Raw genomic sequence first — 115343 nt, 5'->3', positions numbered from 1 at the left:
TTCAGAGAGCGAAGTCTGGTCGGGCTGAGTATGGTTCATCGAGCTGCTCCTTTTGAGTTCCGTGAGCCGCAGTTATTTTTCTATGTCCGCATCAAGCGAATCCCGATTGCCCCTGCCCACTCCAACACCAACTTCTTCAGCGGGCTACCACTCGATGCGGGATGCACCAAAAACAGACATCGAATCCTTCACAGAGATGTACAATTTTTAAACTAACCGCTCCGGCAATACCCCACAGAGACACACTCTCTCGCCGGCGCACCTTTCCTTTACAACGACCAGTATAGACCAAGAATTGAGAATGCAAGGGACGACAGCGGTTTTTTTCATCTTATTGTGCTGTATAGGGCAGAAATACATGGCTGCAGTGCTCGTTTTCCATGCCAAACACCAAAAAGCAGGGCCCAGAGGCACCCAGAGCACCCGCTAAACTATCACTTGCGCCGAATTAACTAATCAAGATTCTCCCCAATCCAGTTAAGGACATCCTCGCTGTGAGTCTTGGTTTTGACTTTATCAATGATATGACGCAAGCGGCCGGTCTGATCAATAATAAAGGTAGTTCTGATCAAGCCCATGTATTCCTTACCCATAAATTTCTTCAAGCCCCAGCAGCCATACTTGTCCGCGATCTTATGATCTTCATCAGACAGGAGGTCAAAATTGAGTTCGTGCTTGTCGATAAAACGTTGCAGCTTGGCTTCTGGATCCGGGCTGACTCCGAGAACCACAGTATTAAGTTTTTCAAAGTCACTACTACTATCGCGGATACCACAGGCTTGGGTGGTACAACCTGGCGTCAGAGCTTTCGGGTAGAAATAAAGCACAACATTACTTTTGTCACGAAAGTCTTTAAGAGAAACCTTCTCACCACTTTGGTTGGTAAGAGTAAAAGCCGGTGCTAAATTGCCGATTTTGGGAAAAGCCATAAGAAATCCCCTGGGGAGTAGTTACAAATAATGTCGGGGATTATATCGAAAAGTGGATAGGGAGGACGCCAGTACTGCTGAGAAATCAGAATTGACGCAAGTGAAACTCCTGCTCCTTGCGAGCAATGATACCGATCCGACCCAGCTTCTGTACCAGCTCAGCCTTCTCCGCATCAGTGAGGAACTCCCCCACTTCCAGGCAGCCCTCAGGCCCACTGAAGCTCACTTTAGCCGGTTCAGCGGAGCTCGCCCCCATACGAACAAGAAGGGCCAGCTTATCTCGGGAAAACTCGCGGTGGTAAACACTCTGCTGCCTAAAGCCCTTACAGCAATCAAAAACCACCTGCTCATTATTAATTCGTATAACCTCACGACGTGTTCCCTCCATGCACACGTAGGCAAACAAAACCCCCAACAGCAGGATCTCAAGGCCGGCAAATGGCAGGATCATCCAGGCTCCAGCAAAGGCAAAGGCAAAGCTAATGCCCAAGGAGACTGCAACAAGAGAGAAAAACACCCATAAGTTGCCAGAAACCGACAGGGATTGATTCGGCTGTAAGAGAATACAGGCACAGCGGGAGGAGTGGCGGCCGACTTCTGTGACCATAGCAAACGCTTCCGACAAACACTTAACAATCAGTGTAGTGCCAGCATCCCAAGCCCACATCCGGCGGGCGACTCATTGGTTCAACCTTTAAGTCACACCATAAAAAAACCCGCACTAGCTGTGCGGGTTTTTAATGCCACCCTGTCTAACGACAGGCTGTCAATTCATTGCGATTATGGCAGCAGGTGAGCTACTGCATCACGCTCTTCCGCCAGCTCCTGCTCTGTAGCAGCCATTTTCTCGCGGGAGAATTCGTTGATTTCTACACCTTGCACGATTTCCCAGTCGCCGCCTTTACAGGTGCAAGGGAAGGAGTAAATCAAACCTTCTTGAATACCGTAGGAACCATCGCTGTAAACAGCCATGCTGGTCCAATCGCCTTCAGCAGTACCCAACGCCCAATCGCGCATATGGTCAATAGCGGCGTTAGCGGCGGAAGCGGCAGAAGATGCACCGCGTGCCTTGATGATAGCGGCACCGCGCTGCTGCACGGTTGGGATAAAGTCGTTCTCGTACCAGTCTTGCTCCACTTTATCCATTGCCGGGGTGCCAGATACTTTAACCTGGTGAAGGTCTGGATACTGAGTGGAGGAATGGTTGCCCCAGATGGTCATGTGGGTAATGTCATTAACACTGGACTCAGTCTTATTGGCCAGTTGCGACAATGCGCGATTATGGTCCAGACGGGTCATAGCGGTAAAATTGCGTGGATCCAGGTCCGGCGCATTGCGCTGGGCAATCAAGGCATTGGTATTAGCCGGGTTGCCAACAACCAGAACTTTTACGTTGCGAGAGGCAACATCGTTCAGGGCCTTGCCCTGCGCGGAAAAAATTGCAGCGTTGGCTTCCAATAAGTCCTTACGCTCCATGCCCGGTCCACGGGGGCGCGCACCTACGAGCAGAGCGTAGTCAGCGTCTTTGAACGCAACAGTAGCGTCATCGCTCTGTACAATACCCGCGAGCAGCGGGAAAGCACAGTCTTCGAGCTCCATGGCAACGCCTTTTAGCGCTTCCAATGCCGGAGTGATTTCCAACAGCTGCAAAATAACTGGTTGATCTTTACCCAGCATCTCGCCGGAAGCAATACGGAACAGCAGCGAATAGCTGATCTGACCGGCGGCGCCGGTAACAGCAACACGAACAGGTGCTTTCACGATAGTTCTCCTCGTTTGTAAGCGGCCGCATTATAGGGCCTCGTGTGCAAATTTCACCTCAAGCGATAGAATTACTGGCTCAATTTCTTGGTGAATTTCTTTATCGTCCAACCAACGCATTAAAAGAACGATTATGCCAGTGCAATTTCTCGATAACGCTCTTGTAGAGAGCAATAGACCTGGTCACTGTAATCCGCCGCAGAAGGATCGAGCTGCCCGGCAATTTCTGCCAGGTGTTCATTGTCTTCTCGACCAGCCCAGTTCTTTATATAAGTGCCTTCTTTATAACCGTTATCCTGACGAAAACGGTTGAGTACATTTTTGCCAACATATCGCTGGTACAGTTCAGCAAAGGGCATTGCCACATCTGCAAGTAATTGTGCAAAACCACCCAGATCGAACTGCTTACTGGCCAAAGTATTGAGCGTGAAAGATTCCAGGTTCTCGCGAAAATCACCTGGGGCCCGCAATCCCTTTTCTATTTCACCCAGCATAGTTTCAGCCACTTTCTCAGGTGACCCCTGCTGCAACTCCAGGCTAAGACCAAAGTGCCAAATATCTACCAGCTCAAGCTTTACTTGGTCAATTTCCGGCTGTTGTTTTTTCCACCACTTCCAGCCATAGTGATCAAGTAACTCTGCACTCTCTACCCAGATCGCCCGGTACCAGGCAAAATTCTGGGCCCGCCAATTTTCATTGACCACGGTATTAATTTCATCTTGCAGGGTCAGCATGACCTGCAACTGCTGCTTCATCATTCGGGTACTTCCTATAGTCGGGATCAGGCTAGGCTGCCCGCGGGAATAATCTGAAAAAGTTTTCTGTAGTTATTTCAGCCAGCTGTTCGTAGGGGATGCCACGCAACTCGGCAATAAATTCTGCCACCTCACGCACATATGCTGGAATATTGGCTTTGCCCCGGTAGGGAACCGGCGCTAAGTAAGGAGAATCAGTCTCCACCAGCAAGCGGTCCAGTGGTAGCTTACGCGCAACATCGCGCAGCTCCCCAGCATTCTTGAAGGTGACAATACCAGACAGAGAGATGTAGTAGTTAAGATCCAAGGCGGATCTTGCCATCTCCCAGTTTTCGGTGAAACAGTGCAGTACACCAGCTGTTTCCAGGTTTCCATGTGTACGGATCAAATCGATAGTATCTTCACGTGCATCGCGGGTATGCACAATTACCGGTAATTGCGCACTCCCTGCAGCCTGTAAATGAGCGATAAAACTCTGCTGCTGAACATCTTTGGTTTCTGTACTGTAATAGTAGTCAAGGCCGGTCTCTCCCAACGCTACCACATTGGGACGTTCGGCCATTGCTATCAACTTGTCAACACCGGCCAAACCAGATTCCACATCGAGCGGATGGATACCTACCGAGCAGACAACATCGCGGTAGCGAGAAGCGATTTCAACAACTGCGTCGGCATTATCGAGGCTGATGCCAACACAAAGGAACTTACCAACACCACGATCGCGCGCCAATTCAAGCACCGCATCGAGGTCACCATCAAATTTATCGAGCTTTAACCTGTCCAAGTGACAGTGAGAATCTACGAGCATGTGTAAGTTACAACGTATGAGTGGGTCGGCTGGACTCAAGCGTACCGGCCAAATAGGTTTCTATCTTGTTTTGCGCAATATTATCTTTATCGCCAAACTGAACCCCAATCCCGGGAGTTCTGTTACCCTGGGCTCCATTCGGAGTAATCCAAATCACCTTACCTGCCACCGGGATCTTTTCCGGCTCATCCATTAGGCTCAGCAGCAGGAACACTTCATCGCCAAGACTGTAAGATTTATCGGTACTGATAAATAAGCCACCATTCTTCACAAAGGGCATATAAGCCGCGTAGAGAACTGACTTGTCTTGAATCTTCAGCGATAGGATGCCGTTGCGGGCACCGCCTCCCATGGCTTTCATGCTCAACCTCAATGTTCTTCAATGATGCGCTAACTTATCTGAGCGTACTGATTCTGTCCAGAAACAGCGCTTTTTCATCTTTTTCGCACCTGTAATTATAAATTTGCAACCTACTGAAAAGCGGCACTAGACAGTAAAGAGCCTTGCCCAGCGAATCATCAACTCCTCAAGCAGCAGGCGACGATTGGGGTTAGCCCCGCTCTTTAACCCTTTGCGCGCTTGCAGTAGGTGATCATAGAACCCAAAGAGAGGACGCAAACCCTCCTCCCCACCACCAGGTAAACGCTGTAAAAGCGCCATTAATTGGGCATCACCGGTCAAATCACAACTGCGTACCTGGGCCATTTGCGAGATCCACTGCTGCCAAAACTGCAGAAGCTGCTCTATTTCTGTGCACTCCGGAGGAGCCTCCCAACGCCCGGCAACTGCAACAGCACTGGTGCGCCCTTCAGCAATACTCGTGAGCTCCCGCAGGAACTTTTCACGTACTTCACGGGCTTGGGGCTCTGCCAACTCAGCCGCCAACAGGGGCGCACCACCAGACAGAGCCAGCGCACGCCGTGCCAGCTGTTCTTCCAGGCCTTGATTGTGCAGCCACTGCAAAGCCACTTCCTCTGCTGGAGAGGGAAAAGTAATCGACTGACAACGGCTGCGGATCGTTGGCAACAGCCCAGCAGGAGAATCACTAATCAGCAAAAAAATAACCGATGCCGCCGGTTCTTCAAGATTTTTTAGCAGGGCATTAGCAGCATTGATATTCATCGCTTCCGCCGGTGCCAGCCAGACCAACCGCGCCCCACCGCGGCCACTAGTCCGCGAGACAAAATCACCCAATTGGCGAACCTGCTCCACCTTAAGTGGAGAACCGGCTTTTTCCGGTTCTATTCTCAGGAAGTCTGGGTGGGAACCAGCCTGCCACAAGCGGCAATCTTTACAGCCTCCACAAGCCTGGCCACCCTGCGGTTGTTCACACAACACCAACGCAGAAAAAGCTTCAGCAAATGCGCGTTTACCCAGGCCAGCCTGCCCTGTTAGCAGTAAAGCATGTGGGCAGCGCCCTGCCCGCCACTGGGCTCCAATGCGCTGCCACTGCAAGGCCTGCCAGGGCAACAGCTCGGGGATAGGTATATGTTGAAATGTTTCAGACACTGACAATTGCCAAGTTTAGATCCAGGAAATTTTTTTAAATGAACACGCCCACTTTGCCAAAGAAAGCGGATATCCGAATCAAATCAGCAGGCGCTCCAGCTCCTGGCCAAGATCCCGCTGGACCTGCTGCAGGGGCTGTCCGGCGTCAATGATGGCGTAGCGGGAAGGTGAAGCCTCGGCACGTTTGCGATAGGCGTGACGCACTCGTTGAAAGAAGCCCAAATGCTCACTTTCAAAACGATCGGCAGCACCGGTATTCGCTGCTCGTTGCAAGCCAATCTCCGGATCGAGGTCCAAAAGCAATACTTTGTCGGGACGCAATGTACCCTGTACAGTATTTTCCAGTTGTTCAATCAGTGGCCGGTCCAGTTGGCGACCACCACCCTGGTACGCATAAGTGGCATCTGTAAAGCGATCACAGATTACCCACTCACCACGCTCCAGCGCAGGTAGGATAACCTGGGCCAGATGTTGGGCACGTGCTGCGAACACCATCAGCAGCTCAGCGGTCGGATTCACAGGCTCTTCACGCTTCGCCAGGAGCAATTCTCTCAACTGTTCTGCCAAAGGCGTACCGCCAGGCTCACGGGTTTGAATAAACGGAATATTACGGTCTGTTAACCATTGGGTAATAAATTTCAGGTTGGTAGATTTACCAACACCTTCACCCCCTTCCAGGGTTATAAATTTTCCGCGCGACACTGTAACTAATTTCCTTTTGCTGGACTGGAGCGGTAATCCGCTCGTCGCTTCAGCTGATACTCTCGCACTGCACGGTTGTGCTCTGTCAGAGTTGTCGAAAAATGATGGGAGCCATCCCCCTTCCCCACAAAGTAAAGACTCCTGCCCGGCTTCGGGTTTAATGCAGCCCTAATAGCTGCACGTCCAGGCAAAGCAATCGGTGTAGGTGGAAGCCCATCGATTACATAAGTATTGTAAGGAGTTGATTGGCGCAAATGGGCGCGGGTGAGATTACCATCATAATCCTCTCCCAGCCCATAAATCACGGTGGGGTCTGTCTGCAACCTCATTCCCTTGTGCAACCGGCGAACAAAAACCCCCGCAATCTCGCTGCGCTCGGAAGGCTGCCCGGTTTCCTTCTCTATCAGCGAAGCCATAATCAATGCCTCGTAGGGGGACTTGTAAGGAAGGTCATCCCCTTTAGCCTGCCACTCTTCCTCGAGAACCTGCCGCATACGCTCATAAGCTTCTCGCAGGAGTTCGATATCGGTAGTACCGGATCGGTAAACATAAGTATCCGGGAAGATCCACCCTTCCACAGCGCCTTCGTCAAGCCCCAGTGCTTTAGCTGCAGCGCTGACAGTTCTGCCCGCTTCAGATTTTACAATATTCCGCCCGGACCTGATTTTTTCCAGGGCTTGTCGAAACGTCCAGCCCTCAACCAGAGTCACCCGGTAACTGGTGACCTCTCCTCTATTCAGGCGCGCAATCAGATCCATAGCAGTACTACCGTGGGGCACCAGATATTCCCCGGAGTGAATATCGGTTTTACCTTCCCAGTAGGCGTAGGCGAGAACCAGGCGCGGCCAGTTGATTACACCTTTGGTCTTCAACTCCCGGAGGGTTTTCGAAAGACTACCGCCCTTTTCTACCTGCAACTGTAAACCGCTTTCCTGCAGCTGAAGCGGTGTCGCCAAGGCTGCCTGCAGCACCCATGCAGAAGCTGCCACCAGCACGCACGCCAGGAGAACGCTGGCAAAAAAGGCCTTCCATAACTTACCGAGGGCGCCGGCCCGCTTTTTCTTCACCACAATGCTTCCACGATCAACTGCTGTAACCTCCGCGCACCAGGTCCTATCGACCAACTTTTATAGCCAATAATCTCGACAACAGGTATTACTCCGCGAACACTGTTGCACAGGACCACTTCATCTGCCTCACAAAATGTCTCGATGTTCATATCCTGCTCCTGCCACCGGATATGACCGGAAAGCCAATCCAGCATAACCCCATGAACACCACACCTGGTCAAATTTGGAGTTACCCAGGTATTTCCAAATCTCGCCAAGAGATTACAGCGCAGGCTCTCAATTACTCGGCCCGAATCATCAAATATCAAACCGTCGAGGCGTTCACCATCAGGCAGCTCGGCTCTCGCAGCATTATATCGACTGCGATCCAAAAATTTGCAGCCCAAGTTCTTACTTTCCGAGCTGAGCAGCCTAGTGCGGCAAGGATACAGGCGAGCACCAAGCTCCTCTTCAAGACCGCGCACCAGGGGCAGGAAAGCTAAGTCCCAGCACTCACGCCCATCGACAAACCCTACACGAAGTCGTGCAACTGCTGCATTTTGACTACATTTAGCAGCCAATTTTTTAATAAAGCGGTCAATATCAGAAAGAAGCAGTGCGCTGAGGGCAGAGCTGCGTACCAGCCGAGATCGGTGTAGAGACCACAGCGGCAGACTTCCGTTGTGACAACGCATGGTTTCGAGGATTCCATTTGCATAGTCACTATCGGGCACCAGTTCGCTAGCCCGGCGCCCTTTTCGGTAGAACTGCGGCAACTTGGACATACTCTCCTCGGGGTGAGAGTTGCCCGCCCTACGGCGGGCAGGCAGGGTCAGATTCGCTTAAAAATCAGCGAGCCATTAGTGCCACCAAACCCGAAGGAGTTGGATAACACAGACTCAATGGCTGTTGGCTGCGCCTCTTGGGGCACTAAATTAATATCGGCGCACGCCTCATCTGGTTCATAGAGGTTCATCGTGGGCGGGGCTATTTGGTCACGTAGCGCCAACACAGAGAATACCGCTTCGATCGCACCGGCAGCGCCCAAAAGGTGACCTGTCATAGACTTAGTGGAGCTAACAGCTAGTTTTTCAGTGTTACCTGCAAAAACCTTCTGAACAGCCTCGATTTCCGCTTTATCCCCCAGAGGAGTGGAGGTGCCATGGGCATTGATATACTGGATCTCATCAGCATTCATGCCTGCATCCTTGAGCGCATTCTGCATAGATAGCGCCGCACCCGCACCATCTTCCGGTGGCGACGTCATGTGGTGGGCATCACCACTCATACCAAAACCGCTCAATTCCGCATAGATATTCGCACCACGTGCTTTGGCATGCTCATACTCTTCCAGCACAAGTACTGCAGCCCCCTCACCCAGAACAAAACCATCCCGGCCTTTGTCCCAAGGACGGCTGGCAGTTTGGGGATCATCGTTACGTGTCGAGAGCGCCCTAGCTGCACAGAATCCACCGAGCCCGACAGGAGTGGTCACCATTTCTGCACCACCACACACCATCACATCGGCATCACCATACTGAATCGTACGCATGCCAAGGCCCAACGCATGAGTGCCTGTTGTACACGCCGTGGTCACCGCAAGGTTCGGCCCACGCAGGCCGTACTTAATAGACAGATTACCAGCGACCATATTAATAATGGCACCAGGCACAAAGAAAGGCGATACGCGGCGAGGTCCCTTCTCCGCAATTAACATCGCATTGTCTTCGATGGCCATAATGCCACCCATTCCGGAGCCAATGCAGGTCCCCATGCGCTGGGCACCCTCGCCACTCACCTCCAGACCACTATCCCGCATAGCCTGGATACCTGCAATCAAACCGTATTGCAGAAAAGTATCCATCTTGCGCGCATCTTTCGCGGGCATATAAGGAGTGGGATCGAAATCTTTTACCGTAGCTGCAAAGCGGGTTGAGAAAGCTGAAACATCAAAGGTTTCTATCGGAGCTGCGCCAATGGCCCCCTTCAGAATGCCAGACCAAGTTTCTCCTACGGTGTTACCCAACGGGCTGACTACGCCCATTCCGGTTACAACAACTCTTCTGTGCGACACTGCGGTCCCCCCGAAACTCTTGCGGCCGCTGCACTCCCCCCGTACGGTGAGGGAAACAACATTCGGCCAGCAGTCACAATTCCATAGTGCTCATAAAAAGAGAGCCGCGCTATGTAACATAGAACGGCTCTCAGAATCGCTTGGCTACGTACAGACACTATGCTGTTCGCGCCTAAACTACCCAGCAGGAATTAACCAAGGTTGTCCTTGATATAATCCATTGCCAGCTGAACAGTAGTGATTTTTTCGGCTTCTTCGTCAGGGATTTCAGTTTCGAATTCCTCTTCCAAAGCCATAACCAGCTCAACTGTGTCGAGTGAGTCCGCGCCCAGATCTTCAACAAAAGAGGCTTCAGGCTTTACGTCTTCTTCCTTCACGCCCAGTTGTTCAGCAACGATCTTTTTAACGCGCTCTTCAATGCTGCTCATGATTCAATTTAACTCCTAGTGGGTAAAAATCTGTTTTAGTCGTTATTGTTATTTCACCAACTTAATTGACGGTGATAACGACCGGCTCACACAGCTTTTGGATAATTCAGAGGCCATTGTACCCCAAGTTTTTAGGGATGTAATGTACGGCCCTGCACCACCATCAGCAAATAACAAAATACTCCTAAAATCAATGAGTTAAAGAAGTATTTTTAAACAAACATCAGGTCATGTACATGCCGCCATTGACATGAATTGTCTCACCAGTGACATATCCTCCGGCATCGCTTGCCAGGAAGGCTACCACAGATGCGATTTCTTCGGGCTGACCAAGACGGCCCAAGGGGATTTTACCAAGTAGCGCTTCGCGCTGAGCTTCTGGCAACACCTTGGTCATATCTGTATCAATAAAACCCGGAGCCACAGTATTTACGGTAATTCCACGAGAACCAATCTCGGCTGCAAGGGACCGCGCAAAACCAGCAACACCCGCTTTAGTAGCCGCATAATTGCTTTGTCCGGCATTACCCATGCTACCGACTACAGAGCTGATATTAATAATTCGCCCCCAGCGAGCCCTGGTCATATCCCGCAAGCAGGTTTTGGTCATACGAAAAACTGCAGATAAGTTAGTTTCAACAACAGAATCCCACTCATCGTCCTTCATGCGCATCAGCAGGTTATCTTTAGTGATACCTGCGTTATTTACCAAAATCGTTGGCACGTCAAAGTCATTCTTTATGGCAGCATGAAGTCCGGCAATACTCTCCGCACTGGTAACATCAAGCACCATACCAGCTCCCTTGATGCCCTTTTCAGCAAAGCGCGTGCTAATTTTTTCAGCACCGCCTTCACTGGTGGCAGTGCCGACCACTGTTGCCCCCAGGCTACCCAACATATCTGCAATTGCCGCACCAATACCGCGGCTGGCACCGGTAACCAGGGCTACTTTGCCCTCCAGGGAAATCATTAGGCTCATACTCGCTTTATCCTTATTCAACCAATGGCAGTCGCCAAAACACTACTCAGACCGCTGTAGCTCTCAGTGCCTCATTGAAATTACTGGGGCTGTCGATGTTGTGGCAAGCAACACTGCGATCAATACGCTTTGTCAGTCCAGCCAGCACCTTGCCTGGCCCACACTCAACCAACTGCGCAGCGCCATCGGCGATAATCTTGCGGGTACATGCAGTCCAGCGTACCGGGCGATAGATTTGCTCAATCATTAGAGCCTTAATTGCCGCAGGATCTGATTCAACTCCCGCATGCACATTGTGCACAACCGGAATTTCAGGTGTGTTAAATCCCGCCGCTTCAATCTGGGGAGCAAGCTTCTCCGCCGCTGGGCGCATCAACTCTGTGTGGAACGGGGCACTTACCGGCAGGGGCATTGCTTTCTTAGCGCCGGCAGCCTTGCAGGCCTCTATAGCACGATCAACCGCTGCGCTATTGCCGGCAATCACTATTTGCCCAGGAGAGTTGTAATTTACAGCGGAAACCACCTCACCTTCTGCAGCACTGGCACAAGCAGCTTCCACAGCCTCATCTTCGAGACCTATCACTGCAGCCATAGCACCTGTACCCACAGGAACCGCTTCCTGCATCAAACGACCGCGCTCCCGAACAAGATGCACTGCATCTTTAAAGACCAGCACTCCAGCACAAACCAGGGCAGACCACTCCCCCAGGCTATGCCCCGCCATACGAGCAGGCTGGGCTCCCCCACGGGCACGCCACAGGCGATACAGGGCTACACTGGAAGTCAAAAGAAGAGGCTGGGTGCGCTGAGTGAGATTGATCGCCTCTTGCTCACCGTTCTGGCAGAGATCCCACAGATCATAACCAAGAACCTCTGAAGCTTCGGCGAAAGTGGCCTGGATTTCGGGAGCCTCTTGAGCAATCTCAGAAAGCATACCGATCTTCTGAGATCCCTGCCCCGGAAAGACAAATGCAAGCGCAGCATTGGTCATAAGATATCCTTAAACCTATTTGGCAAATTTCAGTAGGAGGGGGAACGTACTTCCTACCCCATTTCCTTTGAGTTTCGCTCGCCAGCCTGGGCCATAGCGGCACCAACCTTGGCGGCCAGGTTGGCATCAGCACATTCCTTCGCCGTCACCATTGCCCGGTAAAAAGCCTCGCTACTGGCTCCTCCGTGACTTTTGATCACGTTGCCCTTCACCCCTACAAAGCTGGCGCCATTATAGCGAGCGGGTTCCACCTGTGTACGCCATTTTCGCAACAGCTTTATGGCTAATTGGCCAAAAAAACGCTTGAAACACCCCTTTTTCTCGATAGTGAACGCTTTTTGACCCATTAGTCGAATCACACCCTCAGCGGACTTCATCGCCACATTTCCCATCAACCCATCGCAGACAACCACATCGACAGAACCGGTAAATATGTCGTGCCCTTCCACAAAGCCCACATAGTTGACCTCTGGATCCGCCTCAAGCAGCTCTGAAGCGCGACGAATCTCAGCAGTCCCTTTGTGTGCCTCCGAGCCAATATTCAGTAAAGCGACCTCAATACTCTCGCGGGGGATAGCCGTATGAATGTGCTGAGCCTCAATACCCATACGCGCAAACTGCAACAAATCTTCCGCGCTACAACCAACATTCGCACCGAGGTCCAAAAGATAGCAGGAGCCGTGGCCGGAAGGGACCGATTTGCCCAGCGCGGGCTTTCGAACGCCATCAATATTACCCAGTATGCTACGACTCAGGGCCAACAGCGCGCCGGTATTTCCCGAGGTAACCATAGCCTGGGCATCACCACTGGCAACCGCCTTCAAGGCTTCTGCCATAGTGGAGCCACGCTTGCGTCGCACGGCCTGCAGCGGATTACACTCTTGCGTAACAACCTGGGTGCAATCGACTATTTCAAGACGGTTAGAAAATCGGGTTTTGTGAAACTCAAGGATCAGAGTCTCAAGCTGCGCGCGAGGACCAAATAACTTCAGCTGCGCATTGGGGAAATTTTGAAGAAATCTAATACAGGCCGGAACGACAGAGCGGGGACCTAAGTCCCCGCCCATTGCATCCACGGCCAATCGCAATTGGCTGGACAAGGCTTACTCTTCTTCGGAGCCGCCGCCGATTTCAATCACCTTGCGACCGCGGTAGAAACCGTCTTTGGTCACGTGGTGGCGACGATGCTTCTCACCGGTGGTAGGGTCCACAGAGAGAGTTGCACCAGCACCCAGGGCGTCGTGAGAACGGCGCATGCCGCGACGGGAACGAGTCTTCTTGTTTTGTTGAACAGCCATTGCTAGCTCCTAAAATAAACAAATTTCACTGGAACCGGGGCGCCTACCGGCGAGCCCAAACTCCTCGGATAAATCTAGGACTTACCCGAAGAACCCTTCAACTGCTCCAGCACTTTAAAGGGGTTTTCTCGTTGCTCACCCGCCTCCGCTTTCTCCTCACCAATATGAAAACTGTCCCTGGAGACGCATTCCTCATCGTGATAAGCCACCATCGGCAGATTGAGCAAAATTTCATCTTCAAGGATCTGGTGCAGGTTTAGCTCCTCGCTTTCCTGGATCACCGGATCCAGATCCTTGGGGAGGGCTTTACCCTGCTCCTCAGACCAAACGATACCCCAGCAAAACTGTGCCTCAATCTGCTCACGCACTGGGTGCAGGCAGCGCTGGCACAGCAGCTCAACAGTACACGACACTTTGCCGGTTACAGTGAGATGACCTTGCAGATCGCGCCCAAATTGCAATTCAGACACGACCTCCCCATCCACAGATTCCACGGCTGTACGCAGTCGATCCAGTGGTTCCCACGGCAAAATACCGTCTAAATACTGTTCACGCTGCACCAATTTCCGAGCATCAATGCTCTTTGGTAATACTGATTTTGAGGGGGCTATCGACATAAGCGCGCAATTCTATGGACTCACTCTACCCTTGTCAAAACAATTAAGGCGCTGCAGTATCGCGCGGTCACAAACTTCGACCAATCAATTACGGAAACACCCCCTGGAATGTCTCTTTCACTGATACTGGCCTCAAGCTCCCCCTACCGCAGAGCATTACTAGGGCAATTGCACCTCTCCTTTGAACATATTGCACCCCAGATAAATGAGGAGGCAAAACCCGGGGAGAGTGCCAACGCTTTAGCCCTGAGGCTCGCTGAGGAAAAAGCTCACGCACTGGCGCCAAAGAACCCTCAATCGCTGATTATTGGCTCCGATCAGGTAGCAGAGTGCAATGGCCGCATCCTGAGCAAGCCAGGTAACCGCGAACGGGCAATCACCCAACTCCGCGCCTGCTCCGGCAACAAAGTTACCTTCTTTACCGGGTTATCCGTGCTTAACAGTACGACCAAGAGACAACTGAGCTCAGTAGAAATCTACACCGTTTACTTCCGCCAGCTCGGTATGGAGCAGATAGAGCGCTATATAGATCTGGAGGAGCCCTACGATTGCGCGGGCTCATTCAAAGTTGAAGGGCTAGGTATCACGCTCTTTGAAAAACTAGAGGGCTCAGATATCAACACTCTGGTGGGCCTCCCCCTGATTCGCCTGGTAGATTTCCTTGGTGAATTCGGCATCAGCCCACTAGCACCAGCAACTAGGGAACCAAAGGCGGCCAGCTAAGCAGGCCTGAGAACTCATCAATTATGGCCTTGGGCCGACATTCCTGCAGCCTGGTAGGGCAATGGGCGCCATAACTAACACCGATGGACGGCATCTCAATAGCCGCTGCCATGTCCAAATCGTAAACCGTATCACCAACCATGACAGCTTCCTCAGCCTTATGGCCGGTTTCAGACAGCAACTCGCTTAGCATCAGTGGATCAGGCTTGGAGGCAGTCTCATCGGCACAGCGACTAGCGACAAACAAATGCCCCATTCCATGCTCTTTGAACTCGCGATTGAGGCCCCGGCGACTTTTACCTGTCGCCACTGCCAGCTGATGTCCGGCACAAAGCAGCTTATCGAGGGTATCCAACACCCCATTGAAAAGCGGCAAGGGTTCCACCCTCGCAGCCATCCACTCCTCTGAGTAAAACTGCCGCAAAGCCAGCTTATCCTCACTTACAGCTTCAGGGAAAAGTGTTGCCACAGCCTCTGGCAGGCCGAGTCCGATAATATTGCTTACCGCCTCAGGTGCCAGGACCGGCAACCCTACCCGCTCAGCCGCTCGCAACATGCAAGCGACAATACGCGACTCAGAATTACAAACTGTGCCATCCCAATCGAGAATAACCAACATACAACCAGCAGACCTATTCTTCCCGCAACTTCTTCAACAACGCCTCTAACTCGCCGGGCAGGGGCGCTTCAACATGCACCCTCTCACCGCTGGGGAGCGAACAACGGACCGAAGCGGAGTGGAGAAACAGACGCTTTAGCCCGCGGGAGCGAAACTCCCGGTTTGTGTCATCTGGGGTATATTTAGCATCCCCAGCTAAAGGGCAACCCACAAACTGTGCGTGAACCCGGATCTGGTGAGTACGCCCGGTCACTGGCACCGCCGAAACCAAAGTGGCCGCCTTGAAACGTTCAAGCAACTGAAAGCGTGTCTCTGAGGGCTTACCCTCAGGGTGTACTGACACCATACGCTCCCCACTCTTTAGGGTGTTTTTACGCAGGGGAGCCTCAACCAACCGCCGACCTCGAGGCCATTTGCCCACGGCCAGCGCCAGATAAGACTTGCCTATCTGGCCGTTACGCAATTCTGACTGCACATGCTGCAAAACGGCACGCTTGCGCGCCACCATAATGGCACCACTAGTATCACGGTCGAGACGGTGTACCAACTCTATAAAGCGACTCTGCGGATACATCTGCCGCAACACCTCAATCAAGCCGAGGCGCACGCCACTGCCGCCATGCACCGCAAGGCCTGCAGGCTTATTGATCACCATTAACCCATTATCATCATATAGTATGGATTCTTTCACCAGCTGGCGCAGCTGCTCTCCTGCAACAGGGGCCGGAGTTTGCTCGGCTGCACGGATTGGCGGCACACGCACCACATCCCCCGCCACCAACTTGTATTCCGCCTTAACCCGTCCTTTATTTACTCTTACCTCACCCTTGCGCAGGATTCGATAGATTCTTGAACGGGGCACACCTTTAAGGCGCGCCTGTAAAAAGTTGTCAATCCTTTGCCCTGCCAACTCATCCGGCACAGTTAAAAACTGCACGCCGCCAGAAGGGTTCCAGGTATCAGAGGGGCTATCGGCCTCAGCCGGTTTTTGGGGAGGTATACTTCGCATGACGCGCATCATAGCGCCGCAGCAGGGACAATTGAAGCACCCTCCTGCCCGTGCTATATTCGGCCGGCCTGAATTCCGCTGGTTTTCGGCCACTGGCAACTTCCCACATGAAGAGACAGCCATGGCTTCAGAGAAAATACCGCTGTTCGGCCGGTGCGCGGGAATGCCGCGTCATTGATAGAAACTTAGCTGATGAGTGCCTCCCAAAACGAGAACCCTATGGGGGCCTCAGCAGCAAAACAGCCCACTGTTAGGTGGGTAAATATCGCGAAGGTAAGACGGGCCGTGACCCGCAGCGCTTGAAAGGACGACTCATAAACTTGCGTCCCGCTTTGTAGAAAATAATGCCAGCGACCGCACTGGCTACCCGGGTGTTCCAGCTTCCACGTGCCCGGTGAACAAAATATAGAACACACAGATCGGCCAAAAGCCGAACTACAGAGCCCGTATTGATGACGCAAACCTTGCCACCCAGCTAGAAACTGACCGAAGGGTGGCGCCCAACCCGGCCATGGAAGCCTATGGCACAGGTACAGGGCGGTACTAACAAAAGGTACTTAAGGAAGAACGGTGCTAACCAATAGCGCCAACGGATAGCAGCATCGTGAGGCTTATCCGGAGTTTTTGCAGTGAGAACAATGGGCGAACACTCGTCTCAAAAAGCCGTGTAGATCGAATTTGCGGCAGAGCCAGTGCCACCCAATTCCCTGCCCCGCTTTCCGGTCCTCTCCGGTAGGCGGCCAACAAGCAAGTCTGCGAACAGCGGTGTCAAACCTTTGCGCAACGCAAGGAAAACGACACGCATGAAAAGAATGCTAATCAACGCAACCCAGCCTGAGGAGTTGCGTGTAGCCCTGGTGGATGGCCAGTGGCTGTATGACTTGGATATTGAGAACCGAACACGTCAGCAGAAAAAAGCCAATATCTACAAGGGCAAGATTACCCGCGTAGAACCTTCTCTCGAAGCCGCATTCGTTGATTATGGCGAAGAGCGTCACGGCTTCCTCCCTCTGAAAGAAATTTCCCGCGAATACTTCCTCAAGCAGCCCAAAGACATTGAAGGCCGCATCAAGATTAAAGATGTCGTCAAAGAAGGCATGGAAGTTATCGTACAGGTAGACAAGGAAGAGCGCGGCAACAAAGGCGCCGCCCTTACTACCTTCGTTAGCCTTGCCGGGCGCTACCTGGTACTGATGCCAAACAATCCTCGCGCTGGCGGTATCTCCCGCCGCATTGAAGGTGACGAGCGCTCGGAACTGCGCGATGCTCTGGCCAGCGTTGAGGTACCCTCAGGCATGGGCATAATTGTGCGCACCGCAGGTGTGGGTCGTAGCGGTGAAGAGCTGCAATGGGACCTCAACTACCTACTGAAACTGTGGGTAGCCATAAAAGAAGAGGCGGACACTTCCAAAGCACCGCATTTTCTTTTCCAGGAAAGCAATGTCATCATCCGCGCTATTCGCGACTATATGCGTGACGATATTGGCGAAGTGATTGTTGACGACAAAGGCGCCTTCGAACTGGCAGCAGAATTTGCCCGTCAGGTAATGCCTCACTACGCAAATAAAGTAAAGTACTACGAAGATGCCATTCCCCTCTTTAACCGTTATCAGATTGAAAGCCAGATAGAGACAGCCTTCGAGCGGGAAGTGAAACTACCTTCCGGCGGCTCTATCGTAATCGATGTTACCGAGGCACTGGTTTCCATCGACATCAACTCCTCCCGTGCCACCAAAGGTGGAGACATCGAGGAAACGGCCCGCAGCATTAACCTGGAAGCAGCAGACGAAATCGCCCGACAACTGCGTCTGCGCGATATGGGCGGCTTGGTTGTTATCGACTTTATCGATATGCAGAGCAAATCCAACCAGCGCGAAGTTGAAAAGCGCATGGAAAAAGCGCTCAGCATGGATCGCGCCCGAGTACAGGTTGGACGCATCTCCCGCTTTGGTCTCCTGGAAATGTCGCGCCAGCGCCTGCGCCCCTCCCTTGGGGAAACGACCTTCCGCGTCTGCCCCCGCTGTAGCGGCCAGGGCACTATTCGTGGCACCAAATCCCTGGCTCTCTCTATCCTCCGCCTGGTGGAAGAAGAAGCCAAAAAGGAGCGTAGCGCAGAAATTCGCGCCATCACCCCTGTGAATGTCGCCACCTACCTGCTCAACGAAAAACGCAAGGCTATTTCCCAAATCGAGTCCCGCAATAAAACCCGTGTAGTTGTAGTACCCAATGCGGATATCGAGACCCCGCACTTTGAAGTGCAGCGTCTGCGTGATGACGACACCGCAACCCTGGAAACCTCTTACAAGATTTCCGGTACTGTGGAAGAAACCATCACCAAAAAAGATGAGAAGCCGCAGCGCACTCCAGCCCAGCCGGCCGTACAGCAGATTGCCCACACCGCACCTGCCCCCACTCCGGAGAAAAAGCCAGAGCCGGGCCTGTTCAACCGCCTGATGACTGCAATTGCCTCTCTCTTCAAGAGCGAAGAGGCAGAGCCTAAAAAGCACCAAAAATCTAAAAACCGCGGCAAGGATTACCAGCGCGACCGCAACCGTAATCGCAACCAACGCAGTGGTCGCGGTAACCGCAATGGCCGCCCTACGCGCCGTAAAGACGATCGCCGTGATGATTCCAAACGTGAAGATCAGCGGGAAGAGAAACAACAGACCAAGCAATTTGAAGATCGCGAAACCGGCGCCGAGCGTGGCGAGAGTCAGCGCCGCCGTCGTCGTCGTCGCAGCAATGACAATCGCCGCCGGGATGAAAGCCGCAGTGTAGTGGCTGAGAACGAGAGCACTAGCGAATCCTTTGAGCAGACAGGTGATAGCGGCGAACAGCGCCCTGCGCGCCGCCCAAGCAATGTACGCGGTCGCCCACAGGCCCGCCGCCGCGGCCGCCGCACAGAAAATACTGCTGCAGCTGCCGTAGCCCAGAGCCAGGAAGAGCTGAATCGCGAAGTCAATGAAGCCATTGATGAAGCGGAAAGCGAAGCCAGGAAGTCCAAGGAATTTACTGCAGAAAACCATGGCGAAACACCCATGCGCAAGAGCGAGCGCCGGGAACAAAAGCCAAAATCTACCCAAGCGCAACCCAAGCCAGCAGTAGAGATCCCTGAGCGTTCACCTGCGCCTGTGAAAACTGAGGTCGCAGCGGAAGCCCCTATCGAGCCCAAGCGAGCTGAACCCTACGCTGCATTTACTGCAAAAGTTGAAAGGGCTTCTACCCCTGCTACGGAAGCGACTCCGGCACCCACAAAGGAAAAAGAACAAACAACTCTCGCTGCCAAGCCAGAACCTGCAGTAAAAGTTCCAGCTGAAGGACCTGCTGCGACTCAAGGAGAAACAGAAAGCACAGCTCCAGCCAGAGAAGAACTGGCAGTTGAGGCAACACCAACCGCAGAAACTCTGACTGCAGCAGAAGCAACCCAGGCTGAACCGGAAGATGCCGAGGAAATCGCATTGTCCGAAGCCAATGAGGTAGCAGAAATACTGGAGCAGCACAGCGAAACCAGCGAAGTTACGGACCAGGTAGAAGTTGTGGCCGCAGAAGCTGAAGCTTCTGAAAAAGTTACCACTCCCGCCGCTCAAGGCCGTGCCAGCAATGACCCTCGCATCAACCCCAAGCCCCTGCTTGAACTTGCCATTGTGACTGAGCACCGCCAGGTAGGCTCCCAGCAACCACTGGATACCGCCCAACCTGCAGCGATCTCTCACAGCCCGCGCTCACTGTCCCGCCCGGCCAATGATCCGCGCCTGGCCCGCCAGACGACACGGGTAACCACCGAGGATGGTAGCGACCGCAATTCGGCAGAAGCTGGCTAAATAAAGCCACTAGAGCCGCCAGCCCCCCTGGGATTGGCGGCTATTTATGCCCGACGTGTTTGTCGGGACTGGTCAATAAACCACCTAACCTATTGAACTAATTAAAAAAAATCACAATGGCGCTTGTATGTAGCACGAAGCTATGTATAATGCGCAGCACAATTTGGTGGGGTGGCTGAGTGGTCGAAAGCGGCGGTCTTGAAAACCGTTGACTGTAACAGGTCCCAGGGTTCGAATCCCTGCCCCACCGCCATTTTTAAACATAAAGCCCTGATTTATCAGGGCTTTTTTGTTTCTGTCTTCTCCGTTCCCCCACTTGTTCCCCCACTCTTCTAAAGCTATACCACATCACTCTCAAATCCCCCCAGCATACCTCTAGGCGCTTTTCTTTCCTCAGGTGATATCTGCTGCCCCATAGGCTAACCGCCACGGTGGTAGCGAATTGACGCTTTCACCACCCCTTCCACTATCAACTCCTGCCCCTCCCAAATGGGAATAGGTTGATACCTGTCGCTAGCCGGCATTAGCCGCCCTAGCCTCTTATCCAAAATTTTGCAGGTCAGCTGGCCATCCAGGGCCACCACCACTACATCGCCATGAACAGGTGTAAGAGAGCGATCAATGATGAGGACACCACGATCAAAGATCCCAACGCCTTGCATAGAATCGCCATTGGCACGAGCCATGAAGGTCGCAGGTGGATTAGTTATTAAATGTTCATCAAGGCTGAGAGCAGCCTCTTTATAATCATCTGCTGGAGAGGGGAAACCGCAGGCGACGTCACTGCTGAATGGAGGGGATAGTTTCATAAGGGCACCCAAACACTGTATATGCATGCAGTCTATTGCTGAGGGTGCCCAGTAGGCATGAATAATAGGTGACCGAAGGGCCCTTACTCTTCCAGCAAAGCTGGTATCTGAGTTGACTCTTCTGGAGAGAACTTAAGTCCATACTTCTCCATTATTGCCATAAACCGCTGCACGTAGATCGCTCGGACCGGTTCATAGGGTGGCATCCACTTATTAGGGCCTTTGTCGCCCTTACTCTGATTCCGGCCGTCATCGACAAGCCATAGATTTTCAGGGTCTTCAGCAAACTGCCTTTTCAGCTCGACGCTCCAATTGGCGCCACCATGCTCATGCGCCCAAGACAACGGCACGATGTGTTCAACATCCAGGTCAGAAGCCAGGCTGAAGAACTGACCGGTGTAAGGGTCCAGCCATAGGCCAGTATCGACCGTGCAGCGCTTGTCATTGGTAAAAGTAACCGGAGCCAGAGAAAACTGAACAAGCAGCTCATGGCGGTCATAATCATTGCTGCTGGCCTAAACCTCAAGGCAACCAGATAAAATGGCGAAAAGGATGATAGGCAGGATCAGTCGCATAACACCCCCCTCTATTGTTTTGAGAGGGTGTCAAGGAGGTGGAAGAAGGGCGCTATTGGGTAATCGTGCCCATGTTGCCGTTGCCATTCTGTACAACTATAGCGGTTTGGCCAACACCGCTTTGATTTATTGTATGCATATTGCTAATGCCTAACTGAGTAGTAAAAGCAAGGCTCAGAGCTGTTCCAGATTGGGTAATATCTGCATCATTCATAGAGCCTATTTGGTTTATGGAGGCACTTGTTTCCATAGATGTAAATTGGTTAATGGATGCGTTGTTCATAATGCCTATTTGATTGGTCAGGGCACTACTTGTTGTAGACAGAATTTGAAAAGGCCGAGCATCATTCATAGCACCTATTTGATTTGACCCAATCACGTTTTCTGTACCCGATTGAGAAATACCAATAAAGTTCATAAAGCCTGTTTGATTTAATAAGATCGTTTTTTTCATACCAGACCCCTGGGAAATTCCAATCCCGTTCATCACACCAACTTGATTTATAAAATTATGATCTAAAGTGCTCGTTCCTTGACTGGCACCAACCGCGTTCATAGATCCAATTTGACTGATCGAAGTGCTACTTTCATTGACCGTACTTTGGCCAACGAAAGCCTGATTCATAGAGCCTACTTGATTAATCAAACCACTACTTGCTGTGACTGTAACCTGGATAATATCGGCTCTATTCAAAGAACCTATTTGGTTGATCGAACCACTACTTACTATGACCTCATTTTGGCTAGAGCTGGCTGTGTTAATGGAACCTACTTGATTGATGAAAACGCTACTAGCAGTTACCTTACTTTGACGAACACCAGCTTCATTTATAGAGCCCACCTGATTGACAAAGGCACCACTAGCCGTAGTCTCTTCTTGTTCGATATCAGCATCGTTCATCGAACCCAATTGATTGATCAAACTGCTACTTGCTGTGACTACTCCTTGGCCAACGCTAGCAAAGTTCATAGAGCCTATTTGATTAATCAAACCACTACTTGCTATCACCGTACCTTGCCCAACGCCGGCTGTATTCATAGAGCCTGCTTGATTAATGAAACCACTACTTGCTGTGACCAAACTTTGGGCAATGCCAGCTTCGTTCAAAGAGCCAACCTGATTGAGAGATGCACTACTTGCTATGACCAAGGATTGGGCAGCCTCGGCTCTATTCATAGAACCTATTTGATTAATTAAACCGCTACTTTCTGTAACCGTAAATTGGATACCTGTAGCTCCGTTCGAAGAGCCGATTTGATTGATGAAAATACTACTAAGAGAAGTATTATCCCGCTGGATAGAACCTGAAATATTTAATTCGCCAACCTGTACATGTGTCGCCACACTATTACTAGTGCCTGTAGTTTGCGATGCGCCGGAATCATTAGAAATACCGATTTGAGTCTGTAAAGTTAAGTTATTGTGGACAGTCCCGCCTGATTGATCAGCGACGGCCATATTTCCGTCTCCAACCTGAAATGATATTACTTTATTATTATTCGCAAAAGTATTTACACCAGATGCCATCAACATGGCTGCGGTTATGAGGGTTACTGCCTTCATAAGTAAATCCTTTACTTTCTATTGACAAGCCCTGGCCGTTTTCCGCGACAGCTTCTTATGCGAAACATCCTATGTTTTTACGTAAATGACAACAGAGGTATGACGTTTAGAGCTTTATTTTTAAACCGGCTTCTAACTGAAGACTTAAGCTTTATCGTAAACTAATTAATTGCCATGAGAAGAAATAGCTAAACTACTAGGAATAAAGTTTGAAAAACAACACCTGTTGACTTTTACGATAAGAGGCACTTCTCGCTGAATCGATAAACTTGTAGGACTTGACGCCCTCCCCACTTTCTTGTATTCAAGCGGGGGCCAATCACCCACTCGGGATCGCCATCACCGCAATAGAGCTATGCACAGCCAGGTGGTAGACAACCTCAACTGTTCAGCTCGCCACTAAATCAGCGGCATGGTCAGCTACATTTACCGGCTGGCTCGCATCGGTCTGTACGTTGTCCTGTTTGTCTATTACAACAATGAAGCATTTAATAAGTGCAGCAGCCTGAGCTTCGTTATCGGTGGGCTCTGAGGTCTAGCTTATAGCCAAGTACACAGTAGTACCAACACTCTGATAAGCGTCGGTAGTACTGGCGAACTACCAGGGTGAGAGGGCTGACACAACTCATGAAAAGCTGATTATTAACAGGTGCTGTTCATATAACCGCTTTCACTTTTCCAGTCATCAATAATTTGCACATCCCTAATTACAATTTCCGCAGTGATATGATCCTTACCGTGCTGATCTGTTCTCATTCGATGCTGAAGTTTTCCTTCTAGGTCAATTAAAGAGCCCTTGCACCCATATTTAATCAGATATTCAGCTCTATTTCCGTAAGCAATGCAGCGATGGGTTTCGGTCTTCTCTTGCGTACTTCCTGATTGACGATCCGTCCAGATTTCAGTGGTAGCAACATTGAATGCTATTGCAGTATTTCTTGAAACTATACTCTCAAAGTCAACTGTCACTCTACCCATTAAAAATACTTTATTTCTTGAGCGGCGATGCGCCATAGTAGAAGCCCCTATGACTTAATTTATAAAATTAGCTCAACATACTCCCCTAGGAACATGCAGCCAATCTCACATTTAATTATTTTTTTGTCTTATTGGATTTTTGGCACTTTCTAGATTTGTCGACCTCATTGACCTTTTTATCAAAAGGATACCCTTTACCTCCTGAAATTTTTTTAGGTGGTGCCAAGGTATTTTTATGCACCTTCCTTTGTACAGGCTTTATTATAATCACTTTATATCCTTATTAAGAGCATGAAGAAATCATCAGACAGCTATTAACTTGCAATTAAGCAACCAAACCCCCTGAAACTTTACAAGCTTCATCATTAAGCCTTAGTTTATATTTTACATTATCAAATCACCCTTCTTTCATATAAAAATAAAAGGCCTCCTACGTTTTTACGAAACTTATTAATACTGGATCACTAGGTTTTTAATTTCTGTCATGCTTTTCTTCGAATTACAGGACCAGCCGAAAATTTGGAGAGTATGTTTTTCAAAACAATGCAGGGATGTGGAAGGGAAGTGTCAGCTAGCTCTTCATATCGATTACATCTATTGCCCATCTAAAGCTTTGGCGTAAACAAATTTCATCGTAAATGTAACACTAATGTAATATATAAGTACTGGACATCTAAACCCTCATCCATATCATCAACAGATGTCACTTTTGTCAAAAAAGTACAGTTGAGTAAACTTTATTCTCAGTTTTTTAGTACTTATTTCTTATAGATAGACAATAGAACTACCATCTAAGCTGACTTCAGTCACCTTGTTTTTACCTAGAATCCGTTTGAGCAGTAAGGAATCCCCAAGGATAAAATGCTGTCGAGGTGACCTTATTCACCCACTCGGAATCACCATATCCGCAATAGAACTATGAACGGCTAGGCGATTCGCTACTTATACAACCTAAATAGGGAAACTGGGACACAAGAGCATCCCAGCCTGTAAAAAATCTATATTTTAGTCAGCACTTTTTGTGAAAGACAGGCTGTCTTTCACCCGAACCCCGGTATTTGGGTCAGTCACATACCAAGTCAGCTCGTAATCCCCAGCCTCAAACCAAGCAGGTATGTTTAGATAATTTCGAGTGTAATCCTTCGCTTCAGAATAATTTAATACCACATCCCTTGATTTATGGATGGGATAGTTATCCCCGTTGGGAAATTTAAGTACACTCCATTGTTCGAGTGTCACCAAAGATTGTGTAGAGTCTAAATTACGAATACTTGCATCATAATTGACTCTCCCTCCGTAAGAAGGAACTGAAAACTCGGCAGGCTCATCAAGTGCAACTGTTAACTGAGTATCAGAGACATCACCTTCAACAAGCAATTTTAAGCCCCATAACTCTACATAACCACCGGATACACTGAAATTAATCTCACCTTTTCTGTCAAGAAGATTCTTTGGTAATACATTATTTCCATCCATACAGTGATTGAAGTTTTGCAATTGTTTAATAGGATTGGGATTTTCTGGAGTTGGGAGAACAATGGCATGATATAAAGGTACCGAAATCCATTGACCAACTAAAGGCGGGTAACCTGGGGATTCATTTTCCACTTTAAAAACTGCATAGTCCGCATCTCCACCTTTAACTTCAGCATTGATACAAAGCCTTTCAATACTATTGAATTGAAAGCCAATATCTAACCTCACCTCATGAGTAATTCCATCCTCCATCATGAAAGGATACGGTTCACCCAGGTCTACTTCGGCACTGATCATATCTGCCTGTACGGATACCGATGCGCAGATTAAAGTGAAGCCAGCGATAGATTTTTTCAACACAGCCTTGTGCTGGGGGCAGCTTGCATTCATTCTTTTCAAAATTACAATCCATTTAATACATTGTGAGATACAACAATACTTCGGACAGTTTTTTAGAGCCGGACCCTGATAAAGTAAGACCAGTTCCTTGACAATCAAGTATTTGCCGGATGTCTTGGCAGTTCCAATCTGCGAAAAATAACTTTATTGGTTTACTAGGCTAAAACTGTCTTAAGCATTGTATTTCACCCTCTCCTATCCCTACAGAATTTTTTCCTCTTTAACCGTACCAAGTATAATAAAAACTAAAGGCTATACCACTAATCAATCTGGTTATCCCAATAAATATCTTTACGGGAATAAAAATTGTGTGAACACCTCAGCCAAATTTATGCCCGCATCCCCGATAACCATCAACAATGTCTCTAGGTGGTTAGCCACCAATTGTTTTAGTCACCCACTAGGAATCGCCATCGCCGCAATAGAACTATACACAGCCAGGCGGTTGGCCATCTCAACAATACAATTCGCTACTGAATCAGCAGCATGATCGGCGACATTTACCGGCTGGCCTGCATCAGTCTGCAGAGTCTTGGTAATTACATAAACGCTGGACATTAGATCGCCAGCGCCATCAGTTTGCACTAAGTTCTGATCATCAATGGCGGCAATGGTGCATTTAAGCACTGCAGCCGCTTGGGCATCGCTATTGGTGGACTCGGTTGTCTGGGTCACCGTTGTGCGCACAATAGTGCCGACACTGTGGCCGTCATCTATGGTGTAAGCAAACTGCCAGGCCTCCAGGCCAGGCACGGTTATTGGGGAAAAGCTGGGCATTGAGGATTCCTTTGCTTAATCAGATTTATGCACGCCGTTGTGAGTGATTATGCGGTGCTGTGAATCAACGCCAGCAGCGTAGCTCTTACCACCTACAGAGACCTTGTACACGGTGTGCAGGCCGGCACATTCGACCCGCTCGACGGTTTCCCAGGTGAGCGGTTCTTCTTCATGCAATACACCCAGCTCAACGCCCTCGCAGTGTTGAGCCTCGTATACTTGGCCTGCACGGTTGGTGATGGGGGTTTCACGGCTGCAAATTACTTGGGCACCGCTTGTTGTGGTGAGCAATACGCAGGGTATTTTTGGCTCTGCATCTACCGCACCAATAATGGGGCTTAGATGGGTTTCCTCATCGCCGGTATCCCAGCAGTCGATCAGGTTTCCGCTTTCGCAGTTGTCTGCAAGTAAACCTTCGCGCAGCCAAGTGCCTGCAGCAATGCACCAGGGATCTCTAGGGAACGTAGTGCCGCCGCCATTGCTCGGGGTTGTAATGGTGCCAATACTTCGGCGCCAGGTGTTAGCTGCCAGCTGGTAAATGTTCGTGGTCGCGTAATAGGTAACCGCCCCGCCCTGAGTACCCGGATCATCACAGTACACATAATATTTTGTGTTGAAAGACAACCCGGTGATGCTGCCGCTGTTGTAATTAATAGTGCCGAAACCAAACTGCACTGCATGCGCGGCAATTGTGATTTTTGCGGTACTGCCATCATCTGAGGCGGATAGCGCAGAGCTGGTAGGCAGGCTGGCGATACCAGATTGAATCATTGGCAGGTTGCGCTGGTCCTGCACCTCAATCACGTCAACTTTTACATAGTCGAGAATGACACGACCATTTTTATTCGGGTAGTTGACGTAAAACATAGGAGAGAATGATCGCACGTTGGCATGTAGCTTAGCTGGGTTGCCGATGTGGTTAGCTCCAAGGGTTCCACTGTAGACCGCGTTAGCTGTCGAGTTCCCTTTAAAGTAGGCAACATAGGTTTGCCAGCTACTCAGCGGCGGCGTATGACCGGCTGTAAGAATGTAATGCTGGCTACTGTAACTATCAGTTCCAACTCCGCTACATAAAGCCCCGCTACCGTCATAACCAACTAGGCCGCAGTGCATGGTCCGGTCTGTATCCCCTTCGCTATACACCAACATGCGCGCCTCGATGCGGTATAACTTGTCTGGATCGAATGGCACGCGTTCTTTTGAGTGGAAGTAGGCCATACCATCAGAACTACTGCTCCCCAGAAGTGCAGCACTGCTGCCGATTTTCAGGGGCGAAGAGCCGCCAGCGCTTGTATAGTCCTGCACAACACCAGAACCTAGGGCCTTAGTCCACGCATCTAGCCAGCTCAGATCAGAAAAATCCTCCAAAAAGGTATTTCGCATTGAGCGGATTTGCGCGCGCTCCTGTGCGGTAGCGCCGACTGTGGCACCGTCCTCGGGTTTATTTGTCCCGTAAATTTCTTCCCAGTCTACGCGGACTCCAGCAATCTGATCGATCCTGGTCAACACCTTTTGTCGTGTGCTATATACCGCCTACAATTTGGCTTTCCAGGTGCTGCGATCAATGCTGGTGACTGTTGAGGTATTGCCCAGACCTGCGCCGCTGAGATAACTGGAAAGTGCTGTTTTTGCATCGCTGTAGTTGGCTTTCTCAGTAGTGATACCGTAACTATTGGCCTGCATTTTGGTATTGTAGAACCTGCCCCTGAATGGTGAAAGTGCCGAAAATCAGGTTTCCCATGATAAGTAAACCTCCACCAATGAGTGCCGCCAACGGCCTTCTAAGGTATGCTCACGGCAATCCTGATCCGCATGGGCATGACTAAAGGAAAAGCATGTTTTACTTACACATGGAGAGTCTAGAATAGAAATAAGCGCCTTAGACTAGAAATCATGGAATGGATAAATGACTCGTTTTCTTTCCTTCCTGACCTGGAAGAAAATACTTTTAGGTTACTTCTCAGTCATTTTTATTTTTGCTGCCATCTATAGTAGCTGTAACTCCTGCCTCAATGAGCAACTCGGCTTTTCAAAGAGTATCTACTTCAGCATCGTAACAATTACGACATTGGGATACGGAGAGATTTATCCGGTCAGCAAATTTGGCTTTCTGCTGACCTCCATGGAAACGCTACTTGGAATTGCAACCTTCGGCTTACTTCTCAATGAATTCACCAAATATCAGTCTGCTCGTCAGGAAAAACTAAGACAAATTAAAAGAATTGGACAACTGAAAAATGCATACCACTATTTTAGGGTCCACATAGCTGACTACTGCACCACTGAAATAAAATCGGCAACACACAAAGAAAAAACTCCAGCACCGCATGACATGATGGGCTTTAGGGAATATCTTGAGGCCAACAACAAAGTAAATATCAACATTATCAAGCAAATACTACCAAGAAATCCCAGCTTCCGACTAATGATAATGACTGAGTATAAAATATACGCCAGGCAAATAGAGCTGGCTTGCTTAAGCATAAACCTTCACGATACAAAGCTATTAGATTTCTTTTACAGTCATATAAGCCAATCTGTACGGCTTGAAGGACTGAGTAGCGCCACGGAAACACTATCTGAAATTATATTAAATTTAATCAACGACATTATGGCGGGCATAAGCCCAGATGGAATCAGGCGCGATCATGATGTATATATGGACTATATCAATTCCCTAGAATCTCATGTCAGAAAGGAGCTTTAGACCATTAATAGTGTCGCTATACAAACTATAAATATCTTCCACCAGATAGATAAGACCAACCAGCAACGAAAATCCTATAATGGCCATATTAGTGAATCAAACTTCAGTTCAAATGATTAACACTCTACAACAAACCGGCTGAGTCTTCTCTTAACAAATGGTAGTACTTAGCTGCCGCCAATACTGTATTGAACTCCATTCTTGCAACCAATGTTTTCGCAGTGACGATTTTTCTACCGCACTCAATGATCGCTATAACTTTTTTATCTTCCCTATGCCGAAACTCTGAATATCCATCCATCTGATTTCCAGCCATACGCTTAGCCAGCTCAACTGCATCTGCAATCCCCTGGTTCATCCCCCGTCCACCTACTGGAGTGCGGCAATGAGCGGCATCCCCAACCAAATGTATCCTGCCCTTTGAAAAGCTTTCAGCTTGGCGAACGGAGATTTTAAAAACACCCTCCCTTCGAACTTTGTGTATCTTCAGAGGCAGCGGAAATGCTTCCAAAGCATTCTCACAACTGGATACAAAACGAAAGCGGTTCTCTCCGATCGGCACAGATACCGCGACTAAACCAGGTTTCATTTGTGTTAAGGTAAATGTTTTTGAGTATGGCCAGTTTTCAACATCAGCTATTGACCATTTCTCTTTCAAATCAAAACCCGGATAGGCAATATTGGCACATTCCCTGACTGCGCTGTGAATACCACCAGCCCCTACAATATAGTCGAACGTTTCATTCTCTCCAATGGAAAGTTCCGCCACTACCTGATTACCCTCTTTATTGAACTATAAGAGTTTAATCTGATATTCGACTTGAACCCCCATGGCCGATAAGGTTGCTGAGAGGATCATCTCTGTCCTATCCTGGGGCAACCCCAGAATTGTAGGAAAATAAGAGGAGCAGGGGTGGAGAGGCATTCTCATAACCAGGCGTGTTCCCTGATAAATGTAGGCCTCTTGGATAGCAATACCCTCCTCAATAAGCTGCCTGGAAACGTCTTGCGGAGAAAGCAGCTCAAGGCTGCGAGAGGTAATACCCAGGGCACGGCTTAACGTTGACGAGCTATCACATTTATCAATGATCCTTGCGAGAATGTGCCTACGGGCTAGTTCCACTGCAAGCGTAAGACCGTTGGACCTGCATCTACAATTAATACCCTCACAAAGTTCCGGCAAATTACCTCCTCAAAAAGATAGCACGATCAGCGAGGGGGACATTCTGCAATTAACCTTACGAACCACTAATAGCTCATATCTAATAAAAGCTCAAAATATATTGCCTGACTTATTCGTCATCCTTATTGGCCAGCTCTAGAGAGTGTCCTCTTTATTACCAATGAGTTTTGTAACTTCTCTTGACCGAGGTGATTTATTGCCTAGCACCTGTCCCGCAGAAAGGGGGTGAGACCGACAAGGAAATTTTTAAAGGGCAAGAGCCATATATCCAATAGCCCCATCTAGAATACAGCTGTGTTAACACAGTTTTTAGAATACCAAGAGCACTATTTCTAACTCTCTTGGCAAATGTGTAAGCAGTAATGTCTTTCGGTAATGAGGTAGCAGGCATGTTTAACAATGTTGGTTGGATTATCGAAGGGAAGATCAAGAAAGGACGTGAAGCTGAATTTAAAGCTATCGTCGATGAGATGGTAGATGCGACTAAAAAAGAAGGTGGGACATTGAACTATCAGTACTATGTGACTGATGATGGGAAAGTACTTATTTATGAACATTTCAAGGACTCGGAGTCCGCTCATAAGCACATAGATTCCTGGGATGCCTTCGCCGAGCGGTGGATGGCGGCTGCTGAGCCAACACGCCTTGTTCACTTGGGAGATATGCCCCAGGAGCTGAGAGAACGCCACTCAGGCTTGAAATCGATCCTGTACCATCCCTATGCAGGCTTTGATCGTTCCGAGGGAAAACTCCACTGAGTTCAGCTCAACCTAATTTTACCTGACATAGTTTCACCAGTCTGGTCGGTTGCTTTATCAAGCACAACCAGCTGGTGAACATAACCATTACAACAAAAATTAGCCTTTGCTACCATTGCTGAAGGCGTCCCAGCTCTTGTTAGAATTGTTGTCTTTATCATTCCCGACCCATAATTTTCTGCCCTATATATCATCGGTAATTTGTCATTCGCCACCACTGAGCACTTAGTAGTTGTGGTGCTTGATGCCGTTAACAGAGGATGGAAAAGTGGGCGATGCGGCTATGCTTCAGAACCAGTAATATGGCAACTCCACTAAGAGCCCACCCCTTCCCAAGCCTGAAAGTACAAATCTTGAGCAATTAGAGTTCCACAACTAGACGACCAAAAAAGAGGCTTAATTCCTGCATGCGACACCAAATATGAGATACTCCCTTGCCATGAAATATCCATCGCATCAGGGAAGGTATATGACCAAGCTCGCAATCACTCTGACGGCTCTCTTGTTAGCCGGCTGCAGTGCGACAACAAGCCTTACACAGAAAAGCTCTGCCGAGGTCCGGCAGGGCGTGACAACAATACACAGTACTATTGGGAACCCTGGAATCGCCTACAGTGGCCCTCCAATGCAGGCGACCACTGACGGTTCAGACCTCAATTTGGTCTACTACGAACTCCGTGCTTTTGAGCCTGAAACTGGCGGTTCCATCCGTTACCGCTTGGTCATCGATATTACTTATAGGGTAAGTTGGCGTAACTACGTATCCGCAGCCTTTAGTGGTAGAACAAAAGTCAATGTGACCCAATTAGAGAAAAGCGTCCTTAACTGCACAAGTGTTACCACTTGCATGCTCGAAGAGACATTAGAGGTTCCTTTAGAGGAAGAGCAAATAGTCAGCGCGCTCAAGCGCAGAGAGTCCCTCAGGGTGAAGCTCAGGGCAAAGTCGGGTCACCGCTCCGTAGTTGAGATCCCAACATCCTACCTAATGGGCTTTTACGCAGCTATTGTAAATCGGCAGGGGTAAGCGCAACTGGGGCCGCGCAAACCCTGTTCGCGGCCTATTCTCCCCCCCCCCCCCTCTGGGCACGACCTGGCTATGTCGCCTGCACAGTCTTCTTTAACCCCTTCTCTACCGTTTCTGGTGGCCTCCAACCTAACAACCTCTTTGCTTTTCTTTATATTCACCCGTAGGGAACCGCATAATCGCTCAGCCATAGCTCTTTTTCCAAGCAGAGAAAGCCCCATAATCAACAGGGACTTTGTCACTGGCACCAGTCGGGAACGGTACCCCAAAGCGTTTGAAAGCCGGGTTAACAAGTCGGAGAGTGACATATCCATATCATCAGAAACCAGGAAGATCTGGTTTGCAGCCTTTTGGAGCGCAAAACAAGTAGTGATCAGGTTATAAACAGAAACCACAAACTATGACGGTTATCTATTGCACCTAGTGATAGAGGTAAACCCCACTTGAGCCAGGACATCATCGATTGAAAGTTCGCTTTCACTCCAGGCCCATACAGTAACGGAGGTCGGATAATCACTACCTCCATACCAGTCCCCTCAGCCAACGCCAATAGGGCATCTTCTGCTTCTTTCTTGGAAGTTCCATAGGGATCCACCCTTCATCTGCATTAAAGGGAGGCCGGCCCTCAGGTAGATTCCCCATTAACCTTGATCAAACTCAGATAGATAAAACTTCTTACTCCAGCAGAGGCTGCATCACTGGCCAGCTTTAAGGTGCCCTCAACATTAACTTTTCGAAACTCTTGAAGGGGGTCCGCAGAAACTTCCTGCTTCACATGCACCCTGGCGGCAGAGTGAATCACCACATTAATATTCTCCAGAGCCCTACACCAGTTAGTTTCAGCACTCAAACTGTCTATCTGGAAGCCACCTTCTACTGCCTGACGATATACCGAGGTTACGGTATAGCCCTTCCTCCTTAAAGTCGGTGATAAAGCACTCCCCACAAAGCCACTGGCCCCAGTTAATAGTAGATATTTTCCAAAAGACCACTCGCGCCCCAAAAATAGTATTTGTTTGTTAGTTTACCTTTGGGCTGAGAACAAGTCATCGTGTGGGACTAATCGGGATTTGCCATAACAATTCATGCGAGGAATGTAATTAATAGAAGGAGCTACAGAATAAGATTCATTTAAAACATAGATCAGTGAATATCGGAAAAGTCTGTGTCACAACTACGTCGCCGGTTCCTTTCCGCATTCTTCAACCGGGCCCTTACATTTTCCAACGCCCGTTCGTGGGGTTCGGCTGTTTCCCAAGTACCCCAGCGCTTTTCCCAGGCTTCACGAGCGCGTAAGCAGGAGATAGCTTGGTGGTAGTGCCATTTTGCCTTATTGCAAGAAGAGAGCCCCTTTGGCGACTTGCGATCACAGATATGATGATAACGCTTATGGGCCATTTGTGCCTTAAAGTCCTTCTCAGTCACAGCATCGAAATGCCTGATTGCCGGCGCTCTCTGGCTGCGTTGTTTAGCTACATTCCCAGAGGAGCGAATTATTACAGCTCCCAATAATTCTGCCGAGGCATATCGAGAGCAACTTCTATCAAGGCCATGATAAGTGAGAAGTGACGGGGATATCACAACAGTTTCCAGGTCTAACAGGCCGGCGAGAGTTTCCAGGCAACTGATCAATGGCCCTCTCCCTTCTACCTTTCTACAATCCTCAAGACTTGCAGTACTGGCAAAAAGTGCAGGAGTAAATAACACGGTTAGAAATACAATAAAAACAGCGATATGGGCACTCAGAACTAGCTTTGTGCCCAATCCAATTGCTGATTTGAAAAGCCCTAGGCCCCGGGTTATCGGGGGCTGAAAGCTGGTTTGCGATGGCCGTGGATAAGCCAGCAACAGGAAAACCCTCCGGAGCTATCCATATTAGAATTTCAAGCGAAAATTCTAGTGTCTAGGGATAACGTTTCCAAAGTAATTTAGTTCTATCCGGTTCTCCACTACATATGCTTCTTCAGTTCCTTATGGGTTAGTACCGGGGTTACCCAGATCTCTGCTCCCAACACTGCAAAAAAATTTTCATTGTAGGCCATTAATTTATCTTGGCGTTTTTCCTCAAAGATAAAAATTGCTGCCCGCTTACCATCCTCTAGAAAGAAGAATGACGACTCCGGATCTGCTGAAGCGACAAATTCATTGAAAACAGCAGACATGGACTTATCAGCTATAGAATTGTTACCTGGTTTTACCGGTATCAGAATTTTCATTAGAAGGCGCATGGAGAATCCTCACATTTTTGTGTAGAGAGAACTGGGTCCAAACATAGCTAATGCCGATAGCGTCAAGCTGCAATCGGCGACAATTCCCTATATTTATACTTTACGGAAAAATGAGAAGATTAAGCTGTCACAGGGATGTCGCCATCTCCTTCCTTTACACCGCGCTCCTCCCAACGGATCCACTTCAAGTCCACGACCATGATCGTATACAAAACTGGCACCAACAGCAGCGTACCGCAAGTGGCCAGGATCAAGCCGCCAATCTGAGCAAAGCACAATGGCTGCCACAGAGGACCGCCATGGACAGCCAGAGGTACCAGAGCAAAAGTAGTAGCTGAAATAGTGATCAGAATTGGACGCAAACGCATAATGCCGGCATCCAGCAAGGCTTCGCGGAAGGGGTCACCTACGGCATGACGAATTTCAATAAAATCAAATAACACTATGATATGGCTGACGATTACTCCCACAAGACTGACAATGCCCAAAAAGGCCATAAAACCAAATGGCTGACCAGTTACATAAAGAGCCAGTAGTGCGCCCACCATTCCAAGTGGCACCGTAGCAAAAACAACTAATGGTTTAAGCAAATTACTGAACTGAAACACCAGAGCCAAAAATATTGCACTGGAAGAGACACAGAGAATCATCAGCAGTTGCAGAAATCCATGTTTCGCATTTGCCGCGTCTCCAGAGACTTGCAACTGGTATCCGCTCGGTAAAGTATTTTCCAGTTCATCTAGTTCATCTTTTACATCTGCCATAATATCAGAGGAAATAAAACCGGCATATGGAAAAGCAAAGACCGTTATTGTTCGGAATTTCTCAAGGCGATGAATTCTCTCAGTTCTAAATCGGATACTTGTTTGTGCTACTTGCTCTAGTGGCACCCGAACATCGCTATCTGCAGAGAAGACATAGAGGTTATTAATATCTTCAAGCTGACCTCTCTGATCCAACCGTAAGCGAGCGACAATAGGTATTTCTTTATCTCCCTGTCGCAAGGTAGCCACTTCTGTGCCATTAATTCCGGTTGAGGATGCGAGTGCTATATCTGCATTGGTCACACCAGACATTGCTGCACGATCCTCCATTACATTCAGAAGCAAAGTCAGGCTTTCACCTGACCAGTCCTGGCGAACTGTTCTCGCATAAGGCGACTGCTGCACTATTTCTTTTACTTTTTCAGCTGTCTGGCGAAGCAAGAGGATATCTTGCTCTTCCTGCACTGAACCAGTTGTAACACGCCCGGAAACCCTAATTGCAAATGGATAAGTCACTGGAGTAGTTTGCAACTGGCGCACATCTAAATAGGCACCTGGAATATTTTCAGTTAGCGCCTGCTGAATCTTAGGGGCCAGCACCGGAGTCAAATCTTTGTTACTCAGCCTGATGATAATTTGTCCGTAATTAGGCTGCTGTTGCTGCGGGTTAATTGTATACCAGAATCTCGGCGCCCCTCCACCAACAGTGGTACTTAGGGCTTCCAAAATTGAGTCATCTCTCCCTATCTCTTTCTGATATTGGGCAATTGTCTCACGAATAATCTGCTCCGCCTTGTTTGCCACACTATCTGTGGCATCAATGCTGGCATCATTTTGCAACCAGATATCCACATAGGAAAGATATTGAACATCATCTGGAAAAAACGCATTTTTAAGCTGGCTTTTTAATGCAAATCCACAAACTAGAATAACCGTGGTGGTCAGTAGAACTAGTTTTCGATGATCAATTGCCCAACCAGCCAAACGATAATAATGACCTGTAAGGCCTTGCTTACGCTTCAGATCAAGACTCAGTTCCTTGACTTTTGGTGGTCGCAATATAATGTTGGCAATAAATGGCAAAAAGGTCATGGAGACAATTCTCGACGCTATCAAAGCGCAAGCCATTACAACTGGCAGACTATGTAAAAAATCTCCCTGATTACCGGTGAGCAGCAGGAATGGCAAATAGGCCACCACATTGGTCAATGTTGCAAAGAATATCGCTTTTGCAAGCAACGTTGGCCCTAACCAAGCGGCTAAAAATGAAGGTTTTCCTGCCGCCATTTGTCGTTTGATTGCATCCCCGGCCACTACGGGGTCATCAACCAACAAGCCAAGTGCGATAATAAGCGCGGCAATTGATACTTGCTGGATGTCCACGCCCATAAACTGAATAAAACCAAAGGTCATGGCCAAGGTTATAGGTATTGAAATCATTAATAATACCGCTGAGCGCCAATCTGAAAATCCGATGAAAGCAACAATTACCACGAGGATAATTGCTTCAATTAATGCCTCAATAAATAGACCCACACTCTCTTTAACTTGGCGAGGCTGATCGGACACTCTCTCAATGATTAAATCTGGAGGCAAGTCGACCTTAACCCGCGCAAGGACTTTATCCAGAGCTTTGCCAAGTTCACCTATCTGCTCACCATCTAACATCTGCACAGACAAGTTAATACTGCGGTGACGATGCCAATTACCCTGCTTATTTTTATAAATATAATAATTGAGTAAAGTCGGCGGTGATTCATAACCCAGCGTAACATCAAGAATCCCCCTCAAATATACCGGGGTTCCATCCTCACTTAATGCAACAGGGACATCGCCAATTTCCTTATAATTATTAAAGTCTCCACTGGGAAATATAGGGATATCCATATTCTCTACAGTTAGAGTACCCCCGGGTATTATATTATTCCTGGCATTCAAGATTGGGGCAATCATATCTGGACGCAAATCATAAGAAGCCAGCCGCTCCTGGGAATAAATCAAATTAACCTGTTGATGTAATACACCTGAACGCAAGACACGCTTCACCTGAGGAAGTGTGCGAATATTCGCCGCAACAAGCTCCGAAAAATCATCCAGCTGCCGATAGCTATACTTAGCTCCAGCTACCATAGACAAACGAGCGCGAGTGCTAGCCAAATCCCTTACAATAATTGGCTGCCATGCGTCGGGAAAAAAAGTTTGTGCGCTCAACCGCTGAGTTAGAAATAATTTCCTAGCTTCTGCAAGTTGTTTATCGCTTTTATCAGAGAAAAAATCCACACCTACAAAACCTGGGCCATGGAGTATTTTGAAATCGGCCCCGTAGCCCTCTAACTCCATCCAGTTAGAAAAAACTTGAAGTGCTGCCTCTGCATTAATACCCGCAACAGAAAGTGGTAACGCGACTACCATACTAACACGCTGACCTACTTTTTGTTTCTCTTTCTCCCTGTTATTACTGGCATTTTTAGCGCGAATTTTAGATAGGGCTTCGCGAATAGTCTTAGCACGCAAAGCTATTTCATCCGCTCCTGCTGGCGGGCTAGCAACAGCCAACAAAACTGCAGCAGTATCACCAAATTCAGTATTCAGCTGGGTAGACTCTACCCCAGCAGGCAAAGTATTTTGCGCATCAATTAGTTTCAAGTTGAGGTCGTTAAAAGCTTTTGTGACATCCGTATGAGGAGCAAGCTGGGCTTGCACCATGGAAATACCATTTAAAGTTAAGGACTTAACTCCAAAAGAGCGAGCATCAGGCTGATACAAATATTCACTTTGAGCAATAGCATCTTCAATTTGTTTGGTAACTAGTTCCTCTACCTTGACCGCACTTTGTCCAGGCCACGTGGTTGTTGCCATTGCAATACGAACAGGAATATCTGGATCTTTGCTCTTCGGCATAAAAAAATAGGCGAAAACCCCCCAAAGCATGACGCCTACTAAAAGTGCCCAGGAAATAGAGGGGTTATCAACAAAGAAGCGAGCAGTATTAAATCTATGCTCACTCTCCGCTTCAAGTACTTCCTCTCTTGTTTTTTTATCCTGATACAAGTTTCTCAACTCCTTATCAAGGCACTACTCTTACCTTTTCACCATCCCGCAGCTGTGCAGCCCCATTAGAAACAACGCGCTCCCCCATCGACAAGCCATCTAAAATAACGATACTATTGCCAAGAACGGGACCAGGAGTCACCCTTCTAATTCGCGCCCTAAGTATCTCTTTCTCTAATTCAAGAACATACACAAAGAATCCTTTTCCTTTGACTGGATTCGTTAACAAGCAGGAAAGTGGTACAACCACCCGATTTGGTGGGCTTTTTCGTTTTGCCAACGCAAGAGACATCACCATGCCAGTTTTTAGCTCTGCATTTGAGTTAGCAACAGTTACGGTGACAGCAAAAACCCTAGTACGGACTTCCGCCGCTGGAGAAACTTCAGTTACTATACCGGTAAAGATTTTCTCAGGTAGGGATTGTGTGCGCATTGAAAGAATGCTGCCTAGTTTAGTATAGCTAAGCACTACATCTGGCACAGTAAAAACCACTTTCACTCTTGAAGTATCAGCAACAACAAACCCCACTGCTTGTGCATGTACTAAACTGCCCACTTCTATCTTGCGCTGTAGAATTATTCCCGTTAATGGTGAGCGTAATACAGTATCGTTCAGATCCTCCTTCGCTTTATCCAAGTGTGCTTTAGTTCCAACCACCGCTGCCTGAGCTACTTCGAACTCTTCACGCGCGGTATCGTAATCTGGTGCAGTTATACTGGCTGTGGCAAATAATGCTGAAGCGCGTTTGTAATCTAAGTCCGCCTTTCGGCGCTCCGCCTCAGCCTTACTTACATTGGCTGCAGCTTCAATTACCCGATCCCGGTACTGCTCATCATTAACTTCCGCAAGTATCTCCCCCTTTGTTATGTGGTCCCCGGCCTGTAAAATCCGAATTTCTCCCTGTGCCTTGCGGGTTGGAATATCTTCTATATAACCCTCTGTCCTAAATGCCACATCCACTTGAGTGTAAGGATTGACTACAGCTGAATAGGGATACCCTTCAGCACCGCGCTCAGTGCGCGCTACAGCTACCTGAACAGGCATGGGCTGCTTTGCAGGCGGTTCTCCATGGCAACTTATAAGCAAAAATGTAAAAAAAAATAAGGCTAAAGGTTTAAGCACTTAAACTTCCCCCAATGCCTTTTCATACTCTGCAAGGGCACCCCAAACTGAAAGTACAGCGCCGTTGTAATCGCTATTGGCTCGATCAAGCTGGGTTTCCGCCTCCAGCACATCGGTCAACAATGCGGTTTGCTCCCGATAGCGATTAATCATTACCCGGACTTTTTCCCGGTAAGCCGCTTGAAGATCACGTGCAACTTTTACAGATTCCTGCGCAGTACGCAGTTTACGGAGACTCTCCCGCACCTCTATCTCAATACGATTACGTACCTCTGCCATTTGCACCTCAGCGCCCGCAATTTTGCTCGCGCGACTTGCCAACTCGTCCCTCTTCCTCCCCCAGTCATAAAATTCCCAACGCATATCCAGGGATACATAAGCTTCGGCATCTGGAATCAAGCGTACGTTGTAAAGTTTGAGATAGCGAAATTGAATATCTATATCCGGTATATATTCCGATTTCTTGATGTCATAACTGTATTCGGCTTTTTCAATTGCCAGCTGTGACTCAATAAAGTCAGCCCGCTGTTCAAAAGCCAACTGAAGTGACTCCCCCATATCAAAGAGAGCCGGAGGGGGTACCGAAAGGTGCTCAATACTAAACGGTGTTTCTACATTTCTGCCAAGTAACGCATTTAACCTCTCCTTGGCGGTGATCATCTCATCAACACGCCGTTGACGCTCTAGCTCTCGCTGAGCAAGCCGGGCTCGCACATCCAGCAATTCATATTCCAAAGCCACTTGCTGGTCGACATAATTCTTAACCAAATCACTCAAGGAACTAAGAAAAAGTATGGACTCATCTATGGCCTGTAAGTCTCCGAGTATTTTCCCCACCTCGAAGTACTGCAATTTCACTAAATAGGCCACATCCTGTTGGGTCCACCGCACTTTTTGTGCCGCCATTTCGGTACTCACGTAACCTTCACAGATTTCCAAAGCAATGGTGTACAAGCGGGTTAAGGGTTGGCGGACCCCGAGTGAAACCAACTCGGTCGTTCCCTCTTCAGAGGTAATTTCGACATTTACCGGTGGAATAGGCCCAATTTCTGAATCGGGAACCAAACTGCCCTGAGGAAATGTATAGTTTTGAGTAGTAAGGTTATGCTCCACAGCTGCATCCAGTTGAAGGCGTGGGTAACGACGGGTTTTGAGCGCTTCGACCATATCTCCAGCCTCATCAACTTCCAGCGCAGCGCCCTGCACTCGCAAGTTGGTCCTAATTGCTGTTTGCACAGCTTCATTTAAAGGAAGCACAGGCTCGGGGGCAGAGCTCCAGGCAGCGCCGAAGAATATCCATATTGCGAACCCGCCCTTGAACAACGATCACCCCTATTCCGGAAACGGCACAAAACTGGTCAATGCGCAAATAATTAAGATCGAATAAGTATATGTGCTGATCGCCTTGCGCTAAGCTGTGGGGCCCATCCCAACGCCATCCTGTTGTCGCCCTTTTTAAATTTCTTTTCGCAATTATGGACTTAGCTTTTATTAGGCTGGCTTATTTAATATCTCATGACGACGCCAGTTCTTTTCTAACGGGAATAGGCCAAAAAATAGATGGGTAATCGCTAAGAGGTCAATTCCATCACTGTCACGCCACAAGGAAGTTTCACCTGCCGTTATCCATTGGCTAGGCTAATAACTGGCGGCAATCAAAACCGCCCGTTGTTGGTTCCCCGAGCAGTTCTATGGCGGCGAAGTTTCTTCCAATAGTCGTTTTTTTCATCTGCCTGATCGCCGTGGCTGGGGCACTGAGCCTGATTTTTTATTTTGATTTGGATGAACGGCTGATAGAACTACTGCAATGGCTCAATGAACGGGGTTGGCAAACCAGCCTTCTCTATATCCTCATCGTGGCCGCAGCAATCGTTTTACTGCTACCCGGCGTGATCTTCACCATGGGGGCTGGATTTGTTTTTGGGGTTATTAAAGGCACTATCCTGGTGGTGGCCGGCACAGTTCTCGGCGCCACTATTGCTTTCCTTATTGCCCGCTACCTGTTTGGTGAAAGGCCATCACGCTGGGTGATGTCGCACATCAAGCCCGCCACCATTGGCGAGGTCATCCGGCGGGAGGGCTGGCAGATGATTATGCTGACTCGCCTGGTGCCGCTGTTTCCATTCAAGCTGTCCAATTACTTTTTCGGCCTGACTCCGGTGCGGCTGAGGGATTTTATCCTAGGCAACACTCTTGGAGTGATTCCCCTCACCCTACACAACGTCTATGTGGGCTCTATCGCCGCCGATCTAGCCTCACTTGGCAAAGTGGAGGAACGCACCGCAGTCCAGTGGACGCTCTACATCATGGGGTTTGTTCTCGCAGTGATCGCCCTGATCGGCCTGACTCGCATGGCGCGGCGCGCATTAAAACGAATCGTAAAAGAAGAGGACCTGTGATGCCCTGGATGAAATGGTTACCGTGGCGTTTCTTCGTACGCAGATTCGCAACTGCCCACGGTTTCCTTGACCCGCTTACATTAATGGCACACCTGCAGCGCTTTGCCGAGCCCTCTGAGGTCAGCGAACCAATTGAGCTGTTGCGTGCTGGGGCAGTCTTTCATGCCCGCGCCCTAATCAACAGTAAGGTTATCCAACACAACCTGGATTGGGTCTGGCCATACTGGATCCAGCGCCAATTCGATCCAAGGGACAAGTCATTCATCCCCCGCGCTTTTTCCATTACTCACTGCAACCTCAGCCACCGCAACTGGACGGCAGTAGGCCTACCAGACTGCGATGAGTTGCCGGTTATCGACCCTCGCGGCCTACTCACTCCCCATTACGATGGCTGGTCCATTGATGCTTGGGTAATCAGTGATACAGGCGATGTGCTGACTCCCGCCAGTCTCACCTACTGCGAGCAACACCAGGAGCTAGGTGACGATATTTCGGTGGTGACAGAATCAGCCCTAAAAAGCCTGAAATTGCGCAATTGTATCCGGGTTGAGACCCGACATGGAAAACCCCACTGCGTGATGGATCTCACTGCCAGCTGCCGTGATAGTGGATGGTTATTGGTGGCACTGCGGCCATGCAATCCCGAAGGAGTCAGCTTCGTGCACAAGGTAAGCTTGGAAGAGAGCGGAAGGCGCTGGCTAATTGAGGACCAGCCCGCTGTTGAATTCGGGCAAGCAGTGGACAAACACTTGGCATCCAACTATCGCGGCGGCGATATCTATTTGCACCTGAAGGATGAACACGGATGTATGTCTGGTGAGTGCGATGTCGGAATGGCCACGGCAGCGGCCATGTTCCGGATTGAACGACACAAGCCACTCAAACTGGATGTATCCATTCCCTTAGGAGAGGAATCTCATACAGGCCAGCCGTCGAGAACTTGGAAAGAAAGCCTGAAAGGGCATTGCACCCTGCAGGTCCCGGATAGGGACTTCCAGTTCTTATATGATTCGGCAATCCGCACATTGATCCTACACTCTCCCTGTGATGTCTACCCTGGGCCCTATACCTACAAGCGTTTCTGGTTCCGTGATGCGGCCTTTATGATTCAATCCCTATTGTTCGCTGGGCTCACCAGTAGAGCCGAGCGGGCCCTGGATCAATTTCCCCAGAGACAAAAACGCGATGGTTTTTTCCACTCCCAGGATGGCGAATGGGACTCCAATGGTGAAGCTCTGTGGATTTTCGATCTCTATTGCCAGCTGAATAACAGGCCACTAAAACAGGCCTGGTGTGAATCAATACTCAAGGGGGCGCGCTGGATTATCAATAAACGCCTACCCGAGGACGGAAGTCTCTGCGCCGGTCTGCTTCCCGCCGGATTCAGCGCAGAGCACTTGGGCCCCAACGACTGCTATTACTGGGATGACTTCTGGGGAGTGGCTGGTCTGCATGCCGCAGCTTCAATCTGTACTAGGGAGGGCATCGACGATAACGCCCACCGTTTCAATACCGCAGCCGGTGACTTTCAAAACACCATTGACCGCAGCCTTGCCGAGGCGCAGAAGAGAATTGGCCGCGCAGCAATGCCCGCCTCTCCCAATCGCCGCCTGGATGCCGGTGCCATTGGCTCCGTTGTTGCCGGTTACCCCCTGCAACTCTATCCAGCGGATGATGCCAGGCTCACTGATCTAGCGGACTTCCTGATCAATAACTGCTTTGTCAGCGGAGGTTTCTTCCAGGACATGATCCACTCGGGGATCAACGCCTACCTGACCCTGCATATCGCCCAGGTCTTGCTGCGTGCCGGCGACCGGCGCTGCCTGGACCTAATGCGCAGTGTGGCACAACTCGCCTCCCCCACAGGCCAATGGCCGGAAGCCATCCACCCCCATTCCCTAGGAGGCTGCATGGGGGATGGTCAACACGCCTGGGCCGCAGCTGAATGGATAGCAATGCAACGGAACTGCTTTGTTCGCGAGGAGCAGGATGCCCTAATCCTGATATCCGGGCTACCGCCTGAATGGCTCAAGGATACTTCTGCCAGGAAGCCTATTCTGTTCGGCCCAGCACCAACCCGGTTTGGCGTCATCTCCCTGGAAATTACTCCTGGCGCCATCCCGAAAGTATCCTGGAAAGGAGAATGGTACGGAAAGGCACCGGCTATCGCCATCAAACCCCTCGGCTTTTCACCCACCCTGGTTGGCGAGGGCCTGAATTCCGTAGAGTTGAAAAGTCCATGAACATCGTGATGTTAACCAATACCTACCTGCCCCACGTCGGTGGCGTGGCGCACTCGGTCGCAGCATTCAGCGAAGAATACCGCAAGCGCGGTCACAAAGTGCTGGTTATTGCCCCGGAATTCGCCGAGCAGGTAGCCCGCGAGGAACATGTATTACGGATCCATGCGATACAAAACTTTAACGGTAGCGACTTCTCTATCGCTCTACCTTTTTCTCTCGCCCTAAATGAGAGGCTCGATGACTTCAAACCGGATATTATCCACTCCCACCACCCCTTCCTATTGGGCCTGACGGCACTGCGAATTGCCCGCGAACGAGAATTACCGCTGGTTTTCACTCACCACACACTATATGAACACTACACCCATAATGTGATGGCCAGCTCCCCGGTTGTTAAGCGTTTCGCCATAGAAATTGCTACCCGCTACGCTAACCTGGCCAACCTGGTACTCGCTCCAAGTCTCAGTGTTGTGCGGCTACTGCATGAACGCGGCGTACGGACGCCTATTGCAGAAGTGCCTACTGGAGTTCACGTGGAAGAATACTGCGGCGGTGATGGTAGGGGTATACGAAACCAATTGCATATTCCCGACTCAGCATTTGTAGTGGGACACCTCGGCAGATTTGGCCAGGAGAAAAATCTGCCTTTCCTCTGTGAAGCAGTAGCCCGCTTTATGCACGACCGGGAAAATACCCACTTCCTATTGGCGGGAAGTGGGCCACTGGAAGATGACCTGCGTGACTTTTTCACCCAGCAAGGCCTGTTACAACGTGTACACATGCCAGGCAAGGTTCTCGGTACATCACGGCGAGATATGTACGCCGCCATGGACACCTTTGTCTTTTCCTCAACAACAGAGACTCAGGGCCTTGTCCTGTCTGAAGCAATGGCCAGCGGGGTTCCAGTCATAGCTCTGGAGGCCAATGGAACCCGGGAAATGGTCAAGGACAGAATCAATGGACGGCTACTCAACAACACCGACCTTGAACATTTTGTCTCTGCCATTCACTGGCTACATGACCTACCTCCGGGAGGCCGCAGAGAGTTAATTTACCAGGCGGTAAACACCGCCAGGGATTTCTCCATGAGAAGCTGCGCCCAGCGCGCGCTTGACCTTTACCAACCCCTGGTAAAAAACAATACCCAGCCAAGTCGGATCCACCCAAATCAATGGGGAAGGATATGCAAGTTAATGGGGGCACAGTGGGAAATTATCGAAGGCCTAACCGGAGCCGCTGGGGCAGCACTGAGGCAGGCACCGGAGCAGTAATCCCGAGCAATGTTAAGCCGTATTGGACTCTCCGTCAGGCGTTGGCGCCGTCGCTTCAGTCGCAGTGAGTGGATTGCCTCTCTACTGGGTCTCTCCACCAGCGGACGCCAACCCCATGCACCGGGGCTGATCCTGATCCAGATTGATGGACTGGCTTACCCCGAGTTACTCAAAGCTCTGGCCAGAGGCCGCATGCCCTTCCTAAAACGGTTGATCCGGAAGGAACATTACCGTCTAGAACATATGTACCCTGGAGTTCCCTCCACCACGCCCGCTGTTCAAGCGGAACTCTTCTATGGAGTGCGCCAGGCGGTGCCCGCCTTCGGCTTTCTGGTACACGAGACCCAAAAGCTTGGCCGCATGTACGATCCGGAAGTGGCTGCATTAGTCGAAAAAAGGATCAATACCCAACAGCGCGACCCACTTTTAAGCGGTGGCAGCTGTTATCTCAGTCTGTTCCGTGCCGGAACCAAAACCGGTGAAGCCCATTTTTGCCCCGCCGACCAGGGCTGGGGACCCGCACTGCGCAGTGCCAGCCCACTAACCATCTGCATACTGGTGCTCAGTAATCTATGGAGCCTGATTCGCACCGGCGCTTTGATCGTGGTGGAACTGGTTCTTTCCCTCATAGATTGCGTACGCGGTTTAATGCAGGGGCAAAACTTCATAAAGGAATTGATGTTTATCCCAACGCGGGTCGGCATCACAATCCTCACACGAGAGTTTTGTACTATGGGCGCCAAAGTCGATATTACCCGCGGCCTGCCCATTATTTATGTCAATCTACTGGGTTACGATGAGCAATCGCACCGCCGCGGTCCTCGCTCGGCTTTCGCCCATTGGGTACTGAAGGGTATAGACGATGCCATAGCGCGTATCTGGCGCGCTGCCCATGCCTCAGACCGCCGCCACTACGATGTATGGATCTTCTCCGACCATGGCCAGGAACAAACCCAACCCTATGAGGAGCTGTATGGCCGCAGCCTTGGCGATGCCCTTTCAGAAATCCTTTCCGGACTGCCAAAACCACCACGAATCGAGCCAGGCCAGAGTAGACGTGGAGTCCAGCTGGAGCGGGCGCGACTGTTTGGCAGCGAATGGATGGATAAGGTTGAACTTGAGCGGGCGCCGGAACAGGATGCCAGTAAAACCCCGCTGGCACTGACCGCCTTGGGGCCCCTGGCAATGCTCTACAACCTGGACCTGGATGGTAACAGCCGCGCAGATGTGGCACGCATGATTGTAGAGAAGGCCCACGTGCCATTGGTGCTCTACCGGGTGGACCCAAGTTCTCCCTCATCCCCTGTCCACGGCTGGTGGAAACATGGCCCGGTGAGTCTGCCAAAGGATGGCCGCGAGCTGATGGGGGACGAGCACCCCTACCCCGAACAGGCTATCGACGACATGATCAGCCTTTGCAGTCATCCGGATTCCGGCGATTTCATGATGTATGGCTGGTGTTCCAGTGAAAAACAGCCGCTGACATTCGCTATGGAAAATGGCAGCCATGGCGCCGCTGGCCCCAACGAGACCCATGCTTTCGCGCTGATGCCAGAGGATATCCAGCCACCAGATCCGGGGCTGGGCTACTGGCGCCCGCAGGATCTACGCTCTGCCGCCCGGGCCTATCTGCGTGGCGCACGTCCGATGAAGCTGGACGAACACAGGTCGCCGGAAAGTACCCTAAGAATCATGACCTATAACGTACACAGTTGCCGGGGTGTGGATGGCACCCTCTCCCCGCAACGTATAGCCAGGGTAATCGCCCGCTACCGCCCAGACGTGGTGGCATTGCAGGAACTGGATGTAAAGCGTAAGCGCAGTGGCGGCCTGGACCAGGCGGAACGGTTGGCGCGACTGCTGGCGATGGATGTGCACTTCCAGCCGGCAATCAACCTCAACGAAGAGCGCTACGGCGATGCCATCCTCACCCACCTCCCGGTGAAACTGGTCAAGAAAGGGATACTGCCAGGCCCCCCTAAAGGTAAGGGGCGCTTGTTTAATCCAGCTGCTGATGAACCCCGCGGCGCAGTCTGGGTGGAGATTGAGCACAACGGCAGCAAGATCCAGATCATTAACACTCACCTTGGCCTCTCCAGAGCCGAGCGATTGCGTCAGGTGGATGCACTGCTGGGGCCTGAATGGCTTAGCAACCCACGCTGCAAAGGCGAACGCATCTTACTGGGTGACTTTAACGCCCTACCGGCCTCGGCGGAGTGTAAGCGCCTCGGAGGTTACCTGCGTGATGCTCAAGAGCAGGCCCCCCGGCATACACCTAAAGGTACCTTCTTAAAAGTGCGAATTGATCATATTTTCCTGAGCGCCGGCTTTGCGGTAAAAAGGGTGCGTGTTCCCCGTACTGCCCTCACCCGTCAGGCCTCTGATCATCTACCGTTAATCGTGGATATTGAGCTGCCTTTTCGACCCTCGTAACGTAAATCCCCTTGAAAAGGCCCGCTATGCCCCTATTAATTGCAGGAGAAGATTCGACTAAAACCCTGTAAAAATTGAGGTTTTTCGAATTTAACAAGAATTATAGCCAGCGCTTAAAAGGGATTTCCCGACTTGATGGTCCCCACCGCGAGCTATATGATTCCGGTATCGATTAAATAGCAGGAGTCGCTAAATGCAACCACAAGCTTATACAAATACCCGCGCACTGGACCGCTCGGAATCGGCGAAGGTGTTGCGCAATACCTACGCCCTTTTGGCAATGACTGTACTTTTCAGTGCCGTCACTGCAGGAATCGCCATGGCCGTTGGCATGGGCCGTGGCATGGGCTTGATCTGCTCTCTAGGAGCCCTGGCCCTGATCTGGTTTGTACTGCCGCGCACCGCAAATTCCAGCGCCGGTATCGGCGTTGTTTTCGCTTTCACCGGCCTGTTAGGCGCTTCCATTGGCCCAATGTTGAACCACTACCTGGGCCTAGCCGGGGGTAGCCAGATTGTTATGCAAGCCCTTGGCACCACCGCACTGATCTTCTTTGCCCTTTCCGCCTATGTGCTGACAACCCGCAAAGATTTCAGTTTTATGGGTGGCTTCCTGTTTGTAGGGCTGATTGCCGCCGTAGTTTGTGGCCTGGGCATGGTGATTGCCAGCTTCTTTGGCATCTACATGCCGCTGGCCAGTGTTGCCCTGAGTGGGGTTATTGCCCTGCTGATGTCCGGCTTCATTCTGTATGACACCAGTCGTATCATCAACGGTGGTGAAACCAACTACTTGATGGCCACTACTTCCCTGTACCTGGACATCCTGAATCTGTTCACTGCTTTGCTGCACATCATCGGATTCGCCTCTTCCGACGACTAATCAGCAGCTGCTGTTGAGTCAATACTATGCCCCGCAGTGCGGGGCATTTTACTATTTGGCCCGCTATGAAGTTTTCCTTGGCAGTCTACTCTGCGCCCCACTCAACCCAGTCCGCCGCAAGCGCATTGCGCTTTGCCAAAGCCCTGCTTTCTGAAGGGCACGAAATCTACCGGATTTTTTTCTATTGCGATGGAATACAAAATGGCAATAGCATCGCCGCGCCCCCCCAGGATGAAGCCGACTTAACCGGCGAGTGGCAAGATTTACAGCGGCAATACAATCTTGACCTTGTTATTTGCATCGCAGCAGCGCAGAGGCGCGGCGTGTTAAGCCAACGGGAAGCGGAGCGACAGGAGAAGCTATCAGCAAACCTCGCAGAAGGATTCGAGTTGGCAGGCCTAGGCCAACTAACTGACGCTGTAGCCAATTCTGAGCGGCTTGTAACTTTTGGAGGCTAATCATGGGTAACAAAACTCTCGCCCTATGCCGCACGGCTCCCTACGGGAGTGCTTTGGCTCGCGAAGGTCTCGAAGCAGTGCTTGCATCAGCCGCTATGGAGCAGGAAGTAGACCTGCTATTTATCGGTGACGGGATATTCCAGTTGCTGGGCAACCAATCGCCGGAAGAAATCCAACAAAAGAGTCAACGCCGAAACCTGCTGGCACTCCCTATGTTTGGACTGGAACAATTCTATGTTTGCGCAAGCAGTCTCGCAGAAAGGGGGGTTAAGCCCAAACTGATAGAAATTCCTGGAGTAGAGATCAAGACAATTGAGCAGCCGGGCGCTTTAATTGCCTCTTACCAATGTGTATTGAGCTTTTGATATGACATTACATTTAGTCAGTAAATCTCCATTCAGCTCCAGCGCCTTGCGGGACTGCTTGCAAAGCTTTGCCGAAGGAGATGCGTTACTTCTAATCGAGGATGGCGTTTATGCCCTGCGCCATGATGCTTTGCAAACACTACAGAATTCAGCCGTTTACTGTCTGGAGGCCGATGCCGCAGCACGCGGGCAGCGGGAGCTGGCGGCAATTGTGTCAGGTATCAAAATGATTGACGATGCTGGCTGGGTAAAACTCTGTACTCAGCATAACCCCATCGTCAGCTGGTTCCGGTAGAAGTTGAAATGAATCACTTATCAGCTAATGGTAAAGAAATTCCCCTAGATAAAGAGGGCTATCTGCGGGACCTCAAAGATTGGAGCCCCGATGTAGCAGAACAGCTGGCGGCAGCCGAAGGCATAAAGCTGACAGATGCCCATTGGGAAGTTATCGAGCTGTTACAGGACTTCTATCGCCAGTTCGACCTGTCTCCCGCCATGCGTCCCCTGGTGAAATTTATCGGCCAGCACCTGGGTGCAGACAAAGGTCGTAGCATCTACCTGATGCAGCTTTTTCCACCAAGCCCAGCCAAGGTAGCCAGTAAAATCGCTGGCCTACCCAAACCCACCAACTGCCTGTAATTCCTACTATTCAACTTCTAAGAATTCAGGCCAGGCCAACTATCTCCAACGGCCTGGCCATCTAGGCAGGCTGATCATAGCCCTCTCATACAACACCTCGCACAACCTTGTTCTACACTGCGCTTCACAGCCACATCCTGAAATTACTCCGCAATTTTTAGCAAGACACCCAGGAATCTATGTTATGCCAGATATCCGATTCGGAATCGTCGGCAGTGGTATGATCGCCGGTGTAACAGCCAAGGCGATAGACCAAGCCACCGGAGCCAGAGCTGTCGCGGTCTCAAGTAAACACTTTGACAGGGCCAAAAAATTCGCCAGTGAACACAAAATTGCCAAAGTGTTTAAAAGCTGGCAACAGCTTGTAGAGGCAAGGGATATCGATGCTGTCTATGTAGCAACCCCAACTATCGGCAGGGAAGAGATTTGTCTGGCAGCCCTCGAAAATGGCAATCACCTGATTAGCGAAAAACCATTCCTCAATGGACTTTCAGCACGCAGAATTGCCAATCAGGCCCAGTCGAGGGGGCTTGCCTTTATGGATGCCACTCACTTCACCCACCACCCGAGGACAAAACAGGTCATCAAGCAGCAACAGAAGTCTATCGGGGATGTTCAGCGCATATACTCCGCTTTCCTCTTCCCCTTTGTAGAACGCGACAACATACGCTTTAATCCAAAGTTGGAACCAACTGGCGCAATTGCAGATATCGGCTGGTACAACATGCGAGCTATCGTAGAGTTCTTGCGCCCGGCAGGAACAATCCAATCTATCGCAGGAGCAGTGAAACGCGACCAAGAAACTGGTGCCGTTATTAGCGGCACCGGCATGATCGAATTTTCCAGCGCTCAAACCTCAACTTTCGACTTTGGCTACGACGCTGGTGTGTGCGATATGGACCTCAACATCCTGGGAGACAACGGTCTGATTCAGCTCAATGACTTTGTCTTGGACTGGAAGGATAGCTTTGTATTTGGCAACCCCAACTACTCAGCAGACTTTACGCTACGACAAGGAATGGCAACTCCCAGAGAATTTGAACACTTTGCTGTTGACACCCAAAAATCCCAAGTCGTTTACATGATTGAACATTTTTGTCACATGGCTACAACTGAAGATATTGAGCTTCGCAACGCCGCTGCTGCACGCGCAATTCACACCCAGGAACTACTGGACCACTACTGCAGCTCGGTTGGAGTGACACTCGAAACATCCAACTTTTAAAGGAAAAGGGAGTGCAGACTGTGAAACTATGACCATTAAGCCACTAGCCAAGCAGGACCGCTCTTAGTCTCCAATCAAATGTGCAAGATTACTCGCCGATCTCCGTGATGGTGGCGATGCTCCCACAGATAGATACCCTGCCAGGTTCCCAACATCAGGCGATCACCCTGCACAGGGATTGAGAGGCTGGTTGCAGTCAAAGCGCACTTGATATGGGCCGGCATATCATCCGGCCCCTCCATGGTATGGGTGTAAAGGCGATCATCCTCAGGTACCAAGCGATTCAGCCACTGTTCCAAGTCCCTACGCGCACTTGGATCAGCATTCTCCTGAATCAACAGACTCGCGGAAGTATGCTGAATAAACAAAGTACAGAGTCCTTCCCTTGCCCCTTGACAAGAGACCCAGTCAGTCACCTGATCAGTAAACTCATATAACCCCTGCCCTTGTACCCTGATTGCTATCTCACCTATTGCCATACAGATTCCTATATAATTCGCGCCCGCTCCATTATTGAGACTACCGTATTCTATATGGCACTGTACCGCGTTAACACCAACGACTATCAAGAGCAGCTGAACAAGAAGGCCCAGCGCCTGAGTGAAGCTTACCGGGAATTCACTAATCTGGAGCCAGAGCTATTTCCCTCACCACCCATCCACTACAGACAGCGTGCAGAATTCAAAGTCTGGCATGAGGGCGGTGTAGCCTACTACGCCATGTATCGTCAGGGCGAGTACAAGAAGCCATTTATTATTGACGAGTTTACTGTCGGCTCAGAACTTATGAATAAACTGATGCCAAGGGTCCTGGCGGCCGTAAACAGCAGTGAGACTCTACGCAAGCGCCTGTTCTCCGCTGAATTTCTCACCACTCTAAGTGGTGATGCCCTGATTACCCTGATCTACCATAAAAAGCTGGATGAAATATGGGAACAGGAAGCCCGTGCACTGCAAGATAAACTCGGTTTCCCAATCCTCGGCCGCTCTCGTAAGCAAAAGGTGGTTTTGGAGCGGGACTATGTCACCGAACAGTTGGAGATAGGTGGCAAGCAATACCAATACAAGCAGGTGGAAGGTAGCTTTACCCAACCCAATGGTGAGATCTGCCGCTCTATGATTCATTGGGCCAAAAGCGCCTGCGGAGAAAGCGCCAATGATCTGCTGGAGCTATACTGTGGGAACGGCAACTTTACTATTCCGCTCAGTGAGAATTTCCAGAAAGTACTGGCTACAGAAATATCCAAAGTCTCCGTTAATTCCGCCCAGGAAAACATCCGCGCAAATCGTGTTAATAATCTGGATATTGTGCGCCTGTCCAGTGAAGAGTTTACACAGGCTATCGATAAAGTCCGCCCCTTCCGCCGGCTCACCGACATAGACCTGGACAGCTATAATTTCGATACCGTACTGGTTGACCCACCCCGTGCAGGCCTGGACCAGGAAACCTGCAAAATGGTTGCTCGTTTCCCACGAATACTATACATCTCCTGTAATCCAGAGACACAGCTGGAAAACCTCAAGTTGCTAAGTCAAACACATCACATTGAACGCTTTGCTCTATTCGATCAATTCCCCTATACGGACCACACTGAAACTGGATTACTACTTGTACGCAAGTAAAAAGCGAACACTCCAAAATTATTCGCCTCAATAAGTAAGCTTACCTTTTAGCGGGCTAGCCACAGCTCGCTTTTAAAATTTTACTCACTATCTCTCATAATTTAACACTTACTTTCCTAATCAATAAACCCGACAAAATGTGACTCCCTCTCTCGGCATCACATATACTCGTATCACATAGACTATCTTGATTAACCCTATCCTACGTTAATAACATTTTACGAAACCACCTGTTCCAAAATTTGGAAAAACCATTCATAAGTCACACTCATAACCTCTAAAAATTGATTGAAAAAGAAAAATAAACTCATTAGTTACAGATAAAAATTAATTTTGACACCGGTTTAAACACAGAATAACTTAAGACACCAGGCGACCGTGAAAAAAGCAATCTACTTTCTTAGGTGTTATCTAGCCTTATTGGACACAATCTTCTTAAGCAGCCAATAAACTAAGCAAAGCAACGAAATAAAAATAAATAAAATGGGAGATTTGAACCTTAAGATCATCACCTTGGTATTCTCGGTCTGATCGCGACCTCTTCAGCCAATCATAATGGCCACTGTGTTTCACTCCGAGTCACCAGTAAGATAGTTTGATACCTAGTTATGAATCGAACCACTGGACAAATCGATATCTTGCTAATGTTCCTCCGCAAAAACCATTGCCACTTTCCTAGTATATCAACCTCCTGTTTCAACTTAGGATTCTCTACCCCTAAACGCTGCACTTCAGAAAGTTCATTTTTTGCTCTAGTGAATACCTTAGTGAGATCCCTGCGTTCATCCACCAAAATCTTCACTTCCTGACACTCTTTTTCAACATCGTGACAGCATGAAGGAATGATTATCGAGAGTATCAATCACTTCCTTAACTTTAATGCCTTATATCAAGCTGAGAATTACACTTTAACTTTGGTTTCTTTTGAATATAACCAGGCTAACTTCGTCCCTACGTGATTGCATGGATAATTTATCCAGGATAACAAATCAGGCTCAGCAAGCAGCAAACTTGAATAGCACTTCACAATTATTCTTTATACCACCAGATCAATAAAAAGCAGTTACTATTTTTTCAACTTTGCGCCTTGTGTATCAATGGTTACATCTGGATGAAAACCCAAAAAACAAGTTCATTTATGGTTGGAATACAAAAAGGATATGGGCCGAAGCTTCCAATATTATTCCTCTTGAACTGTATTTGCCTTAAGTAAGGTCTATCTTCAAAGCTCATTCTTTACCTGTGCAATACCTAAAATACTTGCCTCAAAATCCAGGCAAAGCTCAGATTTTGACATTGGCTGCCTTTGTTTTTTATCAGTTTGGCTTAATTGGAAGTCCTTTCAGTTGACTAAGAAATAGTTCTTTGGTTGGCAATCCCGCTCCCTTGCAGCAAATCCTTGGACATCAACTCCTAACTGTACAGATGGTATACCATCAACGTAAGTTCCACGTTCAGCAGCATAAGAGATGAAATTACGTCCATGACCCCATCGCTCAGGCAGATACCCCAATCAAATTTTCCGAACTAAATTCGAATATTTTACTGGACGTCGAGGGAATACGCGTAACATTGCCTCGGACATTGACAAGAATAACCACTCCGACGTTGATATATAGATATATTTTAACTGCTTGTAGGCAGCCGATTATGAGATTTAGTCTAAACTAATCCAGATCAGAATGACCTACTTCCACTATCAGATAAGGCGTACTTAGCCAGGGGCAAGGTACATCCGCTAAAGCTTACTGTAGCACTCAGGGGATACCAGATGGAAAATCAACACACCGTAAAAAGTACCCGATTTTGGCTATGGATTTCGATTCTTATATTTGCTGCCTCCAACTCTGTTGTTGCGAAAATCGGGGAGCTCGGTGCCTATCACCCCATTAATGGAAATAATCCCATATCATTTTGCAACCTCTTGTTTGCAGGAAATCTCTTGGCGGGTATCACCCTTTTAATAATCTATAGGAAAGATTGGCGCCTCAGCATCTTAAAACAGTACCCTTTCAAAGACTGGTTTTACATGTTTGTGCTTATCTTGATGTCTGGTGTTCTTGCCCCTGCTTTCTTCTTTATTGCTCTAATGATCACAGAGGTGACTAATGTCGTTTTAATTGCAACTCTAGATGCTCCCTTAGGACTCTTGTTAGCTTTTTTAATGTTCAGGGAAAAGCCCACCGGGTTCTCAATAGTGGGTGCTCTTGTGGTAACAGTTGGTGTTATTGCAATTTTTGTGCTACATCAACCTCCGATGGAAGATCCAATGAGCATGAAAATGCTGAACCTTGGAAATCCAGCAATGAACCAATTCCTAGAAACCCTTCCCAAAGCAGGAGAAATTTTAACCGCTGTAGCAACACTCTTAGGAGTCATTGCCGTTCAGGTAAGTCGGAAACTGCTTGATCGCATCCCTATTGGCGTCTTTTCAGTTTTCCGCATGCTTGCAGGAGTGATACTCTTTTCGATCATTGTCCTCTCTGTATTTGGCCCCCATCACTTTGACGACCTCTTTTCTCCATTCCTCTGGGTGTGGATGCTGGTATACGGCGCGATCATTATAGTCTTTGGGCAGATCACCTGGTTTAAAGGACTCCAAGGAGGGGCCAGCTCTGCCGATATCTCTATCGCTACAGCCATCACTCCCGTAGCAGGCACTTTCTTCGCCTTTCTGATTCTTCAAGAGATTCCCAACTTTGCTCAAATCGTTGGAGGAATCATCATCATGGCAGGAATAGGAATCTCACTACTCGGCCAATATCGAGAACAAAAAGTCGTCGAAATTAGGTATGAAAAACCGTGCTCATTTAAGGGGGTATAGCGCTTTCAAGCAGCAGCGCCTTATTAGGTAACTTAGTATCTTAGTAAGCCTCGTTAAGCAGAACAGTACAGCTGATCACGAAGTAAACAGTGGCGAAGCAGGGTAAGAAACAATGTGCATAATTTAAACGTAAAGCTATTGCTTTCAGACTATTTATGACTAGAACGCTTGATTGATACTAGCCGATTCATGCGCTGTTTAAATGAATCAATCACTCGCCGGGTCTTTATTGAAGGCGCCTGTGCCAGCCGCTTCTAGGACGGCTATTTTTACTGAATGAAAAGGTCCTTGGAACTACTTGGCCAATGGGGATTTCAATCCTAACCGTGCCTGTATCGCCGAGACTCCTAATAATTCTGATTACCCTTCTATTCAAAAACGTATTCATACGCCAATCATAGGTAGGCAGACCAGAAGTCCGCTACCTCTTGTGCAAGATGAGCGCCCAAATATGCTAAAAAGTTTACCTGTTCATATGAATAGATAATAAATTTTTGTGATCGCTATCTAGCCCCTAAAAGGCTGTATGCTGTTACTTAAACTCTCCTCTATCCTCAAGCAGCTGGAAGATATCATCAAAATACTGGCTTCAACTCCAATGAGACTTTGGAGGCTGCTTTAAAAATTTAGCAGGGCCAGAGAGTGCGGTACGATTAATAAGGAGACTCCACCCGGACCTCAGTTATAGAACTCAAACCTTATTAGACAGTAAGAAACATCAAGCTCCGATTATCGCACTAACGTCAAACGCTGTGACAAATTCGGAGTGCAGCAGAAAGCTTTTTAACAACAGCGTTTTGTTATGCATCAAATCGTTGTCACAGCTATCGCCATCGCCCTTAGATTTCGGGAATTTCGCCGAAAAAACCAATTACACAGCAAACTTTCCCGTTCTCATCTATTTCTGTTACATCAAACCCGGCTAGGAGCAACTTATCGTTTTGATGAATTGCCCAATGGTACCGATGAAACCCATGTTGGGAGTCTACACCACTAGTTCGAGAGTAAATAGCTCCTGGGAGCTTAGACTTTACTTCATGGACATTTTTCTCAAATCCGTCAATGCCAGAGACATCAATAGACGGATCAACAAACCGAACATCGCTGCTCAGAGCATTTTCAAGGTGGACGCGTACTTTAGAAGAGTCAGGTTCGTTCCATGCTGCCAGCATGTGGTCAAGGGCTTCCGGGTATTTGGCCATAGTTCTTCTCGTGTATATCTGGCAAAATCAGAATTAAAAGTTAAATTGCATAATGTCACATACAGCCGCCAACAAAAGGAGTCCGTAATTGCGTAGGAATTTGAGTGACGCCTTTTGTCGGTCCGCTGCTGCGACTTCTTAAGTTTCCATTTGTGAAATAGTCTAAAGTATCAAAATGACCTACCGAGCGCTATAAACCAGTTTTTACCAGCAACCATTTGACCTGCTTCCTCGAGATACTTTATATCTTTAGATTCGATGTATTTTTGACAGATATCACCGACTTCACTTGCCTTTAAATCATCAGGTAGCTCTTGCCATTCTCTTAGATCATTATGAGCAACTGAATAGAATGCAAACGCTATCTTTCGCCACTCCTTATTATTTGCCTTTATTTCTTCAAGGCTCTTTTTTATACTACTCATTTTCTAACAACTAACTGATATTAATTGAAACATAATAGCTAATTCAAAAGCAGTATCAATATATCATCCTTTTCTTTAATTCCAAAGCTCTTCAGCCTAACCATCCAAAAAGGTACCGAAGTTCAATAGCTACCTTTAGCTATTACACATATTAAGAAAGAAGGATAATATAATTCCGTACTTTCATTGCCATATATCTTATCGAGAAGCCATTAAGAATCAATGAAATTATTGGTTTTCTTCAAGCAAGTTGTTGGTAGAACATACATAACACAATGTCAGACGGACAAAGCTGTTTAGCTCACCAACCTTCAGATAATATTACTCGTTACTGACAAACAAAAAACTTAGAAATAGAAGCATATTCAATTTAATAGAATACTCGTATTGGTGAGTTAGCCGTCAATTTATGTGCTATTTACATTTTAAATAATGACTTAATATACTTTTAAAGATAAGCTAGACAAATGATATATCACGCTCTATCGAGTTTAAGTTGTCCAGACGCTTCACTACCGACTTTTACGAAAAAGGATTTATTATGAAATTAAAATTGAATAAAGGATTTTTATTTCTTGCTTTCATTAGCAGTATCATTCTAAGTGAAAGTCTCTTGGCTGAGATGAAAGAGGATACCGTTATCCTAACTATTGGAGCATCTTTCACCGATGGCAGAATACCAATTAATGATGATTTCAATTCCCCCCTTGGCGGAATCGCGATTAGCGCCGGTAAATATCTATCATTACATCAAGCACTTATTCGGCAGAAAAGTCTATCAGGTTATGTTATAAATGAAGCCCAGGCTGGGGCGACAACCTTCAACCGCCTAGGCTGTAACCCTGGACCGGATTGTGGTCCAGGTTTTTGGTTTGGTTATGAAAACCAACTTAACCGAGCACTAATGAGAGTCGCTGTACCTGACCCCTCCCAACCATCTGGCGTAAAATACAATGCGAGTTATGTTGTTATCACCATAGCAAATGACTGCCTACACTCGGATGCCTTTGGTATTCCTCAAGACCAGGCTCAACCATGTGATACAAGTCAACTGAATGCCTATATCGATAGATTAATAGCTGTTGGGCAGACTGCCCTCAATAAAGGTATCACGCCTATCTATGACATAATGCCAGCTTGGGAGGATATTGACCTGTCAACAACCGCAGCATTATTCGGTTTGCATTGGATTATGAATGAACAGCAGTATAACGAATTGCGGGATCTTCATTATAACCGTTTAAGCAGTGAACTCCCTGAGGCGGAGGTATTGAATATATGGGAGGGCTTTCACCCTTTACCTGACGGACTGCACCCAACAGACAAAACCACACAGAAAGCAGCCCGTCGAATCGCTAACTACATTCGCTTTCACAATTCAGGAGTTTCTGAATAGCTCCTTGATATAAATGCGGAATATGAAGGCAGTCACTTGGCTGCCTTTAAAGTACCTTCTTGATAGTAATGATAAGACGATTTTTCTTTCACTAGCCCAACATGATTTTACATTCAGCGGTTTGTCATGAGTTTTACCGAAGTTGACAGTGCTTAATCGGGTCGATTGTAATATTTAATATGTCATAACCTCCACCAAGAACTCCGGTGAGTTACATGAGAACACTACAGACTTTCAGCAAGCGGATCAAGATGCTCTTTTATTTGTATATATCTGTTGCCACCAGATATATTTTCCGGTTAATTTCCTTAGCCGCTTTATTATTACCTCAAGTTTTGAGCTATTACCCCAAATGAGCTCAAGATGATCGCCACTTACTCTAAATATGGAAAGCATATTCATCACCTGATTAAGCGTAATATTTTCCACTCCGCCAGGCAAACCTTCATGCGCAAGGTGTTTAAGGATTTGCTCCAGGGTTTGCTGAAATCATCCATAGTCAGATAGCCCAATTAACTTCGCCCAATCGCTAGCGATAAATATGACCTGGTCATCCAAGCTGTAATTATCAGCATTAATATATCAAGGTTTCAGAGAGAATGTATATCAAATTGCAGCTAGAATTAGCCTGGCTCAATGCACAGTAAGTGGCTCTTAGCATATTCTCAAGATAAAACCAGCATGCAACATGGATCATGTCCATACAAAGCGTACCGTTTACGGCCCAAAATTACTCAAGAAATGTACCAACCCCAGGTACTTCGCTTCAATTCTAATTGCCCTCTCCTGGTGCTCTATTAAAACTCATTTCAACATTTTACGTAGTTACCGACGTACCTTGAAAGAACGCCAGAAACTAGTTGGCGATAGGCTGATAAACTTTCACATGGGCAAGACAAATGTCATATAAAAGCCCCAGGCAATCAGCAGTCTTTTATCAAAACCGTTTGTTCTGTATTGTATATGGTCCAACTTAATACATATATTTAATTTTCAATTCTTAATACATGCACTTTGTAATGCCTTTAGCAATTGACCAGAAATTTTACTCGGCTGTTCGGTACTCCGATTAACAAAGACATGCGTCATAGAGCCATGCGCACATGCATTTTCTTGTTTTTCTTTAAAAATTGCGACACCATATTCTACTGAAGAATTGCCTATTCGATTTACCCTAAAAGCACCAAGTATTTTTTCAGGATATGAAATACCAGCCAAATAATTACATTCAGATTTTACTATATAACCAATGTTCTCACTGGATTTAATATCCAATCCAGCTTTATTAATCAAAAAGCTATTCACAATAGTGTCAAAATATGAGTAGTAAACGACATTGTTTACATGCCCATACACATCATTATCCATCCATCTGGTAGTTAACTCTTCAAAACAAAAATAATCTGTACGTAACACAGCCTGCTTACTCACAAAGCCTCCTCATAAGCAGCCTGATAAATCAGGAGTGCATCATCATGAGACAGCGGTTTCGGATTATTGATTAGTAAGCGAGTTTGTAGCATTGCATCGGTGGCGAGCATCTCTAAATGATGCTCGCCAATATCTAACTGTTTTAAGGTCCGGGGTAATTTTAATCGTTCAATTAGCCGCTCAATAAAGATAATGAGATCAGAACACACTTTTTGATCTGATTGAGACGTATTTATGTGTTCACAAATATATGGCGCCAATTCACTATAGAGCTTGGCTGTATCACTCTGATTAAAGCGCATCACATGTGGCAATACTAACGAGTTGCCTAATCCATGAGGTACATGAAAATGCCCCCCTAATGGGTATGCTAGCGCATGTACAGCGGCAACTGGTGCATTGGCAAAAGCCTGACCTGCAAGGCAGGCACCCAATAACATATTTTGTCTTGCTTCTATGTCCTCTCCATGATGTGTGGCCTGTTCTATATTTTTTGATAGCAATAGCAACGCCTGCTTGGCTAGCATATCTGAGTAGGCATTTTTTTTGTGTTTAGACGTATATGCCTCTATGGCATGCACCATAGCATCAATGCCCGTTGCAGCAGTAACATGAGCTGGCAACCCTAGAGTTAATTGTGCATCTAATAAGGCAACATCTGGCAATAACTGTTTGGAGACGATGCCATCTTTGGTGGTTTCTCCTGTTGTTAAAACCGCGATGGGTGTTACTTCTGAACCGGTGCCAGCAGTGGTAGGTATTAAAACCAAGGGTACGCGACCTCCTTGAACTCGTTCAAGCCCATATAGCTGTTCTAGAGATTGCTGAGAATCCATCATAACAGCAACAACTTTGGCGGTATCCATTGAACTGCCGCCACCAAATCCAATTACACCGTCAACATTATGCTGCTTTGCTAAGGCTACTGCCGACAATACGATCTGCTCTTTAGGATCAGCACTAACTTCATCAAAGACAATGGTCGAAAATTTACTATGTAATTGCTCCTTCAGTTTCTCAACCAAACCACAATTTACAATACCTTGATCAGTGACCACTAACAATTTAGTTATATTTAGTTGGTCACATATCTCACTAATTTTATTTAACCTACCAGGGCCATTTATAATCGATTTTGTAGTATTAAATTGAAAACTTAACATAGGATTGTCACCGCCTTAATTATTATGTGCTGTTTCGTTTGGCAATAGTTCCATTTCAAACCCTAGGGAACTTCTGATTAGTTCAGAGTAAATTTGGTACTAATCAGTTATCAGTAAAGACTACGATAAATTAATCACCAAGTCACCAGTGTAGATACGCCGACGTATCTAGACTATCTGGCAGCTACCCCCCCCCTCTCCAGCCTTCTTCCCAGCGTGAGCCCGCGTCCAGCGTATCTGGAGATAAGGCTTCTTCACTTGCCCCACGAGATTGGGTACGGGCCAGCGATAGACCCAAGGTTTCAATGCCGTATAGACTGTGCCGTTAACCGAGGTTAATACCTAGTTTTCTTCCCCTTCGCGCTACTCCACCATTGAGGCACTCGGGGTAAAGACGCCTTTAAAACGATATATTGATGTACATAGAGCCGAGTATCTTATGAAGCACTCCAGCAGGCAACCCAGCCTTCATATGCTGGAGTGGAAGCTCGACGGTATTACCAACGATAAACTATTCCAGATAGGGAAAATGTGACCTCGATTGAAAAAACTGCTGCATTTGCATTGATAAAGACGAGAGGCCCTGCCCTACTAAGCCTGGCTCTTAAACTACTCTATTAACCCTTGAGGTGCGCCCATACGGGAGTAAGGATCTTTGCACTTTCATCTACAGCGTCGAGGGGAAGTTTCACGACACTTCCAGTATCGTAGACCATATTGCAAAATAGGATCAGACCTCCTACCCCAAATAAAGTAACCTTCTCCGAAGCATCAATCTGAATTGTAAAGGGCTCCCGCCTTAAAAAGCAGCACCATTAAACCACGCTTCCTAGAAGTACGCAGTTGCTTCCACGGGCGACAAAAAGCACTTTGTGCCCAGCCTGCAATAAGTACACCCCGCAGTAACTGTCTAGGGCTCCGGCACCCATAGCGATAACTCTCATTACTTTCTTTGGCCCTATGGAATCGAATGTACTTTTTTCCATACCGGACTGCCATTGACAGTTACTTTAGCTTTCGTATAGAGGACTGTAACTGAATTGTGCTAAATACACACAATTGGGATATACAAAATACAGAGTAAGACAAGACAAGCATACCTCACATAGCAACCCAGCTGGCCATTATCCGACCTTAAAAGGATGGAAATAAGGTAGATTACCGGTAAAATTAAGTACTAATTTACACAGAAATGAGTTTACCAGCAGCCAAGTCCACTATTTTTTGGGTCGAGTTTTTGGCTTAGCCGTCCTAGTCCCTCATGCAGATAACCTGGTCTGACTCAAGGTGTGGGAGCGCCAAGGGCCTACCTACCTGTGGGACCCAGTAACAAACGAACTAGCATCTCACTATAAAAACCAAACTCTCTATCCGCTATCACCTCTTTAGTGACGTATTTGTCAAAGAGGTGATTAAATCTAGGGTTCTACCACTAACAATCAGAGGGTTTTATCGACTGAAGTTCTTTCCAAACGGGATGAGAAGAATCTTGTGGAGAGACAAGGAAAAACCAGCGAAGCTCATTAATTTTTTCACAATGGATTTGGTCCCCTTTAAAGTGGAGGGTCTGTTCCTTTTTGGTTACAAATGGCTCAATCCAGCTTATCTGACCAGTATATTTGCCATCAACCTGCTCAATTGTAATAGCAGGCTCATATTCTTTGCCTTCAGTGACGGCTTTGTACAACCCCCTATAGTAGGAGGCTATAAAATTCTCAATTTTGGTCTTTCCAATAACTTGATTCTTCTCAGGCTTATGGGTCCATGAAAAAGCATAACTAAAAAAATCTTCTTTTTCTTGTTTATACATGCCAGGTAAAAACACAAGCTCTTCAATACCATTCAAGGTGATATCTGAAGCAAATTCGATCGGGAAAGGAATTACTTCAGTCTTTGAACCCTTTGGGAATTCAGAGTAAGTGCTAAGCTCTTCAGCAGAGAGCAAAGGTGAAAAGAGAAGCGTAACACAAGCAACCAGCCGAGTTAAAATATTATCAAATTTTAGATATTTATCCATTTAAGCTTATCTTCCTTTAATTCCATACATTAGAAAAAACACGCAACCAGTTTTTACCAACTATTTTTTCTACTACTCGATCAGAGATCCCTTTTTGACTTAGCTTATAAGCAATAAGCTCCATTCGTCTCTCAGAATTCAGTTCGGGAATAAATGGAGGACGATGTGGGGTTTCTCCTGGCGCTGAAATTCCTGCCGCAATACGACGCTCAACTTCTTTGCGAATACTTTCCCGATACTCAGGGCCGTCGTTGACTGGCACTACGCCTTGATCACTACCGATAGCAACATGATCTTCACCGCATATATTATAGGCATGCAATAGATGTTTAATTACCATGTCAGCCTTAATTTCATGCTCACCGCCTTCCAAAAATGGCATTAAATAGATACCAACCAAGCCGCCGGTGTCTGCTGCTGCTTTCAACTCTGTATCGTCATTATTTCGAGGATGCTTATAAATCGTATTACAGCCAGTATGGGAGATCACAATCGGTCTTTTTGACTGCCTGATGGCACTGGCAACAGTTCTCTTTCCTGAGTGTGATAGATCGATCAGCACCCTCTCTGATTCCATTATCTCTATGGCTTTCTTGCCGAGCGAGGTAATTCCTGAATCTTCCTTGACAAGACCACCGCTACCAAGAATTGAAGGGCCATTGTAAGAGACCTGCATGATCTTAACACCCATCTTGGCAAACTCTGAAATACCTGAAAGTGTTTCATCAAACATTTCAGTTGACTGAAATCCCATTATGATACCAAGCTTTTTATCCTCTTTAGCTTTTAGAATATCTGATGCGGATAGAATCAAGCTTAAGTAGTTTGAATTATGCTCAATGATAGCTTTAGTTTTTTCGACCTTTTTTAAAGTCTCTCCATAGTCATCACCTGGGTAGGGAACAGTCATATTCAAGGCACTAATCCCTGAGCTTTTGAATATCCCCAGCGACTTCTGGGAAACAGGCTCCTTGAGCGAGAATGCTACACTGAGCCCATCAATTACAATCGATGAATCGTATTGATTCCACACTGATTTGCCTGCATCAACCCCTGAAAAAGCATTTAATATGCCCGAATTAATAGCCAGATAAGAACCAAGGCTACCTGACATCAGAGATTTAATTAATGCTCTTCTATTTATATCGCTCATAAAACCCCCTCGCCAGAATTAATCAGTACTTCGTGAAGCAATACACTCAACTTCCGCTTTTGCATCAAGTGCAAGTCCGCTTGCTGCAAAAGCACTCCTTGCAGGCTTTTTTCCATTGAAGTACTGAATATAAACTTTATTCGCCTCTGGCCAGTCATCAATATCAGCAAGCATCAAAGTACATTTAACCACATCATCAAAACCCAGATTTTTGCTCTCAAGAACTTGGCCAATATTCTTCATTGTTTGATGCATCTGAACTTCTAGGCTTTCACCTGCCAAGGTTAAAGTTGAAGGATGATTGCCGATCTGTCCGGATAGCCAAATAGTTCCATTCATTTCACGTGAAGAAGAGAAAGGCAACTGTGGGTCGTCGCCGATAAAGATAAAACGACCATTCTTTACAACATGAACTATCGATTTACTATTTTCAATATTCTTCTCGGGACTTTCTGAAAGCACCACCAAATTTGCTTTCTTACCTTCTTCAACACTACCGACAGAGTCTTCGATTCCTATCACCTTTGCGGCATTTAAAGTAGCTGCTTGAATTGCTTCGAGAGGCTTCATACCTATCTCACCTACGAGTAGCTTCAACTCATGGTGAATCATCGGTGTTGTGTCATTTTCCAGGTCACTAAATGCATCTGTGCCCGCGGCAATAGTAATGCCGCTTTGATAGGCAAATTGTGTCATTTTTGTACTAAGCTGATCAAGCAGCCTATATTTTTCGTTTAATTCATTCCTTTGTTCAAAAACGGTGAGTGTTGCATCTAGAATTGTTCCATTCTCATTCATCGCGTCAAAAAGATCTAAATAGCTATCTTTTTGTAGGATTTCTTCCCACTTTGAGCCATCCAGTTCAGCAGTTTTTCTTCGCCATTCCTTGAAGTTGTCAACTAACTGTGCGGATATATCAGAGGCATGTGAAATAGTCTCAACGCCAGCATTAACGGTTTGTAGGGGTTTGGAAGGGCCAATATAAGCATGCGACCAGACTTTTAAGCCGTGTTTTTTGGCCGCGCTAGCGAGTAATGGAACCGTCTCAGCTTCAACGTCTGCATATATCTTGATGCCTGTTGCACCAGCACCTTTAGCCTGGAGCATTATTGAATCCATATCGGAATGCTCGCCTACCGCTCTCATCCAGACGGTGTGCCCAGGTTCGCGCCCTTTGGCTGATGCAATGGTTCTAGGATCTGAGAAAAAGGATTCTCCACCAATTATGACTGAAAAGTAGATATCCGGCGACGCGATCGAATCCACCTCAGCTTGACGTTTTAAGTACGCCAGTGCTCTCGCATCGCCTCCCATATCTCTCACAGACGTGACGCCGCCGCGAAGCAGATATCTAAGTCGCTCAGTAGTAATCGAAAGCTTATCCCAGTCATCCGGATCTGTAGCGTGATGAACATGAGCGTCTATTAGACCTGGTATAACGAACTTACCTTTTAAATCAACAACGCTCGCCCCCTTCACTTTGGACAGCTTCTTCGTAGAAGCGATTCTCTTAATCTTGTCGCCTTCGATGAGGATCGATTGATCTTTGGCGATTTTAAGTGATTTAACATCCACTATATTGGCGTTAATGAGCAAAACTGGCTCTAGAGTATCTTCGGAAGCTAAGGCGTAGCTATTGGTGGTGATAAATAGAACTACCAGAGTCAATATTTTCTTTATATTCATGGAGTTATCTAAAGGGAGGTTTGCAGGATTTTAATCTAATCGCGCTATTTTGCGCCACTAAAGTCATATTTGAAATGCCATATTATTTTATAGTGTATAAACTATAAGTTTATTTGGTATATCGGTATACTCAATTCCGATCCACGACGATAAGAGATGAAGCTGACTGGCCGCGAGGAAAGTCAATGAATAAATTACACGCACTTGAAGCCTACTGCTTGGCCTGCGAAAAGCAGAGCTTCGCAGCTGCTGCTCGTGAGCTCGGAATCTCCGCAGCGATGGTTGGCAGGTACATAAAGCAATTAGAGGAAGAGCTGGGCTGCCTATTGGTGATGCGCAATACGCGCAAAGTATCGATAACCGAAGCAGGCGAGAACTACTATAAACAGATTTCACCAATACTAAAAAAACTCCATGCCGTCGATCAGGCGATGTCAGAATATAATCAAGAGCCCAAGGGTAGACTTTCGATATCCACTAGCGTAGAACTGGGCAGTCAATACTTCTCCGGATTGATCGCAAATTATCGCGAGCTTTATCCTCAAGTGTTTCTGGATTTTCACCTTAGCAATGATCCTCTCGATTTACTTGACAATAAAATCGATCTTGTTTTTAGGATCGCACCAGAGTTACCCGATTCTAGCTATATCGTCCAATCTGTCGCAAAGACCAAGTTAGCACTCTGGGCGAGTGACTCGTACGTTGAAGAAAATGGACTGCCTGAAAGCTTGGAATCACTAAAGAAGCACCAATTACTGTTCTTTAACCACAGTATCCGCGGCGACCATTGGCTATTTCTAGATAAAGAAGAAATCAAGAAAATAAAACTTCCCTGGGCATGGCAATCCAATAATGGAAGACTATTAAATGAAGCCGCCGCAGAAGGACAAGGGATTATTCAAGCCCCATTTTATTCAGTCAAATCTTATGTCGAATCTGGGCAATTAATTGAAATTTTGCCTGAATTCACAATAAAACCACTAACAGTCTTTGCGCTCTACCCTCATCGTTGTGAACTATCTTTGAAAGTTAAAACTTTTATCGACATGGCAAAAAGTTATTTTGCAAAACACCATTCTGAGCAGTTCTAATTTAATGGATGTATTTAAACGCACTTTCTCAAATCTGGGCCCTGGAATCATTTGGGCTGCAAGCAGTATTGGCGTATCTCATATCGTACAGTCTACCCGGGCAGGAGCGGATTACGCTTTTGCTTTAATTGGATTTATCTTTCTGGCTCATTTAATCAAGTATCCTTTTTTCAAAATCGGTCCAGAATATGCTGCTGTAACTGGCGAGAGTCTATTAGAAGGCTACAAAAAACACAGTCGATTGGGCTTTTATAGTTATCTGGTACTCACATTTTTAACAATGTTCTTTGTACAGGCGGCGGTTACGATTGTCACTGCAGCCTTGGCTCTGAATCTATTTGGTGATGTCTTAAATGTTTCGGAGTGGTCCGCCGTCATTCTGATCATCACATGCGGAATACTGATTGCTGGCCAATTTAAGTGGCTAAATGAATCCTTAAAATGGATGGTACTTATACTAGCTATCGCCAGCTTAATCACGCTCATTGCTGCAATAAGTCAGTACGGCCTTCTCCCCCCCAAAACATATTTATTGACTGATTTAGGCCCAGCTATGAGTATCGCATTTGTCGTTGCCTTAGTCGGCTGGATGCCCACATCTATTGAAGTTTCTGTTTGGCACTCTATTTGGTCAGAACGAAAAATAAAAGAACTTCCGGAAAGAGAGTATGCTAAGAAGTCTTTAGTATTTGACTTTAAAGTTGGTTATTTCACCAGCTTGCTATTAGCAATAGTATTTGTGTGGTTAGGCGCATTAATAATGTTTGGGAAAGGTATAGAACTATCCCAGTCTGCTGGCATTTTTGCCGGACAACTAATCAATATTTATACCGAATCTCTAGGTGATTGGAGCCACTTAATAATCAGTATTATTTGTTTTTTCGCACTTTTTTCAACAACATTTGCGGTCTCTGATGGATTCCCTCAAGTTTGGCGAAGCGCCCTAAAAGGCTCAGGTGGCAACCAGATTTCTGAGAATAGGGTCTACATAATAAGCCTAGTTACGCTAAGCCTTATAAGCTGGTTTATTATTTCCCTATTTGCCAATCAGCTAAAAAGCCTTATCGACTTTGTCACCACTTTATCTTTCGTTTGCGCACCAATCTTTGCATTACTCAATATTTTGGTTATGAATGGTAAATGGGTACCAAGAGAGTATCACTTAAAAGGCTGGTATTTGGTTTATACTTTTGCCTGCTTGGGCTTGCTGATCTGCTTTAGTTTATATTTTGTTTATTGGCGCTTTCTGAGTGGCTGATTACTAATCATGGAATCTCCATCAGTATTCCTCACTAATGGATAACATCGCCATACCACACACCATTAATGTCCCTACTCTTTTCTTAGAAGTCTCATTAAGACTTCTAAGAAAAATAATTATTCTTATAACACCCACATATTAACTTTCCCCTAAGCATATTTTACATGAAAAATTTAAATGCACTCATGCTAGCTAATACATCCTTTTGCTATCTATCAAGGACTGGACTTCGTTTAGATTCATCATAGTTTCTACTAAAACACTCATCAAAATCCGATTCCTTTATATCTTCTGCCTTCATTAACTCTCTCAATGAGCACTGCCCAAACTCCATCGTAATATTCATCTGCTCTTCATCAGATAGACTCATGCCTAAATCCAGGTATTTCGAAGAACATTCAGTTGTATTCTTTACAAAATATGTAACGCAATCTTGTAAGTCTGATAGTATCTCAGGCTTGATACAGTAAAGAAAATTTTGATTTCCACTGCAGTAATATGCGGATATTTTACTAACTGCTTTTTCCTTGAATGTTTCGGCAATAAGGCCACTGGAGTAAATTACTAGCATTAAAAGTATCGGTAGCCTCATAGTTTTTTACTCAAAGTTTTATTCAAGCAAAGGGGTAGCAGTGATTCACTAGGATTGCCACATTTGAATTTAGCAAGATATGCAAGCAAATTGATGCGTTAGCATAGATCAGTAAAATTATAGAACAAGACTAACTTAATGTCTTATTAAGGGCGGGTTAAAAGCAGTACAAATATTCCCGCGAAGGTCACGCCTAACGAGCCTTCTTAGATCTTCAGCAGTCCGTTTGGCTCTTGATTCCGTTTGATTTCTGATTCCACATCATCCCTGAAGCTATTTTTCATAAACTGACCAATTGACCATTAGCATCTTAACCCTTCCGAATGGGTCACCAAGCCCATGGGCAGAAACTTCAGAATTCCGCAATCTTTAGGCAAGCGATTATTCGCAAACATCGTTTCATGTGCAGAGTATCCTCCCCTCAATCCAGCCACGAAAGTAGAGCACATTCTTGAAAACAGTCAGAATGACGCATGTTCGGAAAGGTAGAGCCCAACTACGATTCTGAGTGCTGATTCAAGCCTAATACCTAAAGCAACTGCAAAGATTCATATGAGAGCATTCACACCATCGACTTCAATTTCATTCTTGATTGCTCAAAGGGGTTCAAATTTGTGACTTTTAATCTACCAAGCCAGAGGCCCTTCTACTGCAGCCCTTCCAACCAACCCTACCGGTGAACGAGTAGTTCACCCCCTCAAGGTCTCCTTTCCTCAGTGGCAGCATTCCCAAGCTGCACGTGATTATCTTCTCAGTTCGCAGGCCCTATTCGCCACAACGGACTCAACTGAGCTCCCCTAAATTCTGTCAAAGTGCCAAACTGTCACAGGATAAAGGTAAATGAATATCCCAAAATCGGGCCAAATATTTGGTTGCAAATGAAACCCTCGCCCTATTCTTTGTGGCACAGTAGGATAAGTCATCCGCCTGCAAGTGCAGCGCGGTACTATGGAACAGAGTAATCAGAAGACGCTATGACCACACAGCAGTTCGACGACTTGAATGTCGTCTCCCAGGAAGTTCTGATCAGCCCGGAGATGCTGAAATCGGAACTCCCCATCAGTGATGCCGCCGAAGCAACTGTCGCCAAAGGGCGTTCCGCCGTGCGTGACATCCTGGATCGCAAAGACCACCGCCTAATGGTGGTAATCGGACCCTGCTCCGTTCACGATGTGGGCGCCGCGATGGAGTATGCCAAGCGCCTTAAGGCGGTAGCTGATAAGGTTTCAGATACTCTTCTGATAGTGATGCGTGTCTATTTTGAGAAACCGCGTACCACAGTTGGCTGGAAGGGGCTGATCAACGACCCTCATCTTAATGATTCTTTTAAGATTGAGGAAGGTCTGCACATCGGCCGCAAACTGCTCCTGGATGTCGCCGAGCTGGGGTTACCCACCGCTACAGAAGCGCTGGACCCAATCTCACCCCAGTACCTGCAAGACCTTATTTCCTGGTCAGCTATTGGCGCGCGTACTACCGAATCCCAAACTCACCGAGAAATGGCCAGCGGCCTATCCTCCGCTGTGGGCTTTAAGAACGGTACCGACGGCGGCTTGGAAGTGGCGATTAACGCCTTGCAGTCTGTCGCTAATCCCCACCGATTCCTCGGTATCAACAAGCGCGGTCAAGTTGCGATCATTCACACGTCCGGCAACCCATACGGCCATGTGGTACTGCGCGGTGGTAATGACAAGCCAAATTATGACTCGGTAAGTGTTGCAATGTGTGAGCAGGAGTTACGCAAGTCTAATATCGTGCCAAATATTATGGTGGATTGCAGCCATGCGAACTCCAACAAGAACCACGAATTACAGCCCCTTGTTGTGGACAATGTGACCCATCAAATCCTCGACGGCAACCAGTCAATCATCGGTATCATGGTGGAAAGCAACCTGAAAGCCGGCAACCAGAAAATCCTGCCGAAGCTGGATGATATGGAATACGGCGTTTCCGTTACCGACAAATGCATCGATTGGGAAACTACCGAGTCGTTACTGCTGGGAATGGCAGAGCAACTGCATGACCCGCTAAAGCGGCGTAACGCTTGATCAAACCCTTTGATGGTATCAGGGCCTTCTAGAGGTCTTGATACCTTCGCTCTATCAACTCCCACTACCTCCCTTCCCTAGTCCTCCACCTAACAATCGCTGACATTCTTCATTTACAGGAGTATGCTGCAGCAGGAGTTACCATTTTGTGACGCCAAAGTCTACATTTTATCTATTTAATTCTGTCAACGAGGCATGTAATTAGTCGGTTTAAATCGGGCCACAATAATGGAACTGCAGTCCAACAAAGTCTTAACCTATATATTCGGCGGATTTATCCTAGTTTGGCTGCTAGTGAGCCTTAGCTTCGCTCTGGAAGGCAATGCGATGTTCCCCTGGATTGCCACTACCCTGCTTGCACTACTTGCTTGCATCACCTTCTCATTCGAAAAAACACGTTATGTCGACGGCACAAAGAAGTTGTTTATTTCTGAAAACCGAATCCTTTGGCATAGCTGGACAGAGAAGCACCCCCTTAGCATCTTTCGAGGAATAAAAGTAATTCCCTATTCAAGCTACTCGGCAAGCAGTAAAAAAAGTTACACCAGCTGGCATATCAATCTGGTATTTCGACATGCCAGCGCCAACGAGGGCGTATTGGCCAGGGTTTTCACCAGAAAAGAGGATGCCCTGGAATTTGCTGATAAGCTTTCAGAGCTAACCGCATTACCAGTCCTGGACTGAAAAATCTTTGAGTTTTGATAGGATGCTTTAAGCTGACTCAGGAAGATAATCCTAAGTTATTCTCTATACCTGTAACTGCTTTTCTCTAAAGACTCTGTGAAGTAGATCAAAGGCACCCTAATATTCCGCCCTATCTGTATGATTCCCAGCCCCGAGTTCTAAGGTCAATAACTTGCCTTCATTGTGACCCGCAGGTCAGGACTTAAATTAATTGAGGAGAGGCAAATATGGACTCCATCAAGTGGGACATGTCTTCTTCAACAATTGTTCGCAAACTTTCGGAAGAAGCTGAACAATTAACGTTTGCCGCACCTCACCTGGACAAGGTGAAACAAGGGGAGCTACTGAAGTTCCATGCACATATCAACGTAGAACAATTGCCTCAGGGGCATCACCTTAAAAAAGCTACGATATTTTCCAATGTTCCCAATGGTGGCACCTGGGAACTGATTTGTGATGAAGGTACCGCGGTTGGCGGTCGAGGCAGTGCCCCATCACCAATTATGTATTTCTCTGCAGGACTGGCACTTTGCATGATGTCCCACGTAGAGATGCTAGCAAAACTAGCAGATATTAAACTGAACAGTGTGAGGCTCGAGCAAAAAACCGAGTTTTCTACAACAATGAATTTTGGGGGGATCAAACCTGAGGAAGTTTTTGGCACAGGTGATCGAGTGGAAATGCATTTGATCATCGAGAGTGACGAATCAGAAGAAAAACTGCTGGAATTCGCCCACTGCTGTCGACAAGCTTGCATGTCACTTCAAACTGTAGCTTGCGCAACGCCGGTTTCGACCAAACTATATCTAAATAATAGTGAACGCTCCTTCGAGTAGGCCTATTCTACAAAGCCCTAATTGATCTCAGCGGGAGATATTATATTGATAAATAACTAACGGCGTATCCAAGGTAATCCATAAGTTAACAGGCTCGAAGCAAATAACTTCATAAATTCAATTAACTTTGACTTTCCTCTTACAAAAAAATCACCAAAAAACCAGCTACCAGCATTGGTAAGTGACCTACCAATTCATGTAATCTGATAGTGGAAGCCATCAAGAATAATGACATCACTACAGTTAAAATTGTCAATCAGACAGGCCCCATCAACACAGCCAAACAAAATCAGAAATCAGCCACCCCAAAGAAAAAAAGATCAGAGCTGAGAAGAATTTCCACCATAGACAGGACACAAAGCCCCAATAGTATTACCGTATAGACTCCAATCCTACGTAAGAATTAAGCCATTTTTTGTGAACAGCAAAAGCTATCAGCTGCACGCCTAGCCTGCCAAATAAGACAACAATTAATAACAAAGTTACCCCCACCAACATAGATAATATGTAACAAACTTTATGACAATCAATGTCAGACCAAAGAACTTAGAAACTGACGGGTAACCTATAATTCAATTGGATTCCAGCGTTTATACAAAACACAATGAAAAGAACTTACAAGGGGCGCCAATACAAAAAAGCAATTCCAACTCGACTAGATTACTATCACCCTGTAGAAATCAGCAGAAATAGAGCCATATCGATTGAGAAACCCAAGGAGTCACAAACATCAATACTATTGAAAAATAGTTTTACCCCCTCCTTCTATACATATTTATAGTTCACTGAAAACTTCTTAGATCTAAAAAAATTGTGCTATCTGGTCTTGCAATCATGAACACAGCTTTTCGAGCAAAAAATCATTTTACACGCTGTCAGGCTAGGCGCTTATCATTTTTGAAAAAATAACGCATCGAGATAATTTCATATCAACTAAAAAATTCACCTGATGAGCCTGCAACAAAGAGCCTTCTACTAGGCTCATTCAGTGAAGGATCCATCCTAGCCAATGCAACCCAAAGCTTGGAACTGCAGCCCCAACCACATCTACTTGAATTAAAAGGCCTCTTAATCCCCTAGCTTTACGCATTTTTGGCACTTACTCTCTATCAAGGTATCCGGAATGGCTCCAAAATATTTATAAATAATATGACGAACCAGTCATCGCAAATATCATTCAATTTAGCCCCATTTTAAAGCAAAAGCATTACGTATAAAGTCACGGTCAACCGTACAAACTGACATAAATCGAGACTTAAGTTCTATAGTCGATTCATGGTCTGGAATATTATTTGAGGCTGCTGCCAGTTATCGAAATAAACAGCACAAGGGAACTCAAAAAAGCTTTGCCTGAAATAACAAAAAAAATCTACAAAAAAATGAAACTTCTCAAACAGCACGTTGGGACTGCACACATGTTCGAGTAGACTTGTTGCCAAGTTGGGAGAAGGAGAAAACGTTATGCGTTATGTACTTTCAATGATATTACTACTCTCTCTTGCCGGTTTCAGTTATGCGCAAGAGCGTCTGGCACAGCTGCCAGCAGGCGCATCACCGGTGCAAATACTTGGTAAAACTTACTATCAAAGCGGCAATACTTTCTATGCCTTTAATGAACAGGGTCGTTATTTTTACCCAGTACAACCTCCGACTCGTATCCGTCAATATGAGCAACCTAGAAATATGTATTGGCGCGGTTCCCAGCCTCGCTACTACTGGCGTGGTTCTCAGCCTCGCTACTACTGGCGTGGTTCTCAGCCTAGCTACTATTGGCGCGACTCTACGCCTCGTTACTATGGCCTGACTCGCGATCAAGTAGAAGGTTGTATGAACGCGGCAGCGGACAAAGCAAATGCCAATCCTCGTATCGGTGGTAAAGTGTATATCCGCGAATATAACCAGTGCATTAGCAATCTGCGCTATTAGCAAAGTGCTATATGCACAAAGAACAAACCCTTAAGGGGCCCTCGGGCCCCTTTCTTATTTTACTTTCTAACTAGGGTATCTTTGTTCCTGCAGGATTAATAATCAATGGACTATGGCAGTGTCGTTAATAGATTTCATGTTTTATCACTAGTGCCAACGACTATCAGTATTCAGCCTCTAGAGCTATCCAGTTATAGTAAGAAGCCCGTGCTGTCTCCCGTACCTCTACCAGTACTATCTCCAAATCCGGTAAATTTTCGAATCTAGCCTTAGTCAACTATTGACTGATTTCCAAGAAATTGAAGATCGTATCGCCAATCGTGACAGTGGACCAGCTGGGCTTATTCCCTTAAGGGCACCTACAACACTCGGACAATTTTGGCACGCTCCACAGTTTCCAAAACTTATAGCTCACCCCCTTAATCGATTGGAGCTGTTTCTCGATAACCAGTTAAGAGATATCATTGGAGAAGGCTTTAACCTGGCAATACGCATCAAAGCAACATCCGTTAACTCTTCTCTATATGCACAAAAGTTGGGTGAGCATCACCGGCGCTTAGTTGCATCACTAGAAAATATACATCAATCGGGTATATCCCGGAGTCCGAAAGAACTAAACGGTTTTGCTTGCCTTTAGCTTTGATAAAAGCCCTGCTCATTGGAATTTATCGAGCAATAATCAGGAAATAACAATCAATATGCCCACTATTACATAGCCAATAACTATTTCCCCCTATACCAAGCTACCCTGGCCGAATCAGGCATCGCTAGCTTATGCGATTACCTGGAAAACAATGACATCACATCGATGTCTTCTAGTTGAAATCCTGCCACAATGGATACAAGCGAGCCGGCCATTATTTGGTGTATATCAGCAAAAGGAAGGCTACTTCACGCAAGCTGGGCGTACTATGGAAATTTTTACAAGGAATTTTTCCCAGGGATTGATTCAAATAACAACCCCAATAAATTCGTCTCTCACCCAGGCTTTATGTAGTCTTTATATAGAGGGTTATGGAGAAATCAACCACACATCATGATTTCGATAGCTTTTACAAGAATTAAAAAATATATCCACTTAGGAGCTTAAAGATCCAATTTAATCATTCCAGTCTTTGACAAACATATCAATGATTGGCACAACTTAAATCCATGGTATTAATCAAATTTCATATCTAATGGCACAAGAATTACTATGCCTTCCACCAAATATCAAAAATTGTTGAACAAAATTAGAAACCTTAAGTAACAGTTGAACGCCTCATCCTGACTTGTCACAAAAGTCTCTTAATAAAAGGCATAGTGCGCTACTACTTTCTATAAAATTTCACGCCCTACACTATGCTTGGATTTCTGCCATGGCACAGTACCGACTAACAAATCATCCGAGGATTATATGACTGCCAATCATAAAGAAACGTCAAAGAGTCTTCTCCAGCAGTGGGGAGATAACACACCTCATAAAGCCACTAGCTATCTCTCGCCCAACTACAAGAACCACCAGATGCCTGATGCAGGAAGTGCGACCTCATGCAAGTCACTTAAAGAATGGCAGGAACTTGTCACCGAATTCCATAAAGGATTTTCAGATGTAAAGATGGAAATCCTACTTCAAGTGGCCGAGGGCGACTATGTTTGCACACGTTGGCGAATGACAGCAAAGCATACTGGTAAATTTATGCAGTACGAACCGACAGGAAAAACCACCACCTGGACTGGTATTCACACTGATCTATACGAAAAAGACAAAATGGTGGAAAGTTGGGTTGACTGGGATAAGTATTCCTTCCTGGAACAACTGGGCCTCACAGACTAAATTTCGTGGTCTGGGCAAACAAATCCCAATGTAAATTTAAGCCTATAAATTTTATCTTTGTCAGCAACCAATTGCCCAAAAGCAAATTTTAGCGGAACTACCAAATATGAAAAAAATTATTGTTTCCGGCTTCGAAGCTTTTGGGCACACCCCCATAAATCCAGCAGAATCAGTCATGCGTGTTTTAGATGGAACTTATGTAGGGGAAGCTGAAATTTCTGGAATCTTAGTGCCCAATAATTTTTTTGAAAGTATTGAGATTGTTACTGTTGCAATAAAAGAGTTACAACCTCAGTTAGTGGTGATGCTGGGTGAGTATGGCGGTCGTGCAGAAATAACAGTGGAACGAATCGCACAAAATTTTAATGATTCTACCCGATATAACCTAAAGGATAACCGCGGTGTAGAAATGCAGGGTGAGCCAACCATACCCGACGGTCCCGTAGCCTACCGCAGCACCCTACCTTTAAGGGCCATGGTTAAGGCTATGCGTGGCGTGGGCGTCCCCGCAGATATCTCAGATACCGCAGCCACCTTTTGTTGTAACCATTTAATGTACGGTGTACTACATTATATTGCCATAAATCAGTTAGATATACGTGCCGGTTGGATTCACCTCCCACAATTACCTCAAGTGGCGGCATTACCTGAAAATCTTGGCACTCCAAGTATGTCCAGGGAGACAGCCGCACTCGGCGTACATGCGGGGATAGAAGCAGCGCTCATTCACCCTAATGATATCAATGAGCCTATTCCATCCAGGTTCCAGATATAGAGTCCATTATATCGACTATTTATCACTGGTTACGCCGGTAAATTAGCTTCTTTACCTTCCAGTATATTTACAGACGTACAATATCGGCCTGTAAACATTTTATGGAATTCGAGATTTACAGCCCAACCAAATAATTCATATTAACCAATTGCCGAGTTCCCATTAGCACTGATTAACACAAACGCAATACGGCAAGGCTCAGTCCCTCGATTAATCCAATTATGGATGGTCGCGCGCTGTATCAGTGTATCTCCAGCAACCAGATGAACTTCTCTATCCTCTCCCAGAGCCATGTCAATCTCCCCAGAGAGGACTACGGCATAGTCAATACTATCTGTACGATGAATACGAGGCGTTACACCTGGGCCAAATTCAACCACTTTGAAGATGGAGCCACCCGCAATAGTAGTACCAGCCCTACGAGCCCCTTTATCGCTATTTGCCGAGTCAATCTCAACGGGCAGATCGGCTGTTGTCCAGAACTGTTGCTGCTCCATATGAGGACGCCAACTGGCAGTATATTCACCCCTATCATCCAGAACCACGACAGGCTTGCCGGCACTATCGTGTCCTGTCACTACGCGTCGTATATTTAGCCCCATATCCTTTTCCATTAAGAGTCCTGACCCAACTTAATGATAGGGGCTTTTTTCCCCTATATACCACACTCTCAAGTTGGCAAGAGGAAAAATAGACTAGCGTATATACCATTGATAACTGTCACGTATCACTATAGATAACTTAAGCACTAGCTGATAACTTTGCACTACAGCAATACTATATTTTGGCTCTCTATACCTAAATCTTGTGTATCTCCACCTTTAGACAATAGATTAAATCACTAACTTATATAGAAGGCATAATAGAATCTAGACCTTTATTGAACTACTTATCTTACTTCTTCTATTCAACGAAGACCTTCCCAAAAAAACTTTCAATAAATATGGTTGATCGGACAACATGAGCAACGAAAAGGAACATCCCTCAAAAAACGCTCCATATCCACATCGATGGTGGGTGCTCGGAGGCCTCGGCCTGGCTCTAATGATCGTTAATATCGATGTCACCGTGATCAACCTCGCCATCCCTACAATAGGGCGTGATTTCTCTGCAAAAATATATCAACTGCAATGGATCAACAATATCTATCTAATAGCCATGGGGGGATTAATTATCACCACTGGAAAATTTGGAGATCGATTTGGGCATAAAATTACGCTCATGCTTGGCATAACCATTTTCCTCGTCGGATCATTGATTGCAAGTGCAGCCCCAAACCTAGGAACCATAATAATAGGAAGATTCATACAGGGATCAGGCATGGCGGCCTCCTTCGGTATGATCTTTGTTCTAGCTGAAAGCCATTTCCCCAAATCTGAACGGGGTTTAGTCGTAGGACTACTGGTAATATTCACCGCTGCCGCTCAATCAATAGGCCCTATTTTAGGTGGATTTATTGTTACCCATCTGGGTTGGCGATGGGCTTTCTTAATAAACATTCCTGTTTGCTTATTGTGCCTTATCATTATTCATTTATTTGCAATAAGAGGCACTCAAAATAAGGAGGTCAATGTCCACTATCAGTCGGGGTTTCTAATTCTGATTGCGTATCTTTTGATATTATTTTCACTCAATATCGTGCCCCAGACAGGAATCAGAAGTCTTCAATTTATTCTACCCATCGTAACATCTATAGGAATCCTAGCTTCTGTACTTCTTTGGCAGCGAACTATCCCTCAACCATTAATAAACTTAGGACTGCTACACAACAAACTATTCCTGGGGTTACTTATAACTCGAGCATGCTTCCAAATGATATTTGGATCTTTCTTGTTTATTTTACCTTTATACCTGGAAAACATACTTGGGTACGACGCCGCCAAAGTAGGGCTTATTATTTTGACAATGACAATATTCTTATGCTTCTCTTCAATCTTAACAGGGATATTTAACAATAGATTCAACCCTATCCCCCCTATTGTTATCGCACAATTTACCTGCTTAACTGGCGTCCTATCACTAACTTTGATGCCCGACAAACTATCCTGGTATAACTTAATAATCGGAATGGTTTTTATGGGAATTACTACCGGAATAATGTATTCTTCAACTAACCTTGCAGCGGTTCAATGCGCACCCAAAAAAGAGAAGGGTGCGGCCTACGGATTGTTCATCTCTAATACATACCTTTGGTATGCTGCAGGAATAGCATTTACAGGAGCAATACTAAGCGCTGCAAGTGTTAGAACTTTCTCGAAAATTTCAAAAGAAGCTCTCTCCAACGAGCACAAAGTAAGCACTCTGGAAATACTTCCTTTTATAACGGGTGCACAACCTCTGAAAAAAATAATAAAGCTCTTTCCTGATCCTTCGGTACACTCTCAAGTGTTGGAATGGGGTCAAACATCTTTTCATTCCGGGTTCCACGCGGTAATGATTGCTTTTCTTTGCCTATCCTTTATCGGAATCCTTGCAAGCTTACTTTTTAAAAATACAACCCAATTACTGTATAAAGATGAACCGTATTTGTAGCCTTCAGCAGCAATTAACACCCTATCGTAGAAAACTAGCCCTTTGCACAAGCGAAGAAACCCCATACCTTCTTAATCCTGAATCCACTATAATTCTCTGCTATGCCAGAGTTACCTATACATTCCGTCCTACCAGAGTTACTTGAAGCACTGGAAACACACAGCAATGTGGTGCTGCAAGCGCCACCAGGTGCAGGTAAAACTACCGTTGTCCCTTTGGCTCTACTGGATAGTGTCTGGCTGAGGGGTAAGAACATCATCATGTTGGAGCCCCGCAGACTCGCTGCACGCACAGCAGCTGCCCGAATGGCCTCCCAGCTTGGTGAAAAGGTCGGTGAAACTGTGGGATACCAGGTACGGGGGGAGCGCAGAACCAGCGGGCGAACCCGTATTCTGGTGGTTACCGAAGGCATTCTTACCCGTCTTCTGCAATCTGATCCTGAGCTAAGCAAAACTGCCTTGGTGATCTTTGATGAGTTTCACGAGCGAAGCTTACAAGCGGATCTATCACTGGCACTGTGCCTGCAATCCCAGGAGTATCTGCGGGAAGACCTTAAGTTGCTCGTAATGTCCGCAACCTTAGAGACCGATGCTGTCGCTGAAATTCTGGGTCAGGCACCAGTGGTGACCAGTGTGGGAAGAAGCTACCCCGTCAGTGTTGAATACCTCGATAGGTGTGAAGAACTGGAAGATGAACGTCAACTTCCCCAGCTGATGACCCGCAAAATTCTGGAATGCATCAGTAATGATAATGGCAGCCTGCTAGCGTTCCTGCCCGGTGTGGGGGAAATACGACAGATTGAAGCAAGGCTGAGAGAGCGCTTCACTGAGGAACCCCACAAGTTCAGCGATATCATAATAGTTCCGCTATATGGTGACCTGACCAGGGAGCAACAAGATCAAGCCATTGCACCAGCAAAACCCGGCATGCGTAAAATTGTATTGGCCACTAATGTTGCCGAGACAAGCCTGACAATCGAGGGGGTTCATAGAGTGGTGGATTCGGGGTTAATGCGTGAATCGCGCTTTGATCCCAACACCGGAATGAATCGCTTGATCACCAACCGTATATCTCAGGCATCGGCTATTCAACGTAGTGGTCGTGCCGGCCGCCTCAGTGCAGGTCACTGCCTGCGCTTATGGAGCAAAGAGCGTCAAAACGCCCTGAGTACGAAGAATACTCCAGAGATACTTCGCAGTGATTTGGCTCCAGTTGCTTTGGAGCTGGCCCAGTGGGGAGTTACTGATGCTGAAGAGCTCCTATGGCTGGACCTCCCTCCTCCTGGACCTATGGCACAGGCTCAAGAGTTACTCCAGCAGTTGGGAGCACTCGACAGTAAACTGCGCATTACTCGCCACGGCAGCACCCTGCTATCCCTCGGCTGCCATCCCCGTCTTGCCCATATGATGATCCACAGTTTTAAATGGGGATTGCAACAGCAGGCCTGTCTGATGGCAGCTCTTCTATCCGAACGGGATATCTTCCGCGGTGAGGCCCGCTGGGACAGGGATATAAGCAAGCGCATTGAGGTCCTACAGGAACGGGCAAAAGGTCGAGAAGTGGATCAAGGGGCTATCCAGAGAATTCGGCAGCAGTCACGGGCCTGGCGCACTCAGCTGGATAAACTCACGTCCAGCCAACCGGTGAGTACACTATCAATTGATAGTGTCGACCATGCTGGAGTCCTCCTGGGGCTCTCCTATCCAGATAGGATCGCCATAAGCCGCCGTGATGGCAGTAGACGCTTCCTGCTCGCCAATGGCAGGGGGGCGCATTTCACTCATGATGATGCACTGGCCCTTTGCGATTATCTTGTGATTGCAGAGCTCGATGGGAGAGGACGTGATGCCCGAATCCAGTTGGCCGCACCTATTTCGGAAACCTCTCTTAGAGGTTGCTTTGACGATCTGATAAAACAGCAGACAAGTGTTGACTGGAATGAGTCTTCGGGACGTGCGGAGGCAGTGACTCGTATCACTTTGGGAAGCTTGGTACTAAAACAACAAGCGGCCAGGGATATTCCTGAAGGCCTGCTGAGTTGCGCTCTTCTGGGTGCCATTAGAAAGAAAGGCTTGGCACTACTTCCTTGGGGCAAAGATGCTTCTCAATTACGCAGTCGGGTGGAGTTTCTACGCCAGTGTGAGCTGGGGCCAGATCTTCTGAGTGACACTCCCCTACCCGACTGGAGCGATGCAGCGCTTTTAGCTCACCTTGAAGACTGGTTACTACCCCATCTCCAGGGCTTTAATAAGTTAGAGCAACTCAAACAACTGAACTTGTTTACCATTTTACTCGGTCAACTCACCTGGCCACACCAAAAGCAGCTGGAAGAATTGGCACCCAGCTATTTCACGGTGCCCAGCGGGTCGCACATTCAAATCAACTATGAAGGGTCACCCCCGGTATTGGCTGTGCGCTTGCAGGAATTATTTGGCATGGCACAAACGCCTGCTATTTTGGGCGGCCGATTCCCCTTGATGATCCACCTGCTATCACCGGCACGACGTCCGGTCCAAATAACCCGCGATCTCGCCAACTTCTGGGCCAACACCTATCAAGAGGTAAAGAAAGAGTTACGTATCAAGTACCAAAAGCACTATTGGCCAGACGATCCCCTCACAGCAATAGCAACTAGCAAAACCAAGAAAAGAATGGATGCGCAGTGAGCCATTAAGCCAATATTCAGGCTTGATCAGCTAGGATTTTAGCTTCAGCACTTTTACACAGCAGTAGAGTCGCCTATTGTGAATCTGTAACTGCATGTGATTGATTATTGGAAAATGTTAAACTCAATGGAACTTAGTCTTCATTTCCCTGCCAATAGGTAAAAATTAGCAAGACAACCTTGCCTCACTAATAACCGTCTTCGGAGATGAATTTTGCACCGGACGCTTCCCTTCCTTCTTAGCCCATTTCTTCTTCTCGGTTGTAGCTTTGACGACCTTCCCGACTTCGTAATCCCTGTCTACGTGGATTACGATCAAGAGATGCGATATCTGGTAGAAGATATTAGTGACTATGCCAAGGGTATTAACCGGGACGACTTTATTATTGTCCCACAAAATGGTATTGAACTGATCACCACCAATACCAAGACCAATGGCCCAGTAGATAACGCCTATGTAAACTCTACCGATGGCATCGCCCAGGAAGCGGTCTTCTTTGGGCAAAATGGTGATGTAGACCAACCCACCAGCAGCACCGAAAGCGCTCGCTTGCAGGACTATCTCAACTTAGCCAAGGATAAAGGCCGCGAAATCCTTGTGACCGATTTCGCCTATACCGAGCGCAATATTGACGAATCCAATCAAGAGAATGAAGAAGCCGGCTACGTCTCCTTCGTCGCTGACGATACGGACCTGGACGATATTCCGCCCTACCCTGAAGAGCCCTTCAATGTAAACAGTAACAACATTGATGAGCTGGAGAATGTCAAAAATTTCCTTAATATCACCAATCCACGGATCTCTTCCACACGCCAGGAATTCGTCGACAAGTTATCCGAAACCGATTACGACCTGCTAGTTATCGACTTTTTCTTTAATGGCGAAGAATACACTGAAGAGCAAATTGAGCAGCTCAAGGTTAAAAATAATGGGGGGCGCAGGCTGCTAATTGCCTATATAAATATTGGTGAAGCCCAGGATAACCGTTATTACTGGGACCCCTCATGGCCCACCAACCCACCCAGCTGGCTACTGGAAGAAGTACCAGGGGAATCAGGAAACTATTATGTAGAGTACTGGAAGGAGGGCTGGCAGAATATCATTTACGGTAACAATGACTCCTATATTTACAAAATTGTGGATGCAGGTTTCGACGGCGCCTATATGGATGGTATCGACGTATATGATTATTTCGACTCCCTGGATACCGAGGAAGGAAATTAAATCATCGCTCACTCCTGGCAGGCAACTGGGCGCAGAGCCCAGATTGATTGCCAAGTGCTTGTGCCATAAGGACGAGTATTAAGCCGGCTGGCTATCTTTGTACTGTGTTACATATTGGGAAAGGCGCCCTGACATCTCCTCTGCCAGCTTTTGCAGGGCGTTGAGTGGGCGAATCATCACCTCAAACTCCACAATCTTGCCGCTCTCATCAAAGCGAATGATATCCAAGCCTTTGAGGCTTTTTTCACCAATAGAAGCCTTGAATTCCAGGGCCAGGTCACGGCCGGACTCAGTGGTAAAGCTGCGGTCGTATTCAAAGCTCTCAAACACTTGCATCACAGTATTGAGAATAAGGCAAACTGCCGCTGAGCTGTGGTAGGGCTTGAAGAAAGCCGGAGAGCGAAAAATCGCATCATCTGCAACAATAGTAGGGAGCCGGGTGAAGTCTCGCGCTTCTACCATCTCATGCCACAAGGCGATTGACTCCGCTATCGAATTATTGGAATTGTTCATCAACTATCTCCCGTTCAAGCTTGTGCTTGTGTAAAAAATCCCGGCCATCGGCAAAGCCGAGCTCGTAAGTCTTTTGCGCCAGCTCGGGATTCGTGTAATCCCAAACTCTGATAAAAGGTGGCTGTGAGGGCTGCACGTAGGTCCACAGTTGATCTCCCTGTCGCCGGGTAAATCTGTCCGGGTAACGGGAGTAACGGCGACTCAGCAGAATCAATACTCGACCCTCTTCCTGATCCAGTCCCGCTACCGGTATATTGTCTACCACTCCGCCATCAAGCACCGTCGCACCGCGCAAGCGCATTTGTGGAGTAAAAGGCGGTGTACAAGAGGAACAAAGGATCAACTCCGCCAGCTCTTCCACACTTGTGCAGTCCTGCGCCTTATAAAATCCCTGCTTAAACCCAAGCCCCAGAGCAACCTTAGGGTGCAAGCTCCGCAACAAGTGCTTGTCGGCATAGTAAGCCAGGGCTCCAACACCCAATGCCATTCCCCCTGAGAGCAACCGTGGCGGATGGGTTACTGCAATACGTAGCTCCGCAGCAGTTTTAAGTGTGCTCATGCCCTCGCGGAATAGCTCCCACATGGCATTGCGATAGATTCCATACTGGGGAAATACTGATTCCTTTTTAAATAAGTTGCCCCAATAAGCATTCTTATCATTGGCAGCAAATGCCGACCAGAAGTGCTCCCGGGCTTCTTCTGTGCGCCCCATCAAGATTAGGCTCGCCATAAGGCCTCCGGCGGACACCGCAGTCACAGTCTTCGGGACAAGACCTATTTCACCGGCAACTGACTCCCAGAAACCAATCTGCCATGTACAGCGCCCGCCACCGCCAGCAAAAACCACCTGATCAAACATAAATCCTTTACCTTCTGCACTGGGCTTTTGATCAGCTCCAAGCCCATATTCCTTTTAGCCTGCCTGCAATAATCGAGTAACTACAGCAGGCAACCGCCACACATACCCATATGCAACTAATTGCATAAGCTAATAGAATCAGCAGCTTAGCGCAACCAATGGGCCTGCCCAATACGCTCAATCATGCTGGGCATAAATGACAATGGTATTCCTGTGGCAAGTCCATTAATTGCCAAATCCAAATCGCCCCCCCTTGGCCACTATTTCGGCAAGTAATGCCCTGCCATCGACCCGGCCAATCTCAAATGTTTCTGTCAATGCCTCAGGGTTGGTGAAATCCCAGGACTTAATGGGAAGCCGGCGAGAGGGCTGCACATAAACCCATGTTTGCCCTTGGACACGCCGGCTGAACCAGTGGGGCAAACGGGGGTAGCGGCGGGTCGGTAGTATCAGCACCAACCCTTTATAAGCTTCCAAGCCATCAATTGGAGCATTGTCCACCACGCCCCCGTCCAGCACTTGCGCACCATCCATCCGTAGCCTTGGGGTAATCGGCGGGGTACACGAGGAACTGAGAATGAGGTGTTCAAGTTCTGCCTCATTCGCACAGTCCCTCACCCGGTAGAACACCTGTCGAAAGCCAAGCCTGGATGGCAGCTTGGGGTGCAAGCTGCGCAGCAGGTATTTGTTGATGTAGTAGAGGGTGCCGCCCGCCGCCAGGGCACAGACTGGGGGCATCCAGCGAGGCCGTAACGTCACTGCCACCCTTAAGTCGGTAGCAGCGCATAACTTGTCGAAACCTCCGTCAAATAGCTCGCGGACACCACGCCGGTATATCTCATAATGGGGAAAAACTGGTGGCTTACGCAGCAGGTTACTCCAGTACACATTCCTCTGATTCTGTTGGGTTACAGATAGGAAGTAATCTTCCGCTTCCTGACCACGCCCCATTAATACCAAGCTAGCCATAAGTGCGCCGGCAGATACTGCACTGACTACTTGTGGTGCCAGGTTAATCTCATCCTCGATAGCCTGCCAAAAACCAACCTGCCAACAGCAGCGTCCGCCACCCCCACCAAAGACTACCTGGTTGAACACGCTTACAAAGCCTGCACTCTCGTTTCAGGGGCAATCGATTTGAGCTGAGTCAGCAACGCCCTACCATCGGCGCGTCCAATATTCAGAGTCGCGGTAACGGCCTCAGGGTTGGTGAAGTCCCAGACCTTGATCGGTAAAACCCTGGAAGGTTGCACATAGGTCCACAGCTGCACACCCTGGCGCTGGGTAAAGCTGTCTGGATAACCTGGAAATCTATTTGTCAGGAGTATCAGAACCCTGCCCTGCCCGGCATCCAATCCGGCAACTGGCACATTGTCCACTACGCCACCATCCAGTATTTCAGCCCCATTCAACTGCAGACGCGGCGTAAACGGAGGGGTACAGGATGAGCTGAGAATCAAGTGCTCAAACTCATCCATATCAGAGCAATCCTGGGCGCGATAAAACGTCTGCCTAAATCCCAGGCGCGTGGCGGAAGTGGAATGCAGGCTGCGCGGGAAACCTTTATCTGTGTAATAAATTACGGCGCCAAAGGTCAGTGCCAATGGACCAACCATCCACGCCGGTGGACGGGTAACTGCGAGACGCAATTCCGCTACCGTTCTCAAGTCTTCCAGGCCATTATCAAACAGCTCTCGAATCCCATTGCGACAGATAGCGTATTGGGGAAATACCGCTTCATCACGAAATAAATTTTTCCAGTAAGCGTTTTTACGATTGTCACTGAATACAGAGCGAACGTATTGCACCGCATCCTGCCCACGGTTGATCAGTAGCAGCCCGGCAACAAGTCCCCCTGCTGATACTGCACTCACTACTCTCGGTGATAACTGGACTTCATCAACGATCGACTCCCAAAAGCCAATCTGCCAGATGCAACGACCACCGCCACCGGCAAAAACCACTTGATCAAACATGGAGTACGTCCTTTAAACTTTACGGCTCTTCCTAGGCCTCTAAATCACTACTTTTCCAAACCAAGTACTGACAATTCCCCTTTTCAATACTTATCTGCCAAATGCGATCCGCATTCACATTAATCCCAACCCCAAAGGATTTTTATTTCTTCGCTGGATAGGTATTTCAGGAAAGCCTGTCCGTCAGCACGACCGATCTCCAGAGTTTTTCGAGTAGCCTCCGGATCACTAAATTCCCAAACGCTGATCGGTAGCGCCTGGGATGGCTGAACGTAAGTCCATAGCTGACCTCCCTTACGCACGCTGTGAAATGTTGGGAAGTTAGCAAAATGCCCGGCATCGAGAATCAGGACACGGCCTCTTACAGCATCAAGGCCCGCAACCGGTGCATTGCCCACAACCCCACCATCAAGGGCTTCTTCACCATTGAAATAGAGCCTGGGAGATAAGGGTGGGTTGCAGCAGGAGCTCAAAATTAAGTGCTCTAATTCGGCCACATTGGAGCAGTCCCGCGCCCCATAAAACATTTGGCGAAAACCAAACCGGAAAGCCATTGTTGGGTGAAGTCTTTGTGCAAATTGCTTCTCTAGGTGATCAAGCGCAATTCCTGTCGCTAAAGCCAGGGGAGACGGTAACCATGAAGGTGGGTGAATAACGCTCACTCGCAAGTCAGCAGCAGCACATAAACGCTCGAACCCCCCAGAAAACAGATGGTTCACTCCTTTTTTGTAAATGGAGAAATGAGGAAATACCGGCTCGTCAGAAATAAGGTTATTCCAGTGAATATTGCTCTGATTGTTCCTGCACACCGAATGGAAATAATCTGCCGCCTCCTCACACCTTTCCATCAACAGGAAACTTGCCACCATGGCTCCACCTGACGCAGCACAGATCACTTTAGGTGCCAACTCAATCTCCTGCGTAATAGCCATCAAGAAACCCAGCTGCCAGGTACAACGACCGCCACCTCCACCAAGGACCATCTGTTCAAACATTACTTTTCCCCACGTCAGTGTAAAAACAGCGATCTGCCAGTACATTGCGTAAAAAAAGTCGGCCGTCATGGCGGCCCATTTCACAGGTACTTCTCAGCCCCTCCGGATTTGTAAAGTCCCAAACACTGATCGGCGGAGACTTCGATGGCTGTATATAGGTCCAGAGTTGCTCCCCCCTACGCTCGATGAACCAATCAGGACAACCTGGGTAACGGCGTGTCAGCAGGATTAGCACCCTGCCTTTGCCAGGATCTATTCCCCCAACCGGGACATTGTCTACCACCCCACCATCCAGTGCCTCCAGACCATGGAATCGTAATCGAGGAGTAAAAGGTGGCGTACAAGATGAGCTCAATATCAAATGCTCAAAGTCGGCTACATCAGCACAATCCTGGACACGATAAAAATCCTGGTGATACCCCAGGCGTCGCGCTGCGGAGGGATGAAGCCCGTGCAGCAGATATTTATTTGAGTAGTAAACAGCCCCCCCCATAGCCAATGACAGGGAAACCGGAAGCCAGCTCGGCGGCCGGGAGATGGCAACCCTCAACTCAGCCGCAGATCTCAGGCGAGGAAAACGTTCTGAGAAAAGTGCCCTGATACCGTTCCTGTAAATATCATAGTGGGGAAACACCGGCTCCTTGCGAAACAGGTTACGCCAATAGATATTCCTTTGATTGGCCTTAAACACAGAGGCAAAATAGTCCACAGCTGCCGGGGCTTTGCCAATCATAATCAGGCCTGCAATCAATGCGCCTGCGGACACGCCACTCACCACACGGGGGCGCAATTGAATTTTTTCAGCAACGGTCTCCCAAAACCCTATCTGCCAGGTACAGCGCCCGCCGCCACCAGCAAAGACCACCTGATCAAACATTCCGCGCAACTCCACTTTCGCGGCTAATCGTCAACAGTGCTCTCCTGCCAGTAGCATCGCCAGGAATGCTTGGCCGTCTGCGCGCCCAGCGTGAAAAACCCGGTTCAAAGCCTCGGGATTTGCAAAATCCCATACCCGGATCGACAGAGGCTGCTTGGGCTGCACATAAGTCCACAACTGTTCACCCCTATGGCAGGTAAAACACCAAGGGTACTGAGGATAATTTCTGGTCAGCAAAATCAGGACCCTACCCGGGGTCGGGTCCAAGCCTCCAACCGGCACACTATCCACCACACCACCATCAAGAATTTCCGCGCCCCTAAATTGCTGCCTTGGTGTCAAAGGGGGCGTACAAGAAGAGGTTAAAATTAGCCGTTCCAGTTCCAACTCATCAGTGCATTTGTGCACGGAAATAAAGGACTGCCGATAGCCAATCCGCCGGGCACCATCCGGATGTAAGCTGCGTGAGATATAGGTATCGGAATAGTCGATTCCAATCCCCAGAAGCAGTGCTAAAGGCCCCTTGAGCCACTCTGGTGAATAAGCGACCGCGACACGCAAGTCTGCAGTCGCACGCAGTTTTTTAAGGCCGCCGGCAAATAGTTTACGCATGGCTCGACGGTAAATATCGTGATGAGGGAAGACCGGCTCACTCTTAAACAGGTTTTGCCAGTGGATGTTCTTACTATTGCTACGAAACTCCGAGGCAAAGTGATCTACCGCTGCCAGGGATTTCCCCATAAGGATCAGGCTCGATACCAAAGCCCCGGCGGAAACAGCACTAACCACCTTCGGGGTCAGCTGTATCTCACTGGCCACTGCATCCCAGAATCCAATTTGCCAGGTACAACGAACACCGCCACCGGCAAACACTACCTGGTCAAACATAAATTTTCTTCCCCGCCAGTCCAGTGTATCTGCAAGGAAAACGCCACTTCATCAACAGAAAAGCGTTGTCAATAAATCAAATATAAACAGGGGGAAGCAATGCGGCACCCTGCCGTTCGCCGCATCAAACATGAGAATGGGAGTTAAAAATGCACAATAAAAAAAGCGACCTTATAGGCCGCTTTTTAACTCAGACAATCATGCCATTCGGGCTAACCCGGCATTTGCGATCAATAGTAAGCCTGGGATTTATCGGTATGGTCAGTAATATCTTTCACGCCAGCAAGCTCTGGGATCTTTTCCTTCAGTGTTTTCTCAACGCCCTCTTTCAAGGTCATATCCACCATGCCACACCCCTGACAGCCTCCACCAAACTTGAGCACAGCAAACTTGTCTTCGGTAACCTCCACAAGACTCACCTGGCCACCATGAGCAGCAAGTCCGGGATTCACTTCGTTATAGAGTACGTAATTGATCCGGTCTTCGATGGGGCTGTCATCGGTAATCTTGGGCATGCGCGAGTTGGGCGCACGAATAGTAAGCTGGCCGCCCATCTTGTCTGATGAATAATCCACTCGAGCCTCATCCAGGTAAGGCACACTCCGCCCTTCGAAGTATGCCTTGAGACCATTCATCTCAATCATCACATCATCTGCCTCTTCCTCACCAGGGCGGCAGTATGCGATGCAGGTTTCGGCACTGGGTGTGCCGGGGTTAGAGACAAACATGCGAATGGCAATTCCCTCGCAGTCCTGCTTGGCCAGCAGTTCCTTCAGGTATTCCTGCGCAGATTCGGTAATGGTGACATTCAATTCTGACATAAGCCTTCTCAAATAACCGAGCTACTTTGTCGGGTATTTTACTCTCAGAAGCGCTCAAGTGAAACCGGTGTATTGGCCGGGAGGTGACGAGCGTCCCTCGACGCCTCCCAAAGCCAGCCTAAACCAGGATCAGTCCCATTAGAGTCTGGGCAGTTTCCTCTGATGAGGCAGGATTCTGACCAGTCACCAACTTGCCATCCTGCACCACATAGGGCGCCCAATCGTCTTTCTTGGAATAGTGTCCCCCTTTATCTTTGAGCATATCCTCCACCAAGAAGGGCACCACATCCACCAACTGAACTGCAGCTTCCTCGGTGTTGGTAAAGCCTGTGACACTCTTACCGGAGACCAGCGGTTTGCCATCCTGGCGCAAGGTGTGACGGAAAACACCGGGAGCATGGCAGACTGCAGCTATTGGCTTATTCGCAGCAAAGAAGTCCTCAATAAGGGAGATAGACTTCTGATCCTCCGCGAGATCCCAGAGTGGGCCATGACCTCCAGGATAAAAAACTGCATCGAAATCTGGCTCTTTTACATCAGCTAGTTTCACAGTGTTAGCCAGCACTTGCCGGGCTGCCGGATCCTGGTGAAAGCGTTCAGTTGCCGCTGTCTGGAAATCCGGTTCATCGCTTTTAGGGTCCAGTGGCGGCTGACCGCCCTTTGGAGACGCCAAGGTCACCTCAGCTCCCGCATCCTTAAAGATGTAATAAGGTGCGGCAAACTCCTCCAACCAAAAACCGGTCTTCTTACCGGTATTGCCCAGTTGGTCGTGCGAAGTCAGTACCATCAGTATTTTCATCAGTAGCCTCCAGCAAAATGAAACGTTAATTGGCGGATATCACTCGATTATCAGTATCAAAGAATGAAAAACTGTGGGAAGTCTAGAGCACCAATTAGTCACACTGTGAAATTCCCTGCCCCTTAGCCCCGTTTAGATTCTCTACCTGAAACTGCTGAATCAATGCTATTGAAAAGAGCAGGTCCTAACAGTGTATAAGGCGCAACAAAACTGCCGCCTGCTTTTTTGTACCCATGAATAGCGCAACCATAAACATAAATTGCTGTTATTTAGAAAAAAAATACCGGTTATTGTGGGGATACTCTATTGATACACTAAGTCGCCCCCTTTTTGGTGGAAGTACTGTGCTAAGATTGATGGCTCTCACGCCATCGACAACATAAGGATTGGTATATGTCCGAGCAGTCCCGTGATCAACGTCTAGAGCAACTAAATGGCACGCTCGCACAGCGCATCCTGATTTTGGATGGCGCCATGGGGACGATGATCCAAAGGGAAAAGCTGGAAGAAGCCGATTACCGAGGTGAGCGTTTCGCCGACTTCCCCCGCGACCTGAAGGGCAATAATGATCTATTGAGCCTGACCCGCCCGGAGCTGATTGAAAAGATCCACCGGGAGTACCTGGAAGCCGGTGCAGACATTATCGAAACCAATACTTTTAACGCGACCCAGCTGTCCCAGTCAGATTACGATATGGAACACTTGGTGGTGGAGATCAACCGAGCTTCCGCAGAGATTGCGCGCCGCGCAGCGGATGCACTTTCCACCCCAGAACGCCCTCGCTGGGTAGCCGGCGTAATCGGCCCCACTTCCCGTACCGCCAGTATTTCACCAGACGTCAATGATCCCGGCGCACGCAATGTCACTTTTAATCAGCTGGTAGAAAATTATGTAGAAGCGGGCCGCGCCTTGATTGATGGTGGCAGTGACCTGATCTTAATTGAAACCATTTTTGACACCCTCAATGCCAAGGCAGCCATCTATGCGATGCAGCAGCTCTTTGAGGAGCTGGGTTTCGAATTGCCGATTATGATTTCCGGCACCATTACCGATGCCTCCGGCCGCACCCTTTCCGGCCAGACTACCGAAGCTTTTTACTATTCCGTTGCCCACGCAAAACCGATTTCTGTGGGGCTTAACTGCGCCCTGGGCGCCACCGAATTGCGCCCTTATGTGGAAGCCTTGTCAGGCGCCTGTGCCTCTTATGTCTCCGCCCACCCCAACGCGGGACTGCCCAATGAATTTGGCGAATACGACGAAACCCCGGAGCAGACCGCCGCAATCGTAGCGGAATTTGCCCGCAGTGGATTTATCAATATCCTCGGCGGCTGCTGCGGTACCACTCCAGATCATATCCGCGCAATTGCCGAAGCGGTGGCCGATTTGGCCCCACGACAATTGCCAAAAATTAAACCCGCACTGCGTCTATCAGGCCTGGAGCCATTTGTCGCCGATGAAAATGCCCTATTCGTCAATGTGGGCGAGCGTTGTAACGTCACGGGCTCCGCCCGATTTAAGCGCCTGATCCTGGAAGAGGATTACGACACCGCCTTGCAAGTGGCTGCTGCACAGGTGGAAGACGGTGCACAGGTGATCGACTTCAATATGGATGAGGCGATGCTCGACGCATTTGCCGCTATGCGCCGGTTCCTCAATCTTGCCGCTACCGAGCCGGATATTGCCAGGGTGCCATTTATGGTGGATTCCTCCAAATGGGAGGTGATCGAGGCCGGACTGCAGTGTATTCAGGGCAAGCCCATAGTGAACTCCATCAGCCTCAAGGAAGGCAAAGAGGAGTTTATCGAAAAGTCCCGGCTGTGCCTGCGCTATGGTGCGGCTGTGGTGGTGATGGCTTTTGATGAAGATGGCCAGGCGGATACTTTCGAGCGAAAAATTGAAATCTGTAAGCGCAGCTACGATGTGTTGGTGGATGAAGTCGGCTTCGATCCCACCGATATTATTTTCGACCCGAATATTTTCGCCGTCGCCACCGGCATAGAGGAACACAATAATTACGCGGTGGACTTTATCGAAGCCTGCCGCTGGATTCGCGCAAACCTGCCCGGTGCCCAGATCAGCGGCGGCGTATCCAATGTTTCCTTCTCCTTCCGGGGCAACAACCCGGTACGTGAGGCCATCCATTCCGTATTCCTGTTTCACGCCATTAAAGCCGGCCTGAATATGGGTATCGTTAATGCCGGCCAGCTGGCGGTTTATGACGAATTGCCGGAGGAACTGCGAGACAAAGTCGAGGACGTAATCCTTAACCGCAGCCCGGATGCTACTGAGGCCCTGCTGGAAATCGCTCCCAAGTACCAAGGCGATGGTGGAGGAGCTGCGCGCAAAGAGGACCTGAGCTGGCGCCAACTGCCCGTGAACGAACGCTTGGCACACTCCCTGGTAAAAGGCATAAACAACTACATCGAGGAAGATACCGAAGAGGCCCGTGCCAACTCCTCACGCCCGCTGGATGTGATCGAAGGCCCGCTGATGGATGGCATGAATATCGTCGGCGACCTGTTTGGTGAAGGGAAGATGTTCTTGCCCCAGGTTGTGAAATCCGCCCGGGTAATGAAACAGGCGGTAGCCTACCTACAACCGTATATTGAAGCGGAAAAAACCGAGGACAGTCGCTCCAACGGCCGCATCCTGATGGCTACTGTTAAAGGGGATGTGCACGATATCGGCAAGAATATCGTGGGAGTCGTGCTGGCCTGTAACAATTACGAAGTAATCGATTTAGGCGTTATGGTCCCTGCGGAAACCATCCTTCAAACTGCGCGGGACAAAGAATGTGACATTATTGGCCTGTCTGGCCTAATCACGCCCTCCCTGGATGAAATGGTTCACGTAGCTGCCGAGATGGAGCGCCAGGAGTTTGATATTCCCCTGCTTATCGGTGGAGCCACCACCTCCAAAGCCCATACCGCCGTGAAAATTGACCCCCAGTTTCATCGCAACCAAGTGGTGTATGTGGCGGATGCATCCCGCGCCGTAGGTGTGGCCAGCAGTCTGATTTCCGATGAGCTGCGCCCGGCTTTCGTGGAAAAGGTCCAGGCCGAATATGAGAAAGTGCGCACCCGCACCGCCAACCGCAAGCGCAATGACACCCGCCTGACCTACGAGGAGGCGCGTGACACCGCACCGGAGTTCGACTGGAAAAACTACCAGCCGGCACGCCCCAACAAGCTGGGCCTCACCGTGATCGACAATTTCCCCTTGGAGAAATTGCTCGATACTATGGACTGGACCCCCTTCTTTATCTCCTGGGATTTGGCAGGTAAATTCCCAGCGATCCTTGAAGACGAAATCGTAGGAGAAGCAGCTACCGATCTCTACAACAATGCCCAACGCATGTTAAAAGAGATTATCGATAAGAAACTATTGCGTGCACGTGCCGTATTCGGCCTCTGGCCCGCCAATAGCGTCGGCGACGATATCATCGTCTACAAGGACGAAAGCCGCAGCGAGGAACTGGCCCGCCTTCACCATATGCGCCAACAGGTACAGAAACGCGGCGGCGATGGTCTGTGCCGCTCTCTGGCGGACTTCGTTGCGCCGCTGGAATCCGGCCAAATAGATTATGTGGGCGGCTTTGCAGTAACCACCGGTATCGGCGCAGATGAGCTGGCGGAGAGTTACGAAGCCAAACATGATGATTACAACGCCATTATGGTAAAAGCCCTGGCAGACCGTATGGCGGAATCCTTTGCCGAGACATTACACCGCCTGGTCCGTAAAGAATATTGGGGCTATGCGGCAGATGAAACGCTTAGCAACGAGGAGCTGATCAAGGAGGCTTACCAAGGTATCCGCCCTGCCCCGGGCTATCCGGCCTGCCCAGATCATTCGGAAAAAGCCACTCTATTCAAATTACTACAGGCGGAGCAAAATGCAGGCGTCAGTCTTACTGAACACTTTGCCATGATGCCTGCAGCCGCAGTGAGTGGCTGGTACTTTGCCCACCCCCAGGCAAAATACTTCAATGTCGGCAAAATTGGCAGGGACCAGCTGCAAAGTCTTGCCAAACGAAAAGGTGTCAGCGAACTGGAACTGGAGCGCTGGCTACGTCCCAATCTGGAGGAGTGAGCCTATGCAAGAAAATAATAAAGAAAAGGCAGGTAAACCCGGTTTTGGCCAGATAGTGCTCAGCACTCTGGCCGCGGCAATCGGCGTTCAGAGTAACAAGAATCGACAGCGTGATTTTCAAAGCGGTAGCATGGTGAACTATGTTATCGCCGGTATTCTCTTCACCACATTTTTTGTACTGGCATTGGCTCTCATTGTGAAAACTGTTCTGGGCAATATGGGCTAAGAGCGTGGTCAGAAATCAAGCGACTACGACTAAAGAAACCGATAGGACTAGTCCGCTGCCTTTGCTAACATCCTAACAAAATGAAGGTAGGAGGCCCGGTAATGCCTAGCTCCGGGCCATTGGGTTACTAGCGGGTAGCAACCCAGAAAACACAGGTGGCAACAAAAATAGCGACTAGAGCCACGGCGGCTATAGCGTCTACAAAATTGTCTTCTTCCGGGGTAACAACTACTTCTTCATTCATCGAATCACTCCGATTGCTCATTATTGTTATGCAAAGTAGATGAGCCGCATGGAACGGCCAGTCAAGTAGAGCAAATCTCCGTTTATCGCGCAAGACAGCATATGCGAGCAATTCCTTTTCCGTTATAACCGTTGGTTACAGATATAGCGGAAAATATTGTTATTTATTGCATAAGAGCGCTGGTATGTTATGCGCCAGCGGAGATTTATCCGGGGCTCGCCCCTTTCTCCACCATCAGCGCACAAAGGCAATGGAATCAAGCTGTTATGTATCGATACGACGACCGGGATCGCGCCATCATCAACGATCGCGTGGCCCAGTTCCGCGGCCAGACGGAACGTTATCTCGCTGGCGAGTTAAGCGAGGAACAATTCCTGCCGCTGCGCCTGCAAAATGGCCTCTATATTCAGCGACTGGCCCCCATGTTACGCATTGCCGTACCTTATGGCCTGCTCAATAGTACCCAGTTGCGCCGCCTCGCTCGTGTGAGCCGCGATTACGACAAGGGTTATGCCCACTTCACTACGCGCCAGAACCTGCAGTACAACTGGCCGCAGCTGGAAGATATACCCGCTATTCTGGCCGAATTGGCCGAAGTGGAAATGCACGCTGTACAAACCAGCGGCAACTGTATTCGCAACACCACTTCAGACCCCTACGCCGGCATTGCCCTCGACGAAATCGCCGACCCACGCCCCTACTGCGAACTTATCCGTCAGTGGTCCACCTTCCATCCTGAGTTCGCCTTCCTGCCGCGCAAGTTCAAGATTGCCGTGAGTGGTTCAGAACAGGATCGCGCCGCCATCCGCGTACACGATATCGGCGTACAAATCATCAAGCGCGGCGAGGAAATCGGGTTCCAGGTGCTGGTTGGTGGCGGCCAGGGCCGCACACCGGTTATTGCCGAAACCATTCGTGACTTCCTACCTGAAGAGGACCTGCTGTCCTACCTGGAAGCCATTGTACGCGTATACAATCAGCTGGGCCGCCGCGATAACAAATACAAAGCGCGCATTAAAATCCTGGTAAAAGCCCTTGGCCCAGAGGAATTTGGCCGCCGGGTAGAAGAGGAGTGGCAGCATATTAAAGATGGTGCAGAGAAGCTGACCCAGGAAGCTTTGCAGTGGGCCAAGTCCTTTTTCACATCACCTGAATACAAAGAGTTTGACAGCGCCAGTACGCAGGACGCGCTACAGCAACAAACGGATGGCAATAAAGCTTTTGCCCGCTGGCTGGAACGCAATACCTACCCGCATCGGGTACCTGGTTACCGCGCTATCAAGCTATCCACCAAGCCCACCGGCGTACCCCCTGGTGATGTAACCGACAGCCAACTGGACGCCATTGCAGAGCTCGCCGACAACTTCAGCTTTGGTGAGGCCCGTGTCACCCACGACCAGAATGTAGTACTCGCCGATGTGGAGCAAGGCAAGCTGTATGATTTATGGCAGCAGGCGCGTAAGTATGGCTTCGCCACCCCAAATATCGGCACCCTGACCGATATGATTTGCTGCCCCGGTGGTGACTACTGCTCCCTTGCCAACGCCAAATCCATCCCCGTGGCCGAAGCAATCCAACGCCGCTTCGACGATATGGATTACCTATATGACCTGGGCGACCTGAACCTGAATATCTCCGGCTGTATGAATGCCTGTGGCCACCACCATGTGGGGCATATAGGAATTCTTGGCGTCGATAAAAAGGGCGAGGAATTCTATCAAATCCAGCTTGGAGGTAGCGCCTCCAACGAGGCAAGCCTGGCCAAAGTACTGGGCCCGAGCTTTTCCCGCGCAGAAGTCCCTGAAGTGATTGGTAAAATTCTCGACTTTTATGTTGAGCAGCGCCAAGCTGAAGAACCCTTTATCGATACCTATAACCGCATCGGCCTGCAGCCCTTCAAGGAGAGAGTCTATGCCAAAGCCAGCTAAACTGGGCCCGCAGCCGGGCAATCCCGCCGAGCTGATCCTCAATGGCGAGGTTAGCCCCAATGAGTGGCAGCTGATACCCCAAGTTGAAGCTGGCGAAGATTTTGATCTGTCTGCTTTACCCGATGGCAAGGTAATCCTGCCCTTGCGCCAGTGGAAAGATAATCAAGAAGCTCTCGCGGCTCGCCATGATGAAATCGGCGTCTGGCTTGATAGCGAGGAAGGCGCGGAGCTGATTGGTGATGGGGCTGTAGAGCTTCCACTGATCGCTATAAATTTTCCTGCTTTCGCCGATGGCCGTGGCTTCACAGCCGGCCGCCTACTGCGCGAGCGGTTTGGCTTTAAAGGCGAATTGCGGGCCGTGGGTGGTTTTATGCGGGATCAGCTTACCTACCTTCAACGCTGTGGCTTTAACGCTTATGCTTTTGAGGGTGAACAGCCCCTTGTCAGCTTAAAAGACTCCCTTAGTGATTTCGGTGACAGCTACCAAACAGGAACAGATCAACCCCTGCCAATGTTCCGTAGGCGCTTCTGAGGCAATATTTTGTAAGATCTGCCCCTGCCATCCAGCGTAGAGGCAGATCACCGCTTCCCATCCTCATTGATTCCCAGGCCACGCAGCGCAAATCCCAGGATACCCTCCAACTCAGACTTGCTCCTGCCCGACCGGGACAGGGATGCAGTGCCGTGAAGCAGAGCCACCAGGTATAAAGCCACCTTTTCCGCCTGTCGATCTAAACCCAAGTATTGGGAGTCAGCATCACTCTGAAAGAAACGCACCAGCAAACGCATATTCTCCTCATCAGCCGCTTTTAAGGCCTGTATAGCTGCCTTGGGAAGCCCTTCTCCAGCAGTCTCCGACAGACCCTGGGCCAAATAGCAGCCCTTAGGGGTCTCTTCGGCCAACTGGCCCCTGACGGTTGCAAGGAGGAAACCAGAGATCCGCTGAGTCAGCGTCAGCTTATCGTCACTTAAATAAGCCAAGCGATCTTTGGCATGTTTTTCTAAATATTGATGTAAAGCCTGCACGAAAAGCGCTTCTTTATTTCCAAAAGCAGAATAAAGACTGGGCTTATTGATCCCCATAGCCCCGGTTAAATCTGCTAAAGATGTCCCCACATATCCCTTCTTCCAGAACACTCGCATCGCAGCATCCAGTGCGCTCGGCTTATCAAACTCAAGTCTGCGCCCCGCCATAGTGAAGTCTCTTCAAAAAACCATTTGACAATATTGTACCGATCAGTACACTTCAATTCAAATCATACCGATCGGTACAGATTGAAGATAGTAATCACTCACAGGAGAATCAGGATGGGTATTTCCGTTCAAGGCAAAGTTGCACTGGTCACCGGAGCCAATCGCGGTATTGGCAAATCCATTGTGGAAACCTTTATTGAGGAGGGGGCAAAAAAAGTCTATCTGGCGGTGCGAAGCCCCGGGACCACCGCTGAGTTCACTAGAAGATACGGTGCTAAGGTAGTCCCCGTGCAACTGGATGTTACGGATGGCAATGGAATAAAAGCACTAGCAAAAGAAATCCAGGACTTGGATATCCTGGTCAACAATGCCGGGGTACTAGCTCCTACGGAACCCCTCGGCGAGCAGGTTGAAGAGTCTCTGCAGCACGAGTTGAATGTAAACCTATTCGGGCTAGTAAGGATTGCCAAGGCCTTTGCACCTCAACTGGAAAAGAACCGCGGCGCACTGGTCCAATTGAATTCTGTCGTATCTCTGCGTGCCTTCACCCAGGTGAGCACCTATTCCGCCTCCAAGGCCGCAAGCTACGCAATAACTCAAGCCCTTCGAGAAACACTTGGAGAGCGTGGAGTACAAGTACTCAGCGTGCATCCAGGCCCAATAGAAACCGATATGGCCAAGCAGGCAGGATTGGAGGAGGGAGAGGCTCCCAGTACTGTAGCCAAAGGCATTGTTGAGTCCCTCGCAAACGGGGACTTTCACCTATTCCCAGACCCTATGGCTAAGATGTTTGAGGCCGCCTATCAAGGATTCTCAGATACGATTGTCACTGCAGATTTCAGTGAATAATTGTCAAGCAAAATTAGCTAAACATTGATAACCGAATAACCCGCGATGTTTAATGACTAGCGCCTGCTATTATTAACACATCGCGGGTTTCAGCATGCAAATGTCTTAACAAATTAGAATGGATGGCACTACTAACTACAGTGTCAATATTGATTGGACAGCCGCAGTAGCTTCCTTCTCATCGGCATCGCGATGCAAGGTAAAAGAACGATATTGATCGCCTCGCAGACCAAATCTACGATCAACTTCTGCCAAGCAGTGCACCATTCCCCCCTCCAGAATAAAAGAAAGTTCAATTTCTTTTGAACTAAGAAGACCTGAATTCTTAAACTCAATCTCCTGGTAACATCCAGATTTTGAAGAAAAGTTCCCTCCCCTCAGGTACCCCTTCTCGACATCCGCTTTCACCATGCTAAATCCACCCTGCTCTATCGCCGCGATCACCTTTTCGACAACAGGTAAGGGCCGTACTTGCAGAAGATCTCTATCCTTAGGATCGAGCGCAAAATCAATATCTAACACGGTCTCTAACCAAACCCGACATTGGTTCTTGCGCGTGTTAAGTGCGGTTACCGGAGTTTCGTCATTCAATTTAAGCTCAAAGGGTAACTGCTTGGATTCATTAGCATTGATCAAAAATGGTTCCAGAGCCTGAATTTGATCCAGGACAAATTGCTGGTAACTAACGCCGTTATCATTTTCAATTTTCACCTCAGTACAGAGTTTCAAATTGATAGCATCAATCTGTTGTTCCACGTCTCCACCGGCGATATGAATGTTTCCTTTAAGGACACCGCCTTGAAGTATGCTGCTACTTTCCAATACTGTATCAACCTTTGCGGCACCAATACCCAAAGAGGCCTTTAACTTTTGAAACATGAACTTCCCCAAAACACTGACAAGTTAGAATTGATACTGAGTATTAACATGGCCTAAATACTTGGCCACAGCCCCTAATTGCACATCATTATCAGAGGCAACCCAATAATCCGATTCTGCTGAAGCATATCCTTACTCGAGATATTTCTCAATTATTGCTGTTTGCCAATCATTAACATTGCAAGCCCCGCCCCCAAAGCTGAAAAAAAGATCATATTAAGAAGCGTCCATCAACCCTATTTTTAAATTTGGATCGATATATTGAAGAAGATCGCTGGGCTAAAATTATCATTTTTTATCGTCAATCTTCCCCCCTACCGATAAAGCGCTCCAAAGATCTGATTAGCCCCACTTTTCAACCCAGCTTGCCACTAAGGCCTCAAAAATTCCACCTTTGGCATAGGGATATTTCTTAGTAGTTTTACCTTGATCACCTCAACTAAAATTGCATGTATGCCCACTGCCAAACTACGGAGTACCTGCAACTCATAGTCTGTATCCCATAATATAGACCGAATATTCAGGGCCCCAGTCTAGCGGCTATTAATGTGAGCGATGTATATATGTTGGAGTATGCTTCAATAACCTGAAGGAATGATTATTGATTATTCTTTTTAAATCCTTATAAGAAACAGATATTAAAATTTACCTCAAATATTACGTTATTTTTCTATATAACAGAGAACACCTAAAAGCAACTTTCACCCGAAAACGAAAACTAACACTTACTCGGCGCCACCTTCCGAGGGTCGTGCAGTTTCGGTGGGCTGGCATTGCCGCCGTGTTGCTTCAACCAGTTGCAGGCGTTAATGATGTCATCTGCCAGGCCATGTATTGCATTCAGATTAAGGTGTGGGCGCACCACTATTCGCAAGGTATTTACTGATTGGGCGTTTGGCGGCATCGAATAAGCTGACAGAACCCAACCCCGCTCACGGACCTTATCTGAAATATCATACTCATTAAAATTGGTAATCTTATTATTCAGAGTCATCGCCACTACCGGGATACGCTGAGTCTTGTTCATAATCTCAAAGTAGCCACTCTCAACTAAACGATTACGTAAAGTCTGAGCGTTATCCAAAGTATGCTGCATAATATCCTGGTAACCCTTAAAACCGAGACGAATAAAGTTGTAATACTGGTAGGCAACAGTGGAGGCATTGCGGCTAAAGTTCAATGTGGCAGTAGGCATCTCACCACCCAAATAGTTTACATAAAACATCAAGTCCTCATCAAAAACAGCACGCTCTCTAAAAATTATCCAACCTAAACCTGGCGGCACTAAGCCAAATTTATGACCGGACGCGTTGATAGATTTAACTCTCGGCAGGCGAAAATCCCAGTGGTAATTCGGATATAAAAACGGGTTCACAAATCCACCGGATGCAGCATCAATATGCATAGGGACATCATGGCCAGTAGTTTCCTGATAACTATCCAACCAATTATGGATCGCACGGAAGGAATCATCCTCACCGGTAAATGTCTGCCCCGCAATAGCCACCACTGCTATTGTATTCTCATCTACTAACGTATCCAGGTGTTCACTGGTAAAACGGTAATGTCCAGGCTTAAGCGGGGCAATGCGTGGCTCTACATCAAAATAGCGCATAAATTTTTCCCACACAATTTGTACATTGGCACCTGTGACCAAGTTAGGCCTGCCCCCATCTTTACCTGTTTTCTCTCGCCTCTTACGCCAGCGCCATTTATGGGCCAGACCCGCCAACATACAAGCTTCTGAAGAGCCTATTGTCGCTGCACCATAGGGTTCTACATTCTTCGGGCCATTCCAAAGTTCGTGCAACCAGCGCACCATCCGTGCTTCCATAGCAAAAAGCTGGGGATACATATCATGATCGATATAATTTTTGAGATAGTGCTTTTTTGCCACTTCAAAAGCTTCGGGCTCGGTAAAGGTGGTGACAAAGGACGACAGGTTCATAGCCGGTTTGGCGTCAGACCAGGTTTCACTGGTTACAATGGATTCGGCGGCATAAGCACAAATACTGTCACGGGGAAAGTGATCTTCAGGAATATCCTCATTGTACTCATCAAAAAACAGGTCGAACGGAGACTTCTCTCTCATAGCCAACCTCCTTGCCATTAATCTGCATCAATGAAAGGCCGCTGCATATCCCCCTCTTTATACCAAGAGGGTTTTTACATATGGATGTTTTGCAACAACATAGCAGTAGAAACCAAAATGCCACCAGGCACCAAGGCAACATAGACCCTGTGACCAGCTACAACCAGCTGTTTAGGAAGGAAAAGGAGCTAGCAAATGAGAGCACCCTGCTTTTGGGTAAGACGCAATATGATATTACCTGATTCGATATTTAGCCGGTGGTTGCATAAGCCGCCAGCTAAACATTCTTAAAGTGGCTTAGCCAGGAACGCCATGTTTGGTATAGATATCAAAACGTCCTGACTTACCCTCAAGCGAGAGCGTGGGCTTTTTTTCACCCAGATGCGGAGCCTGCTTCGGGCGCTTGACCACGGTACGGTAATAACAGGCCTTAAGCGCGGGCTCAAGTAAAGCATCCGCATCTTCGTCTGCTCCTACCAAATAGTGGAAAGCCACCATCTCTTTTTTTACTTTGGCACTTTTGCCCCGTGGCGGGAACATTGGGTCCAGGAAGACAACAGGCCAGGAACCTTCCGCTTGCTGTGCCAGCCAGTCAGCAGAAGAGTCTTTTCGATCAGTAAGGGACAATCGCTCAGCCACCAATATCAACTCTGGATCAAGGACTGCAGCTTCCTGCAGCCTCCTCAAGCCATCTTGCAGCAACAAATACACCACTGGGTTACGCTCTAACATCAGGACTTCACAGCCCAATGATGCCAAAACAAAGGCATCACGTCCGAGCCCTGCGGTCGCATCCAAAACACGGGGGTGAAAACCAGGCCGTATACCAACAGCTTTAGCGACTGGCTGCGCTTTACCGCCACCATATTTACGCCTGTGCGCCATAGCCCCACCAACAAAGTCCACAACCACAGGTCCCGGTGCTTTTTTTCCCGTCGCGCACAACTGTAGTTGCTCACCGCAACGTAGCACCTGCGGAAAATCACAAATTTCTGTGGGATCTTCAACACCCAGGCAGGGAAGGTCAAGTTGGTTGGAAAGTTGCTCAGCAGCGGCAAGGTAATCTTTGGCCGCCGCGATAATGGCCAATGCTGGACTCACCACTACTCCTAAAAATCGTTAGATGGTGCGTGATGCTACCCCGGATTTTCCAACCATTCCAGAGCTTCAGACTTCTCATTCGAGTTAAACGGGCGGACTTCTGCGCTGATAAAATGACAAACCAAATGCGGCATAAAACTTAAAACAGGGTTGTCGGACACCACCGCAATTTTTTGTATGTGTTTATGGTGATCGTGCACAAAACGAAAATGAGTAATCATCGCGACGAAATTTTCCCATCCAGCAAAATCCTCTGCGTCGATCATTAGTCCTTCTATTCTGCCCTGTTCCCTGATCACTGGATCTACTTGTGACGCCAGCTGATGGAAATCTTCTGCAGAAAACTTTCCCTTGGGGCGAATTTCTAGGATTTTGTGTCCCTGACACCATTTGTGCTCGATCATTCTGTTAAAATAGCTTTGGGCCGCCTAAACAGGCGACCCTCACCGATCTCCTAGTTCCTACTTTCTGTTCTATCTATTGCTGGGGCTGGCCAGAATTACTTTCCATTCCCTCATCAGTGCCCGTGTCGGTATCACCGGGATTACTTTCCATATTTTCAGCACCCTCTACTGCTTGCTGGGCTTCACTGGAGGCTTCATCAACAGCTTCACCAGCGGGGCTTGCCGTGCTCGGCTCTTCCTGTGGGGTTGAATCATCAGGATTGCCACTAGCAGTCTCTGCATCTGCTTCCCCAGGCTCCGGGGTTGGTCCGCCGCTCGAGGGAACTGAGCCAGAGCTAGTGGAAGCGCTACCCCCAGGAGGTGTGGGATCTGTCTGATCGGATTCCTGTGGCACCTGGGTATCGGGGTTACCCATGCCATCAGGTGGTGTGGTGGTGCCGTTAGGCGAAGAAGAATCACTACCACTGCCGCTACCCGACGGCGTGGAGTTATCGTTCATTTGCTCGCTCTTTGGCTGATCCATTGAGTCATAGGCTTCTTTGGCCTTGTGTTCGCCACTGCGAGACATAAAGTATCCGATGATCAGTAACAAAATGATCAATGGAATCAATAGCTTCTTCATACGTCGACCTCTCGACCCCAAGCGGTTTCTGGAAAACACTTATTGCAAGGCCGGCTAAGCGCCTGGGCTTTTGGGCCCACGGCAGTGAGCACTATAGGCTTGCCTCACACTGCATCCCTGCGGCAATAATAGCTGGCCCTAAGGCCTTTTGACGCCAGCGCCAAGTAATTCAACGCATATCGACTAAAAGAAGATGACGCCAATACTGATAAGAATAACTCGGCATTGGCGTACTTCAAGGAGGTAACCTCCACTTGGAGAGTTTGGATTGCTGTAAATAGCAGGCAACTTACAACCAACAGTTCTATTCAACAAAATTAGATCAACAAAGTTACTGGTGGCGCTCTTAAAGCACCTATCCTCGGGTGGTGAATTCATTGAGCTCTGCTAAGAGCTCCTCTGCATCAGATTCCACCACTGCGGCATCGCAGCTGCGCAGTTGTAGCCGTCCATAACTATCCAGACTGGCAAAGATCAAATAACGCTCCCCTTTCTCAAGCTTGGTATCGCAAAACTCCAGCCCCAAACGAAATGTGATTTGATCTGCCACAGCCCCCTTCCATATCTGTTCAGGAACAGCCGAATAAACATAGCCTGAAATTGCTGTGACACCCGGCTCTGAGAGAGCGCTGTCTACATCCCTATGAATTCCTATAACCTCCACCTGAGCTACCACCGCCGCTTCGGTAAAACGCATCTCCAGGTTGGTAGTAGGCACACCCAATACTCCTTCTTCTGCATGTCCCAAATGAGGCATCAAATTGAGGAAAATTAAGACAAATCCCAGGGAGAGCGTTATTAGGGTGGCTTGACGGGACACAGGCTTTCTCCATTATTCGTATTGTCACTACTGTAGAAATAGCACAACCCGGAAGAACCCTATTTTGATTTTAAACTTTCAGCAAAAAATTATGAAAAAAGCGTTTACCGGTCAGTATTCATGGGTTTCACCTGACAGGGAAGCCCGGTCATCTCAACCAATGAATTATATGAAGCATGCCGGGCTATTAGTGTCAAGGCTTGTCTTCCACGCAAAACATGAGTAAGCATACGCGACAAGGCAATTAGAGCCCCATTAATGGCTACTGGAAATATTGAAGATAGTTGGCCGCCTTTACAGGCAGCCTAACCCAATACTTCTATAGAAAATCACTTCAGCTGAAGTTCAATGATCACTATAAGTTAAACGATAAATCTTATGGGCAAAATCATCTGAAATCAGCACACTGCCATCAGGCATCTCCAGGAAGGCCACCGGGCGTCCAAAAGTCGTTTCATCCCGCATAAAACCAGTAATCACAGGTTTATAGTTGGTGATTCTATTCTCTTCTACAGTAGCTAACATCACACGATAACCCGACTTCTTGCTTCGATTCCAGGATCCGTGTTCCGCAACCAAAAGATTTTTCCTGTAATCATCAGGAAATTGATTGCCAAGGTAAAAGTGTATTCCCAGAGGTGCGACGTGGGCGCCCAAATTTAGTACTGGCGCGGAATAATCACTAACCTTCCTATCTTGACCAAATTCAGGGTCTGCAATATCAGCGCCATGAAAATAGGGGTAACCAAAATGCTCTCCTTCGTAGCTTACCCTATTAATTTCACAAGGCGGGATATCATCTCCCATCATATCCCTGCCATTATCACTGAACCACAACTCATTTGTCTGCGGGTGAAAATCAAAACCCACAGTATTTCTCACTCCATTAGCTATTACTTTTGTTTCCTTTGAAGCCAGATCTAAAGAAAATATCTTGGAATAGCGTTTATCTGCATCACAAATATTACATGGCGCACCAACAGGAACTATTAAATTACCCTTTTTATCAAAACGTAAGAATTTCCAACCGTGATGCCTATCAGACGGGAACTGATCATAAACCACTTCAGATTTTGGCTTATCAAGATTTTCATCTATATCAGGAAAACGAATAATTTTATTAATATCGGCCACATACAAATCGCCATTTTTATAGGCAATCCCTGTCGGCGCTCTTAAGTTTTCCATGAGCAACCAACGCCGATCTGCTTTTCCATCGTTATTTGTATCTTTGAAAGCATATATCTTTTTGGCACTGAAAGAGCCAGAAAAAACAGTACCTGACTCAGAAAGTGCCAGTTGTCGTGCAGTCTCTACATCTTCGGCAAAGTAACTAAGTTCAAAGCCATCCGGCACCTTTAGTTGTTCAAGGGTAATCTCAGCTTGCACTACTGATGAGAGCAATAAACTAATTAGCAGTATTTTTTTCATGGGACGCAGTCAACAGACAAAATGCTATCTTAGCTTTAGATGCACTTTTTGACTAACCAATAAAGACTGTATGAGACAGAAACCTGCGAGAATAAGTTAAGCGACCTAAAAGAAACTCTTTAAAAGCCCTATCGCCCCCCCCTTTACGAATGGCTGTTGCCACCAGCTATGGTTTGCTGCCGGCACTATTGGCCCTGAGTTTACTAACCCTGCCTGAAAGTAAGGTCAATGATTAAACAAACATAAGGGTAGAAGAGCAACCCTGCCACATCTGTAAAGGAGGATTGATACTGAGGAGGTCAAAAGGGATTAATTTAGGACCGCAGCGCCTACGACTATTCAGTTAGGCGCTGCGAGTGTCACTCTAGAGGCAACTAAACCTCATGCCGCTTATAGCGGCAACAGCTCGAGCTCTACACGACGGTTAGCTTGGCGGCCTGATTCAGAGTCATTACTAGCCAGCGGATAACGCTCACCATAACCGACAGCCTGTACACGACCGTAGGCAACACCGCTATTACTGAAGAAGCTAGCTACCGAATTAGCGCGCTGCTCACTCAAGGACTGGTTGTAAACGTCAGAGCCAGTGCTGTCAGTATGGCCACTAACACGGATGGCTGTCTTATCAAACTCCTGTAAAACAACAGTCACAGATTCCAGGGTATCGTAAAAGTCAGTTCGAATATCGGAGCGGTTGGTACCAAATGTAATATTGCCAGGCATGATCAGACGGATGTTATCGCCCTCACGCTGAACACGAACACCACTGCCCTCCAGGCGCTGGCGCAAAGCCATTTCCTGGCGATCCATATAATAGCCAATGCCACCGCCAATGGCTGCGCCGCCCAAGGCCCCGGTGAGAGCCCCTTTCTTACGGTCTTTCTTACTCGCAGTTGCCGCACCGACAATTGCACCAGCTACAGCGCCAATTCCTGCCCCTTTGGCGGCATTACTGGTTTTACTCTCACCGGTGTATGGGTCCAAAGTGGAACAACCCACCAGTGAGCCCATTGCAAGAATTGCTACCCAATGTTTCATTATTGGTTCTCCTAACGCACTTTTAATAAACGGGTATTGGGATGCACTGAGCCCAGTGCTCCTGCACAGTCCCTACAGTATTCAGCACGCTAGCTGACCGGCGGCTGAATCGACCCTACGAAATATTGTGAAGGCTAAGATAAACTGATCATCAGTTCTATTGACCAGTCCCCATTGCGCATCATCGATTACTGCGACGACGATGCACTAGCGTGCAGTTTCGCCACTAGAGAAGTGTTTACCCCCTTCTTCCACAAAATCTGTGGATAACTCTGTGTATTAATCGACAAAGGTCAGCGCCACATGGCGTAATCCCTTGCCTATAGCATTTTGCACATTTTTTAAACTCTTGAGTTTTACCAATAAAAACAACAGGTTAGATAAAGCAAATTTTTTAATGTACCGGCTGTTTTAGTGTATACAGGTAGTTGTCAGCAGCATGTTTGCATGTGGAAAAGTTTGTCAATACCTCCAGCACCAGAGGACAAACTTTTTTTAGACGCATTTGTGCTTACTCCCACAACTCAATGGCACGACTTTAATCATTCACATCTACAGGCTATCCCCTACTAATAATGTGGCGGCTTCTCATCTTGCTGCTTTGCTCCACCCTGCATTTCGAAAGTTATCGCACTGTACTTTTCTCCCAACTCACGAATGCGTGAAATCAGGCTCCGGATATCCAAATCCTGGCGGGCAATAACGTCATTAAGTTGGGCGATAGTATCCTCCTGGAAAGCGAGACGGCTCTCCAGCTCATCAATACGCTCAACCAGCTTTACAATTTCATCACTCATCACAGCAGCCCGTATAAGGTTTCCACCAACCCTACCGCGCGCCGATCCATAAACAAACTCTGCCCCAGCCTTGTTGTGACATACCCCAATCCCAAGCCACATTCAGGATCGGCGAATCCGACACTGCCACCGGCACCCGGATGACCAAAGCCTTCAGGACCACCAAAACGCAAATCCGCAGCGTTACTGCTGCGAATAAAACCACAACCAAAACTCACTTCAGCCTGTAGCACTTTATCTCGGCCGCAACTTTGCTCCCGTGCAGCCTCTTTTACCCATTCTATTGGTAAAGTTTCGGGGTTGTCCTTTGACAGATCGCCGTACACTGCTGCCAGGTCTCGCGCACTGAAATGTCCATTGGCAGCGGGAATCAATGCTCCGCGCCACTCGGAGCTGTTGGTTCCCATCATCAGGCTAACGGGATTGCTAAACGCCATTGAAACCGGACCCTTGCGATCTTCTTTTATTGCACGACCAATAGCATTTTCACGCAACTCTGGAAGCGGCTGTTTGAGGGGGCTGACATCAGCTATACGCTGGGATTTGTGTCCATTAGCGCCAAAGCCCCCATCGAGATCGAGGGGTTTGGCTAACATTTCCCGATAAAGTTCCAATAAGGGCTTTTGCGCTACCCGCTCGATCACCCCACCCAAGCTCCAGCCGTACAAAAAAGGGGCGTAGCCCTGCTGAGTTCCAGGAGCCCACCAAGGCTCAGTACGAGCCACTTCATCACATGCCGCTTGCCAGTCATAAATCAGGCTATCCTTTACCCGCCCACGGAAGGCAACCAAACCACTACGGTGGCAAAGTAATTGGCGTGCCGTGACACTGTCCTTACCTCGGGCAAATTCCGGCCAGTAGTCTGCCACAGGGCGGTCCAGATCCAGGTTACCAGCAGCTACTTGTTGCATAGCAAGCAGTGCGAGTATGCCCTTACTGGAAGAAAATACATTGGCTAGAGTATCTTCTGTAAAAGGGCGTTCGGCATCCCTATCAGCGCTACCGGCCCATAAGGAACAGATCAATTCTCCATGCTGGCGCACCGCAAAGGCCGCGCCGGTATCCCCACACTCGCGAAAATTTTTGGCGAAAGCATCATAAAGTGCCTCAAACCCAGGGGCGCAAAGGCCATATATTTCCATGTATCTATGTCCAGATAATTCGGGTAACTCTATTGGAAGCCCGCAAGGTTAATTTCTTCCCCTCTCTGGCGCAAATCGGTAGTATTGCGCGTCTATCACGAGGGACAGTTATGACTCAAGAAATCGCCATCCAGGATCAAATTCAGGGCAACCACTGCTTTGGTTGTGGCCCGGACAACGACCAAGGGCTGCGTATCAAGAGCTATTGGAGTGGCCAGAATCAAACCCGCTGTGAGTTTACTCCCAGCCCGTTTCACAATGCTGGTCCAGCAAAGTATTTGAATGGTGGTATTATCGCCACAGTGATTGATTGCCATACTATTTGTACGGCTATCGCTGATAGCTATGTACAGGCCGGGCGCGATGTTGGTACTGGGGAGAAAATCTGGTATGCAACCGGTAAGCTCGATATCAAATACCTGGCTCCAGCAATGATTGATAAACCACTAATCCTCGAAGCCTCTATTGTCGGACGCGGCCCCAAAAAAACCGTATTACACTGTAGCCTTACCAGCGATGGCCGTTTATGCGCCAAGGCTGAGGTTGTGGCAGTACGTGTTCCAGGTGACTGGTAGCCACTCCCAACAAGAAAAATACTTTCTGATGAATTTTTAGCTCAGGTCACATGGACTCAGGGGTGACCCTATCTCTCGGAGCTTCTACCCCTCTCTGCTCAAAAAGCAGGCAGGCCTGATGAGCTGACAATTTTCAAACTTCAGGTACCTCCTCCGTATCCTCCAGCCTGTGGCCACAAAACTTACAGTATTCCGCATCGGGATCATGGGCGCTGCGACTGCAGTTGTGGCAAGCCAGCTGGGTACGCTCGCGATTCATCTCTCCCGCCAACTCCGCGGTCAAAATCCCTGTGGGAACTGCAATGATTGAGTAACCTATCAACATCGTCATCGCCGCAATTGCCTGCCCCAGTGGTGTCTGTGGCGAAATATCCCCATAGCCTACAGTCGTAATGGTGACAATTGCCCAATACACGCTGGTGGGAATACTGGTAAAACCATGACCAGGCCCCTCTACTACAAACATCAGGGAGCCAAAGATAATACACATTACAAATACGCTAGAGTAGAACACCAGAATTTTTCGCCGCGCAAGCCCCAAAGCACGCAACAAAATATTGGCATCCCTCAGGTAGCGAACCAGCTTAAGTATCCTGAAAATACGCAGCACCCGCAGTAAGCGGATCACCAGCAAATAGGTTGCACCGGTATAGAGCAGGGCCAGATAACTTGGCAGGATTGCGAGTAGATCGACAATTCCATAGAAGCTGAAAATATATTTACGGCGATTCACCGAACAATAAATTCGCGCGAAGTACTCTATGGTAAACAACCCGGTAAAGATCCACTCCAGACCGATGAGCAGCGAACCGTAACGATCCGCTACAGCTCCAATCGAAGCCAGTAAAACCAGGGACACACTGATCAAAATCGCCCAGATCAAGAAAACATCAAAGTTGCGTCCGGCGGGAGTATCTGTACCGAAGATCACCTCATTGAGCAGTTTTCGACGTCCTGTTAACGCCATCTATCACCTCAACCACTTGCTGCTATCAATTTTCGGCGGAATTCTAACCTTTAGGAGGAACTTGGTCGCCTCTAATTTTCACCGGGCCCACTGCCGGTCAGCTGGGTCCCCTTTGACTTCTTCCACACCTCGGGCACAATCGCGCTCCGACCAAAAATCACAATTGTTTATCGGGGAGCCCTCAGCCATGGCCAAGGAAAATCGTCTCGTCTATTCCACCGATCGCGGCCGTATAAAAGAAGAACCCTCTGCAGAAAAGCGCCATGAGGGGGATTGCATAGTACGTATCCATAGGGAGACCAAGGGACGCAAGGGTAAAGGGGTGACCTGCGTGCGCGGGATCGCAGGTACTGATAGTGAATTGAAATTACTGCTGGCAGAATTGAAGAAACGCTGTGGCTGCGGTGGTGCCTTGAAAGACGGTGTGATTGAAATCCAAGGCGACAAGCGCCCGGAAATCAAGGCCCTTCTCGAGTCCAAGAACTATAAGGTCAAGCTGGCCGGGGGTTAAACGGTTCGCAACAGGCGAAGTGGACTCAGCTGCAGCTGCCTTTCCCGCTCCAGACAGCGTCTCAACAAGGCTGCCAACTGTACCTGATAATACTCCAGAATCACCGATCGGGCATATTTACAACGAGACTCCATTGACCGCACAGCTGCCAATGCCTCTTGGTGTTGCTGCGGCAATACCTGTAGGGTTTCACGCTTAGCCTTGATGCATAGGGCTCTACCAAGACCCTGCGATCTCAATAACTCAGAAGATTCTACTGTAGCGAAAGTCGCATCCAATTCCCGAGCACTCAAGGCCAGATATTTCTGCACCAGCTCCCGTTCTGACAGGTTTTGCGATAGATGCCGGGCAAATAACCCCAAACTGGTACTAAACCCGGCAAGCCGCTCCAGATGAGGCTCTAGGGAATCGTATGCAGAAAGATGGCGCAGTTGGTTGCGCGCCTCTTGGCGTTCCTTCGCCGGCATGGTTACCAGAGCCAGACACAAGCGTTGGTAAAACGCGGTATAGATATGCTGCAGCTGCTTTTCACTCTCTTCCAATTCGGATCGTTTCAGCGCAGCCAACTCTTGAGCCGATGCAAGACTGCCACTTTTTAGTGAGTAATCCTGGGGGTCGATACGCAACTTGTTCCTAATCATTGCCGCACCCAGCTGCATCGTTGCCATACGAGTTCGCAACATCCGGCTACGCTCGCGCACCTCACCCAAATCAACCAACTTGCCTCGCAACCAATCGACGATGGCCTGCAGATCCATCTCCTGCATTTCTTTAGATGCTGGTCGACTCAACGGCAGCAAAGAAAACGGAGGAAGACGATTAAAGTACTCTTCCAAAGTCTGCACTGCCTCGTCTACCTCACGGCTGGAACAGAGCAAGCGGCGATTTTCTACTACTTGGCAATCAGCCCCAGCGCTGGAAGCAGTGCAGGCCATTGCCAATTCAGTAAAATTGGCGAATAGGTCAGACATAGAGACTTCCCATTTGATACGAGAGCCCAGGTCACGCCGGCTTACCACCTCAATACGCTCTAAATCCGCCGCCTCACACATATCCCAGGGGTCACTTGCCTGCCCCATGGCTAGCTCTATAGCCTTACAGGTTTCTTGGTCCAGATTCTCAAACGTCCAGGCTATCGCAGTAGGGATATTTTCAAATCGTTGCCCCAGGGCAGCGGCCTCACGGGCGGTCTCTGAGACAATCAAATCCGCGTGCACCAGTCGGTGCCACCTTTCGGCAAACCCCGGAAACACCTGACTACCAATCAAATCTGCCGCCCACAGATCAGCACGTGACTCTAGGTAACGGGCACTACTACGGGTAATGAATCGGTGCAGGTTTTCGAGACGCTCCACTAAAGGCAATAAAAAGTGGCCACAGATGACCAGCATGCGATGAAAGGGTTTCTGGAAAATACTGGGCTCTCCACTTGTACACAGGACACTGCGTTCGTTCTCTAGAGCCCACTGAACTAACTCAAGGCGGCGCAAACCATCCAAAACCAACCAGGCCAATAATCCGGTTAGTTTCCCCTGGTAGATACCAATTCCACGGCCCACCAAAGCTAGGGCCTCACTGCCACGTAGTGCCGTCACGCTGGCGAGCCCCAAATGAAGTGGTAATTGCTGGCGTATTACCTCGGAAAGTGTGGGTGAGCTGAAAATCTGGGCGTTGGGACTTAGAACAATCTCATTCACTTTCGGCAGACTGGTTCTTCGGGAAAGCTGTTCAAATAAACGCAGAAGGTCCTTACCTTGGGCTCGATCGAGGGGTATCTCACCGAGTTTGGCCCAAGCACTTCTCGGAAACCACAGGTAGGGCGCAGCCAGGAGCAGAAAAAGAAAACTACACACAGCAATCGCAATCAAACTGGATACGATAACACTGCCATTCAAATCGCCCTGCCATACTGCAAGCGGAATCTGCCAGAGGGCAAAACCGGCCCCATACAAACACAGGCCAGCAACTGTCAAAAAAATAGCGGGCAGCACTATTGCCGGCAAAAAACCCAATAAAGCTCTGCCAACACCGGAGGGCACAGTAACTTTCTTATCACTGATAATTTGCTCTATTCCCTTTGAGGGTTCTAAGGTCCTTGAGCCCTCCGATTGCACAGCAGCTTTAGGGGACTGACTGTACTCTGGTGGTACCCCTGGGCCGCTGCCAATAATGCTATTTTTGTTGAAGGGCCTCCCCTTGGCTGTCTGGGCTTTGCGCCTCTGCGCTACCTTAATACGGGCAATTAACTGCTGATTATCAAATTTTCCTGCAGGGCAGACCTCCACTCTCAAACCAATTTTGTGAAGACCGGCGCGATACTCCAAGGCACGGGCAGATTCCAGCTGATCTCTGATAACCCACCCTTTCAATAGAAATCTTCGAGCTTGGGCTTCTGGGATTGAAAACAGCTTCGTAGCATCCCGCACCACTTGATCCGAATCTTTGGCGTGAAGTGTCCTTCCAGTGGAAACTACCTGGTAAAGTTCCTGGCTCGCCATTCCCCTCTCCTGTCACCTAGTGACACATATTGTCACATTCTTTACATCTTGCGCGCAGGGTAAAAGATTCAAGAGAAAACGGGTGCGCACCAGTTCTCAGGAAACCATTCAAGGTTACATAATTGGCAAGAAAGGAGGCAAAGTGCACAGTTTTTCGTGCGCCTCGCAGTTTTTCTGTGTCAGGGAGTAAAGATATGAAAGGTCCGATCAGCCAATTCAGGAATTGTCAGCCCCCTATCCCTGGGTTCGAACCAGCTATAAGTGTGGCTTAGTGCGCCAACTAAAAGCCGCCGCACAAGTGCCGGGTCATCACCAGGGCATTTGGCCGCAACAATTGCATCCAACCAGATCCGCTCATACTCTTCGCGCAGCTGCAATACCTCTTCCTGGCTCTCCTCAGACAAGCTGCGCCACTCCATTACCAGAATGGAAAATCCTG

The 115343-nt window shown here is 48.1% G+C and carries 105 protein-coding genes, 1 tRNA gene and 2 pseudogenes (2 of these 108 running past the window's edge); 38 read left to right on the top strand and 70 right to left on the bottom strand.

Features of this window, described 5'->3' with window-relative positions:
- The 18 genes from G367_RS0121400 to G367_RS0121315 all read right to left on the bottom strand — a co-directional run.
- Positions 1-39, bottom strand: partial view of a helix-turn-helix domain-containing protein gene (locus G367_RS0121400; RefSeq protein WP_020415217.1) — the start only. Its footprint begins 408 nt before the window's first position; the window shows 39 of its 447 coding nt (coding positions 1-39); it begins with the start codon at positions 37-39; its stop codon lies beyond the left edge, outside the window.
- A 413-nt stretch (positions 40-452) separates the two neighbouring features.
- The gene (bcp, locus tag G367_RS0121395) at positions 453-929 is read right to left on the bottom strand and encodes a thioredoxin-dependent thiol peroxidase (RefSeq protein ID WP_020415216.1); all 477 of its coding nucleotides are present in this window, start codon (positions 927-929) and stop codon (positions 453-455) included.
- A gap of 85 nt (positions 930-1014) precedes the next feature.
- Positions 1015-1536, bottom strand: a complete 522-nt coding sequence (locus G367_RS0121390) for a DUF2244 domain-containing protein (protein ID WP_040629442.1) — start codon at positions 1534-1536, stop codon at positions 1015-1017.
- Positions 1537-1709: 173 nt separating this feature from the next.
- Positions 1710-2690: a malate dehydrogenase gene (locus G367_RS0121385; RefSeq protein WP_020415214.1), complete on the bottom strand. Its 981-nt coding sequence runs from the start codon at positions 2688-2690 to the stop codon at positions 1710-1712.
- A 131-nt stretch (positions 2691-2821) separates the two neighbouring features.
- Positions 2822-3448, bottom strand: coding sequence for a dUTP diphosphatase (locus tag G367_RS0121380; protein WP_020415213.1), 627 nt, complete (start codon positions 3446-3448; stop codon positions 2822-2824).
- Positions 3449-3476: 28 nt separating this feature from the next.
- Positions 3477-4253 carry a TatD family hydrolase gene (locus G367_RS0121375; RefSeq protein ID WP_020415212.1) on the bottom strand — a complete coding sequence of 259 codons (777 nt, stop codon included), beginning with the start codon at positions 4251-4253 and terminating at the stop codon, positions 3477-3479.
- A gap of 7 nt (positions 4254-4260) precedes the next feature.
- Positions 4261-4614: a PilZ domain-containing protein gene (locus G367_RS0121370; RefSeq protein WP_020415211.1), complete on the bottom strand. Its 354-nt coding sequence runs from the start codon at positions 4612-4614 to the stop codon at positions 4261-4263.
- Between the two features lie 126 nt (positions 4615-4740).
- The gene (locus G367_RS0121365) at positions 4741-5763 is read right to left on the bottom strand and encodes a DNA polymerase III subunit delta' (RefSeq protein ID WP_020415210.1); all 1023 of its coding nucleotides are present in this window, start codon (positions 5761-5763) and stop codon (positions 4741-4743) included.
- 78 nt (positions 5764-5841) lie between these two features.
- The gene (tmk, locus tag G367_RS0121360; protein WP_020415209.1) at positions 5842-6465 is read right to left on the bottom strand and encodes a dTMP kinase; all 624 of its coding nucleotides are present in this window, start codon (positions 6463-6465) and stop codon (positions 5842-5844) included.
- Between the two features lie 5 nt (positions 6466-6470).
- Complete coding sequence (gene mltG / locus G367_RS0121355) at positions 6471-7532, bottom strand: endolytic transglycosylase MltG (RefSeq protein ID WP_020415208.1); 1062 nt, start codon at positions 7530-7532, stop codon at positions 6471-6473.
- Positions 7529-8299 (bottom strand): aminotransferase class IV, encoded by a 771-nt coding sequence (locus G367_RS25400; RefSeq protein ID WP_020415207.1) that lies wholly within the window; start codon positions 8297-8299, stop codon positions 7529-7531. Before G367_RS25400 ends, mltG begins: the two co-directional genes overlap by 4 nt.
- Positions 8300-8346: 47 nt before the next feature.
- On the bottom strand, positions 8347-9588 hold the full coding sequence (gene fabF, locus G367_RS0121345; protein ID WP_083922843.1) for a beta-ketoacyl-ACP synthase II: 1242 nt from the start codon (positions 9586-9588) through the stop codon (positions 8347-8349).
- Positions 9589-9779: 191 nt separating this feature from the next.
- Positions 9780-10016: an acyl carrier protein gene (acpP, locus tag G367_RS0121340; protein WP_020415205.1), complete on the bottom strand. Its 237-nt coding sequence runs from the start codon at positions 10014-10016 to the stop codon at positions 9780-9782.
- 223 nt (positions 10017-10239) lie between these two features.
- A complete protein-coding gene (fabG, locus tag G367_RS0121335; RefSeq protein ID WP_020415204.1) occupies positions 10240-10995 on the bottom strand; it encodes a 3-oxoacyl-ACP reductase FabG in 756 nt (251 codons plus the stop codon).
- A gap of 46 nt (positions 10996-11041) precedes the next feature.
- Positions 11042-11986: an ACP S-malonyltransferase gene (gene fabD / locus G367_RS0121330; RefSeq protein ID WP_020415203.1), complete on the bottom strand. Its 945-nt coding sequence runs from the start codon at positions 11984-11986 to the stop codon at positions 11042-11044.
- A 53-nt stretch (positions 11987-12039) separates the two neighbouring features.
- Positions 12040-13086, bottom strand: a complete 1047-nt coding sequence (gene plsX, locus G367_RS0121325) for a phosphate acyltransferase PlsX (RefSeq protein ID WP_020415202.1) — start codon at positions 13084-13086, stop codon at positions 12040-12042.
- Between the two features lie 3 nt (positions 13087-13089).
- A complete protein-coding gene (gene rpmF, locus G367_RS0121320) occupies positions 13090-13284 on the bottom strand; it encodes a 50S ribosomal protein L32 (RefSeq protein ID WP_020415201.1) in 195 nt (64 codons plus the stop codon).
- Positions 13285-13358: 74 nt separating this feature from the next.
- Entirely contained in the window at positions 13359-13901 is a 543-nt protein-coding gene (locus tag G367_RS0121315; RefSeq protein WP_020415200.1) for a YceD family protein, read from the bottom strand.
- A 108-nt stretch (positions 13902-14009) separates the two neighbouring features.
- Here G367_RS0121315 and G367_RS0121310 point away from each other — a divergent pair, with 108 nt between their 5' ends.
- On the top strand, positions 14010-14624 hold the full coding sequence (locus G367_RS0121310; protein ID WP_020415199.1) for a Maf family protein: 615 nt from the start codon (positions 14010-14012) through the stop codon (positions 14622-14624).
- Here G367_RS0121310 and G367_RS0121305 read toward each other — a convergent pair.
- Positions 14599-15243: an HAD-IA family hydrolase gene (locus G367_RS0121305; RefSeq protein WP_020415198.1), complete on the bottom strand. Its 645-nt coding sequence runs from the start codon at positions 15241-15243 to the stop codon at positions 14599-14601. The two genes, G367_RS0121310 and G367_RS0121305, sit on opposite strands and share 26 nt — an antisense overlap.
- 13 nt (positions 15244-15256) lie before the next feature.
- Positions 15257-16252 (bottom strand): 23S rRNA pseudouridine(955/2504/2580) synthase RluC, encoded by a 996-nt coding sequence (gene rluC, locus G367_RS0121300; RefSeq protein ID WP_157533708.1) that lies wholly within the window; start codon positions 16250-16252, stop codon positions 15257-15259.
- Here rluC and G367_RS26290 point away from each other — a divergent pair.
- From G367_RS26290 to G367_RS0121285, 3 genes are all read left to right on the top strand, one after another.
- On the top strand, positions 16251-16430 hold the full coding sequence (locus tag G367_RS26290) for a hypothetical protein (protein WP_157533707.1): 180 nt from the start codon (positions 16251-16253) through the stop codon (positions 16428-16430). The genes rluC and G367_RS26290 overlap by 2 nt on opposite strands.
- Before the next feature lie 625 nt (positions 16431-17055).
- Positions 17056-20073: a ribonuclease E gene (gene rne / locus G367_RS0121290; protein WP_020415195.1), complete on the top strand. Its 3018-nt coding sequence runs from the start codon at positions 17056-17058 to the stop codon at positions 20071-20073.
- A 165-nt stretch (positions 20074-20238) separates the two neighbouring features.
- A tRNA-Ser gene (locus tag G367_RS0121285) sits at positions 20239-20326 on the top strand.
- A 166-nt stretch (positions 20327-20492) separates the two neighbouring features.
- Here the strand turns inward: G367_RS0121285 and G367_RS0121280 are convergent.
- From G367_RS0121280 to G367_RS26890, 8 genes are all read right to left on the bottom strand, one after another.
- Complete coding sequence (locus G367_RS0121280) at positions 20493-20882, bottom strand: LexA family protein (protein WP_026305309.1); 390 nt, start codon at positions 20880-20882, stop codon at positions 20493-20495.
- Between the two features lie 83 nt (positions 20883-20965).
- Complete coding sequence (locus G367_RS0121275) at positions 20966-21262, bottom strand: GmrSD restriction endonuclease domain-containing protein (RefSeq protein ID WP_483819020.1); 297 nt, start codon at positions 21260-21262, stop codon at positions 20966-20968.
- Between the two features lie 247 nt (positions 21263-21509).
- Positions 21510-23021 carry a hypothetical protein gene (locus G367_RS0121270; protein ID WP_020415192.1) on the bottom strand — a complete coding sequence of 504 codons (1512 nt, stop codon included), beginning with the start codon at positions 23019-23021 and terminating at the stop codon, positions 21510-21512.
- 642 nt (positions 23022-23663) lie between these two features.
- Positions 23664-24035 carry a single-stranded DNA-binding protein gene (locus tag G367_RS24605; protein ID WP_020415191.1) on the bottom strand — a complete coding sequence of 124 codons (372 nt, stop codon included), beginning with the start codon at positions 24033-24035 and terminating at the stop codon, positions 23664-23666.
- Positions 24036-25004: 969 nt separating this feature from the next.
- The gene (locus tag G367_RS0121260; RefSeq protein ID WP_020415190.1) at positions 25005-25865 is read right to left on the bottom strand and encodes an RbmA family biofilm matrix protein; all 861 of its coding nucleotides are present in this window, start codon (positions 25863-25865) and stop codon (positions 25005-25007) included.
- Between the two features lie 402 nt (positions 25866-26267).
- On the bottom strand, positions 26268-26651 hold the full coding sequence (locus G367_RS0121255) for a hypothetical protein (protein WP_020415189.1): 384 nt from the start codon (positions 26649-26651) through the stop codon (positions 26268-26270).
- A gap of 15 nt (positions 26652-26666) precedes the next feature.
- Positions 26667-28160 (bottom strand): hypothetical protein, encoded by a 1494-nt coding sequence (locus tag G367_RS0121250; protein ID WP_020415188.1) that lies wholly within the window; start codon positions 28158-28160, stop codon positions 26667-26669.
- Between the two features lie 24 nt (positions 28161-28184).
- The gene (locus G367_RS26890; RefSeq protein WP_020415187.1) at positions 28185-28334 is read right to left on the bottom strand and encodes a hypothetical protein; all 150 of its coding nucleotides are present in this window, start codon (positions 28332-28334) and stop codon (positions 28185-28187) included.
- Positions 28335-28557: 223 nt separating this feature from the next.
- Here G367_RS26890 and G367_RS0121240 point away from each other — a divergent pair, with 223 nt between their 5' ends.
- Positions 28558-29358, top strand: a complete 801-nt coding sequence (locus tag G367_RS0121240; protein ID WP_020415186.1) for a potassium channel family protein — start codon at positions 28558-28560, stop codon at positions 29356-29358.
- Between the two features lie 124 nt (positions 29359-29482).
- Here the strand turns inward: G367_RS0121240 and G367_RS0121235 are convergent, their stop codons facing one another.
- The gene (locus G367_RS0121235) at positions 29483-29947 is read right to left on the bottom strand and encodes an FAD-dependent oxidoreductase (RefSeq protein ID WP_342664473.1); all 465 of its coding nucleotides are present in this window, start codon (positions 29945-29947) and stop codon (positions 29483-29485) included.
- Positions 29948-29980: 33 nt separating this feature from the next.
- Positions 29981-30541, bottom strand: a pseudogene (locus G367_RS27020) (FAD-dependent oxidoreductase); the annotation flags it as partial.
- A 389-nt stretch (positions 30542-30930) separates the two neighbouring features.
- Between G367_RS27020 and G367_RS24600 the strand changes: the two are divergent.
- Positions 30931-31299, top strand: a complete 369-nt coding sequence (locus tag G367_RS24600; RefSeq protein WP_169337144.1) for a putative quinol monooxygenase — start codon at positions 30931-30933, stop codon at positions 31297-31299.
- Between the two features lie 469 nt (positions 31300-31768).
- Complete coding sequence (locus G367_RS0121220; RefSeq protein WP_020415183.1) at positions 31769-32323, top strand: hypothetical protein; 555 nt, start codon at positions 31769-31771, stop codon at positions 32321-32323.
- Between the two features lie 373 nt (positions 32324-32696).
- On the opposite strand, the pseudogene G367_RS26885 reads toward G367_RS0121220, so the two are convergent.
- The 6 genes and pseudogenes from G367_RS26885 to G367_RS0121190 all read right to left on the bottom strand — a co-directional run bounded on the left by G367_RS26885 (position 32697) and on the right by G367_RS0121190 (position 40812).
- Positions 32697-33326 (bottom strand): annotated as a pseudogene (locus tag G367_RS26885) (NAD-dependent epimerase/dehydratase family protein).
- 140 nt (positions 33327-33466) lie between these two features.
- Complete coding sequence (locus tag G367_RS0121210; protein ID WP_157533705.1) at positions 33467-33955, bottom strand: hypothetical protein; 489 nt, start codon at positions 33953-33955, stop codon at positions 33467-33469.
- Between the two features lie 317 nt (positions 33956-34272).
- Positions 34273-34539, bottom strand: a complete 267-nt coding sequence (locus tag G367_RS0121205; protein WP_020415179.1) for a hypothetical protein — start codon at positions 34537-34539, stop codon at positions 34273-34275.
- A gap of 131 nt (positions 34540-34670) precedes the next feature.
- Positions 34671-38366, bottom strand: a complete 3696-nt coding sequence (locus G367_RS24585; protein ID WP_020415178.1) for an efflux RND transporter permease subunit — start codon at positions 38364-38366, stop codon at positions 34671-34673.
- Positions 38367-38382: 16 nt separating this feature from the next.
- A complete protein-coding gene (locus G367_RS0121195; RefSeq protein ID WP_157533703.1) occupies positions 38383-39411 on the bottom strand; it encodes an efflux RND transporter periplasmic adaptor subunit in 1029 nt (342 codons plus the stop codon).
- Between the two features lie 78 nt (positions 39412-39489).
- Entirely contained in the window at positions 39490-40812 is a 1323-nt protein-coding gene (locus tag G367_RS0121190) for a TolC family protein (RefSeq protein ID WP_020415176.1), read from the bottom strand.
- Positions 40813-41180: 368 nt separating this feature from the next.
- Between G367_RS0121190 and G367_RS0121185 the strand changes: the two genes are divergently transcribed.
- The 10 genes from G367_RS0121185 (at position 41181) to G367_RS0121140 (ending at position 51399) form a co-directional block, all read left to right on the top strand.
- Positions 41181-41888: a TVP38/TMEM64 family protein gene (locus G367_RS0121185; protein ID WP_020415175.1), complete on the top strand. Its 708-nt coding sequence runs from the start codon at positions 41181-41183 to the stop codon at positions 41886-41888.
- Positions 41888-44131 (top strand): hypothetical protein, encoded by a 2244-nt coding sequence (locus G367_RS0121180; protein WP_020415174.1) that lies wholly within the window; start codon positions 41888-41890, stop codon positions 44129-44131. The genes G367_RS0121185 and G367_RS0121180 overlap by 1 nt, the downstream gene beginning before the upstream one ends.
- The gene (locus G367_RS0121175) at positions 44128-45402 is read left to right on the top strand and encodes a glycosyltransferase (RefSeq protein WP_020415173.1); all 1275 of its coding nucleotides are present in this window, start codon (positions 44128-44130) and stop codon (positions 45400-45402) included. The genes G367_RS0121180 and G367_RS0121175 overlap by 4 nt, the downstream gene beginning before the upstream one ends.
- 9 nt (positions 45403-45411) lie before the next feature.
- Positions 45412-47835 (top strand): endonuclease/exonuclease/phosphatase family protein, encoded by a 2424-nt coding sequence (locus tag G367_RS25830; RefSeq protein ID WP_020415172.1) that lies wholly within the window; start codon positions 45412-45414, stop codon positions 47833-47835.
- A gap of 193 nt (positions 47836-48028) precedes the next feature.
- Positions 48029-48712 carry a Bax inhibitor-1/YccA family protein gene (locus tag G367_RS0121165; RefSeq protein ID WP_020415171.1) on the top strand — a complete coding sequence of 228 codons (684 nt, stop codon included), beginning with the start codon at positions 48029-48031 and terminating at the stop codon, positions 48710-48712.
- 26 nt (positions 48713-48738) lie between these two features.
- A complete protein-coding gene (gene tusD, locus G367_RS0121160; protein WP_020415170.1) occupies positions 48739-49170 on the top strand; it encodes a sulfurtransferase complex subunit TusD in 432 nt (143 codons plus the stop codon).
- Positions 49171-49172: 2 nt separating this feature from the next.
- A complete protein-coding gene (tusC, locus tag G367_RS0121155) occupies positions 49173-49535 on the top strand; it encodes a sulfurtransferase complex subunit TusC (protein ID WP_020415169.1) in 363 nt (120 codons plus the stop codon).
- A gap of 1 nt (position 49536) precedes the next feature.
- Complete coding sequence (gene tusB, locus G367_RS0121150) at positions 49537-49830, top strand: sulfurtransferase complex subunit TusB (protein WP_020415168.1); 294 nt, start codon at positions 49537-49539, stop codon at positions 49828-49830.
- 8 nt (positions 49831-49838) lie between these two features.
- A complete protein-coding gene (locus G367_RS0121145; protein WP_020415167.1) occupies positions 49839-50174 on the top strand; it encodes a TusE/DsrC/DsvC family sulfur relay protein in 336 nt (111 codons plus the stop codon).
- 184 nt (positions 50175-50358) lie between these two features.
- Complete coding sequence (locus tag G367_RS0121140; RefSeq protein WP_020415166.1) at positions 50359-51399, top strand: Gfo/Idh/MocA family protein; 1041 nt, start codon at positions 50359-50361, stop codon at positions 51397-51399.
- A gap of 74 nt (positions 51400-51473) precedes the next feature.
- Here the strand turns inward: G367_RS0121140 and G367_RS0121135 are convergent, their stop codons facing one another.
- A complete protein-coding gene (locus tag G367_RS0121135) occupies positions 51474-51878 on the bottom strand; it encodes a secondary thiamine-phosphate synthase enzyme YjbQ (RefSeq protein ID WP_020415165.1) in 405 nt (134 codons plus the stop codon).
- Between the two features lie 54 nt (positions 51879-51932).
- Between G367_RS0121135 and trmA the strand changes: the two genes are divergently transcribed.
- Together trmA and G367_RS0121120 are read left to right on the top strand one after the other, a co-directional pair.
- Positions 51933-53021 carry a tRNA (uridine(54)-C5)-methyltransferase TrmA gene (gene trmA / locus G367_RS0121130; RefSeq protein WP_020415164.1) on the top strand — a complete coding sequence of 363 codons (1089 nt, stop codon included), beginning with the start codon at positions 51933-51935 and terminating at the stop codon, positions 53019-53021.
- A gap of 1771 nt (positions 53022-54792) precedes the next feature.
- On the top strand, positions 54793-55845 hold the full coding sequence (locus tag G367_RS0121120; protein ID WP_020415162.1) for a DMT family transporter: 1053 nt from the start codon (positions 54793-54795) through the stop codon (positions 55843-55845).
- A gap of 839 nt (positions 55846-56684) precedes the next feature.
- Here G367_RS0121120 and G367_RS0121115 read toward each other — a convergent pair.
- Positions 56685-57047, bottom strand: coding sequence for a hypothetical protein (locus tag G367_RS0121115; RefSeq protein WP_020415161.1), 363 nt, complete (start codon positions 57045-57047; stop codon positions 56685-56687).
- A gap of 170 nt (positions 57048-57217) precedes the next feature.
- On the bottom strand, positions 57218-57472 hold the full coding sequence (locus G367_RS0121110; RefSeq protein ID WP_020415160.1) for a hypothetical protein: 255 nt from the start codon (positions 57470-57472) through the stop codon (positions 57218-57220).
- 541 nt (positions 57473-58013) lie between these two features.
- On the opposite strand from G367_RS0121110, the gene G367_RS0121105 reads away from it, so the two are divergent.
- Entirely contained in the window at positions 58014-58868 is an 855-nt protein-coding gene (locus G367_RS0121105) for an SGNH/GDSL hydrolase family protein (protein ID WP_020415159.1), read from the top strand.
- A gap of 993 nt (positions 58869-59861) precedes the next feature.
- Here the strand turns inward: G367_RS0121105 and G367_RS0121100 are convergent.
- From G367_RS0121100 to G367_RS0121075, 6 genes are all read right to left on the bottom strand, one after another.
- Positions 59862-60299: an acyl-CoA thioesterase gene (locus G367_RS0121100; RefSeq protein WP_020415158.1), complete on the bottom strand. Its 438-nt coding sequence runs from the start codon at positions 60297-60299 to the stop codon at positions 59862-59864.
- Positions 60296-61462: an iron-containing alcohol dehydrogenase gene (locus G367_RS0121095; protein ID WP_020415157.1), complete on the bottom strand. Its 1167-nt coding sequence runs from the start codon at positions 61460-61462 to the stop codon at positions 60296-60298. Before G367_RS0121095 ends, G367_RS0121100 begins: the two co-directional genes overlap by 4 nt.
- Before the next feature lie 815 nt (positions 61463-62277).
- On the bottom strand, positions 62278-62391 hold the full coding sequence (locus G367_RS27200; RefSeq protein ID WP_425411214.1) for a 2-dehydropantoate 2-reductase N-terminal domain-containing protein: 114 nt from the start codon (positions 62389-62391) through the stop codon (positions 62278-62280).
- A 503-nt stretch (positions 62392-62894) separates the two neighbouring features.
- Positions 62895-63479, bottom strand: a complete 585-nt coding sequence (locus G367_RS0121085; protein ID WP_020415155.1) for a hypothetical protein — start codon at positions 63477-63479, stop codon at positions 62895-62897.
- Positions 63480-63495: 16 nt separating this feature from the next.
- Positions 63496-64632 carry a dipeptidase gene (locus G367_RS24575; RefSeq protein WP_020415154.1) on the bottom strand — a complete coding sequence of 379 codons (1137 nt, stop codon included), beginning with the start codon at positions 64630-64632 and terminating at the stop codon, positions 63496-63498.
- A gap of 18 nt (positions 64633-64650) precedes the next feature.
- Positions 64651-66318, bottom strand: coding sequence for an amidohydrolase family protein (locus G367_RS0121075; protein ID WP_020415153.1), 1668 nt, complete (start codon positions 66316-66318; stop codon positions 64651-64653).
- A 185-nt stretch (positions 66319-66503) separates the two neighbouring features.
- Between G367_RS0121075 and G367_RS0121070 the strand changes: the two genes are divergently transcribed.
- Positions 66504-67409: a LysR family transcriptional regulator gene (locus G367_RS0121070; RefSeq protein WP_020415152.1), complete on the top strand. Its 906-nt coding sequence runs from the start codon at positions 66504-66506 to the stop codon at positions 67407-67409.
- Between the two features lie 4 nt (positions 67410-67413).
- Entirely contained in the window at positions 67414-68667 is a 1254-nt protein-coding gene (locus G367_RS0121065; protein ID WP_020415151.1) for an NRAMP family divalent metal transporter, read from the top strand.
- Positions 68668-68878: 211 nt separating this feature from the next.
- On the opposite strand, the gene G367_RS0121060 is transcribed toward G367_RS0121065, so the two are convergent.
- Positions 68879-69262: a hypothetical protein gene (locus G367_RS0121060; RefSeq protein WP_020415150.1), complete on the bottom strand. Its 384-nt coding sequence runs from the start codon at positions 69260-69262 to the stop codon at positions 68879-68881.
- 974 nt (positions 69263-70236) lie between these two features.
- Between G367_RS0121060 and G367_RS0121055 the strand changes: the two genes are divergently transcribed.
- The 6 genes from G367_RS0121055 to pcp all read left to right on the top strand — a co-directional run bounded on the left by G367_RS0121055 (position 70237) and on the right by pcp (position 77347).
- Complete coding sequence (locus G367_RS0121055) at positions 70237-71310, top strand: 3-deoxy-7-phosphoheptulonate synthase (RefSeq protein WP_020415149.1); 1074 nt, start codon at positions 70237-70239, stop codon at positions 71308-71310.
- Between the two features lie 228 nt (positions 71311-71538).
- Complete coding sequence (locus G367_RS0121050; protein WP_020415148.1) at positions 71539-71994, top strand: hypothetical protein; 456 nt, start codon at positions 71539-71541, stop codon at positions 71992-71994.
- A gap of 227 nt (positions 71995-72221) precedes the next feature.
- A complete protein-coding gene (locus G367_RS0121045) occupies positions 72222-72830 on the top strand; it encodes an OsmC family protein (RefSeq protein WP_020415147.1) in 609 nt (202 codons plus the stop codon).
- 1461 nt (positions 72831-74291) lie between these two features.
- Positions 74292-74756: a hypothetical protein gene (locus G367_RS0121035; protein WP_020415145.1), complete on the top strand. Its 465-nt coding sequence runs from the start codon at positions 74292-74294 to the stop codon at positions 74754-74756.
- 1396 nt (positions 74757-76152) lie between these two features.
- Positions 76153-76572: an ester cyclase gene (locus G367_RS25395; protein ID WP_020415144.1), complete on the top strand. Its 420-nt coding sequence runs from the start codon at positions 76153-76155 to the stop codon at positions 76570-76572.
- A gap of 106 nt (positions 76573-76678) precedes the next feature.
- The gene (pcp, locus tag G367_RS0121025; protein WP_020415143.1) at positions 76679-77347 is read left to right on the top strand and encodes a pyroglutamyl-peptidase I; all 669 of its coding nucleotides are present in this window, start codon (positions 76679-76681) and stop codon (positions 77345-77347) included.
- Between the two features lie 140 nt (positions 77348-77487).
- On the opposite strand, the gene G367_RS0121020 is transcribed toward pcp, so the two are convergent.
- Complete coding sequence (locus G367_RS0121020) at positions 77488-77949, bottom strand: cupin domain-containing protein (RefSeq protein ID WP_020415142.1); 462 nt, start codon at positions 77947-77949, stop codon at positions 77488-77490.
- 358 nt (positions 77950-78307) lie between these two features.
- On the opposite strand from G367_RS0121020, the gene G367_RS0121015 reads away from it, so the two are divergent.
- From G367_RS0121015 to G367_RS24565, 3 genes are all read left to right on the top strand, one after another.
- Positions 78308-79879, top strand: a complete 1572-nt coding sequence (locus G367_RS0121015; RefSeq protein WP_083922837.1) for an MFS transporter — start codon at positions 78308-78310, stop codon at positions 79877-79879.
- Positions 79880-79980: 101 nt separating this feature from the next.
- Positions 79981-82545: an ATP-dependent helicase HrpB gene (hrpB, locus tag G367_RS0121010; protein WP_026305301.1), complete on the top strand. Its 2565-nt coding sequence runs from the start codon at positions 79981-79983 to the stop codon at positions 82543-82545.
- A 213-nt stretch (positions 82546-82758) separates the two neighbouring features.
- Positions 82759-83769, top strand: a complete 1011-nt coding sequence (locus G367_RS24565) for an endo alpha-1,4 polygalactosaminidase (protein ID WP_040629218.1) — start codon at positions 82759-82761, stop codon at positions 83767-83769.
- A 78-nt stretch (positions 83770-83847) separates the two neighbouring features.
- Here the strand turns inward: G367_RS24565 and G367_RS0121000 are convergent, their stop codons facing one another.
- From G367_RS0121000 to G367_RS0120960, 9 genes are all read right to left on the bottom strand, one after another.
- Positions 83848-84282 carry a nuclear transport factor 2 family protein gene (locus tag G367_RS0121000; RefSeq protein WP_020415138.1) on the bottom strand — a complete coding sequence of 145 codons (435 nt, stop codon included), beginning with the start codon at positions 84280-84282 and terminating at the stop codon, positions 83848-83850.
- Positions 84266-85141, bottom strand: coding sequence for a patatin-like phospholipase family protein (locus G367_RS0120995; protein ID WP_020415137.1), 876 nt, complete (start codon positions 85139-85141; stop codon positions 84266-84268). The genes G367_RS0121000 and G367_RS0120995 overlap by 17 nt, the downstream gene beginning before the upstream one ends.
- A gap of 225 nt (positions 85142-85366) precedes the next feature.
- The gene (locus G367_RS0120990; RefSeq protein ID WP_020415136.1) at positions 85367-86239 is read right to left on the bottom strand and encodes a patatin-like phospholipase family protein; all 873 of its coding nucleotides are present in this window, start codon (positions 86237-86239) and stop codon (positions 85367-85369) included.
- 2 nt (positions 86240-86241) lie between these two features.
- Positions 86242-87117 carry a patatin-like phospholipase family protein gene (locus G367_RS0120985; RefSeq protein ID WP_020415135.1) on the bottom strand — a complete coding sequence of 292 codons (876 nt, stop codon included), beginning with the start codon at positions 87115-87117 and terminating at the stop codon, positions 86242-86244.
- Between the two features lie 119 nt (positions 87118-87236).
- The gene (locus G367_RS24560) at positions 87237-88112 is read right to left on the bottom strand and encodes a patatin-like phospholipase family protein (protein ID WP_020415134.1); all 876 of its coding nucleotides are present in this window, start codon (positions 88110-88112) and stop codon (positions 87237-87239) included.
- Positions 88105-88989 carry a patatin-like phospholipase family protein gene (locus G367_RS0120975; RefSeq protein ID WP_026305300.1) on the bottom strand — a complete coding sequence of 295 codons (885 nt, stop codon included), beginning with the start codon at positions 88987-88989 and terminating at the stop codon, positions 88105-88107. The genes G367_RS24560 and G367_RS0120975 overlap by 8 nt, the downstream gene beginning before the upstream one ends.
- A gap of 30 nt (positions 88990-89019) precedes the next feature.
- Positions 89020-89877: a patatin-like phospholipase family protein gene (locus tag G367_RS0120970; protein ID WP_020415132.1), complete on the bottom strand. Its 858-nt coding sequence runs from the start codon at positions 89875-89877 to the stop codon at positions 89020-89022.
- A gap of 230 nt (positions 89878-90107) precedes the next feature.
- Positions 90108-90698, bottom strand: coding sequence for a Fe-S biogenesis protein NfuA (gene nfuA, locus G367_RS0120965; RefSeq protein ID WP_020415131.1), 591 nt, complete (start codon positions 90696-90698; stop codon positions 90108-90110).
- A 118-nt stretch (positions 90699-90816) separates the two neighbouring features.
- Positions 90817-91497 (bottom strand): type 1 glutamine amidotransferase domain-containing protein, encoded by a 681-nt coding sequence (locus tag G367_RS0120960; RefSeq protein ID WP_020415130.1) that lies wholly within the window; start codon positions 91495-91497, stop codon positions 90817-90819.
- Between the two features lie 393 nt (positions 91498-91890).
- Between G367_RS0120960 and metH the strand changes: the two genes are divergently transcribed.
- From metH to G367_RS0120935, 4 genes are all read left to right on the top strand, one after another.
- A complete protein-coding gene (metH, locus tag G367_RS0120955; RefSeq protein WP_020415129.1) occupies positions 91891-95586 on the top strand; it encodes a methionine synthase in 3696 nt (1231 codons plus the stop codon).
- 4 nt (positions 95587-95590) lie between these two features.
- Positions 95591-95812, top strand: coding sequence for a DUF2970 domain-containing protein (locus tag G367_RS0120950; protein WP_020415128.1), 222 nt, complete (start codon positions 95591-95593; stop codon positions 95810-95812).
- A 510-nt stretch (positions 95813-96322) separates the two neighbouring features.
- A complete protein-coding gene (locus G367_RS0120940; protein ID WP_020415126.1) occupies positions 96323-97984 on the top strand; it encodes a nitrite/sulfite reductase in 1662 nt (553 codons plus the stop codon).
- Complete coding sequence (locus G367_RS0120935) at positions 97968-98516, top strand: DUF934 domain-containing protein (RefSeq protein ID WP_020415125.1); 549 nt, start codon at positions 97968-97970, stop codon at positions 98514-98516. The genes G367_RS0120940 and G367_RS0120935 overlap by 17 nt, the downstream gene beginning before the upstream one ends.
- 47 nt (positions 98517-98563) lie before the next feature.
- Here the strand turns inward: G367_RS0120935 and G367_RS0120930 are convergent, their stop codons facing one another.
- Entirely contained in the window at positions 98564-99178 is a 615-nt protein-coding gene (locus G367_RS0120930) for a TetR/AcrR family transcriptional regulator (RefSeq protein WP_020415124.1), read from the bottom strand.
- A 114-nt stretch (positions 99179-99292) separates the two neighbouring features.
- Between G367_RS0120930 and G367_RS0120925 the strand changes: the two genes are divergently transcribed.
- A complete protein-coding gene (locus tag G367_RS0120925; RefSeq protein ID WP_020415123.1) occupies positions 99293-100027 on the top strand; it encodes an SDR family oxidoreductase in 735 nt (244 codons plus the stop codon).
- A gap of 135 nt (positions 100028-100162) precedes the next feature.
- Here the strand turns inward: G367_RS0120925 and G367_RS0120920 are convergent, their stop codons facing one another.
- The 10 genes from G367_RS0120920 to G367_RS0120865 all read right to left on the bottom strand — a co-directional run bounded on the left by G367_RS0120920 (position 100163) and on the right by G367_RS0120865 (position 110353).
- Positions 100163-100906 carry a sporulation protein gene (locus tag G367_RS0120920; protein ID WP_020415122.1) on the bottom strand — a complete coding sequence of 248 codons (744 nt, stop codon included), beginning with the start codon at positions 100904-100906 and terminating at the stop codon, positions 100163-100165.
- A gap of 718 nt (positions 100907-101624) precedes the next feature.
- On the bottom strand, positions 101625-102998 hold the full coding sequence (gene gad, locus G367_RS0120915; protein WP_020415121.1) for a glutamate decarboxylase: 1374 nt from the start codon (positions 102996-102998) through the stop codon (positions 101625-101627).
- 297 nt (positions 102999-103295) lie between these two features.
- Positions 103296-104099 (bottom strand): class I SAM-dependent methyltransferase, encoded by an 804-nt coding sequence (locus G367_RS0120905; protein WP_020415119.1) that lies wholly within the window; start codon positions 104097-104099, stop codon positions 103296-103298.
- A gap of 35 nt (positions 104100-104134) precedes the next feature.
- A complete protein-coding gene (locus tag G367_RS0120900; protein WP_020415118.1) occupies positions 104135-104503 on the bottom strand; it encodes a SpoIIAA family protein in 369 nt (122 codons plus the stop codon).
- A gap of 73 nt (positions 104504-104576) precedes the next feature.
- Positions 104577-105125: a hypothetical protein gene (locus tag G367_RS0120895; RefSeq protein ID WP_020415117.1), complete on the bottom strand. Its 549-nt coding sequence runs from the start codon at positions 105123-105125 to the stop codon at positions 104577-104579.
- A 355-nt stretch (positions 105126-105480) separates the two neighbouring features.
- Positions 105481-105945, bottom strand: coding sequence for a hypothetical protein (locus tag G367_RS0120890; RefSeq protein ID WP_020415116.1), 465 nt, complete (start codon positions 105943-105945; stop codon positions 105481-105483).
- Positions 105946-106290: 345 nt separating this feature from the next.
- Positions 106291-107376 carry a PQQ-dependent sugar dehydrogenase gene (locus G367_RS0120885; protein ID WP_020415115.1) on the bottom strand — a complete coding sequence of 362 codons (1086 nt, stop codon included), beginning with the start codon at positions 107374-107376 and terminating at the stop codon, positions 106291-106293.
- A 390-nt stretch (positions 107377-107766) separates the two neighbouring features.
- A complete protein-coding gene (locus tag G367_RS0120875; RefSeq protein ID WP_020415114.1) occupies positions 107767-108414 on the bottom strand; it encodes a YiaD family glycine zipper/OmpA-like lipoprotein in 648 nt (215 codons plus the stop codon).
- A gap of 569 nt (positions 108415-108983) precedes the next feature.
- Entirely contained in the window at positions 108984-109211 is a 228-nt protein-coding gene (locus G367_RS0120870; RefSeq protein ID WP_020415113.1) for a SlyX family protein, read from the bottom strand.
- The gene (locus G367_RS0120865) at positions 109211-110353 is read right to left on the bottom strand and encodes a serine hydrolase domain-containing protein (RefSeq protein WP_020415112.1); all 1143 of its coding nucleotides are present in this window, start codon (positions 110351-110353) and stop codon (positions 109211-109213) included. The genes G367_RS0120870 and G367_RS0120865 overlap by 1 nt, the downstream gene beginning before the upstream one ends.
- A gap of 110 nt (positions 110354-110463) precedes the next feature.
- On the opposite strand from G367_RS0120865, the gene G367_RS0120860 reads away from it, so the two are divergent.
- Complete coding sequence (locus G367_RS0120860) at positions 110464-110928, top strand: PaaI family thioesterase (RefSeq protein ID WP_020415111.1); 465 nt, start codon at positions 110464-110466, stop codon at positions 110926-110928.
- A gap of 133 nt (positions 110929-111061) precedes the next feature.
- Here the strand turns inward: G367_RS0120860 and G367_RS0120855 are convergent, their stop codons facing one another.
- Positions 111062-111895, bottom strand: coding sequence for an ion transporter (locus tag G367_RS0120855; RefSeq protein ID WP_020415110.1), 834 nt, complete (start codon positions 111893-111895; stop codon positions 111062-111064).
- A 187-nt stretch (positions 111896-112082) separates the two neighbouring features.
- Between G367_RS0120855 and yciH the strand changes: the two genes are divergently transcribed.
- Positions 112083-112406: a stress response translation initiation inhibitor YciH gene (yciH, locus tag G367_RS0120850; protein ID WP_020415109.1), complete on the top strand. Its 324-nt coding sequence runs from the start codon at positions 112083-112085 to the stop codon at positions 112404-112406.
- Here the strand turns inward: yciH and G367_RS0120845 are convergent.
- Complete coding sequence (locus tag G367_RS0120845) at positions 112403-114904, bottom strand: hypothetical protein (RefSeq protein WP_020415108.1); 2502 nt, start codon at positions 114902-114904, stop codon at positions 112403-112405. The genes yciH and G367_RS0120845 overlap by 4 nt on opposite strands.
- 179 nt (positions 114905-115083) lie before the next feature.
- On the bottom strand, positions 115084-115343 hold the 3' end of the coding sequence (locus G367_RS0120840; RefSeq protein WP_020415107.1) for a TetR/AcrR family transcriptional regulator. It continues 385 nt past the right edge of the window; the window shows 260 of its 645 coding nt (coding positions 386-645); its start codon lies off the right edge, out of view; it ends in the stop codon at positions 115084-115086.

The sequence above is a fragment of the Microbulbifer variabilis ATCC 700307 genome (assembly GCF_000380565.1).
In the GTDB taxonomy this organism is placed as follows: domain Bacteria; phylum Pseudomonadota; class Gammaproteobacteria; order Pseudomonadales; family Cellvibrionaceae; genus Microbulbifer; species Microbulbifer variabilis.
Note: the sequence above shows the minus strand (reverse complement) of the source record. Positions and strands in the feature narration are given on the sequence as shown.

What these genes read in the sequence shown, in the direction of transcription:
- bcp (WP_020415216.1), bottom strand. Translation starts at nt 929, where the DNA reads ATGGCTTTTCCCAAAATCGGCAATTTAGCACCGGCTTTTACTCTTACC.
- G367_RS0121390 (WP_040629442.1), bottom strand. Translation starts at nt 1,536, where the DNA reads ATGGTCACAGAAGTCGGCCGCCACTCCTCCCGCTGTGCCTGTATTCTC.
- G367_RS0121380 (WP_020415213.1), bottom strand. Translation starts at nt 3,448, where the DNA reads ATGATGAAGCAGCAGTTGCAGGTCATGCTGACCCTGCAAGATGAAATT.
- G367_RS0121375 (WP_020415212.1), bottom strand. Translation starts at nt 4,253, where the DNA reads ATGCTCGTAGATTCTCACTGTCACTTGGACAGGTTAAAGCTCGATAAA.
- G367_RS0121370 (WP_020415211.1), bottom strand. Translation starts at nt 4,614, where the DNA reads ATGAAAGCCATGGGAGGCGGTGCCCGCAACGGCATCCTATCGCTGAAG.
- G367_RS25400 (WP_020415207.1), bottom strand. Translation starts at nt 8,299, where the DNA reads ATGTCCAAGTTGCCGCAGTTCTACCGAAAAGGGCGCCGGGCTAGCGAA.
- acpP (WP_020415205.1), bottom strand. Translation starts at nt 10,016, where the DNA reads ATGAGCAGCATTGAAGAGCGCGTTAAAAAGATCGTTGCTGAACAACTG.
- fabG (WP_020415204.1), bottom strand. Translation starts at nt 10,995, where the DNA reads ATGAGCCTAATGATTTCCCTGGAGGGCAAAGTAGCCCTGGTTACCGGT.
- fabD (WP_020415203.1), bottom strand. Translation starts at nt 11,986, where the DNA reads ATGACCAATGCTGCGCTTGCATTTGTCTTTCCGGGGCAGGGATCTCAG.
- rpmF (WP_020415201.1), bottom strand. Translation starts at nt 13,284, where the DNA reads ATGGCTGTTCAACAAAACAAGAAGACTCGTTCCCGTCGCGGCATGCGC.
- G367_RS0121315 (WP_020415200.1), bottom strand. Translation starts at nt 13,901, where the DNA reads ATGTCGATAGCCCCCTCAAAATCAGTATTACCAAAGAGCATTGATGCT.
- G367_RS0121310 (WP_020415199.1), top strand. Translation starts at nt 14,010, where the DNA reads ATGTCTCTTTCACTGATACTGGCCTCAAGCTCCCCCTACCGCAGAGCA.
- G367_RS0121305 (WP_020415198.1), bottom strand. Translation starts at nt 15,243, where the DNA reads ATGTTGGTTATTCTCGATTGGGATGGCACAGTTTGTAATTCTGAGTCG.
- G367_RS26290 (WP_157533707.1), top strand. Translation starts at nt 16,251, where the DNA reads ATGACGCGCATCATAGCGCCGCAGCAGGGACAATTGAAGCACCCTCCT.
- rluC (WP_157533708.1), bottom strand. Translation starts at nt 16,252, where the DNA reads ATGCGAAGTATACCTCCCCAAAAACCGGCTGAGGCCGATAGCCCCTCT.
- rne (WP_020415195.1), top strand. Translation starts at nt 17,056, where the DNA reads ATGAAAAGAATGCTAATCAACGCAACCCAGCCTGAGGAGTTGCGTGTA.
- G367_RS0121280 (WP_026305309.1), bottom strand. Translation starts at nt 20,882, where the DNA reads ATGAAACTATCCCCTCCATTCAGCAGTGACGTCGCCTGCGGTTTCCCC.
- G367_RS0121270 (WP_020415192.1), bottom strand. Translation starts at nt 23,021, where the DNA reads ATGAAGGCAGTAACCCTCATAACCGCAGCCATGTTGATGGCATCTGGT.
- G367_RS24605 (WP_020415191.1), bottom strand. Translation starts at nt 24,035, where the DNA reads ATGGCGCATCGCCGCTCAAGAAATAAAGTATTTTTAATGGGTAGAGTG.
- G367_RS0121260 (WP_020415190.1), bottom strand. Translation starts at nt 25,865, where the DNA reads ATGAATGCAAGCTGCCCCCAGCACAAGGCTGTGTTGAAAAAATCTATC.
- G367_RS0121255 (WP_020415189.1), bottom strand. Translation starts at nt 26,651, where the DNA reads ATGCCCAGCTTTTCCCCAATAACCGTGCCTGGCCTGGAGGCCTGGCAG.
- G367_RS26890 (WP_020415187.1), bottom strand. Translation starts at nt 28,334, where the DNA reads ATGCAGGCCAATAGTTACGGTATCACTACTGAGAAAGCCAACTACAGC.
- G367_RS0121240 (WP_020415186.1), top strand. Translation starts at nt 28,558, where the DNA reads ATGACTCGTTTTCTTTCCTTCCTGACCTGGAAGAAAATACTTTTAGGT.
- G367_RS0121235 (WP_342664473.1), bottom strand. Translation starts at nt 29,947, where the DNA reads ATGAAACCTGGTTTAGTCGCGGTATCTGTGCCGATCGGAGAGAACCGC.
- G367_RS24600 (WP_169337144.1), top strand. Translation starts at nt 30,931, where the DNA reads ATGTTTAACAATGTTGGTTGGATTATCGAAGGGAAGATCAAGAAAGGA.
- G367_RS0121220 (WP_020415183.1), top strand. Translation starts at nt 31,769, where the DNA reads ATGACCAAGCTCGCAATCACTCTGACGGCTCTCTTGTTAGCCGGCTGC.
- G367_RS0121205 (WP_020415179.1), bottom strand. Translation starts at nt 34,539, where the DNA reads ATGAAAATTCTGATACCGGTAAAACCAGGTAACAATTCTATAGCTGAT.
- G367_RS0121195 (WP_157533703.1), bottom strand. Translation starts at nt 39,411, where the DNA reads ATGCCTGTTCAGGTAGCTGTAGCGCGCACTGAGCGCGGTGCTGAAGGG.
- G367_RS0121185 (WP_020415175.1), top strand. Translation starts at nt 41,181, where the DNA reads ATGGCGGCGAAGTTTCTTCCAATAGTCGTTTTTTTCATCTGCCTGATC.
- G367_RS0121180 (WP_020415174.1), top strand. Translation starts at nt 41,888, where the DNA reads ATGCCCTGGATGAAATGGTTACCGTGGCGTTTCTTCGTACGCAGATTC.
- G367_RS0121175 (WP_020415173.1), top strand. Translation starts at nt 44,128, where the DNA reads ATGAACATCGTGATGTTAACCAATACCTACCTGCCCCACGTCGGTGGC.
- G367_RS25830 (WP_020415172.1), top strand. Translation starts at nt 45,412, where the DNA reads ATGTTAAGCCGTATTGGACTCTCCGTCAGGCGTTGGCGCCGTCGCTTC.
- G367_RS0121165 (WP_020415171.1), top strand. Translation starts at nt 48,029, where the DNA reads ATGCAACCACAAGCTTATACAAATACCCGCGCACTGGACCGCTCGGAA.
- tusD (WP_020415170.1), top strand. Translation starts at nt 48,739, where the DNA reads ATGCCCCGCAGTGCGGGGCATTTTACTATTTGGCCCGCTATGAAGTTT.
- tusC (WP_020415169.1), top strand. Translation starts at nt 49,173, where the DNA reads ATGGGTAACAAAACTCTCGCCCTATGCCGCACGGCTCCCTACGGGAGT.
- tusB (WP_020415168.1), top strand. Translation starts at nt 49,537, where the DNA reads ATGACATTACATTTAGTCAGTAAATCTCCATTCAGCTCCAGCGCCTTG.
- G367_RS0121145 (WP_020415167.1), top strand. Translation starts at nt 49,839, where the DNA reads ATGAATCACTTATCAGCTAATGGTAAAGAAATTCCCCTAGATAAAGAG.
- G367_RS0121140 (WP_020415166.1), top strand. Translation starts at nt 50,359, where the DNA reads ATGCCAGATATCCGATTCGGAATCGTCGGCAGTGGTATGATCGCCGGT.
- G367_RS0121135 (WP_020415165.1), bottom strand. Translation starts at nt 51,878, where the DNA reads ATGGCAATAGGTGAGATAGCAATCAGGGTACAAGGGCAGGGGTTATAT.
- trmA (WP_020415164.1), top strand. Translation starts at nt 51,933, where the DNA reads ATGGCACTGTACCGCGTTAACACCAACGACTATCAAGAGCAGCTGAAC.
- G367_RS0121120 (WP_020415162.1), top strand. Translation starts at nt 54,793, where the DNA reads ATGGAAAATCAACACACCGTAAAAAGTACCCGATTTTGGCTATGGATT.
- G367_RS0121115 (WP_020415161.1), bottom strand. Translation starts at nt 57,047, where the DNA reads ATGGCCAAATACCCGGAAGCCCTTGACCACATGCTGGCAGCATGGAAC.
- G367_RS0121110 (WP_020415160.1), bottom strand. Translation starts at nt 57,472, where the DNA reads ATGAGTAGTATAAAAAAGAGCCTTGAAGAAATAAAGGCAAATAATAAG.
- G367_RS0121105 (WP_020415159.1), top strand. Translation starts at nt 58,014, where the DNA reads ATGAAATTAAAATTGAATAAAGGATTTTTATTTCTTGCTTTCATTAGC.
- G367_RS0121095 (WP_020415157.1), bottom strand. Translation starts at nt 61,462, where the DNA reads ATGTTAAGTTTTCAATTTAATACTACAAAATCGATTATAAATGGCCCT.
- G367_RS27200 (WP_425411214.1), bottom strand. Translation starts at nt 62,391, where the DNA reads ATGGGTGCCGGAGCCCTAGACAGTTACTGCGGGGTGTACTTATTGCAG.
- G367_RS0121085 (WP_020415155.1), bottom strand. Translation starts at nt 63,479, where the DNA reads ATGGATAAATATCTAAAATTTGATAATATTTTAACTCGGCTGGTTGCT.
- G367_RS24575 (WP_020415154.1), bottom strand. Translation starts at nt 64,632, where the DNA reads ATGAGCGATATAAATAGAAGAGCATTAATTAAATCTCTGATGTCAGGT.
- G367_RS0121075 (WP_020415153.1), bottom strand. Translation starts at nt 66,318, where the DNA reads ATGAATATAAAGAAAATATTGACTCTGGTAGTTCTATTTATCACCACC.
- G367_RS0121070 (WP_020415152.1), top strand. Translation starts at nt 66,504, where the DNA reads ATGAATAAATTACACGCACTTGAAGCCTACTGCTTGGCCTGCGAAAAG.
- G367_RS0121065 (WP_020415151.1), top strand. Translation starts at nt 67,414, where the DNA reads ATGGATGTATTTAAACGCACTTTCTCAAATCTGGGCCCTGGAATCATT.
- G367_RS0121060 (WP_020415150.1), bottom strand. Translation starts at nt 69,262, where the DNA reads ATGAGGCTACCGATACTTTTAATGCTAGTAATTTACTCCAGTGGCCTT.
- G367_RS0121055 (WP_020415149.1), top strand. Translation starts at nt 70,237, where the DNA reads ATGACCACACAGCAGTTCGACGACTTGAATGTCGTCTCCCAGGAAGTT.
- G367_RS0121050 (WP_020415148.1), top strand. Translation starts at nt 71,539, where the DNA reads ATGGAACTGCAGTCCAACAAAGTCTTAACCTATATATTCGGCGGATTT.
- G367_RS0121045 (WP_020415147.1), top strand. Translation starts at nt 72,222, where the DNA reads ATGGACTCCATCAAGTGGGACATGTCTTCTTCAACAATTGTTCGCAAA.
- G367_RS0121035 (WP_020415145.1), top strand. Translation starts at nt 74,292, where the DNA reads ATGCGTTATGTACTTTCAATGATATTACTACTCTCTCTTGCCGGTTTC.
- G367_RS25395 (WP_020415144.1), top strand. Translation starts at nt 76,153, where the DNA reads ATGACTGCCAATCATAAAGAAACGTCAAAGAGTCTTCTCCAGCAGTGG.
- pcp (WP_020415143.1), top strand. Translation starts at nt 76,679, where the DNA reads ATGAAAAAAATTATTGTTTCCGGCTTCGAAGCTTTTGGGCACACCCCC.
- G367_RS0121020 (WP_020415142.1), bottom strand. Translation starts at nt 77,949, where the DNA reads ATGGGGCTAAATATACGACGCGTAGTGACAGGACACGATAGTGCCGGC.
- G367_RS0121015 (WP_083922837.1), top strand. Translation starts at nt 78,308, where the DNA reads ATGAGCAACGAAAAGGAACATCCCTCAAAAAACGCTCCATATCCACAT.
- hrpB (WP_026305301.1), top strand. Translation starts at nt 79,981, where the DNA reads ATGCCAGAGTTACCTATACATTCCGTCCTACCAGAGTTACTTGAAGCA.
- G367_RS0121000 (WP_020415138.1), bottom strand. Translation starts at nt 84,282, where the DNA reads ATGAACAATTCCAATAATTCGATAGCGGAGTCAATCGCCTTGTGGCAT.
- G367_RS0120995 (WP_020415137.1), bottom strand. Translation starts at nt 85,141, where the DNA reads ATGTTTGATCAGGTGGTTTTTGCTGGCGGTGGCGGGCGCTGTACATGG.
- G367_RS0120985 (WP_020415135.1), bottom strand. Translation starts at nt 87,117, where the DNA reads ATGTTTGATCAAGTGGTTTTTGCCGGTGGCGGTGGTCGTTGCATCTGG.
- G367_RS24560 (WP_020415134.1), bottom strand. Translation starts at nt 88,112, where the DNA reads ATGTTTGAACAGATGGTCCTTGGTGGAGGTGGCGGTCGTTGTACCTGG.
- G367_RS0120975 (WP_026305300.1), bottom strand. Translation starts at nt 88,989, where the DNA reads ATGTTTGATCAGGTGGTCTTTGCTGGTGGCGGCGGGCGCTGTACCTGG.
- G367_RS0120970 (WP_020415132.1), bottom strand. Translation starts at nt 89,877, where the DNA reads ATGTTTGACCAGGTAGTGTTTGCCGGTGGCGGTGTTCGTTGTACCTGG.
- nfuA (WP_020415131.1), bottom strand. Translation starts at nt 90,698, where the DNA reads ATGTCAGAATTGAATGTCACCATTACCGAATCTGCGCAGGAATACCTG.
- G367_RS0120960 (WP_020415130.1), bottom strand. Translation starts at nt 91,497, where the DNA reads ATGAAAATACTGATGGTACTGACTTCGCACGACCAACTGGGCAATACC.
- metH (WP_020415129.1), top strand. Translation starts at nt 91,891, where the DNA reads ATGTCCGAGCAGTCCCGTGATCAACGTCTAGAGCAACTAAATGGCACG.
- G367_RS0120950 (WP_020415128.1), top strand. Translation starts at nt 95,591, where the DNA reads ATGCAAGAAAATAATAAAGAAAAGGCAGGTAAACCCGGTTTTGGCCAG.
- G367_RS0120940 (WP_020415126.1), top strand. Translation starts at nt 96,323, where the DNA reads ATGTATCGATACGACGACCGGGATCGCGCCATCATCAACGATCGCGTG.
- G367_RS0120935 (WP_020415125.1), top strand. Translation starts at nt 97,968, where the DNA reads ATGCCAAAGCCAGCTAAACTGGGCCCGCAGCCGGGCAATCCCGCCGAG.
- G367_RS0120930 (WP_020415124.1), bottom strand. Translation starts at nt 99,178, where the DNA reads ATGGCGGGGCGCAGACTTGAGTTTGATAAGCCGAGCGCACTGGATGCT.
- G367_RS0120925 (WP_020415123.1), top strand. Translation starts at nt 99,293, where the DNA reads ATGGGTATTTCCGTTCAAGGCAAAGTTGCACTGGTCACCGGAGCCAAT.
- G367_RS0120920 (WP_020415122.1), bottom strand. Translation starts at nt 100,906, where the DNA reads ATGTTTCAAAAGTTAAAGGCCTCTTTGGGTATTGGTGCCGCAAAGGTT.
- gad (WP_020415121.1), bottom strand. Translation starts at nt 102,998, where the DNA reads ATGAGAGAGAAGTCTCCGTTCGACCTGTTTTTTGATGAGTACAATGAG.
- G367_RS0120900 (WP_020415118.1), bottom strand. Translation starts at nt 104,503, where the DNA reads ATGATCGAGCACAAATGGTGTCAGGGACACAAAATCCTAGAAATTCGC.
- G367_RS0120895 (WP_020415117.1), bottom strand. Translation starts at nt 105,125, where the DNA reads ATGAAGAAGCTATTGATTCCATTGATCATTTTGTTACTGATCATCGGA.
- G367_RS0120885 (WP_020415115.1), bottom strand. Translation starts at nt 107,376, where the DNA reads ATGAAAAAAATACTGCTAATTAGTTTATTGCTCTCATCAGTAGTGCAA.
- G367_RS0120875 (WP_020415114.1), bottom strand. Translation starts at nt 108,414, where the DNA reads ATGAAACATTGGGTAGCAATTCTTGCAATGGGCTCACTGGTGGGTTGT.
- G367_RS0120870 (WP_020415113.1), bottom strand. Translation starts at nt 109,211, where the DNA reads ATGAGTGATGAAATTGTAAAGCTGGTTGAGCGTATTGATGAGCTGGAG.
- G367_RS0120865 (WP_020415112.1), bottom strand. Translation starts at nt 110,353, where the DNA reads ATGGAAATATATGGCCTTTGCGCCCCTGGGTTTGAGGCACTTTATGAT.
- G367_RS0120860 (WP_020415111.1), top strand. Translation starts at nt 110,464, where the DNA reads ATGACTCAAGAAATCGCCATCCAGGATCAAATTCAGGGCAACCACTGC.
- G367_RS0120855 (WP_020415110.1), bottom strand. Translation starts at nt 111,895, where the DNA reads ATGGCGTTAACAGGACGTCGAAAACTGCTCAATGAGGTGATCTTCGGT.
- yciH (WP_020415109.1), top strand. Translation starts at nt 112,083, where the DNA reads ATGGCCAAGGAAAATCGTCTCGTCTATTCCACCGATCGCGGCCGTATA.
- G367_RS0120845 (WP_020415108.1), bottom strand. Translation starts at nt 114,904, where the DNA reads ATGGCGAGCCAGGAACTTTACCAGGTAGTTTCCACTGGAAGGACACTT.